This is a genomic window from Peribacillus simplex (assembly GCF_001578185.1).
Taxonomy (GTDB): domain Bacteria; phylum Bacillota; class Bacilli; order Bacillales; family DSM-1321; genus Peribacillus; species Peribacillus simplex_A.
On record NZ_CP011008.1, the window covers coordinates 1,298,773 to 1,414,115 of the forward strand.

103 protein-coding genes, 1 tRNA gene, 4 pseudogenes and 2 riboswitches (2 of these 110 only partly in view) are annotated in these 115,343 nt (G+C 39.7%); of the genes and pseudogenes, 71 read left to right on the forward strand and 37 right to left on the reverse strand.

The window, feature by feature from the left end; translation table 11 throughout:
- Positions 1-226, forward strand: partial view of a sporulation-specific transcription regulator SpoVIF gene (locus tag UP17_RS06120; RefSeq protein WP_061462124.1) — the 3' portion only. Its footprint begins 29 nt before the window's first position; only the last 226 of its 255 coding nucleotides appear in the window; its start codon lies beyond the left edge, outside the window; its stop codon occupies positions 224-226.
- Positions 227-358: 132 nt separating this feature from the next.
- On the opposite strand, the pseudogene UP17_RS06125 reads toward UP17_RS06120, so the two are convergent.
- Together UP17_RS06125 and UP17_RS06130 are read right to left on the reverse strand one after the other, a co-directional pair.
- Positions 359-1,686 (reverse strand): annotated as a pseudogene (locus UP17_RS06125) (IS1182 family transposase).
- A 337-nt stretch (positions 1,687-2,023) separates the two neighbouring features.
- Positions 2,024-4,297 carry an ATP-dependent helicase gene (locus UP17_RS06130; protein ID WP_061462125.1) on the reverse strand — a complete coding sequence of 758 codons (2,274 nt, stop codon included), beginning with the start codon at positions 4,295-4,297 and terminating at the stop codon, positions 2,024-2,026.
- A gap of 150 nt (positions 4,298-4,447) precedes the next feature.
- Here UP17_RS06130 and UP17_RS06135 point away from each other — a divergent pair, with 150 nt between their 5' ends.
- The gene (locus tag UP17_RS06135) at positions 4,448-4,699 is read left to right on the forward strand and encodes a hypothetical protein (protein WP_061462126.1); all 252 of its coding nucleotides are present in this window, start codon (positions 4,448-4,450) and stop codon (positions 4,697-4,699) included.
- A gap of 90 nt (positions 4,700-4,789) precedes the next feature.
- Here UP17_RS06135 and UP17_RS06140 read toward each other — a convergent pair whose 3' ends face one another.
- The 5 genes from UP17_RS06140 to UP17_RS06160 all read right to left on the reverse strand — a co-directional run bounded on the left by UP17_RS06140 (position 4,790) and on the right by UP17_RS06160 (position 7,698).
- Entirely contained in the window at positions 4,790-5,278 is a 489-nt protein-coding gene (locus tag UP17_RS06140; protein ID WP_061462127.1) for a spore coat protein, read from the reverse strand.
- Positions 5,279-5,513: 235 nt separating this feature from the next.
- Positions 5,514-5,777 (reverse strand): hypothetical protein, encoded by a 264-nt coding sequence (locus tag UP17_RS06145; RefSeq protein WP_061462128.1) that lies wholly within the window; start codon positions 5,775-5,777, stop codon positions 5,514-5,516.
- A gap of 159 nt (positions 5,778-5,936) precedes the next feature.
- Positions 5,937-6,365, reverse strand: coding sequence for a GNAT family N-acetyltransferase (locus tag UP17_RS06150; RefSeq protein WP_061462129.1), 429 nt, complete (start codon positions 6,363-6,365; stop codon positions 5,937-5,939).
- Positions 6,366-6,369: 4 nt separating this feature from the next.
- Positions 6,370-6,885 carry a YjcG family protein gene (locus tag UP17_RS06155; protein WP_061462130.1) on the reverse strand — a complete coding sequence of 172 codons (516 nt, stop codon included), beginning with the start codon at positions 6,883-6,885 and terminating at the stop codon, positions 6,370-6,372.
- Positions 6,886-6,975: 90 nt separating this feature from the next.
- Entirely contained in the window at positions 6,976-7,698 is a 723-nt protein-coding gene (locus UP17_RS06160) for an alpha/beta hydrolase (protein ID WP_061462131.1), read from the reverse strand.
- Positions 7,699-7,890: 192 nt separating this feature from the next.
- Here UP17_RS06160 and UP17_RS06165 point away from each other — a divergent pair, with 192 nt between their 5' ends.
- Positions 7,891-8,448 carry a phosphatidylglycerophosphatase A family protein gene (locus UP17_RS06165; protein WP_061462132.1) on the forward strand — a complete coding sequence of 186 codons (558 nt, stop codon included), beginning with the start codon at positions 7,891-7,893 and terminating at the stop codon, positions 8,446-8,448.
- A 17-nt stretch (positions 8,449-8,465) separates the two neighbouring features.
- Here UP17_RS06165 and UP17_RS06170 read toward each other — a convergent pair whose 3' ends face one another.
- Positions 8,466-8,687 carry a hypothetical protein gene (locus tag UP17_RS06170; RefSeq protein WP_061462133.1) on the reverse strand — a complete coding sequence of 74 codons (222 nt, stop codon included), beginning with the start codon at positions 8,685-8,687 and terminating at the stop codon, positions 8,466-8,468.
- Positions 8,688-8,902: 215 nt separating this feature from the next.
- Between UP17_RS06170 and UP17_RS06175 the strand changes: the two genes are divergently transcribed.
- The 3 genes from UP17_RS06175 to UP17_RS06185 all read left to right on the forward strand — a co-directional run bounded on the left by UP17_RS06175 (position 8,903) and on the right by UP17_RS06185 (position 11,290).
- Positions 8,903-8,974: transfer RNA gene (locus UP17_RS06175), tRNA-Val, on the forward strand.
- Positions 8,975-9,928: 954 nt separating this feature from the next.
- Positions 9,929-10,666, forward strand: a complete 738-nt coding sequence (gene truA / locus UP17_RS06180; RefSeq protein ID WP_061462134.1) for a tRNA pseudouridine(38-40) synthase TruA — start codon at positions 9,929-9,931, stop codon at positions 10,664-10,666.
- A 99-nt stretch (positions 10,667-10,765) separates the two neighbouring features.
- A complete protein-coding gene (locus UP17_RS06185) occupies positions 10,766-11,290 on the forward strand; it encodes a type 1 glutamine amidotransferase domain-containing protein (RefSeq protein WP_061466002.1) in 525 nt (174 codons plus the stop codon).
- An 88-nt stretch (positions 11,291-11,378) separates the two neighbouring features.
- Here UP17_RS06185 and UP17_RS06190 read toward each other — a convergent pair whose 3' ends face one another.
- Entirely contained in the window at positions 11,379-12,071 is a 693-nt protein-coding gene (locus UP17_RS06190) for a DUF421 domain-containing protein (protein ID WP_061462135.1), read from the reverse strand.
- Positions 12,072-12,651: 580 nt separating this feature from the next.
- Here UP17_RS06190 and UP17_RS06195 point away from each other — a divergent pair.
- The 4 genes from UP17_RS06195 to UP17_RS06210 all read left to right on the forward strand — a co-directional run bounded on the left by UP17_RS06195 (position 12,652) and on the right by UP17_RS06210 (position 17,635).
- Positions 12,652-14,754, forward strand: coding sequence for a YhgE/Pip domain-containing protein (locus UP17_RS06195; protein ID WP_061462136.1), 2,103 nt, complete (start codon positions 12,652-12,654; stop codon positions 14,752-14,754).
- A 298-nt stretch (positions 14,755-15,052) separates the two neighbouring features.
- Positions 15,053-15,895 carry an ABC transporter ATP-binding protein gene (locus UP17_RS06200; RefSeq protein ID WP_061462137.1) on the forward strand — a complete coding sequence of 281 codons (843 nt, stop codon included), beginning with the start codon at positions 15,053-15,055 and terminating at the stop codon, positions 15,893-15,895.
- Positions 15,828-16,586 (forward strand): ABC transporter permease, encoded by a 759-nt coding sequence (locus UP17_RS06205; protein WP_061462138.1) that lies wholly within the window; start codon positions 15,828-15,830, stop codon positions 16,584-16,586. The genes UP17_RS06200 and UP17_RS06205 overlap by 68 nt, the downstream gene beginning before the upstream one ends.
- Positions 16,587-16,621: 35 nt before the next feature.
- Positions 16,622-17,635: an aliphatic sulfonate ABC transporter substrate-binding protein gene (locus UP17_RS06210; protein WP_061462139.1), complete on the forward strand. Its 1,014-nt coding sequence runs from the start codon at positions 16,622-16,624 to the stop codon at positions 17,633-17,635.
- A gap of 131 nt (positions 17,636-17,766) precedes the next feature.
- Here UP17_RS06210 and UP17_RS06215 read toward each other — a convergent pair whose 3' ends face one another.
- Complete coding sequence (locus UP17_RS06215) at positions 17,767-18,705, reverse strand: DHH family phosphoesterase (protein WP_061462140.1); 939 nt, start codon at positions 18,703-18,705, stop codon at positions 17,767-17,769.
- 468 nt (positions 18,706-19,173) lie between these two features.
- Between UP17_RS06215 and UP17_RS06220 the strand changes: the two genes are divergently transcribed.
- From UP17_RS06220 to UP17_RS06230, 3 genes are read left to right on the forward strand one after another with little or no spacing between them, the layout of a single operon-like run.
- Positions 19,174-20,361 carry a CaiB/BaiF CoA transferase family protein gene (locus tag UP17_RS06220; protein WP_061462141.1) on the forward strand — a complete coding sequence of 396 codons (1,188 nt, stop codon included), beginning with the start codon at positions 19,174-19,176 and terminating at the stop codon, positions 20,359-20,361.
- A gap of 14 nt (positions 20,362-20,375) precedes the next feature.
- Positions 20,376-21,581, forward strand: a complete 1,206-nt coding sequence (locus tag UP17_RS06225; RefSeq protein WP_061466003.1) for an acyl-CoA dehydrogenase family protein — start codon at positions 20,376-20,378, stop codon at positions 21,579-21,581.
- 23 nt (positions 21,582-21,604) lie between these two features.
- On the forward strand, positions 21,605-21,916 hold the full coding sequence (locus tag UP17_RS06230; RefSeq protein WP_061462142.1) for a DUF3870 domain-containing protein: 312 nt from the start codon (positions 21,605-21,607) through the stop codon (positions 21,914-21,916).
- 123 nt (positions 21,917-22,039) lie between these two features.
- On the opposite strand, the gene UP17_RS06235 is transcribed toward UP17_RS06230, so the two are convergent.
- Together UP17_RS06235 and UP17_RS29680 are read right to left on the reverse strand one after the other, a co-directional pair.
- A complete protein-coding gene (locus UP17_RS06235) occupies positions 22,040-22,444 on the reverse strand; it encodes a hypothetical protein (RefSeq protein ID WP_061462143.1) in 405 nt (134 codons plus the stop codon).
- A 22-nt stretch (positions 22,445-22,466) separates the two neighbouring features.
- Positions 22,467-22,520, reverse strand: a pseudogene (locus UP17_RS29680) (hypothetical protein); the annotation flags it as partial.
- A gap of 153 nt (positions 22,521-22,673) precedes the next feature.
- On the opposite strand from UP17_RS29680, the gene UP17_RS06240 reads away from it, so the two are divergent.
- Complete coding sequence (locus UP17_RS06240; RefSeq protein ID WP_061462144.1) at positions 22,674-23,765, forward strand: CotH kinase family protein; 1,092 nt, start codon at positions 22,674-22,676, stop codon at positions 23,763-23,765.
- A gap of 156 nt (positions 23,766-23,921) precedes the next feature.
- Positions 23,922-24,893: a TRM11 family SAM-dependent methyltransferase gene (locus UP17_RS06245; RefSeq protein WP_434218682.1), complete on the forward strand. Its 972-nt coding sequence runs from the start codon at positions 23,922-23,924 to the stop codon at positions 24,891-24,893.
- Positions 24,894-25,754: 861 nt separating this feature from the next.
- Here the strand turns inward: UP17_RS06245 and UP17_RS06250 are convergent.
- Entirely contained in the window at positions 25,755-26,957 is a 1,203-nt protein-coding gene (locus UP17_RS06250) for a M14 family zinc carboxypeptidase (protein ID WP_061462146.1), read from the reverse strand.
- Between the two features lie 291 nt (positions 26,958-27,248).
- Positions 27,249-28,205: an MBL fold metallo-hydrolase gene (locus UP17_RS06255; RefSeq protein WP_061462147.1), complete on the reverse strand. Its 957-nt coding sequence runs from the start codon at positions 28,203-28,205 to the stop codon at positions 27,249-27,251.
- Between the two features lie 342 nt (positions 28,206-28,547).
- Here UP17_RS06255 and UP17_RS06260 point away from each other — a divergent pair, with 342 nt between their 5' ends.
- Positions 28,548-29,525, forward strand: coding sequence for a 2-hydroxyacid dehydrogenase (locus tag UP17_RS06260; RefSeq protein ID WP_061462148.1), 978 nt, complete (start codon positions 28,548-28,550; stop codon positions 29,523-29,525).
- Between the two features lie 390 nt (positions 29,526-29,915).
- Positions 29,916-31,148 (forward strand): multidrug effflux MFS transporter, encoded by a 1,233-nt coding sequence (locus UP17_RS06265; RefSeq protein ID WP_061462149.1) that lies wholly within the window; start codon positions 29,916-29,918, stop codon positions 31,146-31,148.
- Between the two features lie 75 nt (positions 31,149-31,223).
- On the opposite strand, the gene UP17_RS06270 is transcribed toward UP17_RS06265, so the two are convergent.
- Positions 31,224-32,009, reverse strand: a complete 786-nt coding sequence (locus UP17_RS06270; protein ID WP_061462150.1) for an SDR family oxidoreductase — start codon at positions 32,007-32,009, stop codon at positions 31,224-31,226.
- 205 nt (positions 32,010-32,214) lie between these two features.
- Here UP17_RS06270 and UP17_RS06275 point away from each other — a divergent pair, with 205 nt between their 5' ends.
- The 19 genes from UP17_RS06275 to UP17_RS06365 all read left to right on the forward strand — a co-directional run bounded on the left by UP17_RS06275 (position 32,215) and on the right by UP17_RS06365 (position 52,538).
- Positions 32,215-33,201, forward strand: a complete 987-nt coding sequence (locus tag UP17_RS06275) for a Gfo/Idh/MocA family protein (protein ID WP_061462151.1) — start codon at positions 32,215-32,217, stop codon at positions 33,199-33,201.
- Positions 33,202-33,309: 108 nt separating this feature from the next.
- The gene (locus UP17_RS06280; RefSeq protein WP_061462152.1) at positions 33,310-33,618 is read left to right on the forward strand and encodes an iron-sulfur cluster assembly accessory protein; all 309 of its coding nucleotides are present in this window, start codon (positions 33,310-33,312) and stop codon (positions 33,616-33,618) included.
- 21 nt (positions 33,619-33,639) lie between these two features.
- On the forward strand, positions 33,640-34,761 hold the full coding sequence (locus tag UP17_RS06285; protein ID WP_061462153.1) for an NADH-dependent flavin oxidoreductase: 1,122 nt from the start codon (positions 33,640-33,642) through the stop codon (positions 34,759-34,761).
- 476 nt (positions 34,762-35,237) lie between these two features.
- A complete protein-coding gene (locus UP17_RS06290; RefSeq protein ID WP_061462154.1) occupies positions 35,238-36,647 on the forward strand; it encodes a GH1 family beta-glucosidase in 1,410 nt (469 codons plus the stop codon).
- A gap of 626 nt (positions 36,648-37,273) precedes the next feature.
- Positions 37,274-38,914 carry a SulP family inorganic anion transporter gene (locus UP17_RS06295; RefSeq protein WP_061466004.1) on the forward strand — a complete coding sequence of 547 codons (1,641 nt, stop codon included), beginning with the start codon at positions 37,274-37,276 and terminating at the stop codon, positions 38,912-38,914.
- An 84-nt stretch (positions 38,915-38,998) separates the two neighbouring features.
- Positions 38,999-39,412 carry a MerR family transcriptional regulator gene (locus UP17_RS06300; RefSeq protein ID WP_061462155.1) on the forward strand — a complete coding sequence of 138 codons (414 nt, stop codon included), beginning with the start codon at positions 38,999-39,001 and terminating at the stop codon, positions 39,410-39,412.
- Between the two features lie 228 nt (positions 39,413-39,640).
- On the forward strand, positions 39,641-41,155 hold the full coding sequence (locus tag UP17_RS06305; protein ID WP_061462156.1) for a carboxylesterase/lipase family protein: 1,515 nt from the start codon (positions 39,641-39,643) through the stop codon (positions 41,153-41,155).
- 112 nt (positions 41,156-41,267) lie between these two features.
- Entirely contained in the window at positions 41,268-41,480 is a 213-nt protein-coding gene (locus UP17_RS06310) for a hypothetical protein (protein ID WP_155727258.1), read from the forward strand.
- A gap of 475 nt (positions 41,481-41,955) precedes the next feature.
- On the forward strand, positions 41,956-42,165 hold the full coding sequence (locus UP17_RS06315; RefSeq protein ID WP_141133703.1) for a kynureninase/PvdN C-terminal domain-containing protein: 210 nt from the start codon (positions 41,956-41,958) through the stop codon (positions 42,163-42,165).
- 1 nt (position 42,166) lies between these two features.
- On the forward strand, positions 42,167-43,528 hold the full coding sequence (locus tag UP17_RS06320; protein ID WP_061462159.1) for an amino acid permease: 1,362 nt from the start codon (positions 42,167-42,169) through the stop codon (positions 43,526-43,528).
- A 17-nt stretch (positions 43,529-43,545) separates the two neighbouring features.
- Complete coding sequence (gene kynA / locus UP17_RS06325; RefSeq protein WP_061462160.1) at positions 43,546-44,391, forward strand: tryptophan 2,3-dioxygenase; 846 nt, start codon at positions 43,546-43,548, stop codon at positions 44,389-44,391.
- Between the two features lie 473 nt (positions 44,392-44,864).
- A complete protein-coding gene (nadD, locus tag UP17_RS06330) occupies positions 44,865-45,518 on the forward strand; it encodes a nicotinate (nicotinamide) nucleotide adenylyltransferase (protein WP_061462161.1) in 654 nt (217 codons plus the stop codon).
- A gap of 280 nt (positions 45,519-45,798) precedes the next feature.
- A complete protein-coding gene (locus UP17_RS06335; protein WP_061462162.1) occupies positions 45,799-46,830 on the forward strand; it encodes a sulfate ABC transporter substrate-binding protein in 1,032 nt (343 codons plus the stop codon).
- Between the two features lie 75 nt (positions 46,831-46,905).
- Entirely contained in the window at positions 46,906-47,736 is an 831-nt protein-coding gene (cysT, locus tag UP17_RS06340; protein WP_375166307.1) for a sulfate ABC transporter permease subunit CysT, read from the forward strand.
- A gap of 56 nt (positions 47,737-47,792) precedes the next feature.
- Positions 47,793-48,644 carry a sulfate ABC transporter permease subunit CysW gene (cysW, locus tag UP17_RS06345; RefSeq protein WP_250211816.1) on the forward strand — a complete coding sequence of 284 codons (852 nt, stop codon included), beginning with the start codon at positions 47,793-47,795 and terminating at the stop codon, positions 48,642-48,644.
- Complete coding sequence (locus UP17_RS06350) at positions 48,641-49,705, forward strand: sulfate/molybdate ABC transporter ATP-binding protein (RefSeq protein ID WP_061462165.1); 1,065 nt, start codon at positions 48,641-48,643, stop codon at positions 49,703-49,705. The genes cysW and UP17_RS06350 overlap by 4 nt, the downstream gene beginning before the upstream one ends.
- A gap of 520 nt (positions 49,706-50,225) precedes the next feature.
- Complete coding sequence (locus UP17_RS06355; protein ID WP_434218683.1) at positions 50,226-51,599, forward strand: C40 family peptidase; 1,374 nt, start codon at positions 50,226-50,228, stop codon at positions 51,597-51,599.
- A 205-nt stretch (positions 51,600-51,804) separates the two neighbouring features.
- Positions 51,805-52,251 carry a hypothetical protein gene (locus UP17_RS06360; protein WP_061466005.1) on the forward strand — a complete coding sequence of 149 codons (447 nt, stop codon included), beginning with the start codon at positions 51,805-51,807 and terminating at the stop codon, positions 52,249-52,251.
- Positions 52,239-52,538, forward strand: a complete 300-nt coding sequence (locus UP17_RS06365) for a YxcD family protein (RefSeq protein ID WP_061462167.1) — start codon at positions 52,239-52,241, stop codon at positions 52,536-52,538. Before UP17_RS06360 ends, UP17_RS06365 begins: the two co-directional genes overlap by 13 nt.
- Positions 52,539-52,680: 142 nt before the next feature.
- Here the strand turns inward: UP17_RS06365 and UP17_RS06370 are convergent, their stop codons facing one another.
- On the reverse strand, positions 52,681-54,132 hold the full coding sequence (locus UP17_RS06370; protein WP_061466006.1) for an IS1182 family transposase: 1,452 nt from the start codon (positions 54,130-54,132) through the stop codon (positions 52,681-52,683).
- Between the two features lie 587 nt (positions 54,133-54,719).
- Here UP17_RS06370 and UP17_RS06375 point away from each other — a divergent pair.
- A complete protein-coding gene (locus UP17_RS06375) occupies positions 54,720-55,697 on the forward strand; it encodes an aldose 1-epimerase (protein ID WP_061462168.1) in 978 nt (325 codons plus the stop codon).
- A gap of 41 nt (positions 55,698-55,738) precedes the next feature.
- Here the strand turns inward: UP17_RS06375 and UP17_RS06380 are convergent, their stop codons facing one another.
- On the reverse strand, positions 55,739-57,127 hold the full coding sequence (locus UP17_RS06380; protein ID WP_061462169.1) for an amino acid permease: 1,389 nt from the start codon (positions 57,125-57,127) through the stop codon (positions 55,739-55,741).
- 527 nt (positions 57,128-57,654) lie between these two features.
- Between UP17_RS06380 and UP17_RS26125 the strand changes: the two genes are divergently transcribed.
- The 3 genes from UP17_RS26125 to UP17_RS06390 all read left to right on the forward strand — a co-directional run bounded on the left by UP17_RS26125 (position 57,655) and on the right by UP17_RS06390 (position 59,508).
- On the forward strand, positions 57,655-57,819 hold the full coding sequence (locus UP17_RS26125; protein WP_081108733.1) for a YezD family protein: 165 nt from the start codon (positions 57,655-57,657) through the stop codon (positions 57,817-57,819).
- Between the two features lie 179 nt (positions 57,820-57,998).
- Entirely contained in the window at positions 57,999-58,784 is a 786-nt protein-coding gene (locus UP17_RS06385) for a serine hydrolase (protein WP_061462170.1), read from the forward strand.
- Positions 58,785-58,890: 106 nt separating this feature from the next.
- The gene (locus UP17_RS06390) at positions 58,891-59,508 is read left to right on the forward strand and encodes a YdcF family protein (protein ID WP_061462171.1); all 618 of its coding nucleotides are present in this window, start codon (positions 58,891-58,893) and stop codon (positions 59,506-59,508) included.
- A gap of 55 nt (positions 59,509-59,563) precedes the next feature.
- Here UP17_RS06390 and UP17_RS06395 read toward each other — a convergent pair whose 3' ends face one another.
- On the reverse strand, positions 59,564-59,824 hold the full coding sequence (locus UP17_RS06395; RefSeq protein ID WP_061462172.1) for a hypothetical protein: 261 nt from the start codon (positions 59,822-59,824) through the stop codon (positions 59,564-59,566).
- Between the two features lie 330 nt (positions 59,825-60,154).
- On the opposite strand from UP17_RS06395, the gene cspC reads away from it, so the two are divergent.
- Positions 60,155-60,355, forward strand: coding sequence for a cold shock protein CspC (gene cspC / locus UP17_RS06400; protein ID WP_010331195.1), 201 nt, complete (start codon positions 60,155-60,157; stop codon positions 60,353-60,355).
- A 124-nt stretch (positions 60,356-60,479) separates the two neighbouring features.
- Here the strand turns inward: cspC and UP17_RS28205 are convergent, their stop codons facing one another.
- The gene (locus UP17_RS28205; protein WP_167555970.1) at positions 60,480-60,647 is read right to left on the reverse strand and encodes a hypothetical protein; all 168 of its coding nucleotides are present in this window, start codon (positions 60,645-60,647) and stop codon (positions 60,480-60,482) included.
- Between the two features lie 385 nt (positions 60,648-61,032).
- Between UP17_RS28205 and UP17_RS06405 the strand changes: the two genes are divergently transcribed.
- Complete coding sequence (locus UP17_RS06405; RefSeq protein WP_061462173.1) at positions 61,033-61,311, forward strand: hypothetical protein; 279 nt, start codon at positions 61,033-61,035, stop codon at positions 61,309-61,311.
- A 521-nt stretch (positions 61,312-61,832) separates the two neighbouring features.
- On the opposite strand, the gene UP17_RS06410 is transcribed toward UP17_RS06405, so the two are convergent.
- Both UP17_RS06410 and UP17_RS06415 read right to left on the reverse strand, forming a co-directional pair.
- Entirely contained in the window at positions 61,833-63,065 is a 1,233-nt protein-coding gene (locus UP17_RS06410; protein WP_061466007.1) for an aminopeptidase, read from the reverse strand.
- Between the two features lie 414 nt (positions 63,066-63,479).
- Positions 63,480-64,967 (reverse strand): aldehyde dehydrogenase family protein, encoded by a 1,488-nt coding sequence (locus UP17_RS06415; RefSeq protein WP_061462174.1) that lies wholly within the window; start codon positions 64,965-64,967, stop codon positions 63,480-63,482.
- Between the two features lie 277 nt (positions 64,968-65,244).
- Between UP17_RS06415 and UP17_RS06420 the strand changes: the two genes are divergently transcribed.
- Entirely contained in the window at positions 65,245-66,450 is a 1,206-nt protein-coding gene (locus UP17_RS06420; protein ID WP_061462175.1) for an MFS transporter, read from the forward strand.
- A 35-nt stretch (positions 66,451-66,485) separates the two neighbouring features.
- On the opposite strand, the gene thiE is transcribed toward UP17_RS06420, so the two are convergent.
- The 5 genes from thiE to tenA are packed head-to-tail and all read right to left on the reverse strand — an operon-like array spanning position 66,486 to position 69,911.
- On the reverse strand, positions 66,486-67,118 hold the full coding sequence (gene thiE, locus UP17_RS06425; RefSeq protein ID WP_061462176.1) for a thiamine phosphate synthase: 633 nt from the start codon (positions 67,116-67,118) through the stop codon (positions 66,486-66,488).
- On the reverse strand, positions 67,099-67,914 hold the full coding sequence (gene thiM / locus UP17_RS06430; RefSeq protein ID WP_061462177.1) for a hydroxyethylthiazole kinase: 816 nt from the start codon (positions 67,912-67,914) through the stop codon (positions 67,099-67,101). The genes thiE and thiM overlap by 20 nt, the downstream gene beginning before the upstream one ends.
- Positions 67,911-68,717 carry a bifunctional hydroxymethylpyrimidine kinase/phosphomethylpyrimidine kinase gene (gene thiD, locus UP17_RS06435; RefSeq protein ID WP_061462178.1) on the reverse strand — a complete coding sequence of 269 codons (807 nt, stop codon included), beginning with the start codon at positions 68,715-68,717 and terminating at the stop codon, positions 67,911-67,913. The genes thiM and thiD overlap by 4 nt, the downstream gene beginning before the upstream one ends.
- Complete coding sequence (gene thiW / locus UP17_RS06440; RefSeq protein WP_061462179.1) at positions 68,686-69,207, reverse strand: energy coupling factor transporter S component ThiW; 522 nt, start codon at positions 69,205-69,207, stop codon at positions 68,686-68,688. The genes thiD and thiW overlap by 32 nt, the downstream gene beginning before the upstream one ends.
- A gap of 14 nt (positions 69,208-69,221) precedes the next feature.
- The gene (tenA, locus tag UP17_RS06445) at positions 69,222-69,911 is read right to left on the reverse strand and encodes a thiaminase II (RefSeq protein WP_061462180.1); all 690 of its coding nucleotides are present in this window, start codon (positions 69,909-69,911) and stop codon (positions 69,222-69,224) included.
- A 94-nt stretch (positions 69,912-70,005) separates the two neighbouring features.
- A riboswitch (TPP riboswitch) is annotated at positions 70,006-70,110 on the reverse strand.
- A 159-nt stretch (positions 70,111-70,269) separates the two neighbouring features.
- Positions 70,270-70,374: riboswitch (SAM riboswitch) on the forward strand.
- Positions 70,375-70,550: 176 nt separating this feature from the next.
- On the opposite strand from tenA, the gene UP17_RS06450 reads away from it, so the two are divergent.
- Entirely contained in the window at positions 70,551-70,739 is a 189-nt protein-coding gene (locus UP17_RS06450; RefSeq protein ID WP_061462181.1) for a Fur-regulated basic protein FbpA, read from the forward strand.
- Between the two features lie 251 nt (positions 70,740-70,990).
- A complete protein-coding gene (locus UP17_RS26130; RefSeq protein ID WP_155727260.1) occupies positions 70,991-71,164 on the forward strand; it encodes an aspartyl-phosphate phosphatase Spo0E family protein in 174 nt (57 codons plus the stop codon).
- Between the two features lie 92 nt (positions 71,165-71,256).
- On the opposite strand, the gene UP17_RS06455 is transcribed toward UP17_RS26130, so the two are convergent.
- Positions 71,257-71,763, reverse strand: coding sequence for a GNAT family N-acetyltransferase (locus tag UP17_RS06455; RefSeq protein WP_061462182.1), 507 nt, complete (start codon positions 71,761-71,763; stop codon positions 71,257-71,259).
- Positions 71,764-71,986: 223 nt separating this feature from the next.
- On the opposite strand from UP17_RS06455, the gene UP17_RS06460 reads away from it, so the two are divergent.
- The 6 genes and pseudogenes from UP17_RS06460 to UP17_RS06480 all read left to right on the forward strand — a co-directional run bounded on the left by UP17_RS06460 (position 71,987) and on the right by UP17_RS06480 (position 75,258).
- Positions 71,987-72,688, forward strand: coding sequence for a DUF459 domain-containing protein (locus tag UP17_RS06460; RefSeq protein WP_061462183.1), 702 nt, complete (start codon positions 71,987-71,989; stop codon positions 72,686-72,688).
- A 126-nt stretch (positions 72,689-72,814) separates the two neighbouring features.
- Complete coding sequence (locus UP17_RS06465) at positions 72,815-73,117, forward strand: MFS transporter (RefSeq protein ID WP_167555971.1); 303 nt, start codon at positions 72,815-72,817, stop codon at positions 73,115-73,117.
- Positions 73,118-73,523: 406 nt separating this feature from the next.
- Positions 73,524-73,577, forward strand: a pseudogene (locus tag UP17_RS29470) (hypothetical protein); the annotation flags it as partial.
- Positions 73,578-73,579: 2 nt separating this feature from the next.
- Entirely contained in the window at positions 73,580-73,885 is a 306-nt protein-coding gene (locus UP17_RS28635) for a hypothetical protein (RefSeq protein ID WP_250211765.1), read from the forward strand.
- 158 nt (positions 73,886-74,043) lie between these two features.
- Entirely contained in the window at positions 74,044-74,583 is a 540-nt protein-coding gene (locus UP17_RS06475; protein ID WP_434218684.1) for a M15 family metallopeptidase, read from the forward strand.
- A 132-nt stretch (positions 74,584-74,715) separates the two neighbouring features.
- Complete coding sequence (locus UP17_RS06480; RefSeq protein ID WP_061462186.1) at positions 74,716-75,258, forward strand: acyl-CoA thioesterase; 543 nt, start codon at positions 74,716-74,718, stop codon at positions 75,256-75,258.
- A 193-nt stretch (positions 75,259-75,451) separates the two neighbouring features.
- Here the strand turns inward: UP17_RS06480 and UP17_RS06485 are convergent, their stop codons facing one another.
- A complete protein-coding gene (locus tag UP17_RS06485; protein ID WP_061462187.1) occupies positions 75,452-76,087 on the reverse strand; it encodes a Bax inhibitor-1/YccA family protein in 636 nt (211 codons plus the stop codon).
- Positions 76,088-76,580: 493 nt separating this feature from the next.
- On the opposite strand from UP17_RS06485, the gene UP17_RS06490 reads away from it, so the two are divergent.
- From UP17_RS06490 to UP17_RS06520, 7 genes are all read left to right on the forward strand, one after another.
- Positions 76,581-77,606 carry an ABC transporter ATP-binding protein gene (locus tag UP17_RS06490; RefSeq protein ID WP_061462188.1) on the forward strand — a complete coding sequence of 342 codons (1,026 nt, stop codon included), beginning with the start codon at positions 76,581-76,583 and terminating at the stop codon, positions 77,604-77,606.
- Positions 77,584-78,510 carry an ABC transporter ATP-binding protein gene (locus UP17_RS06495; RefSeq protein ID WP_061462189.1) on the forward strand — a complete coding sequence of 309 codons (927 nt, stop codon included), beginning with the start codon at positions 77,584-77,586 and terminating at the stop codon, positions 78,508-78,510. The genes UP17_RS06490 and UP17_RS06495 overlap by 23 nt, the downstream gene beginning before the upstream one ends.
- 15 nt (positions 78,511-78,525) lie before the next feature.
- Positions 78,526-79,491 carry an oligopeptide ABC transporter permease gene (opp4B, locus tag UP17_RS06500; RefSeq protein ID WP_061462190.1) on the forward strand — a complete coding sequence of 322 codons (966 nt, stop codon included), beginning with the start codon at positions 78,526-78,528 and terminating at the stop codon, positions 79,489-79,491.
- A gap of 22 nt (positions 79,492-79,513) precedes the next feature.
- Positions 79,514-80,413 carry an ABC transporter permease gene (locus UP17_RS06505; protein ID WP_061466008.1) on the forward strand — a complete coding sequence of 300 codons (900 nt, stop codon included), beginning with the start codon at positions 79,514-79,516 and terminating at the stop codon, positions 80,411-80,413.
- Between the two features lie 18 nt (positions 80,414-80,431).
- Complete coding sequence (gene opp4A, locus UP17_RS06510) at positions 80,432-82,195, forward strand: oligopeptide ABC transporter substrate-binding protein (RefSeq protein WP_061462191.1); 1,764 nt, start codon at positions 80,432-80,434, stop codon at positions 82,193-82,195.
- Between the two features lie 320 nt (positions 82,196-82,515).
- Positions 82,516-82,653, forward strand: a complete 138-nt coding sequence (locus UP17_RS27385; protein ID WP_155727262.1) for a hypothetical protein — start codon at positions 82,516-82,518, stop codon at positions 82,651-82,653.
- Between the two features lie 91 nt (positions 82,654-82,744).
- Positions 82,745-83,791: a M42 family metallopeptidase gene (locus UP17_RS06520; RefSeq protein ID WP_061462193.1), complete on the forward strand. Its 1,047-nt coding sequence runs from the start codon at positions 82,745-82,747 to the stop codon at positions 83,789-83,791.
- Between the two features lie 182 nt (positions 83,792-83,973).
- Here UP17_RS06520 and UP17_RS06525 read toward each other — a convergent pair whose 3' ends face one another.
- Positions 83,974-84,396: a pyridoxamine 5'-phosphate oxidase family protein gene (locus UP17_RS06525; RefSeq protein WP_061462194.1), complete on the reverse strand. Its 423-nt coding sequence runs from the start codon at positions 84,394-84,396 to the stop codon at positions 83,974-83,976.
- Between the two features lie 184 nt (positions 84,397-84,580).
- On the opposite strand from UP17_RS06525, the gene UP17_RS06530 reads away from it, so the two are divergent.
- Positions 84,581-85,393: a cyanophycinase gene (locus UP17_RS06530; protein WP_061462195.1), complete on the forward strand. Its 813-nt coding sequence runs from the start codon at positions 84,581-84,583 to the stop codon at positions 85,391-85,393.
- Positions 85,390-88,011: a cyanophycin synthetase gene (gene cphA, locus UP17_RS06535; protein ID WP_061462196.1), complete on the forward strand. Its 2,622-nt coding sequence runs from the start codon at positions 85,390-85,392 to the stop codon at positions 88,009-88,011. Before UP17_RS06530 ends, cphA begins: the two co-directional genes overlap by 4 nt.
- 128 nt (positions 88,012-88,139) lie before the next feature.
- On the opposite strand, the gene UP17_RS06540 is transcribed toward cphA, so the two are convergent.
- The 4 genes from UP17_RS06540 to UP17_RS06555 form a co-directional block, all read right to left on the reverse strand.
- Complete coding sequence (locus UP17_RS06540; RefSeq protein WP_208857059.1) at positions 88,140-92,405, reverse strand: S8 family serine peptidase; 4,266 nt, start codon at positions 92,403-92,405, stop codon at positions 88,140-88,142.
- A 465-nt stretch (positions 92,406-92,870) separates the two neighbouring features.
- The gene (gene yidC / locus UP17_RS06545) at positions 92,871-93,656 is read right to left on the reverse strand and encodes a membrane protein insertase YidC (protein ID WP_250211766.1); all 786 of its coding nucleotides are present in this window, start codon (positions 93,654-93,656) and stop codon (positions 92,871-92,873) included.
- Positions 93,657-93,683: 27 nt separating this feature from the next.
- Positions 93,684-93,977 carry a hypothetical protein gene (locus tag UP17_RS06550; RefSeq protein WP_061462197.1) on the reverse strand — a complete coding sequence of 98 codons (294 nt, stop codon included), beginning with the start codon at positions 93,975-93,977 and terminating at the stop codon, positions 93,684-93,686.
- 502 nt (positions 93,978-94,479) lie between these two features.
- Entirely contained in the window at positions 94,480-95,301 is an 822-nt protein-coding gene (locus tag UP17_RS06555) for a glycerophosphodiester phosphodiesterase (protein ID WP_061462198.1), read from the reverse strand.
- A gap of 218 nt (positions 95,302-95,519) precedes the next feature.
- Between UP17_RS06555 and UP17_RS06560 the strand changes: the two genes are divergently transcribed.
- Positions 95,520-96,836: an MFS transporter gene (locus tag UP17_RS06560; RefSeq protein ID WP_208857046.1), complete on the forward strand. Its 1,317-nt coding sequence runs from the start codon at positions 95,520-95,522 to the stop codon at positions 96,834-96,836.
- A 39-nt stretch (positions 96,837-96,875) separates the two neighbouring features.
- Here UP17_RS06560 and UP17_RS06565 read toward each other — a convergent pair whose 3' ends face one another.
- Positions 96,876-97,292, reverse strand: coding sequence for an organic hydroperoxide resistance protein (locus UP17_RS06565; protein ID WP_061462199.1), 417 nt, complete (start codon positions 97,290-97,292; stop codon positions 96,876-96,878).
- A 193-nt stretch (positions 97,293-97,485) separates the two neighbouring features.
- On the opposite strand from UP17_RS06565, the gene UP17_RS06570 reads away from it, so the two are divergent.
- The 3 genes from UP17_RS06570 to UP17_RS06580 are packed head-to-tail and all read left to right on the forward strand — an operon-like array spanning position 97,486 to position 100,701.
- Positions 97,486-97,869, forward strand: a complete 384-nt coding sequence (locus UP17_RS06570; protein ID WP_061462200.1) for a GntR family transcriptional regulator — start codon at positions 97,486-97,488, stop codon at positions 97,867-97,869.
- The gene (locus UP17_RS06575) at positions 97,866-98,765 is read left to right on the forward strand and encodes an ABC transporter ATP-binding protein (protein WP_061462201.1); all 900 of its coding nucleotides are present in this window, start codon (positions 97,866-97,868) and stop codon (positions 98,763-98,765) included. The genes UP17_RS06570 and UP17_RS06575 overlap by 4 nt, the downstream gene beginning before the upstream one ends.
- Positions 98,740-100,701, forward strand: coding sequence for a DUF6449 domain-containing protein (locus UP17_RS06580; RefSeq protein WP_061462202.1), 1,962 nt, complete (start codon positions 98,740-98,742; stop codon positions 100,699-100,701). Before UP17_RS06575 ends, UP17_RS06580 begins: the two co-directional genes overlap by 26 nt.
- 129 nt (positions 100,702-100,830) lie before the next feature.
- Here UP17_RS06580 and UP17_RS06585 read toward each other — a convergent pair whose 3' ends face one another.
- Positions 100,831-101,034, reverse strand: a complete 204-nt coding sequence (locus tag UP17_RS06585) for a cold-shock protein (protein ID WP_061462203.1) — start codon at positions 101,032-101,034, stop codon at positions 100,831-100,833.
- An 863-nt stretch (positions 101,035-101,897) separates the two neighbouring features.
- Here UP17_RS06585 and UP17_RS06590 point away from each other — a divergent pair.
- Entirely contained in the window at positions 101,898-103,472 is a 1,575-nt protein-coding gene (locus UP17_RS06590) for a peptide chain release factor 3 (RefSeq protein ID WP_061462204.1), read from the forward strand.
- 139 nt (positions 103,473-103,611) lie between these two features.
- Here the strand turns inward: UP17_RS06590 and UP17_RS06595 are convergent.
- Positions 103,612-104,911: pseudogene (locus UP17_RS06595) on the reverse strand (transposase).
- 1,316 nt (positions 104,912-106,227) lie between these two features.
- Between UP17_RS06595 and dcuS the strand changes: the two are divergent.
- The 5 genes from dcuS (at position 106,228) to nhaC (ending at position 113,689) form a co-directional block, all read left to right on the forward strand.
- A complete protein-coding gene (gene dcuS, locus UP17_RS06600; RefSeq protein ID WP_061462205.1) occupies positions 106,228-107,829 on the forward strand; it encodes a DcuS/MalK family sensor histidine kinase in 1,602 nt (533 codons plus the stop codon).
- Positions 107,826-108,533, forward strand: a complete 708-nt coding sequence (locus UP17_RS06605) for a response regulator (protein WP_061462206.1) — start codon at positions 107,826-107,828, stop codon at positions 108,531-108,533. Before dcuS ends, UP17_RS06605 begins: the two co-directional genes overlap by 4 nt.
- Before the next feature lie 296 nt (positions 108,534-108,829).
- Entirely contained in the window at positions 108,830-110,524 is a 1,695-nt protein-coding gene (locus tag UP17_RS06610; RefSeq protein ID WP_061462207.1) for an NAD-dependent malic enzyme, read from the forward strand.
- A 120-nt stretch (positions 110,525-110,644) separates the two neighbouring features.
- Positions 110,645-111,592, forward strand: coding sequence for an AEC family transporter (locus tag UP17_RS06615; protein WP_061462208.1), 948 nt, complete (start codon positions 110,645-110,647; stop codon positions 111,590-111,592).
- Between the two features lie 717 nt (positions 111,593-112,309).
- On the forward strand, positions 112,310-113,689 hold the full coding sequence (gene nhaC / locus UP17_RS06620; RefSeq protein ID WP_061462209.1) for a Na+/H+ antiporter NhaC: 1,380 nt from the start codon (positions 112,310-112,312) through the stop codon (positions 113,687-113,689).
- 128 nt (positions 113,690-113,817) lie between these two features.
- Here nhaC and UP17_RS06625 read toward each other — a convergent pair whose 3' ends face one another.
- Positions 113,818-115,011 carry an FtsW/RodA/SpoVE family cell cycle protein gene (locus UP17_RS06625; RefSeq protein ID WP_061462210.1) on the reverse strand — a complete coding sequence of 398 codons (1,194 nt, stop codon included), beginning with the start codon at positions 115,009-115,011 and terminating at the stop codon, positions 113,818-113,820.
- Positions 115,012-115,303: 292 nt separating this feature from the next.
- On the opposite strand from UP17_RS06625, the gene UP17_RS06630 reads away from it, so the two are divergent.
- A protein-coding gene (locus UP17_RS06630; RefSeq protein WP_061462211.1) for an SDR family oxidoreductase crosses the window boundary here: on the forward strand, positions 115,304-115,343 show its 5' end (the start). It continues 299 nt past the right edge of the window; the window shows 40 of its 339 coding nt (coding positions 1-40); its start codon is at positions 115,304-115,306; the stop codon falls past the right edge of the window.

A 115,343-nucleotide genomic window follows, 5' to 3' on the forward strand; every position in this document is an offset into this window, starting at 1 on the left:
AGGTAAAACGGGCGTAAATATGAAGGATGTATTAGAGTTGGCAAACTCTCTACAGGGAGCCAATTTCAAAGATGAAACAACAGTTAGAAGCGTCATCAAGCGCGTTTCAAAAATAGCAAATAAGCCGGTCAATAAGGAAACGGAAGATAAGATCGTCCATTCCATTGTATCTGAAGGGAATAAACTGGATTTCGGGACCATTTCCAATATGATAAATAAAAAGTGAAAAAAAGGCCTGCTAAAGTGCAGGCCTCAGTTTGTCGACAAAAGGGGTTAGGAATTAACATTCCGAACCCCTTTTGAAATTCCCTTTGAATTTTGCTCAATATTAAGGAATTGGGTATACGAGCCCACTATGTTAGGCCATTTTTGGACCTTGCCATGCCAATTGGCCATCTTTCTTTACATTCATGGCAGCGAAAGTAAGCATCGACAATTTTTTAAGTCCCCTTAAAGTAGTCCAACGCATACCATGCTTTTCTTTTGCATCTGGGAATACACGCTCAATCGTTTCCTTGCGTTTCGCATAGATAGGTTTTACATCTTGATGATGACGCAGGTGATCTGCTTCTTCCATATTTTCTTGCCAGATATGGCGCGTCACCACTTTTTGATGGTCTTTGCTTTGTGTACACTGTGATAAAAATGAACATGTCTTACAAATGTGTTTGGGAGATTTGTACTCACGATGTCCCTCTTTATTTGTTGTTGAGTACTTTAAAATCTCGACCGATGGGCAAAGGTAACAGTCAAAATGTTCATCGTAAACATACTCATGTTTGCGGAAGAATCCTTCTTTTGTTCGTGGCCGTGTATAGGGTAAAGCCGGTGTGATTTCTTTGTCAAAGAGGTAGCTTGTAATGGCTGGTGTTTTATAAGCTGCATCTGCGGCAACGGCTTCAGGCTTTCCAACTTTCTCAATCACTTGTTCAACCAGTGGCTCTAACATATGGCTATCATGCGTATTTCCAGGTGTTACAATCGACCCTAGCACAAAACCATTGCGGTCTGCAGCCGTGTGAAATGAATAGGCAAACTGTTTTGTCCGTTCATCTTTCACATAGTAACCACTCTCAGGATCTGTTGTACTTTCTTTCATCTCTTTGGTTTCTTCCTTATAAAATTTATCTGGTGGAAAAGGTTTCTTTCCATGGTTTTCACAATCTTGATTTATTTCTTCTTGAAGGCATTCTTGATACGCTCGTGTTTCCTTGCGAACGACTTTCTTTGCGAACTTTCGCTTATTTGCACTGACTTTCACATGAGTGGAATCAACGAATACATGCTCAGCACTTATTAACTTTCTTTCGGAAGCTGTCATTAAGATGCGATAGAAAATCTGTTCAAACAGGTCAGTATCTTTAAAGCGTCGCTCGTAATTTTTCCCGAACGTTGAGAAGTGAGGCACTTTATCATGGAAACCGTAACCTAAAAACCAACGGTAAGCCATATTCGTTTTAACTTCTTCAATTGTTTTACGCATCGAACGAATACCAAAGGTATATTGAATCAATGTCAATTTAACTAAAATAACTGGATCAATACTTGGGCGCCCTATCTCTGAATACATATCTTTCACCAAGTCATAAATGAAAGTGAAGTCAATGGCCGCCTCTCAATTTTACGAACCAAATGGTTCGCTGGCACCAGTTGATCTCGCTGAATAGAATCATGTTTAGAAAGCATCCTCATCACCTCAAGTTATAATACTTTTATTTTAAAACAAAAATGACTCCAGGCAAAAGTGTTCCATCTAAAAGGCAAGACAAAGTTGATTGGAACGGAAGGTATGAGACTCCTGCGGGAAAAGCGCGTCTAGGGGAGACCCCGCAGGCGAAAGCCGAGGAGGCTCCCGGACCGCCCGCGGAAAGCGAGTGCCTGGAGTGGAAATCAACGTCCAAATTGTACAAGCCATAAAAATAGACAAACTCAATTTTCATCGGGTTTGTCTACAGTCTGAGGCCTGCTAAAGTGCAGGCCTTTCTCATTTCGATTTTCAAAGAGAGATATTATTCACTTTTGGTCAAAGCTTCAAGAAACGTGATGGATAAGCGGTCCGTCCCCGTCTAGTTTGCAGGATGGAAAGGTAAAGATCCTTTTTAGCCCGGGTTGCTGCTACATAGAGCAAACGTCTTTCTTCTTCAAGAGGGGCCAGCTCCCCTTTTCGGTATGATTCAAGTGCGAAATCATGAGGAATGCTGCCATCGACAGCAGCAAGAACATAAACGGTTTGATATTCAAGCCCTTTTGAACGGTGTATGGTAGTTAGCTGTATGGCATCCTTAAAATGTTTCGATAGCTGTTTTATCTCTTGAACCATCGCAGTCATATGATCGACATGATCAAGGAAAGCGGCGACGGTGGGAAAACGATTTGCTGCCACCTTTAGGTCGCGGATGTCATCGGAACCTTTTTCCAGGTTTGCTTCATTTCCGCGCTTTTTTACATATTCCTGGTATCCCAAATCTTTCTCGATGATTTCTAAAGCTACAAGTGGAGCCATATTTTTTAAAGAGCGGATTTGTCCTGGGATCGTTTTTAATTTTCGTTCTTGAAAAGCATGTCCTGTCTTAACAAAAGCAAATGCATCGATAAAATCACAATCCTGCAGTATTGTCATTGCTTTTAACTCCTGTAATATACTTTGCTTTAAAAATAAGGAGGAAAGGACATCAGATGCTGCCTTGCTATCATGGGGAAACAAACTCAGGCGCATAAAGGCAAGCATGCCGCGAATGACCCTGCGCTGATAAAACGAATCTGCATCCTTTTCAATGACAAATGGCAGGTTTGAAGCGGCTAGCCGTTCAAAAATCGCCCTGGACATCGTATGTGTCCTATACAAAACTGCAAAGTCCCCAGGGTTTGCTCCCTTGGATATTTTTTCTTGGATGTCGGATACGATCATCGTTGCTTCCAATTCCTCATCATAAGGATAAAATAATACAGGGGGATTACCAGAATCATGCTGTGCTGTCATCTTTTTTTCCATCCGGTTCTGGTTGCGCTTGATCAAGCGGTTCGCTGTAGCGACAATTTCATGAGAAGAGCGATAATTCTCGGTCAGCTTTACCACTTGGGATCTAGGGAAATCATGATTGAAATTCAGAATATACTTCGGATCGCTTCCGCGGAAAGAATAAATGGATTGATCATCATCCCCAACCGCACATACATTTTTTGATTCAGCAGAGAGGAGTTTTATCAATTCATATTGAACTTTATTGATATCCTGAAACTCATCAACCAAAAAATAGTTAAATCTTTGCTGATATTTCTTCAAAAAATCCGGGTGGTTTTTTAAAAATACATAACAGCCTACAAGCATATCATCAAAATCATATTTCCCTGTTTGCTGTTTATATTCTTCATATTTCTTATATAAAAATAAACAGGATTTCTCCCACTCGTCTGTCGGTTTAATATCTTCTGGAAAGGCCAAGGAATTTTTCCAAAGCCCAATTTGTTGAAGGGCTTGATCATATGCAAATTCCTTATCATCAAGTTCCAATTCCCTGCCAGCCTGTTTCAATATCTTTTCTTTTTCCCATTCCCACTTCAATAGGAAATCACGCTGCCATTTGGATGGTTCGTGAAAAATCAGGATTTTATAAAAGATGCTATGAAAGGTCCCGCTAACTATTTGAGAAACAAGGGAAGGCGTCATATAGGGATAGCCGAGCAGACGCTGCTGCATTTCCTTTGCAGATTTCGCCGTGAATGTTACAAGCATGATACTTTTTGGATCAATCTTCTTCACTGTGAGCATATAGGCAGTACGTACCGTTAATACCCGGGTTTTCCCACTGCCGGCTCCTGATAGGACGAGGATTGGTCCATCGATCGTCATTACCGCTTTGAGTTGCTCTGCATCTAGAACAACCCCGGATGAGGATAATTCCTGAAAGTATGGTTCCTCTGGTTGTTCCAGGGCAGAAGGTTTATCTGAATACTTCGGATTGCCAGTTATGGGCCGGCTTTTAAGGAAAGGTTCCGTAATGGTTTTTGTTTCTGTAATGGTTCGTGATGTAGGAATCCTAAATCCATTCTGTTCCATATATTCTAATGGCCTGTCCTCATTTATCGGTTCTGAATTCGGCATTTCGCAGTGAGCCTGCGATGGGTCACTATGATAAAAATAGGGTGTCTCATGGATCCCAATAAATAATTTCACTGGTTTATGACAAATGATACAAGAAAGCTGATCACGTTTTCCTTTTTCAAAAAGTGTCTGCAGCTCACCAGCTGAAACGGTATGTAAATGTACGATTTCATTGCCAGATTTTGCTTGATTCATATAAATGGATACCTCTAATCTATTAAAAATATCGGCAATACTCATCATACCAGAAGATTAGGAAAAAAGAATGCGGAAATAGTGTTTAAATCTCATTCCAGACGGGTAATTAAATGACAACATAACTATTTAAATAAAGGTGGGATTCCAATGGGATACATAGCACCTGTTACACAATTTGATTATATTCAATATGCCAACCGGACGGTCGGAGCTGAAGAGAAAGTAAGAATTGTCAAAGGAACGAAACCCATTCAACCGATCCGCTTTGATCAGGTGTTGGAAGAGGAAATGGGAAGCTTTGAAGGATTCGATCAAGTTCAATATCATAATCGGGAAAGGACGAATGGAGCAGGCGCTAATAAAAATCAAATGTTAGTGAAGAATTTACGGCTGAAATGACGGGAAAAGGGTGGTATTTCAACGAAAGTGTCTAGTTTTGCAAAGAAAAACAAAAGAGGACACGTGAAGTGTCCTTTTTGTGTTGATCTCTTAGAGAACGTCAATTTCCACGATTAGAGCTAACAATAATTGTAGTAAAAGTTGAATGTTAAGAGCGATTTGTGCATCAGTTGTTACAACGTCGATATCACGGCTGTTTTCAACAATTGTTTTTTGGCGCGTGATTTGTTTAACATTAGAAGATTGGATTAATTCTTGGGTAATCCTATCAGCATTATCATTATCTGCAACGGAAATGCTTACGATGATCGCGATAGCTGCTTGTAGAGCGGATTGTAGAGAAAGAGCCGCTTTAACATCTGTTGAAGTGATATTTACATTACAGGAATCTTTAATGTAAATTAGTTCTTCGGAAAGCTGAACCTGAGAATTGTCTTGTCTTGCCTCTTGTTCGATCGAGTCGTCTTCGTTATTGCAGAATCCTGTCAGGGGGTGGTGTGAAGCTGAATCTAGGGCTGACCATGATCTTTCAGAGTCTTCATGAGTGTTACAGTTGCTACGATATACATTTTGGTTCATGTTGTTTTTTCCTCCTTAGGTTTTATTCCCTATTAAAATATGCTTTGATGGTTAATCGGGTTGGACGAATAAATCAGTTAATTCGTCTATTTTTTAATACTTAGGGAAAGTATTAGTGTGTGGGGGGATGAATGATAAAAGAAGCTGGAGCTTCAGGAATGAAATGTAAGTGCTGCTATGTCTCTGTTACTTATTTCTCCCCAGCAAGTAGGGTTTGATTAGGTGAAATGGTGAATCATTTATCTTTGGAATCCGTGAATTTGTTGTGAATAGAATTTGTAATTGGATTAACATCTTTTTCAGTGATGTTCTTGTCTTGGTTTATGATTTTTTGCGATTGCTCTTGTAAATAGCGAATGGTTTCTCTAAGGTTATTTCTTTCTTTTTCAGTTAGATCGACTTTTTCCTTTTTGAAACCATGTTTTCTCATAGTCCTCGAAACCAGCAGTTCCATTAATCTTTTTTGAGACTCCTCCAGGTTAAATTCATTGTTGCCCATAAAATTTTCCCTCCTTCTTGCTTTCTATATATAGTCTATGTATTTTTGCGGAGATTGCCATTGAACAGAAATGGTTTTTTTATAAAACGATAATTTAAGATCATGAACGAACAAAAAAACGCTGTCCAATCAGAAAACTGAAAGGACAGCGTTTTTATATCATAAAATGGTCTTCGTCATCGTTTTATGAGGTATGCCAGCATCCATGAATTCGTCAGAAACGATCTCATATCCTAACTTTGAATAAAAAGGAATCGCGTGCACCTGGGCATCAAGCTTTAATTGAGGTACTTCCCGTTCGCTTGCGTATTCCTCAATAGCGTTCATGATCATGGCACCGGCACCATTCTTTCGGCCCGATGATAGTACACAAATGCGCTGGACTTTACCAATGTTGTCGATGACCCTGAAGCGGCCGGCACCTATTGGCTGATCCTGATCATCATATAAAACGAAATGTGCAGACTCTTCTTCATATTCATCGATCTCTTCTTCAAGAGGGACTTTTTGTTCCTGGACGAATACTTTTTTTCGAATCATATAAGCATTTTCAAGCTCTTGGCTGTTCTCTGCAATTTTTACAAACACGAAGTCATTCAGCTCCTAATCTAAATGTTTCATAAACGGTCCATGCCCCATCTTCAAGCTGATACAGCAAGTGAACTCGTTTCACCTCTTCTTCATGGCTAACGTCAAGCATGCTTAATTGGCCTAAAACATCAGAATGCTCATTATCGGATAAATCTTGAGCGATGGTAATATGCGGGACGAATGCATGTTCATTTTCACTTTTCATGAATTCCTCATTATTAAGTGCATCATGCAGCTCTTGAAGCCCTTCGGATAATTCCACTTTGAAATAAATAGTATTGCTTACGGGTTGGAAGGACTTCGCTTTCGTTACGTTCATCGTAAAAGGATTGCACTTTTGAGCAATGCCTTTTAATTGTTCCGCGATCGTCGAAATTTCCATATCCGTCGCTTCGAATGTTGGTTTAAGCGTTAAATGCGGTGGAATGAAAGCATATTTCGTATCATACCTTTTTCGATAGGAGTTAGCTAAATCTTGAAGTTTTTTTGAAGGGAAAATTGCAACACCATATTTCATAAATAAAACCTCCTGATATTTTTTTATTGTTGTATTATAGTTGGACATGTTTTTCTTGAAACCATCTCAAAAGAGATGATTACGAGTAAGTTAGAACATTTCCAATAGTGCTCTTTTTAAATCTGCCTGCCAATATTTCCAGGTATGATTACCTTCAAATTCTTCATAGAAGCATGGAAATCCTTTTTGGTTTAATAATTTATGCAATTCCCTGTTGGGTTCTATGAAGTTTGCCCTGTTGCCATCAGTCGTCGGAACATCAGTTTCCCCAGTCCCGATCACATGGTAAAGTTCGAGGAGATGCGGATCCTCAAAATTACGTACAGCATCCATTACTGCTTCATTGGCAAATGGCGACTGCATGATGCATTTCCCGAATGTATGGGGATACTTTAGTGCGGCCAATAAAGAAACTGTACCACCAAGAGAGTCACCTATCAAAGCTCGACCATGTCCCATTTGATAGGTCGGAAATTCATCATCTAAAAACGGGACAAGTTCATGGGCAAGAAAACGTATGTATGCAATGTGCTGTTCCCCGTCCGGATGATATTTGCTCCTGCGGTCAAAGCGGTCTTTATAGGGAATGCCGACAACGATGATATTCTCGATCTCTTCGTTCCCTAATAGTTCATCGGCTACGCGACCAATTCGGCCCATTTGAAAATAATCACGGCCATCCTGAGCAATCACAAGCGAATATTTATACAGTGGCGAAAAATTAGCAGGCAAGTAAACAAGTAGTTCCAACTCTTCTGCTAAAGCTTCGCTTTTAAACATGTACTCTTTAATTGTGCCTTTGCGTAAACTCATTTTCCCGCACCTCGATGATAATTAATAATGAAAAACAACTTACTTGACTATTTTAGCATAGCCTTGCGATTTTTTCCTGTGAGAAGAATTTAGAATAGAATATTTTCATTATATTTTCTAAAAATTTAAATTATAAGGTGCTATAATACTAGCATATAGGAAAATAATACAATAAAAGAGGTGGCGAATAAAATGGCAGATGTACAAGTACACAGCAGGGAAGTAACAAAGGCGGCTAAACGAACATTAATAGAGCGTGGTGTAAGTGTGGAGGCAATTGCAAAAATCGTTTTTGAATTGCAGTTCCCGTATAAAGCTGATCTTAAGCTGGAGGAATGCATCCACAGCGTCGAGCGTGTCCTGTTAAAAAGGGAAATTCAACATGCCATTTTAGTCGGTGTGGAGCTGGATAGACTGGCAGAGCAAAAAAAGCTATCAGAGCCCCTGCAATCGATTGTTGAATCTGATGAAGGGTTATTCGGAGTGGATGAAACGATTGCCTTTGGTGCAGTACTCGGTTACGGAAGCATTGCTGTAACGACCTTTGGCCATTTGGATAAAAATAAAATAGGCGTCATTCACGAACTCGATAAGAAGCAAGAGGGAATCGTGCATACCTTCCTGGATGATATCGTTGCAAGTATTGCCGCGAGTGCCGCCTCAAGGTTAGCTCATCGTCTGAGAGATGAAGAAGAATCGTTAACTGAACAGGAAAAGGACATTCAGGAAGAAGAAGAGTTGATCGGTTGAATCTTGTCGACCAATTTTCATCCCGACCTATCAAACCTGGCCTTAATGAGGCGGGCAGAAAGGATATTGTCCATTTTAAATGTCCGTTTTGTCTGCCTTAGAAAACAGAATGCGTGAAAATTGCCTGGATAAATTTCAAGCACCTGAATTTTCCGCTGCGTAATCTTTCCTTGTTCGGAGAGATAAATTATCTCTAATGGAGCGTTTTCTTCCATATGTTTTCGAAGTATATATTTCATTCCTTGTCACTCCTTTGCTGCCTTACTTGTAATCATTATATGCGAACGTACGTTTCTTATGCAAGTGAAAAGGGAACGCCTGTTCTTGTTTTGCGGATAGGTAATAAAAAATAAGATGAAAATAAAACTTTTTTAATATAATGCGTTGACTTTTTAACAAAAAAACATATAATAAATTATGTACTTAAGTATTTTACTAATCAGTTATTACATACGACTTGTTAGCTCAGTGGGAGAGCACTTCCTTGACAGGGAAGGGGTCGTGGGTTCGAATCCCTCACAGGTCATCCGAACGGCGAAAGCATTGCTAAGCAATGTTCTTGCCGTTTTTTATTTTAAATCAACGACTGTATGATGGGTTCAAGGTAAACACCATAGAATGCCTAAAAACCACTTCACGCTAAAATATGTGAGGTGGTTTTTTTGCTTTTAAATTTCGAATTCAAGAGGTTTCATGAAGAGAAAGCACTTAAGTAACATTCAATTATGCTAGGTTTACTGTGAAGAAAATGAATTTGTAAATGTTAAGATATTACTGCTAACATCAGTTTCTTTTCCTTGTATTGCAGTATGGATTTTCCAAAGGGCATTTCTATTACAGTATCGAGTATGCTGGACATATAATTTGAAGGTTGTTAAGCATTACTATACTCAGGTAGTCGTCTCTAAGGAATAAAGACGCAAAAACTTTTGAATGACTCGTTCGTTGCATGACGTTAGCCTCTTTGGTAGACTATGCAGAAGTACATTTGACTTTGGCTAGGATTTACAATGGAACGGCATAGAGCTTCCCATTTTCAGGTTTCGTTTGGGACATCTCACTTTAGTAGGAGAATAAAGAGATACAGCTTTGTAAAAAGAAATAACCCATGAATCACACATACATTTTCCATATGTGGAGTGTGTGTCAAATCAGTTTTAAAAGTGTAACCCAATCCTACAGGTTCCCGATTCTAACTCTAATTTCGTGGGGATCTTTTTCATGTCTATCCCCTTTTTCTATCTTTTCCTTCTCTCCTCTCCCAAAAAAGTAAGAATTCTTTAATTTAACTCGAACGGCAGGGGGCAGTGAAACTTCTAAGTAATAATTTTTGGATGTACAAAAATAAAAACTTAAAAATTTGATGTGTTTCTAAAAAAAAACCATCTTTTCTCATAAAGCAGGGGTTGTATGTGGGCTTGTAATTTATCAAGAATTTTCTGTTTAGATGACTATACAGGAATAATATAAGGAGGAAGCAATGAACAATTATAAATTGACCATTCAATATGATGGCGGGCGTTATAGAGGCTGGCAACGACTCGGTAATAGTGATGATACGATTCAAGGGAAAATTGAAAATGTTTTAACGGAAATGGTAGGGGAAAAAATTGAAATCATCGGATGCAGCAGAACGGATGCGGGTGTACATGCCCTTGCCCAAATAGCCAATTTTAAGATCGGTGAAAATCTGACTGAAGTTGAAATCATGAATTATTTGAATAGATATTTACCACGGGATATCAGCATTGTCGAGGTTAGGATAGTCCCTGAACGTTTTCATGCCCGTTATAATGCTAAGGATAAAACCTATTTGTATAAGATCTGGAACGAGCAATATACAAATCCTTTCATGCGAAAGTACAGTATGCATGTAGAGGAAAAGCTGAATATCACAAGAATGAAAAATGCATGTCAATATTTTATAGGTGAACATGATTTCACTGCTTTTTCAAATGCAAAATCCAAGAAAAAATCCATGGTACGTGAAATATATTCCATTGATATAGAAGAAAATGCCGGTTTTATCGAAATTGCAGTGCGAGGCGATGGATTTCTTTATAATATGGTTAGAAAGATTGTCGGGACGTTGATAGAAGTTGGGTTGGGTGAAATAGATGCTGAAAATATACCAAGTATTTTAGAGTCAAAAGAAAGAATCCAAACGGGCCGTATGGCGGAGGCAGCTGGGCTATACTTGGTAAAGGTTGATTTTTAGGCCGGATGTTGATGCATCGGTAATTGTATGTTAAGTGTACAGGCAGTAGAAAAAGGGAAGAATGGTAAAGCGGAAAGTACGAAAGAAGGAGAGATTTTCATGAGATTAGCAGGAAAGAAAATAATCTGTCTTGTGCACCATGATTTTGAAGATTTAGAGCTCTGGTATCCGATTTTACGTTTAAAAGAAGAAGGGGCGATTGTTCACCTCGCTGGTGAAAAGGCGAATGAAACATACATTGGAAAATATGGTGTACCAGCCATTTCTGATTATGAGTATGGCAGTATTAATGCTAGAGAATATGATGCCATTCTTGTACCGGGCGGTTGGGCACCCGACAAAATTCGCCGGTTTCCTGAAGTGTTATCGCTCCTTCAAAGCATGGAAGAAAATAAAAAAACCATTGGGCAAATTTGTCACGCTGGTTGGGTGTTGATATCCGCGAAAATTTTACAGGGGAAGAATGTAACGAGTACACCTGGCATTAAAGATGATATGGAAAACGCAGGGGCAACTTGGATAGATGAGCCCGTCGTTGTAGATGGAAACCTTGTGTCAAGCAGACGTCCACCTGATCTGCCGGATTATTTAAGAGAATTGATAAACGTGATTGAAAAGGGTTAAATCCATAGTACGGTGAAAAACCACTTTTTCTTTTCATACCCGAATTTATTTTTAATACTGATTATGATACTTACTGAAATGCTAAAGATCATTCCCTTGATTGATCCTTAAACAAGTCAATAGACAAATTTCCTTTTGTCCCTACGACAGCATAATAGATGTCAATAACAGAAAGGTTTCTTTTTTTAAGTTCAGCCATTAACCATTCGTCATCGTAGGTTTGTTTGGATAAGTTTTCGTATAGGATCTTCCCATCATAGACCATCTCTATCGGTATAGTTCCAGCTGAGGACCGTATAGCCAAATCCTGTTTGGTGGTATTTTGGTATTGTGTTTTTTTTAATACAGAAAGGGAGCCATTTATCTCTAATATGGCACACTCCACTTCATCAAAATGGAAGATATCCTTGCCCCGCAAAGCCTGTTTAAGAGAATCCAGTGAATACCCCATTCGGTGCATGGACTCCTCAAGAATCTGTCCTTTCTGAATTAAGGCAACAGGTTCTCCAGCAATCCATTTTCCGAAGCGCGGATTTCGAACCGCTACAAGATTCAGTATAAAAACGACGGCACCCATAATAATCATTGCAAGGATAAAATACAAGAATTTAATTTTAATATTGAATGCTAGATTGCCTGCAATTGTCCCCATCGTAATTGAAGCGATATAAAGGTGATAGGTCCTTTGGGCAATCGTCTGTTTACCGAGCAGATGGACAAATACCCATAATAAAATAAAAGCTGTAAAGGTTCGAAAGATGATTTCAACAGATCCTGGCATGACTATTTCTCCCTTTTAAAAATCCCGACAGTCGTTTAATAGTATGTTCTTACAGCAAGCCCATTATTCTGTAATTTGGGTGCGAAAGTTGAAGAAGAATTAAGTTTTTTAGGGTCGTGGCCATATTTTAAATATTCCTTAAAAAGAGCGATTCTTTAATAAGGATTGGTTTTCTTCCTGAACGAAGGCATAAGTCAAAAATAGGTAGGGAAACTAATTGGAATTTTTTGTAATTAATTTGATCAACTATTAAAAATGAGGTATACCAGTTTACATGTCCCTTTTCAATAAACGGGACCCTATAGTTTTCGGCCTTGCATTTTTTTATATCGTTCACTGTTTCAATATGCATTCCTGAATCAGTATAATCACTGTGTGTTTCGAAAAAATCAACATAATTATGAAACGTACTTCCTTATAAATCAGGCATTCAAAATAAGTGAAATAGGAAGCAAGTAGCATATCGTTATTTGCTTCTTTTTATTTGGTGTCGAAAATCCATGGATATGTTTACTTAGTATTGATTTAGAACATTTTTCGAATAATAGTATCAAAATACTTTTTTGCACGGGGGTATGTTTTGAGTAATATTCGGGAGATATTCATTGACGATTTAAAATGCATTTATAAAAATTTCTTTGTTTGTATCGTTGTTGTGTTTCTTATGTTCATCCCATCCATTTATGCGTGGTTTAATATTGTTGCATCATGGGACCCATATGCAAATACGGAAGGAATCCTTGTCGGTGTTTCAAATAATGATAAAGGTGCGGAGTTAAATGGCGAAGCCGTAAACATAGGCAAGGAAGTCATAGAGGGGTTAAAGGGAAACAAAGATTTGGGCTGGAGATTCACAACTCAAAAAGAGGCGTTAGCAAAAGTGGAAAAGGGGGATTATTACGCATCCATCATCATTCCAGAGAATTTTTCGGAGCATATTGCGACAATCATGACCGATGACCCTATTAAAGCGGAGATTGATTATTATGTGAATGAAAAAATCAATTCCATTGCTCCTAAAATTACGGCAGCGGGGGCCAATAGCATTGTGGGAAATGTGAGCAAAAGCTTTATCAAATCAGCTAGCGGGAGTATTCTTGCAATCTTTAATGAACTGGGAATCACCTTGCAAAATGAGTTGCCGACAATTCAGAAAATGAAGAATATGGTGTATTTATTAGAGGGAGAACTTCCGGAGCTTGAACAAAATCTGAAAATCGTACAAACACATGTGAAAAGAGCAGAAGAAATCATTAAAATGGTCAATGATGGTCTGGATTCAATAGAAGGTTTAACATCACAGAAAGACAAATTGGTGTCAGGTGTTTCCAATTATGTAGACTCAACCAAGCAGGCATTTGCCGAAATCCATCCACTCTTGAAAAATGATATTGCGAGCATCAGGAGTGATAATGAATCGATTTTAGTGCTTGCAAATAGGTTAGCGGATCAGGATTTGTCCGATAATGAGGGGAATCAGCTAGTTGAACAAGGGAGAACGAGGATAAATAAAGAGTTATATCTTTTGGACAGTATGTATAACTTATTGGTGAGCGTCAATCAATTTAGTGAAAAAAACCGCCTTCAGCCAGAAATAAATCTAGTGGATGGTTTACGGAATAATGCTTCGGATCAACTTCAAGCACTGAATGACCATTCCTTCGACTCACTTAGAAATCTTAGTGAAAATAATGATGAAGTCTTGGGAAGCTTCCAGGATACCTTTTCAAAGGAGACAGGACCAAAATTCAATGAAATCTGGGCTGAAACGGATACTATATTACAGAATGCCCAGCGTATGCTTGAGGAGGGAAGCCAAGCTCTTCCTGAAGTGAAGACATTGTTGAATGAGACGAACCGAACGTTAGTAACTCGTACGGGAGATATCGATAAGTTACAGGATAAATTTCCGGAGATCGAGGGAAAAATCAAGGCTCTGGCTTCTAAAATGAGAGAAATCGATAAATCTTATAATATGGAAGAAGTGATTGATTTCCTAAAGAATGATATTGAACAGGAAAGTGACTTTTTCTCGGAGCCAGTATTGCTCAATAAACACAGTTTATTTCCCATTCCGAACTATGGATCTGCCATGTCCCCCTTCTTCACGGCACTTTCCCTTTGGGTGGGTGGGACAATATTGATTTCCATGCTTAGCGTGAGCGTCACACAAAAGGATTACAGTCCATATCAAATTTATATTGGCAGGTACCTTATATTCTTCATCATTGGATTGATGCAGGCATTAGCCGTTTCCATCGGTAACCTTTTTCTGATTGATGTATATGCAGTAGATAAATTCGAGTACGTCATGTTTTCCGTCTTGATAAGTACAGTATTTACTTTAATGGTCTACACCTTCGTCTCGGTTCTGGGGAATGTTGGGAAGGGAATAAGCGTAGTTCTGATGGTGCTTCAAATATCAGGCTCGGGAGGTACCTTCCCCATTCAAGTAACACCGCCATTTTTCCAACATATCAACCCCTTCCTGCCGTTTACCTATGCCGTTGGTTTACTTCGTGAATCAGTTGGAGGGATAACCTGGAGTGTCGCTGGCAAGGATATATTCATCTTATTCCTCTATTTAATAATCACGCTCAGCTTTGGCATCATATTGAAAAAGCCACTGCATGAAAGGACGCAAAAGATGAAGGATAAATTGTATGGAAGCAGGATTTTTTAAGTTACTGAATGGAGCGGAGACCTCGGTTAACATAACTGAAATGAAGGCATGAAACTGGATACTGAAAAATCAGCCTGAACCCTTGAAAAGGGCTCAGGTTTTTTATTTGTTGAATGGAATTTGTTTATATGGACCTTTATGTAAAATTGGAATATTTATCAATACATTGACAGTTTAATAGAAAGATACCGATAAATTAGAATTTTTGCATTTTTATTGTTGACAAAAACCATTGGATTAATCATTATTAAGAAATAATGTTTAGTTAATCGGTGCGATATAAAAGTGGGGTGACTTTATGTATTTAACAATAGATGGCATTGAAAAAAGTTTTTCGAATGAAAAGAAAGAAAGCATAAAGGTGCTCGATGAGATTAATATAGAGGTCGAGAAAGGAAGCTTCGTTTCGATCGTCGGACCTTCAGGATGTGGCAAATCGACACTCCTTTATCTAATTGCCGGCCTTGATAAGGCTGATAAAGGTGAAATACGTGTAGCTGGAAAAAAGGTGATGAAGCCAGGTCCGGAGCGGGTTGTAGTGTTTCAAGAGGCTGGGTTATTTCCTTGGTTGACGGTTCTTGAAAATGTTACATACGGATTGAAGTTAAAGAAGATTCCCAAAGAAGAGGCTAAAGCCAAAGCATTGGACATTTTAAAAATGGTTCACCTCAGCAGATATGTTGACTCCTATCCACATCAACTCTCGGGGGGGATGAAACAGAGGGTAGCCATCGCAAGAGCGCTGGTGATGGAACCTGATATCCTGTTGATGGATGAACCATTTTCTGCTCTTGATGAGCAAACGAGGATGGTTTTGCATAAAGAGCTGCTCGAAATCTGGAGAAAAACTAAAGTGACCATTTTTTTCGTTACCCATAATATTCGTGAGGCTGTTCAGCTTTCCGAAAAAATTATCGTCTTTGCAACCCGTCCCGGGAAAATTAAAGAGACGATTTCCGTCCCTTCCATGAAAGATGGAGTTATGCCGGATAGTGTAACTTTGCATACTGAACAAAGGGTTCTATCGATCTTGCAGGAGGAAATTGAAAAAGTGCTGAAGGAGGAAATGGGGAATGATTACAGCTTTAAGACGAATCATATTCATCGCGATGATAGCGGGGATATGGGAAGTCACATCTAGACTTTCCAGTCTTCCGGACTTCATGTTTCCTAGCTTGACTCAAGTGTTGGAAACTCTGTTTAATGGACTAGTAAGCGGACAAATAACCGAAGCCATCGGAAAAAGCCTTGGCCGTATCCTAATCGGCTTCACGATTGCCATTATAATAGGTCTAATCTTAGGATATTTCATTTGGCGCTTTAAACTGGTTGAGGATACGCTTGGATTCGTAGTGACTGCTTTACAATCCATCCCGAGTATCGTTTGGTTCCCTTTGGCAATAATTTGGTTTGGATTGAATGATTTTTCAATTCTCTTTATCGTCACGATCGGCGCAACTTGGACGATGACAGTTAATGCAACAAGTGGATTCCGGAATGTGCCCCAGCTGTATCAACGGGTTGCCAAAACATATGGATCAACCGGTTTTCATTTTCTACGTACCGTAATTTTACCAGCATCTGTTCCACAAATTATATCCGGGCTGCGAATTGCCTGGGCATTTTCTTGGCGTGCATTGATGGCAGGTGAATTACTTGGCGGTGGCGGCGGTCTTGGACAGTTGCTGGAAATGGGCAGATCACTTGGACAAATGGATTTGGTCATCTCCGTAATGATAATTATCGCAATCATTGGAACAATCGTGGATAATGTTGTCTTCTCACGCCTAGAGCGTAATGTTCAACTGAAATGGGGAGTAAACCAACGGTAGATTAATAAGATTATAGTTTAAAAGGAGAGGAAAATATGCTGAAAAAATCATTTTTTGCCCTTATTATGTCCGTATTGTTAATCGGAATAGTAAGCGGATGCACACAATCCACCAGTAAAGAAGAGGAAAAAGGCTCTGGTAAACAAACTGTGAAAATTGGATATTTTCCTAACTTAACTCACAGTGCAACGATCATTGCACTTGAAAAAGGCTTTTTTGAAGAAGAGTTCGGTAAAGATGTTAAGATTGAAACCAAAACGGTGGCCAATGGCGGATTATTCATGGAAGCAATGGCTACAAACGCTATTGATGTCGGAACGGTTGGACCTGGTCCATTGCTTAACTTTTACGTGAAAAACCCTGAATACCATCTGATCTCTGGCGCTGTTAATGGCGGTGCCGTTCTTGTGGCCAGCGAGAACAGCAAGGTAACGGATTTAAAAGATTTGGACGGTAAAAAAGTAGCGATTCCCGTCATTGGGAGCACACAGGATGTCATGCTTAGGAAAGCCCTTCAAGATGTTGACTTAAAACCGACTACAAATGGGGGAACAGTTGAGTTGTATGCGGCAGCCCCTGCTGACACAACCGCTCTCTTTGTCCAAAAATCAGTCGATGCAGCTGCTACCCAGGAACCATGGGGGTATGTATTGGAAAACCAGGCAAAAGGAAAGTTAGTGCTTGACTGGGATCAATTTGCATGGGGAAAAGATTCACCTAATACGGTAGTGGCTGCAAGCCAGAAGTTCTTGGATAAAAAGGGGCTCGCTGCTTCCTATTTGAAAGCGCATGAAAAAGCGGTGAAGTTTATACAAGACAACCCTGAAGAAAGCCAAAAACTCGTTATTAAGCATTTGAAGGAACTGACTGGAAAAGAATTAAGTAAAGAAGAAGTGGCTTCAGCATTTTCACGCTTGGAAGTGACAACTGAAGTTAATGAGCAAGTCATCCAGGAAATGGCTGACATAAGCAAAGAAGCCGGTTATATTCCTAGCAGTGATATAAAAGGCATGATCGATCTATCAACTCTTGAAAAAGTGTCCAAGTAAATTGTAATGAGAAAGCGCCTCAGCCATCCAGGCTTGGGCGTGTTTTTGTATTCCGGTAAAGGTCGAAAAAATCTAGTTTGGCCTGAGAAGATGATTATACATATAAACACGGTATTGTCTGAACTCCTGTCTTATGGACAGACTCGATCCAATGCCTGAATAACATGATCAACCTCTTCCCAGGAATGGATGGTAGCACCTGACGCCAGTGAATGTCCTCCTCCATTGAATTGACGTGCGACAGAAGCGATGGGAATACTCCGTGAACGAATCCTGACACGGATTTCAGTAGGATATTCGATGAATAAAGCCCAGATTTTGTTTCCCCTTACACTTGATAGAGTATTTACTAAATTCGAAGCTTCGATTCGATCTAATCCATACATATTTAACAGATCCTCCGTAATAATGAAGTAAGCTACCCCTTTATCGGTTACCTTGAAACTCATGAGAATGTCTTTTTGAAGTCTTGAAGAGTTTTTCGACTTTATATTAAGCCAGTTATGGATTCTTTCTGGCTGAAAATTATAAGTTCTTAAGTACGAAACCATTTTTAATGTCCTAGGAGTGGTATTCCCATTCATGAAATTCCCTGTATCACCTAGAATTCCTGCATAAAATGATTTAGCTGCTTCTTTATTCATGATAAAGCCTTCTGGAAATTGCAAAAATAAATCAACAAGCATTTCACTTGCAGAGCTATAAGAAGGGTCAACCCAAGAAAGGTCACCGAATTGTTCATATTCGGGGTGGTGGTCAATTTTGATCAGCAGGTCCCCGTGATCATAGCGGGAATCACTTATCCGTGAAAGGTTGGCGGTATCACAAACAATCACTAAGGCCCCTTTGTATTTTTTATCGGTAATGACATCCATTTCACCAATGAATAAAAGCCTATCCACTTCTTCGCCAACCACAAAAACTTCCTTGGAAGGGTAGGAGTGCTTCAAAAGCCGTTGTAAGCCGATTTGTGATCCCAATGCATCGGGGTCCGGATTAACATGGCGGTGAATGATAATGGTTGGGTATTTCTTGATCGCTTCGATTATTTCCTTTTTTTTATTGACCATATTGCCATCTCCCTTTGAATCTTTCCTTGTCTGTCGACCGATAATTGATTGTATGAAAAATTCTCATTTTAAATATAGACAGTTATGTATATCCAATCATCACATGCCTCACGAATAAAGGCAATTCCAATTACTTTAGCTTGAGGGAGTCCTGGAAGTACTTTTATATTAAATGGGAAGTATGCTAAAGAGTATATCAGTGGAAGTAATAAAAACACCCAAACAAAGTTATTGCAAAATTCAAAAAATGAAACTATACTTAATTTACCAAACCGATGACAACAAGTTACCTTGTTGCATGGCCGGCTTGTCATAAAACTGGAATTCATAAAAATTGACTTGGTTCACTTGATCTTCCTTTGCAGGAAGACAGTTCGTGGATAAGGGTCGGTGAAACATCAATGTATGACATTGTTGATTTTACTGGCTCTTTTTTGTGTATCCTGACAGTTTGAAAGGGGTGATGATATGAATGGAGCTTTGGAAGGAGTCAGGATTATCGATGTATCCCGTGTTTTGGCGGGACCGTTCTGTTCAATGATTCTCGGTGATTTGGGTGCGGATGTAATTAAAATTGAGCATCATGAAACAGGTGATGAAACGAGAGGGTGGGGTCCGCCATTCGCCCAGGGAGAAAGCGCTTACTATTTATGTGCCAATCGAAATAAGCAAAGCATGACCTTGAATTTAAAATCTGAACAAGGGAAAGAGATTTTCCATAAATTAGTGTCTTCAGGGGATATAGTGATTCAAAATTTTAAGACGGGTACATTGGAAAAAATGGGGTTAGGTTATGAAGATTTAAAGGAAATTAACCCTAAATTGATCATGGCCTCGATTACGGGATTTGGTTTAACCGGCCCTTATAAAGAATTGCCTGGCTATGATTATATCATTCAAGCAATGAGTGGTTTGATGAGCATCACAGGAGAAAAAGATGGAAGCCCCGTGAAGGTCGGAGTGGCCATAGCTGACATATTGACTGGCTTGTATACAGGCATTGGCATTCTATCCGCTTTACATCATAGGGATAAAGAGGGGGAAGGACAGGAAATTGATATTTCGTTAATGGATTGTCAGGTTTCTTCATTGGTGAATGTTGCCAGCAACTATTTATTCAGTGGCTTGACCCCTGAACGAATGGGAAACCAACATCCCAATATCGTTCCATACCAGACGTTCCGGACAAGGGATGGGGAGCTTGTCGTGGCTGTAGGAAATGATGATCAGTTCAGGAGATTCACAACCGTTTTAGGCAGACCTGATTTAGCCGAGCAGGAACAGTTTAAGCATAATGAAAAACGTTTGCAAAACAAGGAAGAATTAATACGGATTATAGAGGATTCGTTGAGAGGAAAGACAAAGAAAGAATGGAAAAGGCTGTTTGATGATGCAGGGATACCCAATGGTCCGATTAATGATATCGCAGAGATGTTCGAGGATCCACAAATCATCGCAAGAGGCATGTTGGTGAACATGGAACATCCGACAATCGAAAATCTTAGAGTGACGGGATCGCCCCTGAACCTTTCGAAAACGCCGATTACGATGAGAAAGCATCCGCCGCTGTATGGTGAGCATACCGATTCCATTTTGGCTGAAATTGGATATAGTCCAGACCAAATAAGCAAATTCAAGGAAAATAAAATTATTTAGGAGGAATTTTAATGATGAATTTCGAATTAACAGAAGAGCAGCAAAGTGTAAAGAAAGTGGTAAGGAAATTTGTGGATAAAGAAATTATCCCATATATTCAAGAGTGGGATAGGCAGGGTCAATTCCAGCCACATATTTTAAAAAGATTAGCGGAATTGCAGTTGATGGGCGTTTGTATACCAGAAGAGTACGGTGGAGTCGGAATGGATTATAATACCCTGGCCATCGTTTGTGAAGAACTGGAGCGAGGCGATACGGCTTACCGTACCGCAGTTTCTGTACATACAGGGTTGAATAGCATGACCCTGCTGCAATGGGGGACGGAAGAACAAAAACGGAAATACTTAGTTCCTCAAGCAAAAGGGACCAAGATTGGCGCTTTTGGGCTGACTGAACCGAATGCAGGATCTGATGTAGCGTCAATGAAATCAACGGCAAAACGTGTTGGGGACCATTATATCCTGAATGGATCAAAAACTTGGATTTCGCTCTGTGATTATGCAGATCATTTCCTTATTTTCGCCAAGACGGATCATGATGCCGGCTCAAGGGGAATTACCGCTTTTATAGTGGAACGGACCTTTGAGGGAGTGGAGTCGAAAGCCATTAAAGGGAAATTAGGAATCCGTGCAGGGAATACAGGCGAAGTCTTTTTAACGGATGTAAAAGTTCCGGTGGAGAATAGGCTTGGTGAAGAAGGTGAGGGCTTTAAAATCTCCATGTCGGCATTGGACAGCGGCCGGTTTACAGTGGCCGCAGGTGCTGTAGGGTTAATTGAAGCAAGCCTTGAAGCAAGCTTGAAGTATTGCCATGAACGAAGCACCTTCGGAAAAGAGATTGGCAGGCATCAGCTCGTTCAACAGATGATTGCCAAGATGACCGCAAATTTAGAGATTTCAAGATTGCTGGTCTTTAAAGCGGGTACCTTAAAAAATCAAGGAAAAAGGAATACGAAGGAAACATCACTTGCCAAGTGGATATCATGTAATGCTGCTAACGAAGCGGCCAATGATGCTGTTCAAATTCATGGTGCCTATGGCTACTCGGATGAATATCCAGTCGAACGTTTTCTCCGGAATTCAAAGGCCCCGGTCATTTACGAAGGAACCCGTGAGATTCATACTGTATTGCAGGGTGAATACGCTCTTGGCTACAGACAAGATAAAGGGCTTCGCAAGCAATTGCCTGCATGGCCCTTCGAGCAAATTTCCGTACATTAATTATAGATAGAGGAGATCAGATGATGAACACATACTTTATTGCAGGGCATGCAAAACTTCCACAAGGGATGGCAGCGAGAAATATATATGATTCCATCACGATCACGGTAGAACTTGATTTTAAACATGGTGTCATTGTCGAGGCTTCCTGTACACTTGCTACAGAACATGGCAGGGAATTCATTCGTCACCTGCTGCGAGGGTATTGCCTGAAAGATGGCATCGAAGAATTGATTGATCGTGTACAAAAGTATTATCGTGGGAAAGCTGGTCAAGCCATTCAAGCAGGACTGAAGGATGTGTATGCACAGTTCGAATTGGTCTCCGTCAAATAAGGGAAAATGGAAGGATCCTACCGGTATGTGAAACCGATAGGATCCTTTTTTGAGGATTAAAAATCATTCAATTTTCGTTTTCAGGATATAAAAAAGAGGCGTTGATGTAAACACCTCTTTGTCTTATAAATTATTAAAATACATGAAAGGGATGATGAAACTAGAAGCTCCAATTCCATTTCTTGTTGCCGCTGCCGTAGTTAGAAGATCTCCGATTTCTGCTAGTGCGCCTTTGGTTTCTGCATGTAGATCTCCGATTTCTGCTAGTGCGCCTTTGGTTTCTGCATGTGGATCTCCGATTTCTGCTAGTGCGCCTTTGCGTGCTGCATGTAGATCTCCTATTTCTGCTAGTGCGCCTTTGCGTGCTGCATGTAGATCTCCGTTTCCAGCAAGATCCCCATCGTGTGCCGGAAGTGGACCTTTTCCAGCAAGTGGACCGATTTCTGCTAGTGCGTCTTCGAGTGCTGAAAGTGGACCGTCTTTTTTTGTTTCTTTTACGTGAAGAACGGCAATTTGAACGTGGGTCATTAAACATGAAATCGCTTAACCCGAAGGAATTGGCTCTATCCACTGCATTTTGTATATCACGAATGATGTTTGACATATTTATATATCCTCCTTTCTATACGTTAGACTATTCGGCTTGTACGTAATGTGCTAGTGATAAACGCACAACTTTTTTGAAAAAAAGTTGTTTTTTGGTGACGTCCTTCGCTTTTTCCCATAATTTAATAGGAAAGTGAAAGGGAAGGGTTATATGAATAATGACCAGAAGCTACCTGTATATCAGCTTTTTATTCCACCTGTAAATTTAAAGGAACTTCGCAGGGATATATGGTGCAATGATCCTTTACCTGCAAAGTTAACCATTAACAGAAAAAAATTGGATATTGATATTGTTTACCGTGGCTCACATATCCGCGGTTTCCAGAAAAAGTCTTATAATGTAGTCTTTTATAAACCTAATACTTTTAGGAATGCTAAGGAAGTTCATTTAAATGCTGAGTATAAGGATAAATCTTTACTAAGAAATAAATTATCTTTAGACTTTTTTACGGATATCGGGACTTTATCACCGAAATCCCAGTTTGTTTTCCTGAATCTGAACGGGAAGGACGAGGGAATATATCTAGAATTGGAATCAGTGGATGAATTTTATTTGAAGAATAGGGATCTTCCTAAGGGATCAATTTTCTATGCAGTGGACGGTGATGCAAATTTTTCATTGATGAGTGATTTGGATAAAGGAATCAAAAAATCATTGGAAATGGGATATCAAAAAAAATGCGGGTCAGCAAAGGATGAATTATATTTACAAGAATTGATTATCCAAATCAATACAATTTCAAGGGCGGATTTTGAAAGGGAAATCGTAAATTATGTCGATGTGGAAAAGTACCTGCGCTGGCTGGCTGGTGTCATATTCACGCAAAACTATGATGGGTTTGTTCACAACTATGCCCTGTATCGAAATGGAGATACTGGACTCTTTGAAATGATTCCATGGGATTATGATGCGACATGGGGCAGGGATGTTAACGGAAAAGTGATGGAAGAGGATTATGTGGGAATCGAGGGATTCAATACATTGACTGCTAGAATCCTTGATGTAAGGGCATTTCGTGTTCGATACCAAAGACTCCTAAAGGGGATTTTGAACACCCGGTTTAACGTTAAGCATATGAAACCCATCATTCAGGGAATGCATGATCAAATAAGTCCTTATGTTTCAAAAGATCCATATATCAAGGATAATAAGAAAACTTTTGATAATGAGCCTGATTTTATCCTGAAATTCATAGAGAGCCGTGCAAAGTATATAAAGGGTCGGCTGCATAAATTAGATTAATGATTCCCATACTTTAACTTTGAAATTGTAATTGGAAATGGAAAAAAATTATGGGAGTATGAAAGAAAAGCATTCCTGTTGTTTTTTCTGTACGATTCCATTTGCTTTTCCATCCTATTACAGCTATGTTTGATAGAAAGATATAATCTATAGTAAATGAAGGATGGGAATGGATTGACTAATCAAAGCCGTATACCGGCATATATATACACCTTTACGTGCAGCCCTGACGAACGCTCATTATCTAAAATGGAAATGCGCTCGTTCTTTGGCTTTGAGGCTTCAGAAAATATACTAAAAAGTGATATAAAAATTGAACCGAGCAGAAGTCCCTTTATAAAAGGACGGGTCGATATCATGTTTGAAGGGGATAGCATATCCGAAATTGTTGAGCAAGTGAAGGATATAAAATTGCCTGATTCGACGTTCAAAGTGTTATTCGTAAAAATTAATGATCTTAATAAAGAAGAAAAAATAGATTATGATGGACAGCGTGAAATTGAACGGGAGATTGGCTGGCACATTCAGGGGGATGCCGATGTGAGAAATCCTGATCAGGTATATGGAATAGTGACACTAGGCGGCCGTTGGTATTTTGGGAAGTATGTAAAACCTGAAGCGGTTTGGTTACATCATATGAAGAAGCCGCGTGAATATTCAACAGCACTTAGCACACGAGTGGCGAGGGCCATTGCCAACATAGCCGTTCCACATCCAGATGGAGTGAAGGCCATTGATCCATGCTGCGGAATTGGAACGGTATTGGTGGAAGCACTATCAATGGGGATAAATATTGTTGGCCGAGATATCAACCCACTTGTTACTGACGGTTCCAGGGAGAACATTGCCTATTTCGGACTCGAAGGTGATGTAACTACAGGTCCGATTTCGGAGGTCACCAGTAAATATGATGTAGCGATTATCGATATGCCTTACAATTTATATACGCATGCGACGCCGGAAGATCAGCTATCGATCCTTAAATATGCGAGGGGCTTTGCTGACAAGGTCGTTGTCGTTACGATTGACACGATGGATCATATGATTGAAGAAGCAGGATTTGAAATTGCTGATCGCTGTGTAGCGAGGAAAGGCATTTTTTCCAGACAAGTTGTAGTGTGTGTATAAGTTTCGTCAGCAAGATGAAAAAAGCTGAAATCTTTAAGAATTTGAAGTTACCCCTGTAAAACAGACAACTAAAAAGGCTAAGTTGCCATCTGGCATCGGTATTCTATCGGTGCGAGGTGGCAGAGTCTTTTTTGGAATCGTTCACAATGGCTGCTTGTAGTTATTTTCAGATTCAAAGTGATTTACAAAAATACATTCTGATTCAATACAAGCATTATAAATGACAGTTTCCCTTACGAAAGGGGCTTCCAATAACACCTTGTTGTGCTAATTGCTTATGATAGGCGGGAGATGTGTACTGAAACCCTTGATCCGAATGGAGAATGGTTCTGTACACATTTCTTTTTTCTGTTACTGAATTTAACCTATCCAACACAAGATGTAAATCCCTTCCGTGAAGACATTCCAAGCAATAATCTCATTGTTATTATGTCTTATACGGCAGATAAATAATGAAATCCACACTTCAGCAAATATAGGTAATATCCCTAACGAGTACTTCAATGGGCTCTATTCTGAAATTTTCGTTCAAATGTGGATAGGTTCTAGAGTATTCGCCTTTAAAGAAACGCGGTTTCCCTTCTAATAATGGACTGTACTTGTAATTCCCACATTAAGCATATACTTTTTTGTGATTGACGAAAAAGCCTCAATCGCAATGCAATTTTCACCCGAGGACATCCATACCATTTAGAAAACTTTGAACTGCTTGAATCTTTAACTCACAAGAGTAGCGTTATTTTTTCTAGGCATAATAAAATCCCTCTCCAAGAATGAACGTTTTTTACACTGTCCACTTAGAGGGGATAATATCAATTTATCTATTGAGATAGCCGCCTTTAAATTTAAGTTTCAACGTGATTAGAATCCCGGTGTAGATGAACTTTCAGGAATATTTTCATAGTCTGATGGATTAAGATTATGAACCGATCCATCTGTTACACCATTGATAATACCCATTAGACCCGTTTCAACCGTTTTTACTAGCTGGCCTTTCTTTTTTTGCCCAAAGTTTTGTGTTTGTCCACTTACTTCAAATAGAACCGTGCCACTTCCGTTTAAAGCAAACGTTCCTAAAGCAGTACCTGGCAGGTCGATAGATTGATCGTACAATGAAATATTTGTAAACACGGAATTCCCTTTTGCTTGTAGTGCGTTATACGCAGTAAGTGTCAACTGACGGGAGAAATCATATTTAAAATTATCTGCATACTCTGCATATTTAGCCCCTGCAGGAGTGCTTGGGTTGGCAACGAATTTTCCGGATATTGACATTGTTACACGATCATCAGTTCCTTCGATATATGGGAACCCTTGGTGATGAAGGTCGATAAAAACATCCACTTTACCAAATTTCGATTTTAACCCTTTATATATGTCACGTACCGTTTGCGATTCAGGTGTAATAAACCAGCCCGGCTTTTCAGATGCCCCCGGGAAGTCTTGAGGCTTTGGTACATAGTTAAGGTTTGGATTAAAGTCACGATTAACATCAAATCCCGGTTTGCTAGCATAGTCGTCTCCAGATCTGGGAATCGTGTAATAGTTCCAAGAGGGTTTCACATTTGAAAGTTGTGGGAATTTCCCTACAACCTCTGCCCATGTCATCTCATTTCCACGGCGATCAAGCTCTGAGGCGTCTGCGTTCATCATTGGAATAGCAACGATTGTTAATTCATCAAGCATTCTCTTTACCTCAGGCGAGTTGCTTTGACCAAGGTTTTCAAGAATGTTCAATAACGCAACAGTTCCTGTTTTTTCATTTCCGTGAATTTCACTTTGAATAAGAACGACTTTGTCACCATGACCGACCGTTACCTTGTGAATGGAACGCCCCTGATTTGTTTGTCCAGCCACTTCTACTTTTACTTTCCCTTTACTCACTTGCTCAAGTTGATTTAATTTTTTTACAAGCTCGTCATAATTAAGGAATGCTTCAGTAGAAAGATTCGTTCCACCTGTCGGGTTTGGTCCTCGTTCAGCAAAGCTGACATTAGGGCCAAGTAATGCTGCTGCTATTACTGTTGAACTTAAAACCTTAAAAAGCTTCTTTTTCACATTCATTCTCCTTTTTTTGAAAATATCCAATATTCGGATAAATTCTTTGTTTTCTCTTCTTTTTCCTGTTAGATTATTAAAAACACCTAAAAAGGCCTATAAATGTGAAAAGAAAAATTCAATCCAAAATGACAGTTCACCACGCAGCGCAATTTTCATCCGAGGGTATCCATACCATTTAGATAACCTTGAACTGCTTGAATCTTTAACTTTCAAGAAGCTGTTATTTTTTCTAGACATAGTAAAATCCTCACTGAGGGGACAGTGGGGATAATATCGATTCAGCCTTATTGATTGTCACTTAGTTTGATAATGAACTACATATTCGATAAGTTGTTTCTTGACCTTCCCCTGATATTCCAAGTAATCCAAATGGCCGATGATTTCTGACATGACGAGCGGGAATTCTGATGTATACTTTTGTTTGTAAAATTCCTTTGCCAGTTCATTTCCTGTAGAAATTCCAGATTCTATTAAGGCCAGGATTTTTTGTGACTTTCTCTCAATGCTATTGAGTCTTTTTTCAATCAATGGACCAGGTTGTTCCATGATGTTGCCATGACCTGGTAAGAGGAGATTCACCTGTAATGCTAAACATCGCTTTAATGAGTCGATATGATCGACAAGGGTCAGCATCCTATTGCCGTTTTCATCAGGTTCGATCAAGGCGTTACTTGAAATATGTTCAATCAATAAATCACCGGAAAGAAGCAGTTTCCCTTTTTGGTCAAGGAAAGCAATTTGATCCGGGGCATGCCCGGGAAATTCGATCACTTCAAAATTCAGCCATTGTTTTCCTGTGATTGCGATGATGTCACAATTCAGTTTTTGATCTTTATTATTGTCGACTGCGTTGAAAAGGTATGCTACTTGTTTATCTCCAAGTTCGCCACAGCCCATCTCAAGATAAAGCTGCTTAAAAAATTCTATTCTCATATTTAAGAAGTCAGGGTCCCGTTTTAGACGGGGAACGGATTTAGAATGGGCATAGACTGGTATAGGATGGAGTTCAGTAATCCGGTTGACCAAACCAACATGGTCCCCATGATGATGGGTTAATAAAATTCCTGTGATATCCCCAACGGTAAATCCATTTTCCTTTAAGGTTTGCTGCAGTGCATTCCAGCAAACGTCATCATTCATACCAGCATCGACTAATGTTAAAGATTCATCCTGTTTGACTAAATAAAAGTTTATACTTTTTAAAGATAAAGCGCTTGGAGCTATAATTGGGTAAATTTTATTATTTTTCATGAACGTCTCATATCCTCCTAAATCGAGATAAACTTCATCTGAAAAATTGCGACATTACTAAATAAAGTAAGAATAGAATTATAGGGTTATTATTTATGATTAGTTGAATGAAATAAAACTGTCAAGCGGAAGCTTTCAGATAAACAATATTTTAATAGTAAGAATGATTGGAAATGAATGGTCTAATTATCTAGTTTATTTTAAAATTGAATAAACAATCTGGTTACTTAGCCAATATAATAATGAATTTTTTTGAAGTCTCATATGAAATGAAAACTGAATGCATGACGAATGAAGCAAGTGTGGCTCCATGAATAAAAAAACGGTATGGGGGGTTATGGTTTGAAGCCTAAAATTTATATTACAAGGAAATTGCCGGAACAAATCATCGATGGTCTTTGTGGGAATTATGATGTCAGGATGTGGGACCAAGAGGATATACCGGTCCCTAGAGAAGTCCTTGAACAAGAAATGCAAGAAGTAGAGGGTCTGCTTTGCTTGTTGACGGAACAAATCGACGAGTCACTGATTGAAAAGGCCGCTAATCTGAAAATCATCGCGAATATGGCAGTAGGCCATAATAATATTGATGTTCAAAGTGCAACTAAACGGGGCATCATGGTAACGAACACACCGGGGGTCTTAACGGAAACGACAGCCGATTTAACCTTCGGCTTGCTCCTTGCAACGGCAAGGAGGTTGATGGAGGCAGAAGATTATTTAAGGAGTGGGAGATGGGAAACGTGGTCGCCAATGCAGCTGACCGGACAAGATGTAAACGGTGCGACGCTTGGTATCATCGGGTTAGGGAGGATTGGTGAAGCCCTTGCAAAAAGAGCAAAGGGATTTGATATGAACTTAGTTTATTTTAATCGTAGCCGAAAGTATGAAAAGGAAAAAGAATTGGGAATCGAATATCAGCCCCTTGAAAAATTGCTCCAAATCTCGGATTTCGTTTGTGTCATGTTGCCGCTCACACCGGAAACCGCTTATATGATCGGCAAGGAGCAGCTGGGATTAATGAAAGGGACGGCTGTGCTCATTAATACCGCAAGAGGCGGGATAGTTGATGAAAACGCGTTATATCAGGCGCTGAAAAATCAGGAGATTTGGGCGGCTGGACTGGATGTATTTGAAGAAGAACCCGTTCCTTTGGATCACCCTCTGCTTACATTGCCCAATGTGGTTACATTACCCCATATCGGGAGTGCAAGTATTGCCACAAGATTAAAAATGGCAACTCTTGCTGTACAAAACTTGAAGGAAGGATTATCTGGTGATTCTCCCCGTAATTTAGTTTTTTTGAATAAAGGAAAATGACCCCAAAATGGGGTCTTTTTTATGGGGAATTTCAATCGATACCTTAGTCATAAGCCGAAGTTGAAAATAATGTTTTATGAAGTCACATCTGAAGGTGGGGAATTGTTTCGCCTTTAAAAGGTGGAATTTGTTTTATGAGGGCCATGTTTGCCTTAGGTTCGTAGTATCAAAATCAAGTATCCTGATATTTGATTTTGTTCTTTTCACTGAGATTTTGGAGTTTCGAAGCATAGGCAGATTAATAGGGAACCACATTGAAGGATTGCTGTCAGTAAGCATCCAATTCAAGTGAAGCATACTTATCGTAAATTGTTCGGGTTTTTTGTAAAATAAAGAAAGTCGGGTTTTATTTAGGGAAAAAAACAATTAGTTGAAAGGGATAGGGTAATAATGATTGAAATGAAAGAAACGATATCATCAGGCAACGAAATGACTAAATCCAAAAGGCTGTTGATGGCTCTTATGCTGGGGTCTTTTGCAGCGATTGGACCATTGTCACTTGATATGTATTTACCGGGTCTCCCTAGACTAGCTGAGGATCTGAAAAGCAGTACGTCTTTAGCCCAGCTGAGTTTGACTGCCTGCTTGTTAGGATTAGCTTTAGGCCAAATTTATTTAGGGCCGCTAAGTGATGCAAAAGGAAGACGGACACCGTTAATCATATCATTATCCATTTATAGTATTTCATCACTGTTATGTGCTTTTGCTCCATCCATTGAATTGCTTTTATTATTACGTTTGATCCAAGGTATTGCGGGAGCAGGAGGCATTGTCATTTCAAGGGCCATAGTTCGTGACCTTTTTTCAGGAACGGATTTGACCAAATTCTTCTCCATGTTAATGCTGGTAAATGGGGCGGCACCGATTTTGGCACCAGTTTTTGGCGGTCAACTTTTGCAATTCACTTCTTGGCGGGGAGTTTTCATAGTCATTTGTGTATTAGGTGTCCTTATGGTTGCGGCTGCATTTTTTGGGATAAAGGAAACTTTATCGCCTAATCTCAGGAGTGCTGGTGGGATAAACGATACAATCAAGACGTTTGGGAATTTATTGAAGGATAGGGTGTTTATGGGCTATGCTTTTTCACAAGGGTTCATAAGTGCGGCTATGTTCGCTTATATTTCCGGGTCGCCTTTTGTTCTCCAGAATATTTATGGGGTTTCCCCACAGACATTCAGCCTGATCTTTGCAATAAACGGAATGGGAATCATCATTGCTTCCCAAGTTGCCGGAAAGCTGGCGGGGAAGGTTAAAGAAGAAAAGCTGCTTCAAATGGGATTATGTCTTGCTTTGTTTGGAGGAATATTCCTTCTTGCCTCAGTCTTTCTCGAAATTGGGCTGGCAGGAATCTTGGTCGCTTTGTTCCTCTCCGTTTCCAGCGTCGGTGTCGTCGGTACAACGAGTTTTTCGTTAGCGATGCAAAATCAGAAAAAAACAGCAGGCAGTGCTTCCGCTCTAATCGGATTGCTTCCTTTTATATTGGGATCACTAATGGCTCCGCTGGTAGGCCTAGGTTCAGGTGAGTCATCCTTGCCGATGGGAATTGTGATGGTAAGTTGTCATTTCGTTGCCATGTTCGCTTATTTGATTCTTGCCCGTCGTGGGTTAAGGAAAGTTACTTAAAAAGGAAAAGCTGAAATCCTAAATGGGATTTCAGATTTTTCCTTTTAATGGAATATCCAGAGGGGGAAATATGAATTATAATAGTGATTCTGCTCCATCGATATAAACTTCCGTGCCCGTAATATGGGAGGACATGTCTGATGCTAGAAACAATACGAGATCACCAGCTTGTTCGGTAGTCCCTGCTTTCTTCGCCAGGGGCTGAGAACCTTGCGGATATTCTATTGGAATCCTGATTTTTTTTAAGTTTTCATCTTCCGGGAAAGTGTTATCGTGAATGTTCGTATCGATGGAGCCGGGACAAATGGTGTTCACCCTGATTTTATATTTTGCCAATTCGAGTGCAGCCATTTTACCAAAAGCGACTTGACCAGCTTTGGATGAGCTATAGGCGGAAAATCCAAAATTCTTGAAATATCGGTTTCCGTTGATGGAGCTATTAATTACGATGCTGCCACCCGTTTCCTTCATATAGGGAATGGCGTATTTGATGGTGAGAAAGGTTCCTTTGAGGTTGATGGTATGTGTCTGATCCCAATCTTCTGGCTTTATATCTTCAATAGGGGCTATCACTCCGTTTATGCCTGCGTTTGCAAATACAAAATCAATTTTGCCAAAATGGTCATAGGCGGCCTTGAAGGCATGTTCAACTTGCTCAGCCTTGGAAACATCCGTTTTAATGATTAAAGCCTCACTGCCCAGGTTTTCCACTTCTTCCTTCACCTTTTCGGCATTTTCGACTGTACGGTCAAAAAAGATGATGTTCGCGCCGTTTTCAGCAAGTTTAAGTGCTGCACCGCGGCCAATTCCAGATCCTCCACCGGTAATGATGGCAACTTTGTTTCTCATTAAATCTGTCATAAACTTCACACGCTCCTTTTAAGTTTTCTTTCCCGTTTAGGGAGTATGTAGAAACATCATGGCAGTGGTTATATAGGAAAATTATAAACGAATATTGCCTGAAAAATCCAATTTAAACGGTTGCCAGTGTTCATTATTCTTTGTTTTTTAAGGAAATGTCTGTATATTGAGGACATGATAAGTTAGCTTGAAAGGGGATAGGCTGTTGATACGAATAGGGGTAATAGGTACAAATTGGATCACGGAACGATTTTTGGAGGCTGTAAAGCATGTAGCGGATTTATCTTTAACCGCCGTGTATTCACGTACAGAAGCGAAAGCCAAGGAATTTGCCAATAAATACGATGTACATACGATTTTTACAAATTTAGAAGAAATGGCGGCCAGCGATGAGATCGATGCTGTATATATTGCCAGCCCTAACTCTCATCATTGCAGGCAAGCCGTGTTGTTTTTACAAAATAAAAAACATGTATTATGTGAAAAACCAATGGCCTCAAATGCGGCAGAAGTAATGGAAATGTTTGAAGCTGCAAAACAAAATGAAGTGCTATTGATGGAAGCGATGAAGTCGACCATCATGCCGAATTTCGAAAGTATAAAGGGGAATCTGGATAAAATCGGGAAGATACGACGCTTTTCGGGAAGCTTTTGTCAATATTCATCTCGCTATGATTCGTATAAACAAGGCACTGTGCTGAATGCATTCAATCCTGAATTCTCTAATGGTTCTTTAATGGATCTAGGTATTTATGTCCTCTATCCACTTGTTGTACTATTCGGTAAACCAAATAAGGTGCAGGCGTCAGGAACGATGCTTGAATCAGGAGTTGATGGACAGGGTACGATCTTGCTTTCCTATGATGAAATGGAGGCGGTCGTCATGTTTTCGAAGATTACCGAATCCAATTTGCCATCGGAAATTCAAGGTGAACTTGGAAGCATCCTCATTCAGAAAATTTCAGGACCGCAAGCGGTGGAAATCCAGTATCGGGATGGAACAACTGAAAGCATTTCGGCTAAACAGGATATGCCTACCATGTATTATGAAGCGAAAGAATTTGTTGAATTGATACAGCAGGGGAAAATGGAGTCCGATATAAATTCATATTCTAATTCACTGTTGACTATGGAAATCATGGATGAAGCAAGAAAGCAAATTGGCGTCGTCTTTCCTTCAGACCGATTATAAGCACTTAATTGGACATGGCCAAGCATGAAGGCTATAAATGGATGTTACTGTTGCCCCTTAATTGGGTAGAATTTAGTCATGGAAATTTTTATTGTTGGAGGAATGGACATGAATTGCAAAATTAATCGTAATGCAGCAAAGGTCTTACAAAAAATGCTGGGCACTGATGAAGCCGAAGGGAAAATGATTCGTGTATATATCACGCATATGCATGGCGATCATGCCCATTATGAGATGAAACTAGATACACCGGCAGAGCATGATGAAATCGTCAAAACAGATAAAGATATCGATATCTTGCTTGATTCACGTGAGGAATTTCTGGATGGCGTCTGGATTAAATATTTTTATGTACCTGAAGAAGGCTTTGAAATCACGAACCCTTCTAAAGAGCCGCACGGACATCATCACAATTAAGACTAAGGGGGAGGATTTGGCATGAATCAAAAATACGAAAAGATCTTTCAACCATATAAATTTCCATCAGGGGTAGAAGTGAAAAATCGTATCATGATGGCTCCTATGACCACTTATTCTTCGGATGATCAAGGTGTTGTAACCGATGATGAACTGGCCTATTACGCTGAACGCTCGGCTGGTGTAGGTGCGGTGGTCACGGCATGTGCCTATGTATCTGCTGGAGGAAAGGGATTCCCAGGTCAATTTAGTGCAGATGACGATTCATTTATCCCATCTTTGAGAAAATTAGCGGAAACGATTCAGTCTAATGGGTCAAAAGCGATATTGCAAATATATCATGGAGGCCGACAAAGTCCTCCGGAATTATTGCCAGATAGCCAACCTGTTTCTGCAAGTGCCATTGCTTCCAACGATGAAGCACCGGTACCGCGGGAAATGGGTGAAGATGAAATACAAGACGTAATTAAGGCATTTGGAGGAGCAACAAGAAGAGCCATCGAAGCAGGATTTGATGGTGTGGAAATCCATGGAGCCAATACGTACCTGCTTCAACAATTCTTCTCGCCGCACTCGAACCGCCGTACGGATAACTGGGGTGGAACACTGGGAAAACGATTGATTTTCCCGCTTACCATTGTGAATGAAGTAGAGAAAACGGTTGCTGACCATGCGGAAAAACCATTTATCATCGGCTACCGCATTTCTCCCGAAGAAGGCAGCAATCCTGGAATCACTTTGGATGATACGCTCCAGTTTGTTGATAGATTAGCGAATCAAAACCTGGATTATCTACATATATCGGTAGGTCACTTCTGGAATGGGTCTTTCCGTGAGAGTGATAGGACAAAGTCTCGCATCGTTAAGATCTACGACAAAGTTGGGAATCGTATCCCGGTTGTCGGTGTAGGGTCCCTGCATACCCCCGATGAAGTTGCAGAAGCTATGGAAACGGGTGTCCCATTTATCGCCCTTGGCCGTGAGCTTCTAATGGAACCGCATTGGATTGAAAAAATCAGGTCTGGAAAAGAAGTGGAAATACGGACAACCCTTTCGAAAAAAGATCAGGATGAACTTGTCATTCCAGATCCGCTTTGGGAAAAGTTGATTCAGATAAAAGGTTGGCTCCCGGTTGTGGAATAATGATGAAACACCATGAATAGATGAGTTACCCGTCCTCTTTAGGTGGACGGGTTTTTGTTGAATTCACACAATAAACCGAGATTGAGAAACGGGCAAACCGATAAAATATCTGATGTGGAATTCAATTAAAATGTAACTGTCATACGTATATTACGCACATTCGAAACCGAGTATATTTAATTGCCGAAAAGCTTGTTTCTAAGGCAAATTGTTTTATTATTCTATTAGTTCAAAAAAGAATATCAACTTCGGCCAAAGTAGAAGCATTGAATCAGCAGAACGAACGACGTTTATTTTAGTATTGGCACTCGATTTAACCATTTCATTACAGTGAATACTATCTATAACACATATGTTTTTACGAAGATTCTGTAGTCATATACTGAAAAAAATTATATAATTGCATTAATATTTGTACCAATAAATAAAATGTATTATTATCAATTTAATAAGATGGTATAAAAAGGGGTGTTACAATGAAGTTTCCGCACGATTTTTTATTAGGAGCAGCCTCTGCCTCTTTTCAAATAGAAGGTGCATGGGATGAGGATGGAAAAGGTGTAACGAATTGGGATGTCTTTTCAAAGATTCCGGGGAAAACTTTTGAAGGTACAAACGGGGATGTAGCCATAGACCATTATCATCGTTACAAAGAGGATATTAAATTAATGGCAGAGATGGGACTTGAATCGTACCGGTTTTCCATTTCATGGGCACGTATTTTGCCCACAGGGGATGGAGAAGTCAATGAAAAAGGCTTGGAATTTTATAATAATGTTATTAATGAATGCTTAAAGTATGGGATTGTTCCATTTGTTACGCTGTATCATTGGGATTTGCCTTTGACGCTTGAACAAGATGGGGGATGGACGAATAAGCGAACAGCTGAAGCATTCGTCAAGTATGCGAAAATTTGTTTTCGCGCATTCGGAGACCGCATCAAACATTGGATCACGTTTAATGAAACGGTTATGTTTTGCGGTTTGGGCTATTTAAAAGGAGCGCACCCGCCTGGAATCCAAAACGATGAAAATAAATACTTTCAAGCGATACATTATGTTTTTTATGCACATGCAAAAGCGGTAGAGGTATACAAGGCACTGAATCATTACGGAGAAATTGGGATTACCCATGTTTTCCTGCCAGCTTACAGTATAGATGATAAACATGAGAATGTATTAGCTGCTCGGCATGCCAATGAATATGAAACTTTTTGGTATTATGACCCAATTTTAAAAGGTGAATATCCATCTTATGTGGTTGAGCAATTAAAGGAGAAAGGCTGGACGCCAAGTTGGACTGAAGAAGAACTGGATACGTTAAAAAGAAATGCGGAGAACAATGATTTTATTGGGCTTAATTATTACCAGCCCATTCGGGTGGAAAAAAATCGCGACGCTGTTTCAAACGTGGAGCATTCAAGAGAAACATCTACCCTCGCTCCAGGGAACCCGTCTTTTGATGGCTTTTATCGGACCGTAAAAATGGAAGATAAAACATATACAAAATGGGGCTGGGAAATCTCACCTCAAGGATTTTTAGATGGGCTGCATATGTTAAAAGAGCGTTATGGTGATATTAAAATGTATGTTACAGAAAACGGACTTGGTGATGAGGATCCGATTATCGATGGTGAAATAGTGGATGTTCCCCGTATTAAATATATTGAGGAACACTTAAAAGTGATTAAGCGTGCAATCAAAGAAGGCATCCATATAAAAGGGTATTATGCATGGTCTGTCATTGATCTATTAAGTTGGTTAAACGGGTATAAGAAGCAATACGGATTTATTTACGTGGATCATCATGATCAGTTAAAACGAAAAAAGAAGCTGTCGTTTCATTGGTATAAGCATATTATCGAGACGAGAGGGGAAGAGCTGTAAATAAAAAGAAAACCTCTTGATTTCAATCAAGAGGTTTTCTTATTTATAAGGTAATGATTGAATGCATCATTTAGTCGGACTAAGGTAAGAGCGTGTTTGAGCAACCTTTTCAAACATGCTCTTTCTATTGTTCATTAATCAAGGTTCCTGGTCTTAATTTGATCCAAATTAGTTTCAAAACTACACCATGAGCTGAATGGGGAATTAGTCGAAAGGTCAAACCTCCTGATTCCTAGTCTAAATCTCCGGCTTCAAATTTACCGGACTGGAAGTATGGTCCCGGATTGTAATGTAAATGTAAAAAGGTGTAAAAGTTTGTAAACAAATGTTAACGTTACTAACAATGTACAGTTTTACGTTTTACTGTATAATGTTGAAGCGTGGTCAAGAACCATGTCAAATAACCTTACAAAAGGAGAGTGCATATGACGATTATTCCTTAGTTTTGGAAAGGCCCCCCGCATGTTTGTAGTGAACGAATCAGTCCCGTTGAAAGGATAGTATCCTCTACAATAGTTAATTTATTTTCGATCGTGTAACTCCCTCTAAAATGAAAGAATGTCATTTTTCCTGATGATGGTAGATTCCAATCTTAAAAAACGAATAAGGATGTGAGTTTGAAAAAGATGATAAAAGATTCTAGATTTCAAGGATATAACATGAAGGGTTTTCAAAAAGACGTAACGGCAGGATTGGTTGTAGGTGTTATAGCCATTCCGTTAGGATTGGCTTTTTCAATTGCTTCAGGCGTCGAACCGATATACGGGTTATATACGACCATCATAGCTGGAATTCTCATATCGATTTTGGGTGGCTCCAAGTATCAAATTGGAGGACCAACCGGGGCGTTTGTTCCTTTATTATTTGGAATCGTTATGCAATATGGGTATGAAAGTCTGCTAATTGCCGGAATTTTAGCGGGAATGATATTAGTCTTGATGGGTCTTCTTAAGTTAGGCAATTTGATGAAGTTCATTCCCCGTCCAGTAATCATTGGATTTACAACAGGAATTGCGATAATAATCTTCTCGGGGCAAATTGCCAACTTCTTTGGTATGAAAGTGGAAAAACATGAAGCATTCATGGATAACATGAAGGAACTGGTGATTAAAGCAGACACGATCAATATATATAGTGTGTTTGTTGCGATCATATGTTTTGTCGTCATACTGCTGGCACCTAGACTCCTGCCACGAGTGCCAGGACCGCTCCTGGGTCTGCTAATATCCACAATGGCAGCTTACTTTTTATTTCCCGATAAGGTGGCTACAATTGGTTCCACGTATGGAGCGATTCCGAAAGGTTTTCCTGAATTCCAAGTGCCGGAGCTTTCAGTGGAAATCATTATCACCCTCCTTCCCGTTGCTTTTACCATTGCCTTGTTGGGCGGTGTCGAGTCATTGTTATCAGCTACAGTGGCCGATAATATGGGGGGAACCAAGCATGATAGTAATAAGGAATTGGTTGCCCAAGGGATTGCGAACATCACGGCTCCATTCTTCGGTGGGATACCGGCAACAGGTGCTATTGCCAGGACAGCTACCAATATAAAAAGCGGGGCAGCCTCCCCGATGTCCGGAGTCATTCACGGAATTGTCGTTTTACTGGTTTTGCTAGTACTTTCTCCATATGCAGCGCATATACCTTTGGCTAGCATGGCGCCCATATTGATGTTTGTTGCCTGGAATATGAGTGAAAGAAAGGAATTCGCTCATGTATTGAAAACGAAGACGGCGGATTCGACGGTTTTGCTAGTCACCTTCCTCATCACTGTCTTCACTGATTTAATCATGGGAGTGGGAATCGGCTTATCGATTGCATTCATCACCTTCATTGCAAAAATGAGCCAAACGTTAAAGGTTAGGGAAAGAAGTCATGAGATCACTGAGATTGTTCCAATTGATAATTCGGATTCAAAGATCAACGTGTATAACTTGGAAGGTCCCCTCTTCTTTGGTTCGATAGACGTCCTGGAGTCATCGATATTGGCGAACCTGGATAATAAGACGAAAGTGTTGGTATTAAGCATGCGCCGGGTAACATATATGGACACTTCAGCAGAGGCTGCACTATTGGCGATTGTTAATCGAATCGGAAAATATAAGGGGAAATTAATCATTTCCGGAATCCAGCAGCAACCAAAGGAATTGTTACTCAGCACTGGTTTGTATCATAAGATAGAAAAACAGCACTTTTTTAAATCGAAAGAAGATGCCCTGTATTTTGCCGAGAAGCAGTTGAAGGGCAATTCTGATAAAGTAGTCTAATAGATTCATCCTCGAGGTCACCTTATAGGATAGTTATGTTATAGTATCGTTAACAGTAGATTTTAAAAGAAGGTGACTATCTGGGTGAATGTATATCGGATTGGCCAGCTTGCTGAACTTGCGAATGTTTCGAGGAGAACCATTGACTATTACACACAATTAGGAATGCTGAGCTATGAAAAAACTGGGTCAAGATATCGGTATTATACAGAAGATGCTCTAAATCGTCTTCAAATGATTAATCGGTATAAAGAACAGAATATGCCCTTGACTGAAATCAAGGAACGGTTACTTGTTTGGTCTGAATCCACTGTTGATTCTGAGCAAGTGCTCTTGATGGTGGACAAGATATCTACAGACCTTAAAGGACTGGAGAACGAATTGCTTGAATTAAAGCCTTTACTGGAACAGCTCGATGAACGGCAGTTAACATATGCTGCAAAACAGCTTTCCGTTCGGGGCAGCTCTTTATTGAGCATCATTGCCATGTTCTCTTAAGATTTTGCCAAAATAAGACCTGATTGGGTCTTTTTTTGTCCTTTTATTTACATGGGGTAATATCCTCAATAACGTTTTCAAATCACAGGCATGACTTTAACTTTTATATAAGATAGTGGTACTTTGTTGGAATGGCCAAATAATCTTTTTTCGATAAAGATGAAGGATACTGGGGAATGGAAAAAGAAGAACATAAGTATCTACGACTATATGAAGAGGTGAGAGTGAATGATTGGATCAATAGTAACGACGGCTAAAGGTCATCTTCAAGGCACTTTGGAAAACGATATTTGCGTGTGGCGTGGAGTCAGGTATGCGAAAGCGCCGGTTGATTCTCTGCGTTTCCGCTCACCGGAGCCCGTTGAGAATTGGAGCGGTGTCATGGATGCAGTGGATTTTGGTCCCATTCCCCCCCAGCTGATGGATCGGGCTGTAAGAACAGGAATGGCAGGAAATGAAAAAATGGATGAGGATTGCTTGTTCCTGAATATTTGGTCACCTAGAGCTGATGATAAAAAACGTCCGGTAATGGTGTGGATCCCTGGTGGAGCATATATAACGGGAGCCGGATCTCTTGATATGTACAATGGACATTTATTGGCTAAGAATGGAGACGTAGTCGTTGTAAGCATAAACTACAGGCTGGGTGCACTGGGTTATTTGGATTTTACCGAGTTATCAGTTGATGGTGAAATATTCGAAACCAATTTAGGTTTACGAGATCAAGTGGCGTCTCTGAAATGGGTTAAAGAGAATATAGAAGCCTTTGGCGGCGACCCTGAAAATGTTACGATATTTGGAGAATCAGCGGGAGGGAATGCCGTAACGACCTTACTTACTGTCCCTTCTGCAAGGGGTCTTTTTAAACAGGCTATTGCAGAAAGTCCCGCTCCGACATCTGTTTACGGAAAAGGATTTGCACGCCAATTCAGTGAAAGGTTTCTTGAAATCTTGGGCATTGGAATGAAAGAAATCCATCGATTAAAAACACTTCCAGTTCAAGAAATTGTCGCGGCGTCCTACCAACTCTTACTGCAGAACTCACAAGCCTTGCCAGGTTCCCTATCATTTGGACCTGTCGTGGATGGTGACTTCCTGCCTGATTATCCACTAGATTCGATTCGATCAGGAAAAGCAAAGGGAATACCCTTGCTTATAGGAACAAATAGGGACGAAGCTACATTATTCGACCAGATGGATCACCCGTTAATCCCGACTAATCCAGAGATGATTCATAAAATGTTCGAAAATACTGATCCTGAGGCAAAAGAGCGAATTACGAATGCTTATTTGAACTACCCGGAAAAGGAGGCTTTGCTAGGCATTGGCCGTGATGCGACTTTCCATATTCCCTCGGTTTGGTATGCGGAGGCAAACAGTCGCTTTGAAAAAACATGGATGTACCGTTTTGATTATAAAACGGCGGCAATGCGCATAAGTAAATTAGGGGCGACACATGGTATGGAAATTCCTTTTGCCTTCCAGACTTTCGACTCGTCATTGGGCAAACAGATTACTTCATATGGTTCCAGGCCAGCGGCTTTAAAGGTATCCAATAGAATCCAGGGCCATTGGGTCAACTTTGCTAAGCGTGGAAACCCAAATCCCCCGGAAGGTGAAATATGGCCAAAATATGATGAAACCAATCACTACACAATGATTTTTGATAAAAAGGATTATATTGAAAAAGATCCTAACAGAATGATAAGGTTGGCATGGGAAGGAGTAGGGATTTACAAGTGAAATGTAGTGGATCGGAAGAAAGCGAGGAGAACATGGGCATCAATAAATATGTCAACGAAGTCATTGGCCCTTTTCTCGAAGCGGGCTTTATAAAAGTTTAATGAAGTCATTGGTGGATTGGAAAAGGCATGGAATCGATGTGTGGACGGACGGTGCCGAGCCCTGGATTTACTTTTTTGAGAGATTGGGTGAATTGAGCGCCCAATTGGTAGGGGCTGCAGGTGATGAAGTGATAATGGCAGTGTTAACTACAGCTAATCTGCATCAGCTTGCGGCCACCTTTTTTGAACTAAGAGCTGGCAGGAATAAGATTTTGGCGGAATGATTTCATCTTCTTCATGGAATTTACCACCCCGGCTTTTCACCTGGGTTAAATGTGTCGAAGGATTCAGTCCATGTAATTGAAGCGGCTTTGTAGTGCATAGATATCACTGGGAAAGGGTAGATCTGCAGAGATGAACGAGAAAAAGCGTTCATTGTACTTCCGACGATCTTATATCGTAGCGGTCAGAGGTTAACAAAGGAAGCCCATGCGCGTATAATCGAGATTGGATTCGATGCCTGTCATTCCGTGGGTGCCATTCCGCATCGGCTTTACAAGTGGGAAGTGCCCCCCCATATATTAAGCATAGGCCTTTTGGGCTCGCTAGAGATGATTACGGAAGTAGGAATAAAACAAGTCCGGAAAAAATCTTTGAGGTTGACTCAATATCTTATGGATTTAATCGATTCGGAATGATCGGGATACGGATTTGAAATTGGCACAAGAGATGAATCAAAAAGGGGAGGTCATATCATCCTTGAACATCAAGAAGGTTGCAAGAATATGTAAAACATTGAAACAAGACGCTATCATACCCGATTATCGTGAACCGAATATGATTCGTCTAGCACCTGTTGCTCTTTATACCTCTTTTCAGGAAGCTTATGAAACGGTACAGGTCCTTAAAAAGATCATGGATGGCAGGTTATATGAAAACTATGAAAATAAAAGGGGAATCATTGCCTAGAATGGAGCACCATATGGAGAAAAGTAAACTGCAACGTGAATTATCATCGAATCAAATCACAATGATTGCCATGGGATGTGCAATAGGCACCGGATTATTTTTGGGAAGTGGCCTTGCGATTTCGACGGCAGGTCCAAGTGTACTGATCAGCTATGCAATAGGTGCATTCATTGTCCTTCTATTGATGGGCTGTTTGGCGGAAATGACTGTAGCTTATCCAACATCGGGATCGTTTGGAACCATTGCTGAAAAATATATAAGTCCATTTGCGGGTTTTGTTGTGAGGTATTCATATTGGATAGCGAATGTCCTGGCCATTGGTGTCGAAGTGAGTGCCATCGCTGTATATATGAAATATTGGTTCCCGGATGTACCAGGAAGCATTTGGATTTTCCTTTTTGCTGCCTTGCTCATCTATGTAAATGCAACGAGTGTCAATACATTCGGGAATTTTGAGTATATTTTTTCAATGATCAAAATTAGCGCCATTGTCATTTTCATTCTACTGGGCGCCTACGTGGTGATTGGCGCCGAACCTTCAAGCGGGATCGGTATAGAGAACTATGCCAATGATGGAGGTTTTATGCCTTTCGGGTTTTGGGGGCTTTGGGTCGCTATATTTATTTCTCTCTTCAGCTTCTTAGGAACGGAGTTGATTGCGGTTACGGCGGGAGAAGCAAAGGACCCTGATATTGCCGTCCCTAAAGCTTTGAAGGCAACTGTATTAAGGCTTACCACTTTTTATGTACTGACAATCGGGCTCATGTTACTAATTGTACCCTGGCAATCCGCTGGTATTGATAAAAGCCCATTTGTTAGGGTGATGGAAATCCTGAATATTCCTGGAGCATCGGGCATAATGAATTTCATTATTTTAACGGCGGCTTTATCTGCAATGAATAGTCAATTATATGCCTCCACGAGAATGATATTTTCATTATCCGAGCAAAAGCAGGCTCCAGCCCTATTTCAAAAAGTAAGCCGGAAAGGAGTCCCGATAAGGGCCCTTCTCATATCCACTTTGGGCATATTTCTTGCTGCAGGAGTAAAGGTTCTTCTCCCGGATACTTCATATGCATTCATGATGGGGGTATCGATGTTCGGTGCCATTTTAACCTGGTTCATGGTGTTCATCTCCCATTTATTTTTCAGAAAGAGGTGGGAGAAATCAGGGGGGCGTAAATTACCGGTTAAAATGTATGGCTTTCCGTATTTAACGATTCTTGGTGCATTACTTTTGTTTGCTTTGACGGTATCTACTTGGTTCACTGGCCCGTTTAAAATCGTTCTCCAGTTCGGTGTACCTTGGCTGGTCTTTCTTTGCATCGTCTATTTATTAATGTCGAAAATCAAAAGAAGGTAAAGGGAAAGAGGGATGGTATGGATAAGGGACCAATGGATAAAGATGGTTTGGAAGAAGGTATAGTAACTGATTTTGATAAGGATATGTCCTATGGGGACTACCTGCAATTAAATCAAATATTATCAAGTCAGCATCGGCTTTCCGGTCATCACGATGAAATGTTGTTCATCGTTATTCACCAAACAAGTGAATTATGGATGAAATTGATCCTCCATGAATTGACTGCAGCAAAGGACCATATTGAGGCAGGACGTTTGGAGCCATCCTTTAAGATGCTATCCAGAGTGGCTAGGATCCAACAGCAACTTATTCAATCCTGGAATGTGCTTTCGACCTTAACGCCATCTGATTATATGGAGTTCCGGGAGAAACTAGGAAACTCTTCAGGGTTTCAATCATTTCAGAACAGGTTGATAGAATTTGCGATGGGTCAAAAGAATTCGCAAATATTGGCCGTTTTCCGTCATCAGCCTGAGCTTTATGAGTCGATGAAAGCAACTTTGAATAAACCTAGTATTTATGATGCGGCTATAGGGGCATTGGCTGCAAGAGGGCTTCCTGTTGATGAATCGGTCTTGAACAGGGATTGGCCTGAAACCTATCGGGAAAATGCCAGTGTTGAAAGCGCGTGGCTGACAGTTTACCGTGACGTGCATAAATATTGGGATTTGTATGAGTTGGCCGAAAAACTCGTTGATATTGGAAGTCAGCAACAATTCTGGAGATTCAATCATATGAGCACTGTAGAGCGTATCATCGGTAATAAGACGGGAACGGGCGGATCATCCGGGGTAAGTTACCTGAAGAAAGTGGTCGAACAGCCATTTTTTCCTGAGCTTTGGACATTAAGGACCAAGCTGTAAGATTTGACTGGAGGGGAATATGCATGAGTCAATGGTTAGATATTTCCAGCACCTTAATGAAAGTTCGCGATATTGGCCTGGAGAAACGCAATATTCATTTTGGTTGAATTCATTAACGGAAGGGTCATCCGTCAACGTAGGGAAATTCGGATGAGTACGCATTTAGGAATCCATATTGGATGCTCCCTTTCATTTTGATGGATAGGGAAAAAACATTACCGAACTTGATCTTGATTTATACTATGACCTTAGCCGTTTTCCTGAATGGATTCCACCGGATGAAGTAAATCCAGCCAAAGCAACCTGACCCCTTTTTTTAGGCTGAGGGATTCCTATCCTGGAAGGGCTTGTTCTTGACGAGGTGGAGTCTGGGTTGTACGATTTGGCTGCTTTGCCGCTTGTAATAGAAAGAGAGGATGGCAGTCCAGTCAAGGCCGTGGAGAAAAAGATAGGCTGATAAGGGGGATATGGGAATGGGCAAAATTGGAGTTTATGGATCTTCCTTCGATCCAGTCACCAATGTGCATTTATGGACAGCATCCACCATTGCGCATCGTGCTAAGCTAGACAAGGTGATTTTTTTGCCTTGTGCAAATGGACGTATCGATAAACAGATGAAAACGAGCAATGAACACCGTTGGGAGATGCTGGGGCTCGCAATAGGGGGCAACCCATTATTCGAAGTTAGTGATTATGAAATTAATGAATGCGCTGGAATGAGTAAACAATATACTTGGTATACGATGGAATATTTTAAATCACGATATCCAAAGGATGAAGTTTATTTCATTATGGGTGCAGATTTACTTGAGGATATTGACAATCAGGAGTTACCGGTACACTTACGATGGAAATTCAGGGAAAAATTGATTGCCAATCATAAATTCATCGTCATGGCACGGGATGGGATCGATATGTTAAAAATCATATCGAAAAGTCCGTTACTTAGGAATTATGATGATGGCAATACATTCCACCTTATAGATAAAGGCCTTTCAATGGAAATTAGTTCTACATATATAAGGGATGAACTTGCAATGGGAGGGGAACCAAGATATTTACTGCCTGATCAGTGTTATCAGTATATTGTGGACAATAAGCTATATCAAAAAGAATCAAATCCTTAAGTGTTAGCTGGGGATGAATGGGCTCGATCTCTCCGTTGGATCGAGCTCCTTTCGTTTGGAAAATGAATTAACCTTATATACGTGAATAAGTTTAAATAAAGGACTGGTGAAAAACAAAAACATAGTTGACAACTTGGTATACTTTGTTTTATGGTAATGATACATAAAATCAGAATATTCGCTGATCAGAGAACTGAAGGCATACTATCTCCTTGAATAAAATTAAGAAGGGAATAGTATGCCTTTTTTGTTGCAAAAAGTGAAAAACAGGAGGAAGTTCATGAAAAAATTGATGATATTGACAAGTTTGATATTGGCTTTCGGTGTACTCGCAGGATGCAACTCGGAAAAAACGGAAGGGGACGGGACATCAAAGCCAGTCGAGCTATTGAATGTGTCATATGATCCGACACGTGAATTGTACCAGGAATTCAATGAAGCGTTTGTGAAGCATTGGAAAGAAGAATCGGGTCAGGATGTATCGATTCAACAATCCCATGGCGGGTCTGGTAAACAGGGCAGGGCCGTTATTGATGGATTGGAAGCGGATGTCGTTACATTGGCATTGGCCTATGATATTGATGCCATTTATGAAGCTAGTAACCTATTAGCGGAGGATTGGCAGAAACGTTTACCGGAAAACTCGACACCTTACACATCAACCATTGTATTTTTGGTGAAAAAAGATAACCCTAAAGACATTAAAGATTGGGATGATCTAATCAAAAAGGATGTATCCGTCATTACACCAAATCCAAAGACAAGCGGAGGGGCAAGGTGGAATTACCTGGCTGCATGGGCATATGCAGAGAAAAAATTCGATAGTGACGAAACAAAGGTTAAGGATTTCATGAAAAAGCTTTATCAGAATGTTGAGGTTCTGGATTCAGGGGCACGGGGTGCAACCACCACTTTTGTAGAAAGGGGAATTGGTGACGTACTTATCGCTTGGGAGAATGAAGCCTATTTAACACTTGAAGAATTCGGTGATGACAAATATGAAATCGTCAATCCCTCCATCAGTATATTAGCAGAGCCACCGGTAGCTGTTGTTGACAAGGTGGCCGAGAAAAAAGGAACAAAGGAAGTGGCTGAAGCCTACCTGGAATACTTATATTCGGATGCCGGTCAGGAAATTGCCGCGAAAAACTTCTATCGTCCAAGGGATGAGAAGATACTCGCTAAATATGAAGACCAATTTGCAAATATCGATATGGTGACCGTTGATGATACGTTTGGCGGGTGGAAAAAAGCCCAAGAAACACATTTCAATGACGGTGGTACATTTGACGAAATTTATCAACCGCAATAAGCAGGGGGAGAAGATGGATAGACACATCTTCTCCTTCATAATAAGAAGAAGAGCTGGGGCGAAGCGATGAATATAATGACAGAAGGTAAACAGAAGAAAAAGAGGACTATACCCGGTTTTGGTTTGACGATGGGTTTTACGTTGCTGTATCTCTCCATCATCGTTTTGATTCCATTATCCATGGTTTTTCTAAACACATTTTCAATGGGATTTCAGGATTTTTGGGCGACAATAACTGAACCAAGGGTTGTCGCTTCGTATAAATTGAGTTTTTTATCAGCGTTAACTGCGGCCTTCGTGAACGCAGTTTTTGGCGTTTTAATTGCCTGGGTGCTTACTCGTTATGAGTTTCCCGGCAAACGGATCATCGATGGGCTGGTGGATTTGCCTTTTGCCCTGCCGACTGCTGTGGCAGGGATTACTTTGACCACTTTGTACTCACCGAACGGGTGGATTGGGCAATTTTTCAACTTTAAAATCGCTTTCACCCCTACCGGGATCATCATCGCCCTTATATTTATAGGCCTCCCATTCGTGGTGCGGATGGTTCAGCCGGTACTTGAAAATATAGAAAAAGGGATGGAAGAAGCATCTGCTTCTTTAGGGGCGAATCGAATGCAGACATTCATTAAAATTATCTTCCCGGAATTGATTCCAGCGATATTGACGGGTTTTGCACTTTCTTTTGCGAGAGCACTTGGAGAGTATGGATCCGTTGTCTTCATTGCAGGAAATATGCCGTTTAAAACGGAGATTTCCCCGCTGATCATCATGACAAAGCTTGAACAGTATGATTATGAAGGTGCAACAGCGGTAGCAGCCGTCATGCTCATTATTACATTTATAATTTTGTTCACGATCAATATTTTACAATGGTGGACTGGCAAAAGATATTCAGGGAAGTAGGAGGGGACATGTTGGAACATGATAATTCAGTGGTTTTAAATACGAATGATCCAGTCATTATAACGAGAAACATAACAAAAGAGCCTAAATCCATACAGTGGGTCCTTATTTCCATTGTATTGCTATTTCTGACTTTGTTTTTAGTTGTCCCATTAATCGCAATCTTTGTAAAGGCCTTTGAAAAAGGTGCTGAAGCTTATTTTGCGGCCATTGCACACCCTGATACATTGGCTGCAATTAAATTAACATTGATAGTTGTTCTCATCACCTTGCCACTAAATGCCATATTTGGGATAGTGGCTGCGTGGACAATTACAAAATATGATTTTAAGGGAAAAAACTTCTTAATAACGTTGATTGATTTGCCTTTTTCCGTTTCACCCGTCATTGCAGGGTTGATATTTGTCCTTCTGTTCGGCCTACATGGAACACTTGGTCCATTGCTGCAAACCTTTGACATTAAAGTGATCTTTTCAATACCAGGGATTGTCATCGCATCCATTTTCATTACCTTCCCATTCATTGCGCGTGAATTGATCCCGCTCATGCAAAGTCAGGGGACGTCTGAAGAAGAGGCATCACTCACGCTGGGGGCGGGAGGGTTTAAGACATTTTGGTATGTGACGCTTCCCAATATAAAATGGGGACTTTTATATGGAGTCATCCTTTGCAACGCAAGGACAATCGGGGAGTTTGGAGCCGTATCGGTCGTATCGGGCCATATACGGGGGATGACAAATACGATGCCGCTTCATATTGAAATCTTATACAATGAATATCAATTTTCAGCCGCTTTTGCCGTTGCATCCCTGATGTCCATTTTTGCAATCATAACCTTGATCATTAAAAGTTTCATAGAATGGAAAACCGACTTTAAATCAACCAAAGCGTTAGGAGGAAGGAAATGAGTATCATCATTGAAAATGTTACAAAATATTACGGGTCCTATCAAGCACTCCAGAACATCGATTTGGAAATAAAGAGCGGGGAACTCGTAGCCCTTCTTGGACCTTCCGGATCTGGAAAAACGTCATTACTGCGTATCATCGCGGGTCTTGAACAGGCAGAGAACGGAAAAATCCTCTTCAATGAAGAGAATTACACGCATAAGCATGTAAAAGATCGGAATGTGGGTTTTGTCTTTCAGCATTATGCCCTTTTTCGTAATATGACCATTTTTGATAATATTGCCTATGGATTAAAGGTCCGCCCTAGAAAAATAAGGCCCAGTAAAAAAGTGATTGAACAAAAGGTTACCGAATTGCTTCAGCTCGTCAAGCTGGAAGGCTATAAAGATCGTTACCCATCCCAATTATCAGGGGGGCAGCGCCAGCGTGTAGCATTGGCAAGGGCACTTGCGGTTGAACCGAATATTCTTTTGCTTGATGAACCATTCGGGGCATTGGATGCTAAAGTTCGAAAAGAACTTCGGCGTTGGCTAAGAAGGCTTCATGATGAATTCAATGTTACGAGTGTGTTCGTGACGCATGATCAAGAAGAGGCGATGGATGTTGCTGATCGGGTCGTTATCATGAATGAAGGGAAAATTGAACAGATTGGAACTCCGGAAGAAGTGTATGATCATCCGAAAAATCCATTTGTTTATGATTTTCTCGGCAGTGTCAATCTTTTTAAGGGCAACGTTCACCAAGGGAAATTGGTAACTGGGAACGTGGAAATGAATGCTCCGGACAGTGAAGAAGGAGTGAGTACGGGTTATGTAAGGGCTCATAACTTTATAATAGATAGAGAATCATCAGGAAAGGATTCGATTGCATCCATTATTGATCACATTCATACAATTGGCCCCATTGTCCGGATAGAAGTGATTCGCCAGGATACAAACGAACCGCTAGAAATCGAACTGACAAAAGAGCATTATATGAATCTGGAAATAAGGAAAGGTGAAAGGGTGTTTGTCCGACCAAAAGAATTGAAAGTCTTTGTCGACTATATGGCTGGAATTTAGCGTGGGTCGAATATTGACGAAAAAACCGCTGAGAGCGGTTTTTTAGTTTTTAATGAGGATATTAGTGACTTCCCTATGTGAAAGGTTATAAGCTGCCATCAGCTACAGAGTTGATATGCGGTTTGGATTTTGGTGAGTTTTTACCGCCAATAGTCTATGGTCCCTTGGTTCTAAACACTAGATAGAAAGTCTTGCATCAAAAAATGAAGATGTTTATGTAAAATATTGGTTGGTTTATCACAGGAAAAAGTCGAATTTTTATATATTATGTTAAAAATGAAATGTAAATGTAACATTGTTATTACGTATTTGACAAAATCTGATGATATACTACGACTTAGGTAAAAACATAGAAGAGTTTTAGCAATGTATTTAATAGTATTACAACCTTAGAAGATTACATAATGAGTAAAAAAAATAGAGAAGAGTTCCCAGCAATTTATTTTGACTAATTATTTTTCATAGAGAAAAAGATGTGGGTCGATGGAAATGCAAGGGGAGGAAAGCAGGGGAAATGAGTTTGAAGAAAAAACTTATCGTTTTGAACACGACAATTATGCTAGGATTAGGAAGCGCTTTTGCCATCCCGTCGGTTAAAGCTGAATCTATCTCGGATATTCAATCGCAACGCACAGGAGTACAATCAGATATTTCAGAGGCAGAACAGGTTATTAAGGAATTGAAAAATGAACAATCGAAAATGAATTCCCAAATTGCCCAGATAGAAACGGCAATGAAAGAAAATGACCAAAAAATTAAAGACACTAAACAAGAAGTTAATGACACCGAAAAAGACATAGATTCTTTAAAGAAGGAAATTAAAGCTTTGGAAGAAAGAATCGCAAAACGTGAGGAAGTCTTGAAAGAGCGTGCCCTTTCATTCCAAGAGAGCGGTGGAGACGTTGACTACCTAGAAGTTGTTTTAGGTTCTAAAAGCTTTGGTGAATTCGTTAATCGTGTTGGAGCGGTAGCTACCATTGTGGAAGCTGACCAACAGATTCTTAAGGAGCAGGAAGCGGATAAAGCTGACTTAGAAAAAAAACAAGCGACTGTTGAGAAAAAATTGCAGAGCCTGAAGGATATGGAAGTGGAGCTTAAAGGCATGCAATCCCAGATTGCAGATCAAAAAGCAGAAACTGTGAAGATGAAGGCAAAGAGTGAAAAGAAGGAATCGGAAACAGCTGCCCTTAAACAATCTTTAGAGAATAAAGATGCAGGTTTGGAAGCGCAAATAGCATCCATTCGTGAAGATATCAAAAAAGAGGAAGAACGTAAAGCATCAGAGAAAGCAGAACTTGACCGTGCTGCTAAAGAAGTGAGTTCTTCAAATTCTTCTAGCGAAGAATCATCAAATTCTTCTAGTGAAGAATCATCAAGTTCGCCTAAAGGTGAAGCATCTGCATCAGGTTCGTCTAAAGGTGAATCATCATCTTCCAATTCATCTAATAACAGTTCTGCAAATAAACCTGCAGCGAGTATAACTGAAACATCAAGTAAGCCAAGCAGTGCAAATACTGGCTCTGCAATTACAGCAGGCTATAAATATATCGGTAACTCCACATATAAATTTGGTGGCGGAAGAACGGCTTCCGATATTGCTAACGGCCGATTCGATTGTTCAGCGTTCGTTGCATGGGCTTATAGACAGGCTGGTGTGAACCTTCCACCAAGTACGGATGCATTGAAAAGTGCAGGACGTCAAGTATCTAAAAGCCAAATGCAACCTGGAGATCTAGTATTTTTCAATACCTATAAAACTGATGGGCATGTCGGTATTTATGTCGGCGGCGGCAAGTTTATCGGTTCTCAAAGTTCAACAGGTGTTGCTATCGCTAATATGGATAGTGGATATTGGGCAGGGGTATTCAATGGCCGTGTCGTTCGCGTAAATTAATAGTTCTTAATAAGCAGGGGAGTAAACGCTCCTGCTTTTTTTTATATTTTTTTTGAAAAATATCGAGAAAAGTGAAACTTATTTTGATATTAAACGTAAATACTATAAGATAAAACAAGGGATAGGTGATGTGGACCTTCAGTAAATCTGGGAAGACATATAATGAAACGACATTCCATACTATTAAACGGAGGCAAAAAAAATGATGAAAAAATTTATGGCAGCATTACTTACAATTACACTAGCATTCTCGCCAGTCGGCACTTATGTTTTCAAGGATCATTCGGAGTCAGTCGATGCAAGGGGTTACAAGTCTGGGAAAAGAAGCTTTAATAGCAACAACAATAATAAATCGATTTTCCAAAACAAAGAAACGAAGAAATCCGATGTCACTACCACTAATAAAGCAAAGACTGATACAAAAAGTGGGAAATCATTCTCTAAAGGCGGCTTAATGAAAGGAATTATGCTAGGTGGACTAGCAGGTTTACTTTTTGGTGGCCTATTCGCCAATATGGGAGCCCTTGGTTCTATACTTGGACTAATGATCAACGTGTTAGCGGTAGTTGCATTAATCGTTGTAATCCGTAAAATATTCACATATTTCAAAGATAAGAAGAAGAAAGAGGATCCAAACCCATGGAGAGGCTAAAGATTTCCGAACAAGATATCATCAATGCGGTTTGTGTTTACATTGCCCGTAAAAAGCAGGTAGAACCTAATGAGGTAGAAGTGGAGTTAATGTATGATGATGATTATGGCTTTTCGGCTGAAACGTTTGTAGATGGCCGGAAACAAGTGTTAATTACCATCAACTTGATAGAAGCGCTTCGCTTATGGCTCGATGAATATTTGAATATAGATCCATATTCAGGTATTGAACTTGTTTTGGATGATGAAGAGGGCATAGTGGCATTAGTAAGTGAAAGTAATCGATAATATGAAAAAGGATGCCGTGAAGGGAGGCTGCTGAAAAACTCACGTTTTTCTAACTAGTACGGTAAATCAAACTAAAAAAAAGACAATTCTCATTCGACACTTGAATGGAAATCGTCTTTTTTTGCTTCTGTGTGTCACTTTTTTAGGCCATTAATTTCAATATTCTTTTCAAGTTAACGGTGAAAATAGCCATTGCTCCTTGTAATTCCATGCCAAGTAGACCCGAGGATTTTGCAACATCATACCCGTGTCTGTGTTTCAATTCACTGTTTTTCGCTTCTATTTTATAACGTTCTTTTGATTTTTCTTTAAAATACTCACTTTCCTGGAATGTAGCCTGTTCTGTATGTTCATTGGATTTAATACTGACAGAATAGGTCTTGCTTTTCGCTCCTTCTTTATAACAGCCCTCTTTTAAGGGACAAATCTTACACTTTTCTATATCGAAGTAATAGGTATCTGTTTGATTCGTCGCTACATCTTTTTTGCCCTGGCGAGCTTTCCTGATAGCCAAATGCCCAGCCTTACAAACGTACATTCCTGCATCCTTATTAAATTGAAATTCCTCTTCCTTCTTCCGGAATCCCTGTGTAACAGAAGGATTCAATTTTGCGACTAGTTTAATGTTATTTTCTTCACTGTATTCAATATTTCCCTTCTCTGAGTAAGCTGTATCGCCAATCACGGTCTCAATCACCATACCGGCAGCCGTGCTCTTTTCAATTAATGCCTTTAATTCTTTACCGTCCGTTTTTTCACCTGTAGTGATAGTCGCAGCTGTAATGATTCGTTCCTCACTCATCGCAATATGTGTTTTGTATCCAAAGAAAGAAGAGTCAGCACTCTTGTGGCCAATCTTGGCATCTTGGTCTTTGGAGATCCTTAACTGTTCGATATCATCGGATACCGTTTCCTTTAATAGATTTAACTGCTCTTTTACCTTTGGATATTGGGTGATACGCTCTTCTGTTTCCACTACCTCGATGAGCTTCTGGCAATAAGTAATTTCATCCTGCAATACATCAGTAGTGGTTTTGGATGGGAATTTATTTTTCATCTCTTCATCTATCGAATAGATTACTTTTCTTAATCCTTTAGATTGGTCCATCAATATTTCTTTTGGAGTCTTATGATTGTATCTGGCTTTCGTGTGGGTGGCATCCACAATAATCGTTTTGTTTTTAATGATTTCCTTTTCAATCGCAATCTCAACGGTTTTATGAATGAGCATATCCAAAAGGTTTATGTCTTTTAAACGGAGCTTTCGAAATTTCGTTAAGGAGCTAGGGTCAATAACTGGATCTTCTGGAGCAATGCCGAGGAAATATTTAAAGGACATGTCATACCTGGAACGCTCAACTATATCCACATCTGATAGGTCATGAATGGTCTTGAGCAGCAAATATTTAAACATACGTATTGGATCGACAGCATTCCTACCGTTATGAAGACAGTAGTTGTCCCTCAATTCTTCCAACACAAAAGAAAAGTCAATAAGTTCATTGATCTTGCGTAACATGTTATCCTTTGGAACCACTACATCATAAATGGCCATATATGGACTAAAAACCATAGACGTTTGTTTTTGAATCATCGTAATCACCCACATAAATTTATTACCTTTGATTATAAAACAAAAAAAGGTAGATTTCCTCAGAATAAACTGAGAAAATCTACCTCTATTGGCCCGAAGGGACTTTTTCAGTGCCCTCCGTGAAGGGCATCCTTTTTTATTTAGGCTCTTTTCGTAAAGATTGTTGTTTTTAAAACGAAACTATTTAAGGTTGATTGGAGCGGAAGTGCGAGACTCCTGCGGGAGCAGCGGGACAGGTGAGACCCCACAGGCGTTTACGCCGAGGAGGCTCACCGCCCGCACCAAGGAAAGCGAGCATCTGGAGGGGAAATCAACCACAACTCACTACCTGGTAAATAGCAACAAAGTAAGTGAAAACAGCCTTTATTTAATAAGGTATCTAGTAAAGTAACGGTAGTGGAGCAGTGCACAGTAAAAAGTATAAAAGAGAAACAGAAAAATAGGAAAGCAAACTAAGCAAAATCCTAGATTACCAACACTTAATTCAAACAGGGAAATATTAAGAATGAAATATATTTTCCATTTGTTGCAAAAAATGGTCATTGGAAGTAGGATGGATATATGTTCAAGCCAAAGGGGGAGAATAAGTGACAGGGTATATAGAGGATATCATTTTTTTAAATGAAAAGGCCATAAAGTTCGGCAATGCAAATGTGGAAGCGATGCTTGCACCATCTTTAGGTAGCAATCTGCTTTCTTTGAAATACAAGCGAAAGGATATTGAGGTGCTGCGAACTCCGGATAGTTTGGAAGAGTATAAAAAGGACCCCATTTTATACGGTATGCCAATCTTGTTTCCTCCCAATCGAATTGAAGATGGTCAATTTACATATAAGGAGAATACGTATAAGTTTCCAATCAATGAAATGGGAAAATTCAATCATATTCATGGTCTTTTGCATGACAAGCCGTGGCGAGTCTGCAAAAAGGAAGTGAACGGGAATGAAATCGTCATTAATACTGAATTTTCAAGCAGTGATTTTACTAATCTAAAAGGTAGCTTCCCACAAGATATCACTGTGAATATGTCTTTGTCTTTAATGGATGATACATTGGATATCCAATTGGAAATCACCAACAAGGGCATTGAACCCTTTCCGTGGGGAGCAGGTTATCACACTGTATTCAATTTTCCATTTGGACCAGGGAGCAAAATGGAGGATTGCAGAATATCACTTCCCGTCAATAAACAATGGGAGTTGAATGAAAGGTCATTGCCCACTGGTGAAATTCATGAAACGGCCAATACGTTGGAAATCCAAAATGGATTTAGCTTGGAAGGTCGGCGGTTTGATGATCTTTTTGGCTATGATGAGGAAAGTGCTCTGGAAAACGAGTGTGTTCTCACTGATCAAGATGCTGGCATACAAGTCATTTATCAAGGCGATCAACGTTTTAAGTTTTGGGTATTGTTCAATCAGGAGGGGTTCGTCTGTCCGGAACCATATACATGGGTAACGAATGCTCCTAATCTGGATTTGTCGGCGGATTTGACTGGATTGCGGGAGCTAAGCTCAGGGGAAACGGTTCAGCTGAGGACTAGACTGATAATGAAAGAGATATAAATAAAACACCTTGGCACTTTTGAATGCCAAGGTGTTTAAGTTTATGCTTTCTTTCTCATCCAGAGTGGGTATAGAACGATTCCAAATACATATAAGGCAATGCCTAGTATGAATGTATTCATATCGGCTGTACCGGTCTTGATGACCCAGATCGAGTAGACTAACGCTAGGATGGTGATGATGCCATCACGTACCCTTGAGCCTTTCATGATGTCATATGTTTCACCAGTCATGACTAACTTTAACTGGTACAGAACTGATGCAAGATAAGGAATCAAGTAAGCGAGTGTTGCGACAATCATTGAGAATTTATAAGCTTCCAGGATCGTTCCCGAAATAGTGGAGAATAAGAATATCTGTGTCATGATATTTGTTATTGTCATAGAACGGACGGGTGTGCCATTTTTGTTTGCCTTTGCAAAGTAGGCCGGAAACAGATCTGATTTCGCTGCCTGGTAAGGAACTTCAGACGCAACGACAATCCATCCGATTGTTGATCCCAATAAGGAAATGACGGCAAGAGCGGCCATTAAATACGTGCCGCTTGAACCAACTATAGCTTGTAGTGCGTCAACAAGTGGCTTTTGGGATATTTTCAAATCATCTTGAGATATGGCACCCATCGTCAATAAGGTAATGCCGATATAAATGGAAACAGCGATAAGTAAACCAAGAATCGTCGCTTTCTTTACATCATTTTGTGACTTAGCACGGTTTGAAAGCATGACGGCAGCTTCAATACCGATGAAGGCCCATAATGTTGAAATTGCAGCAGCATTCACTTGAGCACCTAAAGAGATGGCTGAACCTGCTTTATCATAAAATTCAGCACCGTTCCCCAGATTGGAAGAATCGAAGATGAATATCGTGATAATGATGAAAAATAAGAATCCAAGCACTTTGGTAACCGTAGCAAAAAGATTCAGTTTTCCAGCACTGTTAAAATTTCTTACCAAGATTGCCTGGATCCCCCAAAGTGCAATGGAGCATACCGCAAATGTTAGTGCTTTACCAACTTCGAGATCAAATGAACCAGCAGTATAAATCACTTTGGTACTATGCATGACCGGGAAAAATGTTGATAGGTAACCAGCAAATGAAATGATGACAGAAGCTGTTGCAGCCCAATTTGCAGCCCAATAACCCCAAGCCATGCTATATCCTGAAACCCTTCCTTTAGCCGGAGATTTAAATAATGCTTGAGCATAACTTTGAGGTCCAGCCTTCAAATCCGGTTTCCGGACTGCCAAGTTACCAAACACCAGAGCTATTAGAAAAACTCCCAGTCCAGTAACCACCCACGCCAATGTGGCCCCTAATGGGCTGGATACTTGTGCTAATTGAGCAGGGAGCATGAAAATTCCGCCGCCGACCATATTCCCGATTACGAATGTGGTCAAAATCAATAAACCCCATTTTTTATTTACCATTTATAATCGAACCTTTCTTAAATACAAAGTGTGTGTTAATACCGACAACTTATACTAAAATAGTATATCTTAAATAGTTTAGTTTGGTAAAGTGGTAAATAAGTAAAATGTAAAACACATACTAATCAGAAAATTCTAATTCATATTGACAAAACGAAGGAATTGGATTATATTAGTAAATACCAAGTTAGTTGGTAAGAATAATGCGGTTTTCGCTTTAAATCGTATTTTTCTATAACATATGCAACTCTCAAATATTGCCGATTAGTCAACTAAAGGCACCCTTACATCTACTTCTGTTAGATGGCGGGTGCCTTTTATTTTTTATAGTGGGGGGAGGGGAATGTGGAGTTCCTATTAACTGGTTATTCTTATACGCAAAGTATGATGAGGATATGATAGGTAAACCAAGTTCCTCAAGAAAACATGGAAAGCGGGGGGAGAGAGTACGTGTGATGTTCGTACGAGCTCTTTTTAACATTAGGTATGAAACGAATCTTTATTACCAGTAGTGAAGGGGAGAGATCATGGAAAAGAAAGAAGAATTCAAATTTAGGCATATCATTTCAAGCTTGGAAGATCTACAATATGGATCCGTCATAATAACCGTACATGATGGTGAAATCACTCAGGTGGATACAACTGAGAAGAAACGATTCCCAGTTAAGGGCCGGGCTGTTAAAACAAGATAAATACCACTTTTTAAGGGGGCTTTCAAGACGAAGGCTCTTTTATTTTGCTTTTTATACATATTAAATCGATTTGGAATTTCGTAGAAGATTGTACTGCTTTTAACATGGTAGAATAAGTTAAGGTATAAGGGAGTTTTTAAAGGGACTTAAATGAAACAATAAGGAGGAACAGGGAATTTATGACCTTACAAACCATAGAACATGATATCTTGGCATTAGTTGAATCATTTAATGGGAAAATTGCATATAAAATTGAAAATGGTCTAGGAGAGACTATTGGATATCACGTGAATGAATCCTTTCAATCAGCTAGTTTAATCAAAATACCAATGATCATTGAAGGTTATCGTCAAAGTGAACAAAAGAAAATCTATTTGAATCAACCAGTGACCATCCCCCCTAATGAAGTGACCGGCGGATCTGGGGTCCTGCATGCCTTATCAAATAAGGTATTTTTAACGGTTGAGGACTTATTGACATTGATGATAACCGTTTCTGACAATACATCCACGAATATGATGATGAGCCTGTTAGGCATTGATGAAATTAATCGATGCATCAAGGAACTTGGTTTGAAAAATACCATCCTTGAACGGAAAATGCAGGATTTTAAGGCATTAAAGGAAGGACGGGACAATACCATTTCGGCGGAAGATACGATTACCTGCTTAAAAGCCATACATACAGGCGACTTTTTAACGAAAGAAAGCCAGGAAAGAATAATGCGTGTATTTGATAATCAGCAAATACGGGATAAACTTCCATCACTGATGGGCAGAGGAGTTAAGGTCGCAAGCAAAACGGGCGGAATTCGGGGAGTTGCCCATGATTGTGCAATCATTCGGTCAGAAACACAAACAGTTTATGCTGCAGTTCTAACTGAAGATATGAAATCAGAGGAAGAAAGCCGTCAAGTAATAAGTAAAATTGGAAAGTTGATATATGATGATATGGTCTCAGAATAGATTATCCGATTTGGAATGGTCATCACTATAATAAGAAGAAGAGCGGGAAGTCAATCATGATTCCCGCTCTTCCATATTATTAGTTGTGAGGGGAAATGAGGGGAAAATGGTATATAATGGAAGTGGAACGAAACGGGGAAAAACATTGAAGAGGACGATGAAATTTGGCATAATTGGATTTGTTGTGTTACTGGGTTATTTTGGTTTTTTACATATGAAAATTCAACAAAGCATTCACCAGCCAATTCCTGAAAATGCCAATTACCTCATAATTCTTGGAGCAAGGGTCAAAGGTTCGGTTCCATCATTATCTTTACAATACCGGATTGATAAAGTTGCAGAATATTTATCGGCGAATGAACATACTGTGGTCATTGTATCTGGCGGCAAAGGTCCGGGGGAAGATATTTCGGAAGCAAAGGCAATGCAACAGGGGCTAATCGCGCATGGAATAGAAGCAGCGCGAATCATGATGGAAGACAAATCTACAACAACTCACGAAAATATTGTTTTCTCAAAAGAACTCATTCCTGATAAAGCTGCTTCCGGATTGATTGTCAGTAATGATTTTCATATCTACCGGGCAGTTGAAATAGCAAAAAAAGAAGGCTTGGACATAAAGGGAATACCAGCAAAGACACCAAAAGTGGTATTGTTGAAATCGTATACCCGTGAATATCTTGCTATTACCAAATATTATTTGACTGAATTAATTGGGAGATAACCATCCCAGGGGCATAATCCGAATTCCCTTTCCTTATAGACGGGGGATTCTTTTATTATTCGACTTCCACGACAACATTGGGAATTTCCCAAAAATCGTTCTCTTGATATATTTCCTTAAGTGTCTTATAGACGGGATACCCGGTGTAGGAAATCTCGACTCGTTCATCAGGATCTACTTCTTCCACATCTATATCATCAACAAAACCAAGTTGATCATTGATTTCCATTAAATAGAATCCAAGTGCCTCATACTCGCTATAGGCTACAATAACCTTACTTTCAAAACCGCTATTGGAAACTTTGTAATATTTCATTGATTGACCTCCTTGCTGTTTACTCTTTAAGTGAAATGGTACTGTTTCATATTTGATATACCCTTTCATCATTATCTGAATCATTCTATTGGATAAATAAAGTAAATAAAGGAAAGAGGGAAATGGGCAATTGAAAAAATCTATCCAATAGAAAGGCGAAGAAGATGTAATCCTTGTATTTTTAAAATATCTCTAGATAATTTGCTATATTAATCATTTCATGTTAATCTAATAAAGAATTGTTTTTGATTGTGAAAGAGGATACTAGTTATTTTCCAAATGGTTAAAAATAGTAATAACATGTGTGTTATGCACTAGGAGGCAACAAAAATGGAACAAGGTACAGTTAAATGGTTTAATGCAGAAAAAGGTTTTGGATTTATCGAACGTGAAAACGGAGACGACGTATTCGTACATTTCTCAGCTATCCAAAGCGAAGGCTTCAAATCTTTAGACGAAGGTCAAAAAGTAACTTTCGACGTTGAGCAAGGTGCTCGTGGAGCTCAAGCTGCTAACGTTCAAAAAGCTTAATTTTAAAATTAAATCGTAACCTATATGAACAGACTCCTCTACTGGAGTCTGTTTTTTATTGTTTTAAAAAATGAAGGCATAAAAAAACCCACTCTGAGCGGAGTAGGGTTTTAGGGACGTGTTATTAAGCTTTTTTTAATTCTTCTTCAAAGAAAAAAGTAGTTGGATGTTCTTTTACAGTATAAGAATATCTTTTCATGTTCTTTACGTATGCCCATTTATTAATGGTTACTAATTCATTAGTATCCTGAATAGTTACTGTTTCGCCAGTATTATACTTATTGCTTTTCAATTTATGCACCCTCTTTATTAATAGTATAACATATTTGGGAATAAAAAATGTGTTCAAGATATTCCAATGATATATTATGTAGCTTCCTAAACGTGATAAGTGGACGTATTGTGAGATCTTTTGCCTTGAACAGAGCATATTTAAAAAGGTTCTGCACATTCGGATATTATAAATGGAATGAGGATGCCTAAAACTAATTTTAGGATCGGGAAAATTAATATCAATCCATTGCCCACTAAATGCTTCTTCATATTCTCTCCCATACCTTTTTTGACTGGCTAATTGTCTGTAAACACTTGTGAATTTTTAATATAGGCAAATGTCTATTCCTTTTTGAATATGGACACATACACTATTTTTGAAGCAATTTGAGGAGGAGATATAAATGGAAAGACAATTCTTTGGCGGTTATCCTGGTTATGGCATGGGTTATGGTGGTTATGGCATGGGTTATGGCGGTTTAGGCGGTTATGGCATGGGTTATGGCGGTCAACCTGGATACGGTATGGGCTATGGTGGTTATCATGGTTATGGTATGGGCTATGGCGGTCATCCTGGATATGGTATGGGCTATGGCGGTCATTCTGGTTATGGTATGGGCTATGGCGGTCATTCTGGATACGGTATGGGTTATGGCGGTCATCATGGACATGGTTGTTACTAGCCTCATTAAGTAATATTAGTTAATTTTGCACATGACGTTATTTTAAATGGACATTTGCCTTATTAAACGCTGGTTTGAGTTCAATAACACAAATATTTAATAAGCTGTTTATATACAAAATTTTATTCATAACCTGTATATAAATGGCTTGTTTTCCATGAGTATTTTATATAGGTAAAGCAGCAGGAAAGTAGTAAGGAAGGAAAGAAAGAAGTATTGATTCCAGACTTCGACAAGCAATATATACCATTCGAGAACTATCGAATTCTCAGCTTGCAAAGGAATTAGGTGGATCATCAAGACCAACACTAGACAAATTAATTAAAGAGCATCAACAGGTGACTATTTAAAGGGACTTCCAAAATAAACTGTACACTTTATAGCCACGTGCTTCCTAGTATGCAGAAACACGTGGCCAATGAGATAGATAATTTGTTTAAATCTAATGAAATGTGATGTGACCATTTTTGTGACCACTTAAGGCTATAGACCTTAAAAACCCCTCTATATCAACCCTTTAATTAAAACGCCCAATCCCCATTACGGAAAACAGGTTCTGAAGTGCCATCCTGTTTGATGCCGTCGATGTTCATTTTCACGGATCCAATCATGAAATCGACATGTGCAAGGCTTTCATTCAGCCCATTTTCTGCAAGCTCTTCTGGACTCATATTTTTTCCGCCTTCAATACAGAAAGCATAGGAGCTGCCGATAGCGAGATGGTTTGACGCGTTTTCATCGAATAATGTATTGAAGAATAAAACATTCGATTGGGAAATCGGTGAGTTGAATGGAACGAGTGCCACTTCCCCAAGATAGTGTGAACCTTCATCCGTTTCAACCAATTGTTTTAGGATTTCTTCCCCTTCTTCAGCTTTTACTTCAATGATCCGTCCTTCCTTAAAGGTTACGGAAAAATTATTAATGATGTTGCCGCCATAACTAAGGGGTTTCGTACTGGAAACCGTACCGTTAACACCTGTTTTCAATGGAACCGTAAACACTTCTTCGGTTGGCATGTTAGCCATGAATTCATGACCCTGTACGTTAACGCTTCCTGCTCCGACCCAAAGGTGTTTGTCAGGCAACTCGATTGTCAGGTCGGTTCCAGGAGCCGTGTAATGCAATTTTTGGTAATGCTTATCATTTAAATAATCAACCTTTTCATGCAGGGTATCATCGTGTTTTTTCCAAGCCTCTACAGGATCCTTCACATCAACACGAACTGCCTTGAAAATGGCTTCCCATAGCATATCAACGCGTTTTCCTTCTGCTTCTTCAGGAAATACTTTATCAGCCCAAGCCTTTGAAGGGACGGCGACTATGGACCAGCTTACTTTATCCGATTGCATATACTGACGCCACTTCTTCAGAGCAGTCCCGGATGCCTTTTGGAAGTTGGCAATCCTTTCAGGTTGTACACTTTTCAATAAGTCAGGGCTTGAGGAGATGACGGACAGATACGCAGCTCCGTTTTCCGCAAGTTCGATCGTTTCTTCTGCCCGCCACTTTGGATACTCGTGGAACACCTCATCCGGAGCCAGTTCATATTTGGTACGTGCAACGATATCATCATTCCAATTAACGATGACATTCCGCGCACCGTTCTCATATGCTTTTTTTACGATGAGACGTACAAGGTCAGCTCCCTCTAATGTAGTGTTTACAACCAGGGTTTGATCTTTTTGGATATTAACGCCGACCTTAACGGCCAGCTCTGCATATTTTTCTAAATTCGTTTGAAAATCACTCATCATTTAAAAACTCCTTTTCCATTTTCTACATCTATAATTGTACTTATTGTCATATAAAAAAGAAACTTTTTACATCGTTGTATGGAAAAACTTTATAGTTCTATGAAAGATTATAAGATCAAAAACAACTTTTCAGTAAATCATGGTCCACATAACATTCCCAATTGATTTCACTTAGGTGATTAATGGCCGCCTCAACACCATCACCGGCGTTTGGACACGTACACCTGCGCTAGCTCCAGCAGTAAAGGTGCCTTCAACATTCTTTTTGTCCATGTTTCAACCTACCAAAACTAAAGAAGGAAAGACTATCGGAAAGGTTTGAGCAGTCGCAATAATTTTGTTGTTTCTCAGTTCATCACGGACTGAAAGAAAGGGGGTCTCTTTGAGACCCCCTTTCTAATATTCAAAAAATCACTTACCCAAATTGATCCAGACGCTTTTCACTTCCGAATAGTTATCAAGTGCATAAGATCCCATTTCACGTCCGATTCCTGATTGTTTGTAACCGCCGAACGGGGAAGCCGCGTCGAAAGCGTTATAACAGTTCACCCACACTGTACCAGCACGGAGTTTTCCTGCAACATAATGGGCATTGGCTAAATCGCTTGTCCATAAGCCAGCAGCCAATCCATATTCACTGGCATTTGCGCGGTTAATGACATCGTCTAAATCCTCGTATGGCATTGCGGCAATGACCGGCCCGAAAATCTCTTCTTTAGCGATCGTCATTTCCTCTTCAACACCAGCGAATATGGTAGGAGAAACAAAGTAGCCTTGTTCACCCGGTTTGTTACCGCCGACAAGAACTTCCGCGCCCTCGTTTTTCCCTTTTTCAATATAGCCCATTACCCGATTTTGCTGCTCCTGGGAAACAAGCGGTCCAATTTGTGTGCTTGGATCTAAACCTGCCCCTTGTTTGATATTTTTTGCATGGCTGGCCATATCGGCAACAACGTTGTCATAATGTTTCTTTTGAATATAAACCCTGGATCCGGCACAGCATACCTGCCCTTGGTTAAACATGACCCCATTCAAAGCTCCAGGTATGGCTTTTGAGAAATCCGCATCGGGTAGGATGATGTTTGGGGATTTCCCACCAAGTTCCAATGTGACCCGTTTCAATGAATATGAAGCGGAACGCATGATCAATTTTCCAACTTCAGTCGAACCGGTAAATGCAATTTTATTTACTTGCGGATGGTCGACAAGTGCTTGTCCCGCGGTTTCACCAAAGCCGGGAACGATATTGACCACCCCATCAGGGAAACCGGCTTCAGCGAACAATTCAGCCAAATAAAGTGCGGAAAGCGGTGTTTGCTCAGCAGGCTTTAATATGACCGTACAGCCTGTAGCAAGTGCCGCTCCAAGTTTCCACATCGCCATAAGAAGCGGAAAGTTCCATGGGATGATTTGTCCCACAACACCAACAGCCTCGTGTTTTGTGTAGTTAAAGTAATTTCCGCTTACCGGAATGGTTTGTCCAACAATCTTGGTGGACCAGCCAGCAAAATATCTCATATGTTCTATAGCTAAAGGGATGTCAGCATTGGTAGTTTCACTGATTGGTTTCCCATTATCCAGCGTTTCCAATTGAGCAAGTTCAGTTTTGTTTTCTTCCATTAAATCTGCCAGCTTATACATAAGCCTGCTGCGGGTAGCGGCGCTCATCCTTGACCAAGGACCTTCATCGAATGCTTTGCGTGCAGCTTTGACGGCTAAGTCGATATCTTCTTTATCTGCTTCATATACTTCGGCAAGTTTTTGTCCTGTAGCAGGATTAGGAGTGGAGAAGGTTTTTTTTGAAGCACTTTCTACAAACTGTCCATTAATATAAAGCTTTTTTGGTCCTGTTAAAAATTTTTGCAGCTTTCCACTTACTTCTAACGTTAGATTTGTCATAAGTACCCTCCTGAATAAAATGAATATCTTGGGCAAAACATGATGACTTATTTGATAACGCTATGATCTATGCCAATTTTTATAATAAATGAAAAAAAAGGAATATTCAATCTTTATCATTCGACATAATACCCCAATCAAGAGTCATTCTTCATTTATAAACGATGAAGTTTTTTTGTCATGACATGTGTAAATACTATAGCGGAAATTAAAGTTAATAGTTAAAATGAATAGGGATAAAATAACTAGAAGGTCTAAAGTTCTTCAGGAGGAATATATGGGAAATGATGTTAAAACGATATCGCAGCGTAAATTATTAGTTGTTGCGGGTCTTGGGTGGATGTTCGATGCACTTGATATCGGTATGCTTTCTTTCATTATAGTTGCTTTGAAACAGGAATGGAACTTAACCAGTGAACAGGTTGGCTGGATAGGGAGCATAAACTCTATAGGGATGGCTGTAGGAGCTGTTTTCTTTGGTGCGATGGCTGACAGGGTCGGACGCAAGAATGTCTTTATCATTACATTATTATTGTTTTCAATCGCAAGTGGCCTGTCTGCAGCAGTCGGTACACTCAGCTTGTTCTTGATATTGCGATTTTTGATTGGAATGGGACTTGGAGGCGAACTTCCGGTTGCATCGACATTGGTTTCTGAAAGTGTTGATGCTAGTAAAAGGGGAAGGGTTGTCGTCCTCCTTGAAAGTTTTTGGGCGGTTGGCTGGATATTGGCAGCACTCATCTCCTATTTCATCATTCCGGCTTATGGTTGGAGGGTTGCGTTGATATTAAGTGCAGTTCCCGCTTTATATGCACTGTATCTGCGCTTGAAGCTACCAGATTCACCGAAATTTACGGAACTTGAAAAGAAGCAGAGACCAACAGTAATAAGCAACATGAGAAGTGTCTGGAAAAAGGAATATTCTCGCCAGACCCTTGTTTTGTGGATTCTTTGGTTTTGCGTGGTCTTTTCTTATTATGGGATGTTTTTATGGCTGCCAAGTGTGATGGTCTTAAAAGGATTCAGTATGATTCAAAGCTTTGAATATGTTTTGATCATGACGCTTGCACAGCTTCCGGGCTATTTTTCAGCTGCATGGCTGATAGAGAAGATGGGTCGTAAATTCGTTTTGATCACATACTTAATTGGAACAGCCATCAGTGCCTTTTTCTTTGGATCGGCAGAGGGGTTGGCACTGCTGATAGTTTCTGGAATGTTCCTATCTTTCTTCAACTTAGGGGCATGGGGTGCGCTTTATGCGTATACACCTGAGCAGTATCCAACTGCAGTTCGTGGTACCGGTACAGGGCTAGCTGCTGGTATTGGCAGGATTGGCGGTGTCCTGGGGCCATTGCTTGTAGGGTATTTAGTTGCTGCCGGTACCCCGATTTCAACGATTTTCACCATATTTACAATTGCTATTCTAGTGGGAGCCGCTGCTGTGGCTTTTGGGAAGGAAACAAAGAATACCGTTTTGACATAAACGAAGGAAGGGGACCAATCAGTCCCCTCTTTTCTTTACTTAAAGTCTTTTATTATTTTTAAAAGGAGTTCGGAGGCAATCTTTGGACTATCTGCATTCATGATTGCTGAAACGACTGCGGTACCGGATAGCCCGCTATCTGAAAGTGAGGAAATGTTATCGGCTGTGATACCCCCGATTGCTACGGCAGGAATCGATACGCTGCGGCAAATTTCCTCCAAATCTTCAATGGCCATTAGCGTTGCATCTTGTTTGGTCTTCGTAGGGAAAACGGAACCGACTCCGATATAGTCTGCTCCATTTTGTTCGGCTTCGAGAGCTTCTTCAAGTGTGGAGACTGAAACACCGACAATCATATCGTCAGGAACCATTTGTTTGATGACAGGCAGTGGAAGATCATCTTGCCCAATATGAATTCCGTCCGCTTCAACAGCGAGTGCTATATCTACCCGGTCATTAATGATAAGGGGAATGGACAGCTCGCTCAATAACTGTTTTAATGCAGAAGCCTTTTTATAAAAGGAGAGGGAGGAATTGTTTTTCTCTCTAAGTTGTACGATCGAAACTCCTCCTGAAACCGATTCTGCAATGATTTTGGTCAATTCTTCTATTGCTATCGACTCTTCCGTAACTAAATATAGACTTAAATCAATTTGGGACTTCTTCATTTATTTTCACCTCATGCATCCATATTTCCTTATCCATTCTTGATATTGCATCCATTAATCGCACTCGAAACGTTCCTGTCCCTTCATCTTCTTGAAGTTTTGCAGCTGCCAGGTCCCCTGAAATGCTCATGGTCGAGATACCGGCAATTGCCGCAGAATAGAAATCGTCCGTGACTCCGGAAAAGGTGCCGATAAGAGCAGTGGCCATGCATCCGGTACCAGTAACATTAGTTAAAAGGAGATTCCCGTTGTCGATAATTGACGTATGTTTTCCGTCGCTGACCGCATCCTTAGCCCCGCTGACCACGATGATACTATTCAATTTATTTGCTGCTTGTGCAGCCAGCTCTGCATTGCTAATCGCTAGTTCCCCTGAATCCACTCCGCGTGTAACGATATCCCCCCCCATCAATCGAAGGATCTCACTCGCATTTCCGCGAATGATTTGGAAAGTAACCTTACTTAGGAGCTCTGTGACTTTCTCTGTCCGATAGGAGGTGGCACCCACTCCCACCGGGTCCAAAATGACTGGGATATTCAGGGCATTTGCCGTCTTGCCGGCAATCTCCATTGCTTCTAAGGCTTTATCATCAATCGTACCGAAATTCAGGACCAATGCATTCGCTAATTTGACCATATCCGCCACTTCACTGGGGCTCGATGTCATTACAGGTGAGCCACCGATGGCAAGGGTGACATTGGCACAGTCGTTGACCGTAACAAAGTTGGTGATTTGGTGAACGAGAGGTTTTCTTTCTCGTACTTTCACGAATAAATCGGCTGCAGCTACATTCATATTAAGTCACTCCGTTCTTTTTTTGAAAATGAATGAAAATGATGGACAGGTCCATGCCCCCTACCGATTGAAAAGCTATTCCGTATCGCTTCGGAAATATAGGTCTTGGCCAGTTCAATCGACTCTTTCAATGGCAGTCCATTTGCCAGGTTGGATGTAATGGCGGATGATAGGGTACAGCCTGTACCATGTGTGTTTTGTGTATGAATGCGTTCTCCCTTGATCCATTGGAAGTCAGTTCCATCATAAAAAAGATCGTTTGGATTTCCTGCTGCATGGCCCCCTTTAAGTAAAACGGCTTTAGAACCTAGTTCATGTATGGATATGCATGCCCTATAAAAATCTTGTTTCGTTCGAATCGACAAGCCAGTAAGGACTTCCGCTTCTGGTACATTCGGGGTTGCAAGTGTTGCAAGCGGAAGCAATTCCATTTTTAAGGCAGTGACAGCTTTTTCGTCTAGCAAATGGTGGCCGCTTTTTGAAATCATGACTGGGTCAAGGATAACGATGGAAGGTAAGTAGGTTTTAATGGAAGCAGCGACTGTTTTCACTATTTCTTTTGATCCAAGCATTCCTATTTTTACTGCATCGACATGAATATCCTCAAAGATGGCAGCAATTTGATCCGAGATGATAGCTGTTTCGATGGCCTGAACTGAACGCACTTCCATTGTGTTTTGTGCAGTTACGGCTGTAATGGCAGACATTCCAAAGACACCATGTGCAGAAAATGTTTTTAAATCTGCTTGTATTCCAGCACCGCCCCCTGAATCAGAGCCTGCGATGGTTAATGCTGTTTTCATAAAAAATCCCCTTCATATAATTATTTTTTAGAAGTATTTTAAGTAATATGAAAGCTAAAAGCGCACCTGCGAATGAACTAAGCATAAAAGCTGGTAAAAAACCAAAAAGAGCAGCTTTTTCCCCCAAGAGGAGGAGTGCAAGTGGATAACAGGATAGGGATCCGAGAATGCCGGTCCCAATCACTTCCCCTAGACAGGCGAATTTCAAGCTTTGTGTTTTTCGATAAAGGACGGCAGCCAATAGTGCACCTATCATGCTGCCAGGAAAGGCGAAAATTGAACCGGTACCAGACATGTTTCTAATGATGGAAACTAATAAAGCTTGTGTTACCGAATAGGCAGGTCCCAATAAAACGGCTGTCAGGACATTTGCCAGATGCTGTATAGGGAAGATTTTAGCAAATCCGACAGGGATGAAAATAAATGAACTGGTCAGAGTCGTTATACCCGTGAACATGGCAGTCAACGTCATTTTCTTGATTGGATTCATTATCATGTCAATACCTACAGTGGCCAATCCTGTTCATTTTGAACCATATCCCAGAATAAATATTCATATCGGGAAGTCACCAAAAAGTGCTTTTCTAATCTCAGAAGTTCCTTTTCAGGCATGCCTCTTGTTAATTCCTCCAATAAAGCAATCAGCCACTTGTGTGCCTCACCGAATTCAGGAGATGAATAGGACCTTATCCAATCTGCGTAGCGGTTGTTTTCCAATGCTTCACCATTTTGTTTTTTTAATATCAAACCGATTTCATAATAATCCCAAGCACATGGTAGGAGACAAGCGATGAGGTCTGCCAAAGTCCCATGCTGAGCTGCATTTAGCATGTAACCCGTGTAGGCTAAAGTGGTAGGCGTAGGTTCTGTTTCTTCCAATTCCTTGGTACTGATTCCGAATTCCGAAGCATATTGCCGATGGATATCCATTTCCACTTGAAGAGTTTCGTTTAAAATACTGGAAAATTTTGCCATAGTTTCGATATTATGAGCTTTGATGACACCTAGAGCAAAAAGCTTGGAATATTCCATGAGATAGATATAGTCCTGCTTCAAATAATAAGAAAATTTCTTTTCAGGAAGCGTGCCGTTTCCAATTGCCTGGACAAAGGGATGTGAATGGTTCCTTTTCCAAATTTCTTTTGCCCGTCCATGAAGTCTTTCACTGAAGGTTTCTAATTTAGTGTTCTCCATTGTTCATCCTCCTTTAGAATAGATCCCCTATTTACATCCATAAAAAAAACCGCTCCTGAATACGGAACGGGGTAGATGGATAAAGTCTGCAAATGGACGATATCATCCACTTCCCTCCGCCGGTATGAGCCGGTTCAGGTTCAAAGGGTCCGGAACTAATTCCATCTCAGTCTAAAAAAAGACTCCCCTAGTGGTGTGAATTGTATGTAATTACTGACATCATATCAGAAAGACAAGAAAATGCAACCCACATTTGAAAGGGGAAATCCATTTATGGCAAGTGGAAAAGGAAGAACCAGGTAATTGACTTTTGATGTTTATTGGGATAAAATCATTTCTACATCATTTATATATTGAATTCTTATCCAGAGAGGTGGAGGGACTTGGCCCAAAGAAACCTCGGCAGCAGACCCATTTTGGGAACTGTGCTAAATCCAACAAGCATTTGCTTGGAAGATAAGAAGAGCCGTACGGACACTGTAAGCCTCTTCTTGAATTAGAAGAGGCTTTTATTTTTGCGGAATAACGTTTAGTGGCATACTAGAAAAGGTATATATAATTTGGTGAAATCAAACCGGTTAATACAGTTTAGCTCAACTAGAAGCGGGCTCTATGATGACTAGGAAAGGAGCCATTTACATGGCAGAATTATTTAAGAGGATTGAACAGAGGAAGGCAATGCTTATTGAAGAGTTATTGGCCAATGGAGTATACAAAACCTCTGATGAAAGGCACCTTTATGATGCCCCGTTAAAAGTACTTGAAAATGAATATAAGATTGTAATAAATAGACCAAATAACGAGTCTCCTTCGGAATGGATGACATAGTATCCGATAGGCTATAATCTTGGGATAAGAGATATGATGTAAGCATTCGCAGTCTATACTTGTGGATGCTTTTTTTATTTGTGTTTATATAGGGGATGACACAATATATACATATTCAGAAAATGAAATAGGCTTTTTATCACATTTAAATAGTAAAATTACACATTTAATTTCAAATAAATAGTTGATTTTAACTATAAGTTTCATTATGATGAAGGTGTAAAAAAATTGAATAAATGGGAGGTGGCTTGATGATTTGCCAGAAGGTAACTGTAGAAAAAGTAGAAGAGAAGAGACAAGAAATGATTAAATTGGCGGCAATTTATGGTTTAACAAGTCTTCTAACTGTTCAAGCAAGCCAAGAATTGGATACGCTGTTGAATGCATTAACAAATAAAAGAGATTCTGAATATTTTTCCCTTTAAGAAAGTATATAGATATTTCTAAATTCTCCATTTCGGCCTCGTTTAATCTGAAAAAGGCTACTGCTCAAGGCAATAGCTTTTAAATGAATATTTTAATTATCGACACGTTTCCCAAGTATAATCAAATCTCTTTCAATGCCATCGAGCTCTGCAACTCGAGGCAAATTTGCCCATTTTTCAAACCCGAATTTTGAAAAAAGCTTCAGGCTAGGTATATTGTGGGCAAAAATGAAACCTAATAAAGTCTTCACCCCTAATTTAGGGCTCACTTCAATTGCCTTTTGAATCGAAATTTGTCCGATTCCTTTTCCCCGGAAATAATCATCGATATAAATGCTGATTTCGGCCGTAGAATCATAAGCTGGCCGGCCATAGAAAGATTGAAAGCTCATCCATCCGGCAGTTTGCCCTTCTATAGTAATGATATATAGCGGTCGACTTTCTGAATGATGTTCCTCAAACCATTTAACCCTCGATTGTACGGATACAGGTTCCGTATCTGCCGTGACCATTCTTGAAGCAATTGTCGAATTATATATTTCAACGATTCTGGGTAAATCCGAAAGTGCTGCCTCCCTAAACTCTATGTGCTCTGCCATCATTTAAACTCCTATCTATCATTTATATTCAATCTCCAGAATAAAGGGTATCATCCCGCTTACATAAAGGCCGGTGAATGAAGCCCAATCCATTGAAAGTTTTATATTATCATACACTCTTTACTATTTATCTGACAATTCATTTTTGTATGTTAAAACTACAGATTTTTGGGTATTTAAAATGATGAAATACTTCATAGTAAATAGACAAAAGGAGAACCCAATGAAAAAAGTAGCAGGTTTGTTAATTATTGTACTAGTTATTTGTTTTGCTGCATATAAATTTCAGGCCTCGGAGTCGAAAGATGTGCAAAGGGTAATGGCTTTTGGAGATTCGTTAACCTATGGAAAAGGGGATAAGGACGGGGAGGGATATGTAGAAGGTCTGGAGGATGAATTGAATAATCCGGAATCGGAACAAAAAGTGAGTTTTTGGAATTACGGTATAAAAGGTCAGGAAACGGATGGGGTCATGAATCAGCTTGATGATTACCGCCTTAAATCGAAACTTGATAAAGCCGATACTTTCATCGTTTATATTGGAACCAATGACTTGATCAATAGTAACGGCGGTGACTTGAAGAAAATAAGTGATCGAAAAATCGATGAGGGTAAACGGGAGTATATCAACCATCTTGATAAGATTACTTCGACACTGATAAAGGCAAACGATAAAGCGGATATACTTGTAGTGGGACTGTATAATCCGATTAAAGATAATCAAAAACTTGAAAAGCACATCCAAGATTATAACCAATCAATAATGGGAATAGCGAAAAAGGATAAAAGGATGGTATTCATTCCTACAAATGATCTTTTTGAGAATAAAAAGAAAACCGAGTATTTCAGTGATAAGATTCATCCCAATGAAAAGGGATATCAGCTCATTACGAATCGGATTTTGGAAAGTTATCATTTCAAATGAAAGTAAAAATGCACAGAAGGCTGAATTATACCCTGGATAACGGACATACATAAAAAAGTGTCCCTTATCCGGGTTTTTTTGAGATTGAGACTGTTCCCGTTGATTTAATGGCTGCTGTTCTTACTTTTGCGGGCGTATTTTACTTTTATCCCTATTTATGCTGAGGCATTAGGTATGACATCTATTACAAGTTATTTCTTTGTAATCTTCGCACTCTTTATAATACTGTCACGTCCATTTGTTGGAAAACTATTTGATCGTAAAGGAGCAAATCATATAGTCTATCCATTCGTATTAATTTTTATCATAGGTATGATCATTTTGAGTCAAGCACATACCATGAATGCATTTTTAAGTGCAGGAGCAATCATAGGAGAAGAGTTTGGTGTTCTTCAACCTGCTATGCAAACTCTTCTGTTCAGTCAGTAAAAACTGAGCGAAAAGGGTTAGCAACTTCAACGTTTTTTTTATTCAATGATTTAGGTGTGGCATTAGGTTCCTTCACTATAGGTATTGTCTCCTCACATACTACCTATAGTTTTGTATATATAGTATGTGAGCTGTAATGATTTTTCTTTATGTTCTTTATTATTGCTTACAACATCGCAAAGTCATTGCTATTTGGAGCTATTTCGGAAGTCATTTGTATTAGGTGAATTTTACCTTTATGACTATAATAGAGCTTTTCGAAAAATAGACAACTATAAATCGGTTCGTTTCTGTCAAAAAGCATTATTATTTTACACATTCATATAGAAAATGGAATAATTAAAGAAGATTAGCTAGGCCATAAGAGGAGATGCTATAAAATGAAAATATCAGTGAAGAACTTTTAATTGCGGTCAAAGGACTTTCGGATGAACAACTAGACGCCCATCCTGAAAAAGGACGTTGGAGCATCATTCAGGTATTGGATCATTTATATTTAATGGAGAAGGCCATAACAAGAATATTGCCGATAAATTGAAAAGCGATGAAAGCATTCCAGCTGTGGATAAACCAATCGAGCTTACTTTAAATCGAGAATTGAAGGTTCAGGCCCCGCCATTTGTCATTCCGTCAGAATCATTCCAAACTTTGAGCAAGGTTAAGGATAAGTTGTCCGAATCCCGCAAAGCCTTTATACAAGAGTTGATCATGCAAAACGAAATGATCTCGAACAAAAGTCTTTTCCTCACCCTTTGTTTAAAGAATTAAGCTTGAAGCAATGGATTACTTTCGTGGGACTTCATGAAAAACGGCAATTAATGCAAATAGAAGAATTGAAATCAAAGTTATAATAGAAGAAAAACTCATCCGTCTTTGGTTGAGTTTTTCACTTTCTGACAGTTATTCGTAAAGGAAGGATTTTTTTAGTGAAAGCTACTTGGGTAAGGACATGTTTGGTATTGGGCTTTTTCGGATTATTGTTGGGGCTCTTGTTCAAGTATATGGTTCCGCCTGATCTAGATGAAATCAAACTGACTGACGAGCTTAATCCGATCGTTGCCGAAAAAAAAGATGAGCTCATTCAACAGGCTAATGACAAAGGCATCCCGGTAATCATTACAGCGGGGTTCCGGTCATTAGCCGAGCAAAATGAACTCTATGAAAAAGGCCGATTAACCAAGGGCAAAGTCGTAACGAATGCAAAAGGAGGGGAGTCGCTTCATAATTTCGGTTTGGCGATAGATTTTGCCCTCCTTAACAAACAAGGCGAGGCCATTTGGGATATGGGTTATGATGGCAATCATAATGGGAAGTCGGATTGGATGGAAGTCGTAACCATCGCTAAAGGGTTAGGTTTTGATTGGGGCGGGGATTGGGCAGGGTTTAAGGATTATCCTCATTTACAAATGACATTTGGCTTGAGCCTGCGTGAGCTGCAACAAGGCAAGCAACCAAATGGGCAGTGAAAGTGTGGCGCTTTATTTTAAGGCCGAATAATTTTGACTAATAGCAGGAAAATAAGCATGTATATTGCTTTACAGGTAAGAATTCGATAAAGTGGACTAGTGAGAAATCAGACAAAAAGGAGTGCAGTCACCATGGAAGAAATAAAACATTGCCGGGATTCTTTGGTCATAAAAACAAGCCTTGTCCTCCCACCGGATACAAATAATATTGGTACGATGTTCGGAGGCAAATTAATGGCATACATTGATGATGTAGCGGCTATATCCGCCATGCGGCATGCGAGAAGCAACGTCGTGACGGCATCAACTGATTCTGTCGATTTTCTGCACCCTATTCACGAAGGAAATGCAGTTTGCCTTGAAAGCTTCGTGACGTATACGGGCAGAACATCAATGGAAATCATCGTAAAGGTGATTGCGGAGGATTTAGTTACAGGAGATCGGAATTTATGCGTCATTTCCTTTTTGACCTTTGTTGCCATTAATGAAGTAGGTAAACCAATTCCGGTTCCGCGTTTGGTTCCCGAAACAGAGATGGAAATGAATTTAAATGAATCGGCAAAACAACGGGCCCAAATAAGGAAAAAAAGAAGAGAAGATACACAGTTCATTGCAAGTACCTTCGGTGTGAAACTGCCATGGACCGATCAATCAAATCCAGGATTATATAAATAAGATACGGTACCTTCAGCAGTTCATTGCCAGGGGTTCAAAATTTTTGGGGAACTCTCATGAATTGGTTTTATACAGTGATTTATATAAAATACCTGATAGATGCTTTTTTACCCAAATGGGGCACATACGTGAAAAGACGCTTGGACAGCCAAGCGTCTTTTTCTGTTACCATGTAGGATTGGATACCATCCTTTTAGTCATCACTTGCTAAAATACCAAAGAAACGTAAGATGTTAATGAAAAGGTTAATGAAATCAAGATATAGATTCAGGGCCATGAGCGGTACTTCTTCGGCTGTTACCCCGTAATGCTTCATTCGATTGAAATCATATAAAATATAACCACTGAAAACTAAAATACCAATAAATGAAAAGACCAGCATGGCTGTAGAGCTTAATGGAAAGAAAATGTTGAAAAGGCTAATGACCACTAAAGCCAGCAAGGCTGCAAATAACATGCCTCCCAAGAAAGAAAGATCCCTTTTGGTGGTTGTCGCATAAACCGCCAGTCCTCCAAATACAACTGTCGTCGTAACACCGGCTAAGATTACCACATTTGCCCCTGCAGCTGCTAAGTAGTGTGCAATGATCGGATAGGTGGTTATTCCTGAAATTAACGTAAAACTATACAAGAATGTGTACCCGATAGATTTTTTCCTCCGCATGATGATTGCTCCAATCAACATGGCGATCTCGAGGATCGCTAAGGGAAGAAACAAGGATGGCGGAATAAAAGTGCCGAGAGCCATCCCTAAAACGGAAACTGCTAGAGATAACGCGAACGTCCTCATGACGGAAGGCATATATGTTTGTACAGTTTGTGAATACATTCAATCACCTCATCATTTATTTGCTACCGATTTCTACGGATCTGTTTTAAAAAGGTTTCATTACATTTAATAAATTAAGTTGTTTTTTCGAAAGTATCGAAATATATATGAAATAATTACCTATTTTATGATATCCTTACAATTAAACTAACTTTTCTGAAATATTAAAATATTTTTATTCTAAATCATATTAAGGTATGTAAATCGATATGTTCAATAAATAAATATAAACTTATTGATAGTTATTTAAAGATAATAAATTTTTAAATAATCGTTCTGCACAAATAACCGGGCTTCATAACTTTACTGTATAACAGTCATAAAGAAAATGATTTTTTATTGCAGAAAAATATTCCTGTAGTTATAAAATATGAAAAAAATGTGATTATTTTGGATGAAAACTATTGTATAAATGTAAAAAATTGATTAAAATTTTAAATAATTATCAGAAGATTAGTTATTTTCTCGATAAAATAGTTTAGGGGGATCAAGGATGAAGAAAGCTATTTTGCAAATAGAGAACCTAACTACCTCATTTCGAATCCGTAACAAATATCATGCAGCGGTGGATGATGTTTCATTTACGGTGAATGAAAATGAAATTGTTGCAGTTGTTGGTGAATCAGGTTGTGGAAAGAGTGCATTGGCCTTATCTATCATGCAATTACATAATAAGCAGAGAACGAAATCCGAAGGAACCATAAATTATAAAGGCCAAAATCTACTAAAGTTGAATGATATGCAAATGAATAAAGTCCGTGGTAAGGAAATGGGCATGATATTCCAGGAACCTTTAACGGCTTTGAACCCGCTCATGACCATTGGAAAACAGATCGAGGAGAATCTTGATTACCATACTGCCCTCTCCAGGGATGAAAAAATGAACAGGACAATAGAGCTTTTGACACAAGTCGGAATTCCTTATCCTGAACGGACGTACAAGCAATATCCGCATGAGCTCTCGGGTGGAATGCGGCAAAGGGCGATGATTTCGATTGCCATTGCTTGCAACCCTGCACTGGTCATTGCCGATGAACCCACGACGGCACTGGATGTTACGATTCAAGCGCAAATACTTGATTTGCTGAAAGATATCCAAAGCAGGACAAAAATGGGGATCATCTTAATTACACATGATCTGAGCGTCGTTGCAGAGGTCGCTGACAGGATCGTTGTCATGTATGCCGGACAGGTAGTGGAAACGGGATTTGTTAAAGAGATATTCAATAATCCGCTGCATCCATATACGAGGTCGTTATTAAATTCGATTCCTTCGGCTACAAATGAGAAAAACCGTTTGCACGTTATTGAGGGAATCGTCCCATCGATAGCGAAAATGGATAGGATAGGTTGCCGTTTCCAGGATAGGATCCCTTGGATACCAAAACATGCACATGAAGAGGCGCCCCGACTTCACGATGTGGGCAACGATCATTTTGTACGATGTACCTGCTATAAAGAATTTTATTTTCAAGCTGAAGGAGATGCATCGACACATGACATTACTCAAAGTAGATAATTTAAAAGTGCATTTTCCAATTAGGGGCGGTTTTTTCCGAAGGGTGGTCGATCACGTAAAGGCTGTGGACGGTGTTTCCTTTGAACTGCAGCAAGGGGAGACATATGGTTTGGTAGGAGAATCCGGTAGCGGCAAGTCCACGACAGGCAAGGCAGTGGTTAAGCTGAATGATGTGACATCCGGACAAATCCTGTTTGAAGGCAGGGATTTAGCATCATTAAGTAGAAAAGAGATTAAACCATTTAGAAAAGATATCCAAATGATTTTCCAAGACCCGTATTCATCATTGAATCCCAAGAAGAGGGTGCTGGACATCATTGCCGAACCGCTAAGGAACTTCGAACGGTTATCACCAGCGGAGGAAAAGAAAATCGTCCAGGACTTCTTGGACAAAGTCGGGCTTAGTCCTGAATCGATTCACAAGTATCCTCATGAATTTTCAGGGGGCCAGCGCCAGCGGATTGGAATAGCCAGATCATTGACATTGAAGCCTAAGTTGATCATTGCTGATGAACCGGTATCAGCCCTGGATGTTTCCGTTCAGGCACAAGTTTTGAATTTCCTTCAGGATCTCCAACAGGAGTTCAATTTGACTTATTTATTTGTCGGGCATGATTTAGGCGTAATCCGGCATATGTGTGACCGGATGGGTGTTATGTACCGAGGTAGATTGGTAGAGGAAGGTAAAAGTGAGGAAATCTATGAAAATCCCCAACATATTTATACGAAACGCCTGATTGCCGCCATTCCGGATTTAGAGCCAGAAGTTCGTGAGGATAAAGTGCGGCTTAGAAAAAAACTCACTTCAGAATATGAGTCAACCTACTCGAAATATTTCGATGAGAATGGACGTGCTTACGATTTGAAGCCAATCTCGGCAACACATAGAGTCGCATTACAATAAGGAGGTGGAAAGAATATGTGGAAGTTTATCCTCAGACGTTTATTAGGTATGATCCCGCAACTCTTTTTATTGAGCATCATCGTTTTCATGATGGCCAAAGCCATGCCGGGAGATGCCTTATCAGGCCAGGAAATCAACCCCAGGGCCAATCCAGCCGAGCTCGATAGGATCAGGGAAGAATTGGGTCTGAATGATCCTTGGTATCAACAATATTTAAGGTGGGCATCCAATGCGGTACAGGGGGATTTCGGTATTTCCTATACACATAAAACGCCCGTTATGGATGTTATCGAAGACAGGCTTTGGAACACGGTGTTCCTGGCGTTGGTCACTCTGATCTTTACATATATGCTTGCGATTCCATTAGGCATACTTAGCGGAAGGTATAACGATACGTGGGTGGATAAAACCGTTACGGGTTATAGTTATGCAGGGTTTGGCACACCGATATTCATCTTTGCGTTAATCATGTTATTCATTTTCGGATTCGCCTTGGATTGGTTCCCATCCGGCGGCAGTGTCGATTCAAAAGTGGATGAAGGCACATTCGCCTATGTTGTAAGTAAGATCAATCATTTGATATTACCGGCTTTAAGTACAGCATTAATTGCAACTACAAGTACGATCCAATATTTGCGAAATGAAATCATCGATAATAAAATCAAGGATTTCGTCAGGACTGCGCGTTCAAAGGGAGTGCCTGAATCAAAAGTATATTCACGTCATATCCTTAGAAATTCTTTTTTACCGATAGCAGCATTCTTAGGTTATGAAATTACTGGATTGATCGGCGGCGCGGTCATAATCGAGACCATTTTCAGTTATCCGGGACTTGGGCAGCTTTTCCTTAGCTCAGTCAGTCTGCGGGATTTCAGTGTAGTGACGGCCATCGTCATGATGACGGGATTTGCCACTCTGCTTGGCACCCTTCTATCGGACATCATACTTAGTGCGGTCGATCCGCGCATACGGATAGAATAGGAGCGGGGTGAGTCGTATGGAAATGAAAGTAGAAACCGGAAAGAACATACAAGTGAAAGATGTAAGCCCTTCAGGAATCAAAATCATCTGGCAGGAAATTAAAAAGGATAAACTTGCCATGGGCTCATTGATTATATTAGCAGCTATATTGCTTTTTGTTTATGGTGCGGCTTTCTTCATGGATGCCAAGGAAATTGCCAAGGTCGATTTCCTCTCCATTTATCTGGAACCATCTTCAGACTATTGGCTTGGTACCGATTATGGTGGCCGGGATGTATTCGGACAACTGATCATCGGTACGAGAAACTCATTTACCATCAGTTTGTTCATTACCTTATTCACGGCAATCATCGGTTTATCATTAGGGCTTCTTGCTGGTTACTTTGGCGGGGCAACCGATAATGTGATCATGCGTGTTATCGATTTCGTGATTGCCCTACCTCAATTGATGTTCATCATCGTTGTAGTCACGATTGTACCAGTATTCAATGTTTATGTTTTCATATTGATCATGACGATGTTTTTATGGACAGGAAAGGCACGGCTAATTCGTTCAAAAGCTTTGTCAGAGCGTGAGCTGGACTATATCCACGCCTCACAAACACTCGGGACGCCACATTGGAAAATCATCTTGTTTCAGCTTCTGCCTAATGTCAGTTCACTGATTATCGTAAATTTCATTTTGAATCTTGCAGGCAATATTGGCCTAGAATCCAGTTTGACTTTCTTAGGATTCGGTCTTCCGGAGAGCACACCGAGTCTCGGGACGCTTATCAGTTATGCTCAAAATCCAGATGTTCTGGAAAACAAGTGGTGGATATGGGTACCCGCATCACTCATGATTTTAGTGTTGATGCTGAGTATAAATTTCGTTGGTCAAGCGTTAAAACGCGCCGCCGATGCAAGACAAAGAAGAGGATAAAAAAGGGGAGTGTAGGATATGAAAATCAAAAGCTACAGTAAGGTATTAAGTGCATTGGCCATTTCGTCTCTACTGCTTGCTGCATGCTCGGATGATACGGAGAAGTCATCAACGAAAGAGAAAAAAGGAAGAGATGTCGAACAGGTTGATACCTCTAAATTCCCGACAAAGACGACTAACCAAGGAGAGCCTATTGAAGGCGGTCATTTGACATATGGATTGGTATCCAATACCCCGTTTGAAGGGATATTAAACAAAGTTTTCTATCAAGGCGAACCCGATAACCAAGTTATCACATTCTTTGATGAAGATTTATTGGATACAGACGAAAACTATGTTTTCACGAATGAAGGTGCCGCTTCCTATGAGATTTCAGACGATCATAAAACGGTTACACTTACGATTAAGGATAATGTAAACTGGCAAGATGGGAAACCGGTGACTGGTGCCGATTTAGAATATGCGTATCTCGTCATGGGAAGCAAAGATTACAAAGGTGTACGCTATGATGAACAGATGGCTTTAATCGAGGGTATGGAAGAGTATCATGAAGGGAAAGCCGATAGCATTTCAGGCATTAAAGTGGACGGAAAGAAAATCACTTTCACTTTCAAGAAAGGGAATCCATCCGTCACGACTGGTTTATGGACATATCCGCTTCATAAAGAATACTTAAAAGATGTACCAATTGCGAAGTTGGAATCTTCTGATAAAATCCGTAAAAACCCGATTGGTTTTGGACCATTTAAAGTGAAGAAGATCGTTCAAGGGGAAGCGGTTGAATTCGAAGCGAATAAGGATTACTGGCGCGGTGCTCCTAAATTGGACAGTGTGACATTGAAAGTCGTGAATCCGTCTGTTGTCGTTAAATCCCTTGAAAATGGTGACCTTGATGTAGCTGAGGTCCTGGCTGAGCATTATGAACAGGCCAAGGAATTAGATAATGTCGAATTATTGGGCAAAGTTGAATTGGCTTATTCCTATATTGGTTTCAATTTCGGTTATTATGATAAGGAAAAAGAAGAAAATGTTATGGATGAGAATCCAAAATTCAAAGACAAGCGCCTTCGTCAGGCAATGGCCTATGCCATTAATAATGAAGAAGTTGGCGAAAAGATGTTCAAGGGCCTTCGCTTCCCTGCCAACTCGGTCATTACACCGAACTTTAAATATAACAATAAAGATGTAAAAGCATATGAATATGATCCTGAAAAAGCGAAAAAACTTTTGGATGAAGCAGGATTTGTAGATACGAATAAGGATGGCATTCGTGAAGATGCGGATGGAAAAGAGTTCAAGATCAACTTTGCTTCCATGAGTGGATCCGATGTTTCTGAGCCTCTAGCAAGGTATTATATCCAACAATGGGGACAAGTGGGATTGGACGTTGAATTGCAGGATGGAAGGCTTCATGAGTTCAATTCATTCTATGACCTTTTGAAAAAGGATAATGACAAAGTTGATATTTACCAAGCTGCATGGGGAGTAGCTTCCGATCCGGATCCATCAGGCTTATGGTCTAGATCTGCAGAATTTAACTATACCCGCTGGGTGAATGATAAAAATGATGAGCTACTTGCTAAAGGGATTTCAGAGGAAGCTTTCGATGATCAATATCGGATCGACACATATAATGAGTGGCAAGAATTGATCCATGAAGAGGTTCCAGTCATTCCTACATTATTCCGTTATCAATTGGCGGGAGTGAATGAACGCGTTACGGGATATGATTACCTAGCGGAGCGACAATATAAATGGTTCAATGTCGGTGTCACTAAATAAAAAATTGTATGTATCCAATCGGCTGCCTTTATGGGCGGCCGATTTTTTTGCGTTTCAAGGGTGTGGATTAAGGGTATATAGTAAGTAATTGGAAGTGTGGTATTTATGTTAGTGAGATATCCTAATGAACAAAGAGAGAGTTAGAAATATTGTTTACTGAATCGGTTGGCCGTTTACTGAAACCTCAGGAAATCATTGCAGACATTGTTGCCTTTCCTAGACGGAATGAGAATTACCTTCTTGGAATTTATGAAAGAAAATGTCCGACAAGCAAAGAAAGTCGAAGTAAGTTGAACTTTCATTTTGGAGGAGGTTTTTTCATGAGAAACGAAGATATGAGCAGATATAAAGTATGGCGCGCTAAATGGAAAAGAAGAGTGAATATGGAGAATTTAGCGATATATGGAATTACAACATTAGTCATGGCCATCTTGCCTATTCTGGCCCACATGAGTTAAATCGATATAAAGGACCGCCATTTGGCGGTCCTTTATATGTTAAAAGTTGGCATAAAAAGATATAATAAAAAAAAGGAAAGGAGAGATATTTATGAGCATTATCGAAGAAAAGAAAATCGTATCTTACATAAAAGAGTTAGTATCAATACCCAGTCCCTCCGGCTATACGGAGCAAGTCATTAAATATGCGGCCGAATTCATGGAACGGAGGCAGGTCCCTTACAAGATCACGAATAAAGGAGCATTACTTGCTTCATTAAAAGGCGAAGATGATGGCAAACATCGTTTGCTGACTGCCCATGTCGATACACTAGGGGCCATGGTAAAGGAAATTAAGTCAAATGGCCGCCTTAAATTGACGATGATCGGTGGTTTCCGCTGGAATTCAGTGGAAGGGGAGTATTGTAAAATCCATACGGCTGATGGGGCGATTATCACCGGTACCATTTTAATCAATCAGACCTCTGTCCATGTATATAAAAATGCCGGGGATGCCAAGCGTGATGATGAGACAATTGAAGTCCGTATCGATGCAGTCGTGAAAACCAAGGCGGAAACGGAGGCCATTGGCATTTCAGTTGGAGATTTTGTCTCCTTTGAACCGAGAGTGGAAATGACAGATGCAGGCTTTTTGAAATCAAGGCATTTGGATGATAAAGCTAGCGTTGGCATCCTCCTTCATATCATTGACCTCATTTCCGCAGGAAAGATAAAATTGGCATATACGACCCATTTCCTGATTTCCAACAATGAAGAAATCGGCTATGGCGGTAATTCCAATATCCCAGAGAAAACAGTCGAATATTTAGCCGTCGATATGGGTGCGATCGGTGATGGACAATCGACGGATGAATATAGCGTTTCCATTTGTGCTAAAGACTCCTCAGGCCCTTATCATTATAAATTGCGTCAGCATCTTGTCACACTTGCCCAAGCGAATGCTGTCGACTACCGTGTCGATATTTATCCGTATTATGGATCGGACGCTTCCGCTGCGATCCGGGCAGGGTATGATGTCGTGCATGGTCTAATCGGACCGGGGATTGATGCTTCCCATGCCTTCGAGAGAACACATATCTCCTCATTAAAGCATACAGCCAATCTGATTTTGCATTATATACAATCAGAGTTGGTGTAATCGTGAAAAAAGCCCGCACTCAAGTCATATGAGTGCGGGTTTTAAACTGGCTTTTATAGCGATAGTTTTATTTTATGTGAGTTTCGCACATATACTCGTGAATTTCGCGCATTTACTCGTGAATTTCACGCATTTACTCGTGAGTTTCGCACATTTACTCGTGAATGCCAAATAATAATTTTTTATAATGTTAACTCTTGTGGAGGTTGACCATTGTTGTTCATCAACCGGATGCTTTCAGGCTTAATTTGAAGGATTAAATAATTTGGATCGTTTGGACTGTCAAACCAATTTTCAAATGACTCATTCCATAATTTATCTTTTAATTCCTGTGAATCGTTAATTTTCGAGGTACCTGAGATTTCTAAGTAAGAATCGCCTAATCCTTCATTTTCATAACCAATCAGGATATGAACATTTGGATTCTTTTCAATTTCATCAATTTTTTCCGTATTTGCATTCGTTGGCGTATATAAAGTTAATTCTTCATTAAAAAATGTCATATAGCGTGAATGTGGTTTGTTATTTTCTACAGATGATAAAACTCCTATTTTATGATCACGGATGATGTTCAATACTTTTTCTTTTAATTGGTTTTGGCTCATCTTTGCACACTCCTTTTATTTTTTACTCTATTACTTTTCCTCTCTTTTCATTAAGTTAAACAAAATTCTGCTGTTTGCCATTTTTATGAATGAAGACTTAGACAAGTTGCCATACTAGTCATTATGTGTTCTGTATAGAGCAACTTAATGATTCTTAATCCATTTGTAAAGGTGAGTATGAGGAATGAATTGTGGTGAATTACTTATCATTGGCGGGGCAGAGGATAAGTGCCTTGAAGGTGAAGTATTAAATAAATTTGTCGAGCTTGCAAACCGTTCAGATGGCGGAATAGGAATATTGCCTACAGCGAGTGAAATTCCTGAGGAAGTGAGTACCGGGTATATCAAGATTTTCAGGGATTTAGGCGTGGACAGGGTGGAAGTGATCAAGCTGGATTCAAGGCAGGATGCAGACGATCCGGAGATTTGTAAACAGCTGATATCCTTTTCTGCCATCTTCATTACTGGAGGAAACCAAAGCCGGTTATCTGAGAGGATTGGAAAATCAAAATTCCATCATGCCCTTTCTAATGCCTGGCATAAAGGAATGGTGATAGCAGGGACAAGTGCTGGCGCCTCCATTTTAGGTAAGCATATGATCGTTGCTGCTGACACGATGCTGAATGATAATAAGTTAAAGGTAGAGATTGGGATAGGTTTCGGCTTCCTTGACGACCTGATAATTGACCAACATTTTTCCCAGCGTGGCCGCTTTGACCGTCTGTTAAGTGCGATAGCAGGGAATAAAGAAATTATGGGTATTGGCATTGATGAAAATACAGCAATTTTAGTTAAAGAAGGATATTTTGAAGTATTTGGCCAACATCAAGTATTAGTTCTTGATGGCAGAAACAGTGATTATATCAATATCACATCTTCCGATAATGGCAGTGAAGAGTTGACTCTCTCGGGATTTAATCTTCATGCACTTACCAGGGGATACCGCTTTGACCTGCTTACCAGGAAATTGTTGATGAAAAAGGGGATCCAACCATGATTATCAATCGAGTCCGTTATTTAAAAGGGCCCAATTATTTTGCTTATACACCAACGATTTGCATTGAATTGGATATAGGGGAATTGGAAGAGAAACCATCTGATTCGATTCCTGGATTCAATGAAAAATTATTGAGGACGCTCCCGAACTTGGGAAGCCATACATGTTCAAAAGGGTATCGAGGCGGTTTTGCTGAAAGGCTTAGAAAAGGTACATGGATGGGACATATTTTAGAGCATATGACGATTGAGCTTCAAAACTTAGCTGGAATTGATGCCATTCGGGGAAAAACGGTAATGATGGAAAAGAAGGGTCATTATTATGTAACCTTCGACTATAAGGAGCCTCAGTCAGGTCTTCAAGCTTTTTTAGCAGCAAAAGATATCGTGGAAGCCATCCTGAATGGTGAAAACCTTATAAATGTACAATTTTATGTAAAACAAATAGAGCAGCTATATTATAAAAATAAACTGGGGCCTAGTACAGAAGCCATTTTTAAGGCTGCGCAGGCAAAAGATATCCCTGTCGAGCGAATGGGTGATGAAAGTTTACTACGTATAGGAACAGGTTCAAGGCAAAAGTATGTCCAGGCGACAATTTCTAGCCAGACTTCGAATATTGCCGTGGAGAATTCATGTGATAAATCATTGACCAAATCTATATTAAAAGGGTGTGGCCTTTCTGTACCTGAAGGGGATATTGCCCATTCCATTGAAGAAATCTTTACCACAGCGGACAAGCTGGGTTTTCCACTGGTTATAAAACCGTATAACGGTAGACAGGGAGAGGGTGTCATCACCCATATTAAAAATAAGGATGAACTATTCAATGTAGTCAATTGTTTGGAGTCGCATGTGGAGAAGTACATTGTCGAACGACATATTGAAGGACATGATTACAGGATATTGATAGTAAATGGAGAACTTATAGCCGCTAGTTTAAGGCTTCCTCCCTATGTTATTGGAAACGGTAAGGAAACGATACGCAAGTTGATAGAAAAGGAAAATCGTAATGCATTGCGTGGAGAAGGTCATGAAAAACCGATGTCAAAAATCCCCCTTACACATACCGTTACGTGTTATTTGGAAAAATCGAACCGGACACTGGATACAATTCCGAATCAAGGAGAAGTGGTTCAAGTAGTCGGCAATGCAAATCTTTCGACTGGTGGAAAGGCAATAGATGTTACGGACCAGGTCCATCCAACCATTAAGAATATGGCACGTGCTGCCGCAAAAGCAATCGGTTTGGATATAGCCGGAATAGACTTGATCTGTGAGGATATCTCAAAATCAATCGAACATTCACGGACTGCGATAATCGAGGTGAACGCTGCACCGGGAATTCGAATGCATCACTATCCGAGTGAAGGGAAAAAAAGGGATGTAGGCAAAGCCATTATCGATTATTTATTTCCGACACGGGAAGAGGCGGCGATACCGATCATCGCGGTGACCGGAACAAATGGAAAAACGACAACGACCCGATTGGTTCATTATTTTCTTTCAAATGAAAATACGAAGGTAGGAATGACGAATTCCGATGGAGTATATATCGGCGATAAGGTATTGGATCAAGGTGATTGCAGTGGCCCGGTCAGTGCAAAAATGGTATTGGCACATCCTGAAGTTGATGTAGCTGTATTAGAAACGGCACGGGGCGGGATTCTGCGTGAAGGTCTGGCATTTCGTCAGTGTGATGTTGGCATCATTACAAATGTTAGTGAGGATCACCTCGGCCGTGATGGAATTGAAACATTGGATGATCTCATAAAATTAAAGAGGCTGGTAGCCGAAATCGTTCAAAAAACAGGCTATTGTGTGCTGAATGCAGATGATCCGAATGTAGCTGCCATGGAAGCTTTTACAGATGGGGAAGTGATTTTTACTTCTACAGATGCCACCCAGCCTCAGGTGAAGGCCGCCATTAAGGGAGGATGTAAAGTTTGGTTTGTCAATGAACAAGGTATGATCTGCCATTCATCAGAAGGTGTCATTTCTCAGTTTATGGATTGCTCGATGATTCCAATAACGATTTCCGGCAATGCACGTCATAATATCGCCAATTTACTTCAGGCGTTAGCCGCAGCCCAAACCCAAGGCATATCCATGGAAGAACTAAGAAGGAAGGCTGTCACGTTTATGCCTGATACGAATTTGTCCAAAGGGCGTTTCAATTTAAAAAAGTTGAATGATCGAACGATCATCATTGACTATGCCCATAATGAAGCAGGATTAAAGGCCATATTCGAAACGGTCAGTGCCTATAACAAAAATCGTCTTATCACTGTTTTGGCAGGGCCGGGGGACCGCATTGATGAAGAGCTCATCAGACTATCCAAGGTGGCGGCAATGAATTCTGATCTGTTCATCATTAAAGAAGACGATGATTTGCGGGGAAGGGAGCCTCTCGAAGTAGCGCGGCTACTTAAGGAAGCTGCGGTAGAAGCAGGGTTACATAAAGATCAGGCATTTATCGTTCTTAATGAATTGGACGCATTCGTAAAAGCTTGGGAAACATCACAACCTGGTGATCTATTATTGTTCTTCTACACGGATTTTGAATATGTAGAACGGTTTTTCGAAAAAGTTGCGACAAATCCATTGCCAAAAAAATAAAAGAAAGTGCATTATCAGGGCGAAATAATCTGGAATCAAAATGATATCAAAAGCTAATTTTCAGTACCATTATAACATTTGAAAGCCATGCCTCCCATTTTCATGAAAGGGAAGCATGGCCTTTGCACTTATTTATTAGCGTTAATCCATAGGATGCCAGTCGCTTTTTGTGTTGTGATATTTCCATGACCATCTGCAGCTTTTACTTCCACAACGGCACCAGGTGCCTTTACATTCGCTGTTGCAGTATAGTAGCCAACATAATGTCCTGAAGATGTTTCTTTCATCGGCAATTCAGTTGCATTTGCGATGCTCCTTGCATTTGTCAAAGGCATCAGTATCGAGAAACTGGTTGTTAGTCCGGGTTCACTGTCAAATTCGATTTTGACCGATTCGCCGCTTTTCAAGATCTTATCCTCTTTCGGCAATAAATCAGTTATTTCCGGGGCGATATACTTTGCATCGATCGAGACGGATTTTGTGCTTTTATTGCCTACCTTGTCCAGTGCGACTACCTTAATGTTATTGATACCTTCATTCAACATAAGTCGATAGGAAAAGGTTTTGTCTCTCACAGTAGCTTTCTGACCATTTACTTTGACATTATTAAGATTTTCATCCGAAATCGTACCTGTAACGATTACCGATTCACGGTTGGTTTTGGAACCGTCTGCAGGTGCAGTAATTGCAAGTTCCGGTTTAGCCGTATCCAATATCACTTTTACAGATGGTGAGGCCTCAGTAGAACCTTGACTAGTTCGAGCTTTTGCTGTCAAAGTATTTTCACCATTCCTTAATGTGACTGGAACAGTGAAGGTTCCTGTTTCAGTTGAGTCAGTACTTGCTACTTTCTCACCTTTGTTAAAGATATCTACCTTTGTTGTAGGTGCGGATATACCTTCAACTGTTACTTCTTTTTGATTCGAATACGCATTGTCTTTAGGAGAGGTAATTACAGGTTCCTTCACTTCGTAATTGACAGTTGCACGAATCATGTAGTTTCCTTCCTCAGTTGGTGATTTCGACCATGAACCATCGACACCCTGCCAGCTTCGTCCTGCATTGGGTCCATCTTCATCTGTACCTAATCCTGGAGCATTCGGATTGGCCTTCGATTGGGTATAAACAATAAAGAAATCACCCTCAACCATGATTCCATGCTCGCTCAGATCAATATGTGTCCATTGACCGTCACGCAACGCAGTCTTATTGAAAGGACCTGCGATTTTTTTACCTGGCGATCCTTCTGTTCCTGAAGCATCATATACAGAAACTTGGAATTCAGTCCCGCCCGGAACAGGCCATGTGGTATCCCAGAAGCGTAAGAGAGCGCCGGTTACATTTGCCGATTTATTTCCCGAAGCTAGCGACATCTTTACTGCCCAGCTGTTTCCTGCCGCATTATAGGCACGGGCATTTTCTGCTGTTCCGTCGTCATATTTAATCTCATCTGGGTACCCGATGAACGGTTTCAGTTCAATATCTTTCGTGGAGTTATTACCGTCCGAAATTGTTACTGATGCTTCATTGCCGTAATAAGAAGGAGCCATGACTTTCAAGGTGTATTTACCTTCATAAGCAGTTAAGGAGTATTCACCCTTTGAATTTGTGGTAACCGGTTTAATGGCAGCATCTTCAAGAAGGTAAACTGTAGCACCAGAAACTGGTTCACCAGAAATTTTGTTGGTAATTGTACCGTTGATTGTACCTTTGGGAATTTCTTGAAGTATAAAGTTCGCAGTTGATATGTCATCCTGTTCTACGTTGACTCTTGCTGTTTGCGATAGATACCCATAAGTTTCTGCTTGCAAAGTGTATGAACCTGATGCATGTGTTAGTTGGTAGGAACCATCTTGTGGGTTTGTATACACAGATCTTCCTGTTTCTAAAACACTGACCTGGGCCTGCAATGGAAGAAGTAATGGAGCAGGCTGTGCTTTTTTAGGGTCACTTTTCACTTTTTCCGCAATGGGCTTAATTTTATCAGGATCAACTTTCGGTTTGGCTGAAACGGAAGAGTCAGACTTGTTTATACCTAATCCTGTTTTAGCTTTTGCAGACGGTTGAAGGGCAGTATCAGCCAATTTAACATCATCAATATACCAGCCAGGTTTTTGGACTGAACCATCAGATGTTACATTAAAGGCAATATAGATTCGTTCTCCAGCATATTGGCTAAGGTTTACTTCACCATCAATCCAACTATTTGACTTATCGTTAAAACGAGCTGCTTGAACCCAGTTCGTTCCATCTTTAGAGATAAATAAATGGGCGAAATCATAATTCTTTTCAAGTTCGTACCAATGTTTAAATTGTAAATAGCTTGTCCCTTCTGGAACATCGATTGGAGGCATTTGCAGACTCATGTTGGCACCATTGGAATAGTTTCCAGCAAGATTTGTTGCATAAACCTTTTGACCGGAAGATGCAGAACCTGGTCCGCTGGACGGAACGCCCCAATCCCAGTCATTATTCGTGCCAAATGAGCTCCATCCAGTTGTTGGTTTCTCTTCGAAATCCTCTGTATAACCTAATCCAATTCCAGGCAAAAGATCGATGGTATAATCACCTGTAGCTGTCTCTGAACCACCGAAGTCTATAGCGGTCCATTTATAAACGATGGTATCGTCCGTCAACTCCGAACCCGGAATAGTAGCCTCAAACGTTCCCGATTTATGGTCACCGTCAGATCTTTCACCTTTGATTTCAGCCCAAGTACCATCGGCTTTTTGATAGCTAAGGGTAACGGAAGTGACACTTACATTATCAGACACTTCAGCCTGAAGCGATAGATTCATTTTTTTATACGACTTTTCTGGTGCTTGATGCGAAATGACAGCTGCTTCTGAGTCATCTCCAGACTTGGTTACTTTTCCTTCAATTTTCCCAAGTCCGCTTACAACTGATGAAACTGCATCAAATGCATTTACAAGGCCATAGCCATAGGCATGGTTGGGCGTTACTGGATAATTATTGTCTGTCAATGGAGTAGCAGTTGTTAGTAAGATTTCCTCAAGTTGGTCAACTGTTAAGCTGGCATTTGTTTGTCTTAATAGAGCAGCGACCGCTGAAATGTGAGGACCTGCCATAGATGTCCCGTTCCATCCGCCTTCATATGAACCGCCAGGAACGGCAGAACGAATGTTGACGCCTGGTGCAGAAATATCCGGTTTAATTTCTCCGTAGGGTGATGGTCCGCGTAAGGAAAAACTGCCGACTTTATTGTTTAGGTCGGTTGCTCCAGTGGCAAATGCCTCTGGATAGTTCGCTGGATTCGCTACTGAACCAGCACCGCCTGGATTTGATAATGTAGTGTTTCCTGCAGAAAATTCCGGGAATATCTCTGCAGCTTTCCAGGCTTGTACCATTGGACGGTACCACTCATCGAGACCTGCTCCGCCCCCCCAAGAGTTATTGACAACATCAGGTGCTTTCTCAGGATGGGGATTTCCAGAAGCATCTTTCGGAGCGATAACCCATTCTCCTGCCTCTAATAAATCTATGTCTGACCCGCCATCTTCAGAAAACGCTTTAACGGAAATGAATGTGGCACCTGGGGCAACCCCGATTTGATTTGCACCATTTGGTTCAGAACCTACCATCGTACCGATTGTATGTGTTCCATGACCCAAGTCATCATAGGGAGCGGCTTGTCCGCTAACTGCATCAAACCAATTATATTCATTGTTTGGCACGTCTGGATTGGCAGGATTATACCCGCGATACTTTGTTTTGAGTGCTGGATGGTTCCACTGAACTCCTGTATCGATAGAAGCGATAACCGTACCCGCACCATCAATGCCCATATTCCAGACAGCAGGTGCTCCGATTTTTTCGATATTCCATTCAATTCCTGCAGTACCGGCCCGTTTATTGCTGGCTTTTGAAGTTGCAGTTTTGCTTGCCGGCTGAATGAGCTGCCTCTTTTCATTTGGCATGATTCTTTCCACTTCGGGAAAGAGGGCGATTTGCTTCATGACATCTTTTGTAGCAGTCACAGCAATCGCATTAACAATGTAAAAGGATTGAAAATTGGTCGCCTTACCGGCTTTTTCTTGCTTATCTAAGTACTTTTTAATTGGTGTTTGAGTTTTAAGAGCTGTAGCACGAAGCTCAGAGACTACACTTGATCGTTTAAGTAACTTTGAATTATTTGCAGATAATTTTTGTGATTTTGCTGTTTTTGCAGCTTTTGAGGATATGTCCTTGGTGTCCACTTGTTCTTTGAATTTAACGAGAAATGTCACCTTTTCGTTTTTTTCATATTGGGAAAGTACTTTTGCGGCGATTTTCTTTTGATTCTTTCCCGATAATTCATCTTTAGCGGAAGTATGAAGTTTATTAGATGCTGCTGTGATGGAGCTTGTCGGCAGAATGATCGATCCAATAAGCATGATCGTGAATAATAAACCTAACCATTTTCTTTTGTTTTGCAAGTTTTTTCCCCCTATTCCATTTTCAAAGAACAAAAAGCGACCAGCCTATACCCAATTTCCCCTCCTTTCTAAATAATTGGCCACTATGTAGAACCATGTTAATGATAACCAATAAACATATGAAAAAAATGTCATATTTTGGAATTAAAAATGCTATTTCGTGAAAATGAACATATTGTAGGAAGAGTGTGTGTGGAAAAATAAGGGAAAATACCTCTGATTTGAAAAGAGAACGGAAGGAATATAAAAAAAACATGCTATTCTACGGGTGTCGAAAGGACTCTTTTTTATTTCAAAAATAAAAATGGTAATAAAGGTTCAAAATGCCTTGTTTATAATTTGTTATATAGACGGCAATCTTTACTCGAGACATGTCAGTGAATGGAAAGTCCTTGAATGAAAAAAAAGCTAATCCAATTTGGATTAGCTTTTTTTCATAACCGTTTCATTCTTCGTAGGCACATTGGCATGATCTTTTTTATAAACTCGTTGCAGCACGATGGACTGAACAATCATGAATAAACCTCCGATTGACCAATACAGTGGCAATGCTGCAGGAGCGGAGAAAGAAATGAATAAAATCATCACTGGTGAGAGCAGGCTCATCACCTTCATTTGTTTCTGCTGTTCTTCCGGCATTTGTCTCATGGAAAGGACTGATTGGAAATAATAGATGACACCAGCGATAATCGCCATGGCAATATTCGGCTGGCCAAGGCTGAACCAAAGGAAATTATGGGTCGCAATTTCATGGGAACCTTGAATCGCATAATAAAAGCCCATTAGAATCGGCATTTGGATTAAAAGCGGCAGACAGCCCATATTTAGCGGATTGACTCCGTGCTTTTGGTATAGCTGCATCATTTCCTGTTGCAGGGCCTTTTGTTTAACTGGATCCTTAGTCTCTTTAATTTTCTGCTGGATTGCTGCCATTTCTGGTTTCAGCCCATTCATCTTCGTTTTCATGCTGAGCTGTGTTTTATATTGCTTGGCAGTCAGTGGAAGCAAGACTAGACGGATGAGAAATGTCATCATAATGATACTTAAACCATAGTTACCATTAAATATATCAGCATTGAATTCAAGCATTTTTGTCATGGGGTTAACCAATGCTGTATGAAATGGGCCGCTCGTTGCTGCAGAGCATCCTGTCAAAAGGGTCGTAGCTAAAAATAGGACGGTAATTAGTAACATGCTTTTCTTCTTCAAAATAATTCCTCCTCGAATTGTAAGTGGTTAAACAACAATAAGGAGGCTTGGTTCATCTGAATCATCGAGTGAATCCTTTTGCTTTTGCCGGATAAATGTGAAAAAGCGCTGTGCACCCCGCCAGTCAAAAATGCTGCATGCTTGAACAGGGGATTTACCTTTATCTGAGTGAATCGAAGCTTGATATTTATCATTCAAAAGCGATTGCTTTTTATTTAAGAAGTAAAACGCAGCCAGTGGAAAGACAAAGGTCAATAAGTAACCTGCCCATACCGCATGACGAACGGTCTGATAATCGAATTCTAATAATAATTCCCACATAGGAATCCCTCGTTTTTTCTAAGATAAAAAAATTTAGTTCCGCTGGCCTCCACGTTGATTTAGGGGCCAGGAATGACTATCTTGATTTAATGAGTTTAAATCATTAAGAACACTATATCAAATTTTAGTGCATGAAAGCTAAAAAATATAGGGTTATTTTCAAAAAATACACAGGGAATATTTTCTGGAATATTAATTTGACATTAAACGTCTTGCAGAATCCAGATCGTGAATGTAATTCGAGCGAAGATTGCACAAATGGCATTCGTCTACATATGGATAAAAGGAAGTTCAAATATGAGGTGAAGAAGTATAAAACCGACCGATACAATCGACCAAAATAACGGTACCGAAAACTCCGTGGCAGGTAAAAGATGGAGACGAAGCCACCAGCGATGGGCCTATTATGGAACGGACGCGCATGAAATATCATCATTTCAATGTTTTAAAAAACCAATCCGCATGAGGGATTGGTTTTTTATTTTTTAATTCATTCAAAGTTTCAATCCAAAAAATAATCAGGAAAATCGGAGATGATACCATCTAACTTCATCTTTTTGAAAATGTGTATTTGTTTTTTATTGTTGACGGTCCATGTATACACTTTCATTCCGTGCTCCTGGATGCGCATTTGCAGCTTAGGACTCATAATCGTTTGCTTTGGATTCAAAAATGATGCAAACTCTGCAATCTCTTTTAATTTTTGGTCATTAATTCGCCGTTTTATCAAAACGCCAACTTGTATGTCCGGCATTAGCTGATGAAACCTTTTCATGGATTCCAAATCGAACGAATGAACCATAACCCTATTATTCCCTGATGAATATTCTTGGATCTTTCCTAATTCTTCAGCAAGTTTCTTTTCAATGCCGGGATAAGAAGATGGATGTTTTATTTCGATTAAGATTCCAACTTCAGACCCGAAATTCTCCAATACCTCACTAAGTAAGGGGATCTTTTCGTTTTTATAACGAGTATGATACCAGCTCCCTGCATCCAATCCCTTTAATTCGGCCGCCGTATAATCACGGAGGTTTCCTTTGCCGCTTGTGGTTCGATCCAGTGTGGGATCATGATGAACCACAATTACACCATCTTTACTAAGATGAATATCCACTTCTAGGAAATCAGCTCCCAATTCAATTGCTTTATTAAAAGATGCCATTGTATTCTCGGGGCAATATCCAGATGCACCGCGATGTCCTATCTTAAGGGGGGAATGCTGCATAATGGAGTTCTCAGGGAATTCACTCTTTGTTCTTTTAGAGTAGAGAACGAACAAGACAAGTATGGTAACTAAGATAATAAGTAAAAATGCAATCACCGTTCACACTCCTTTTAGACACATTAATTATAAAAATCTTCGTTATCCTTTACCTTAACTTAAATAAAATAAAAGAAATTTGCAATTTGGCAGCCTCATTTCATAATTTTATATGTTAGATAGGAAAAAAACATGTTTAACACAATCCAGACTTAAGAGGATTTATTGGAAAGGTATGGAATACATATAATTTAAGTATCAATAAAGGGGGAAAGCTGATGGAATTGCAGGTGAAACCGAAGTCTAAAAAGTGGAAGGGGAATTTTGGTTTATATTTTTCCCTGCCCATTATCTCATGGGCCTTATACGATTTTGCCAATACGATTTTTTCTTCTAATATCAATACGATTTTCTTTCCATTCTTCCTCCAGGAACAGATAGGGGAAAATGCTGTCCTAGATCAGATAGCCAGTACCTTCATCTCCTACGCAAATGCGATTGCCAGTTTGTTTCTTGTTTTGTTTTCCCCGCTGTTCGGGGTCATGATCGATAGAACGGGAAAAATGAAAAAATACATTATGATTTTCACACTCATTTCTGTTGCAAGTACATTTTTAATGGGGATTTTTGGAGGGATTTCATTCGATGGGAAGTTTCTTGGCATCCCAATTTCCTTAGTGATCGTCATTCTTTTATTTGTAATCGCAAAGTTTTTCTATCATTCAAGTCTTGTTTTCTATGATACGATGATGAGTGATTTAGGCACGAAACAGCAATTGCCGCTTATATCAGGCTTTGGAGTGGCGGTAGGCTACCTTGGAACGTTAGTGGGACTGTCGATCTATCCATTCATAAGTAAAGGGAGTTCACATGAAGCCTTTATGCCTACGGCCATTTTATTTTTGGTTTTTTCGCTTCCCTTATTCTTTTTTTTAAAAGAGACCCCAAAACAGCAAAAAGCCAAACAACCTTTTTTATCCGGTTATAAGGAAATTAAATCAACATTCAAAGAGATGCAATCCTATCGATCGGTTTTTACATTCATGATTGCTTATTTCTTTTTAAACGATGCAATTGCGACCACTATTGGCATGATGGCCGTATATGCCAAGACTGTTGTCGGATTTTCTTCAAGCGGGTTCATTTTGCTTTACTTGGTATCGACAGTATCGAGTATTGCCGGATCGTTTCTGTTTGGATACATCACACAGTCGAAGGGATCGCGGATAGCTGTGACATATGTGGGAATTCTGCTCTTGGTCGCTTTATTTATTGCGGTCTTTGCCCAAACCGCTCTTTGGTTCTGGATTGCAGGAAGTATGTTCGGCATTTCGCTGGGGTCGATGTGGGTTACATCACGGACATATATAATTGAATTGACCCCGGATGAGAAGAGGGGCCAATTTTTTGGGCTATTTGCATTCTCTGGAAAAGTATCTTCAATAATCGGTCCGCTTTTATATGGAACGATTACGTTGGTTTTCCATGACCTCGGTACATTGGCGAGCCGGATGGCATTAGGGTCACTGATTATCATGGCGGTTATTGGTCTGGGCTTTCTTTTGAAAATGAAGGGTTTGGAAGAAGTGAAATAAGGAAAAGGGAATGGAGCGGGCCCATTCCCTTCCTAATCTTTATACCAAAATCAAGGTGACATCAATGTTCCCACGAGTTGCTTTTGAATAGGGGCAGATCATGTGGGATTTTTTGACAAAGTCTTCGGCTTCTGCTCTGCTTAAGTCAGGAATTGAAACATCCAACCTTACAGCCAATTTAAAGCCACCGTCTTCCTCATCTTTACCGATCGTGACATTTGCCGTCACGGAAGTATCGACTTCTTGCTTTTCTTTTTGCAGAACAAGATTCAAGGCACTGTCAAAACACGCAGCATAACCGGCTGCAAATAATTGTTCAGGGTTTGTAGCTCTTTCACCGGAACCACCCAATTCCTTAGGTGACCTCACATCAAAATCCAGAATTCCATCCTCTGATTTAACATGTCCTTCACGACCACCGTGTACGGTAACAGTAGCTGTATATAATGGTTTCAATAAAAACAACTCCTTTGTATATTCTTACTATCATTAGTTCCCGCCTTTAAGTCTTATTAAACAAAATAAAGGGGGTTTATAGGAGTGCATTGCTTGAATTTTGGTTATTAATTGGTTTTAAATTGGAAGAAATTGTTTTATAATGAACTGTATTAGAAGGTGTAATACACCCAATGTTCAAGGAGGGTTGATGATGTTTGAGTTGGATGTACAAAGCAGAAAGCCGATATATGAGCAATTGATGGATAAGTTTAAGGAACTAATGATCAATGAAGTTTTACAGGCACATAATCAGCTCCCATCCATTCGAATATTGGCTCAGGAATTGACCATCAATCCAAATACAATCCAAAAAGCATACAAGCAGCTTGAATTCGACGGGTATATTTATACTTTACCAGGAAAAGGGAATTTTGTAGCACCTCCTAAATCTTTGAAAAATTCATTGAATGAAGAAAAGATCAGAAATGAGCTTGCAAAGGTTCTCGCTGAAGCTCTGTATATCGGGATAGATAAACATGAAATTTATAGATTAGTAAAAGAAATCAGTCCATTGGCAAAGGGGGGAGATTCATGATTGAAATAAAACAGGTGAGTAAATTATATGAGGGAAAAGAAGCAATCAAGAACGTCACCTTGGTCATACCAAAAGGCTCCATATTCGGGTTATTAGGTTCCAATGGAGCGGGGAAAACGACTCTATTAAAAATGCTTTCAGGCAATCTGATACAGGATTCCGGTGAAGTCTTTATTGATCGATCATTTGTGTTTGAAAACCGTGAAGTGAAAAATCGTTGTTTCTTCCTCCCTGATACGCCATATTTCCTGGCTAACTATACGATCATGCAAATGGCAGGTTTTTATAGCCATATTTATAGTGATTGGAATCAAGAACGTTTTTACCAATTACAGGAAGTTTTCTCGATGCCTTTCCAATTTAAAATACATAAACTATCAAAGGGTATGCAGAGACAGGTTGCTTTTTGGCTCGCACTCTCGACGATGCCGGAAGTTCTCATCCTAGATGAACCGTTTGATGGGTTAGATCCGGTCATGCGTAAAATTGTGAGACAGTTGTTGATTCAGGATGTCTCGGAAAGGGATATGACGGTATTAATATCGTCTCATAATCTCCGGGAAATTGAAGATTTAGCTGACCATGTAGGGATATTGCATAAGGGAGAGCTTGTTATCCAAAAGGATTTGGACGACTTAAAAGCAGATGTACATAAAGTGCAAATTGCCTTTAAACATAAAATCCCCCATGGTTTATACCGTGGAATTCAAATTCTTAACAAGGAAAGGCGCGGCAGTGTGATCGTTTGCATTGTTAAAGGTGCAGAATCCGTGATTAAATCGCACTTTAATCAATTTCAGCCTGAAATATTCGATATTCTCCCCCTTACTCTAGAGGAGATATTCATTTATGAAATGGGGGATATAGGTTATGTCATCCAGAATAACCTGGTTTAATGAAGAATTGATTATCTATATTTTCAGAAGCACTGGCTGGATTGGCTTCCTATACTTCGTCGGCCTAATATTTGCACTGCCACTGGAAATGTTAACGATTATTTTGAATGAGAATAATGAATATGTTGAGTTCGAAAACCTTTTTTCCAGTCAGCAGATGATTCAATATGTCTTGGTCATCGTTATTCCAGTATTATTTGCCATCTTCCTCTTTCGGTTTTTACAGATGAAACAAGCTTCCGATTTTATTCATAGTTTACCGATTACTAGACGAAACATCTTTTTTCATATGATTGGGACGGGAATGGGCTTCATAGTTTTGCCTATTTTACTTACAGGTTCAATCTTGATATTATTCCACTCTGCAATAGACATAGAAAGGCTTTATACCATTCCGGATATTTGGTCCTGGATGGGGATTACATTTATTTTGGAAGCTTTGATCTTTTCTGTTGCCGTTTTAATTGGAATGGTGACGGGATTATCGGCCTTGCAAGGCTTGCTGACATATATTTTTCTAGCTTTGCCGGTGGGATTGTTTGTCTTGTTTGCAGCCAATGTGAAGTTTTTGATAGCAGGATTTTCTGCAGATTATTATCTTAGTGCCAATATGAATGCCATTTCACCCTTATTAGCTGCAACGGAGATGGAAAAAATCACTTTTTTCTCAGTTGATATATTAATCTACAGTATATTGACCCTTCTTTTTCTGCTTAGTTCTCTTTTTCTATATGAGAGGAGAAAGCTGGAGCATGTATCGCAGGCATTTGTTTTCCCTAAGATAAAGCCATTATTTAAATTCGGACTGACTCTATGCATGATGCTGCTGACAGGGCTTTATTTTAGCGGAACGACAGGCAAACCAGGCTGGATTTTCTTCGGATATATCGTTGGTTCTTTGCTTGGATATTATTTAGGGGAAATCGTCCTGCAAAAGACTTGGCGAATACGGCTCAACCTGAAAGGTTATACAGCATTCACAGTGTTTATTATTGTTCTGGCGCTTATTTTAAAAATAGACCCCATTCAATATATGTCCAAGATCCCTGATGAAAAGATGATTAACCAAATATATATTGGCGATGCTCCTTTATTTTTTGATGATGACACGTTGGATCATGCACCCACTTATCTTAAAGAGAAGGAAAATAAAGAAGCGATCAGGTTATTGCATCAGCAAATTATCGAAAAGGGAAAAAAAGTTTCAATTGGTGAATTGGATGATGGAAAATCCATATTTCTGATGTATGAACTCAAGAATGGAAGACGGTTAGCGAGGGAGTATCATTTGCAAAACTATGACTTATACCTTCCGCTTTTGGCGAAAATTTATGAATCGAGTGAATATAAAAAAACGGTTAATGAGTTATTGAATGTTTCCGCTGAAGACGTTTCTAAAATCAAGATAACGGCGATCGGACAAGTGGAAAAATCAGTAACGATTACAGATGGTCAACAGCTGGACGAAGCAGTGCAGGCTTTGTCGGAGGACCTGAATAATCAGTCGTTCACCCAAATGACATCCTCATTTGGTGAATACGCTTCCATTGACATTCTTTTGAATAATAATAAAATCATTTATCTGAATTGGGACTCTTCTTATACTCAGTTTTCAAAATGGATGGAAAATTCCGGACAAGCGGAAGAAGCGCGGTTAATGGCTGATGATATCTCTTATATTCTGGTTGCAAAGACGGATCCGAAAATTTATAATTCGAATTCTGAAAGTAAACTTGTACAACAGATTGAACAAAAGCCGAATCGCATGAAAATTAACACGTCTCCGGAAATCAATTTGGCCATTGATAATGCCCAAATCGATTGGGGCGGAGAGTATTCAGCTGCCTTTTATTATAAAGATAGCAGAGATGTGGATATCAAGAGTTTTTCTGGCGAACATGTTCCCGGCTTTATTTTGGATCATTTTAACGAATGAGTGACAAGGTGAACAAAGATATGCCGCCTGTACACTGTGAATGAAAGGAATAAAATATAAAAGGATGCCGCCCTACTACGGGCGACATCCTTTTGCAATGCATAAGACTTATTTTTGTGTTACTTTACTTTAAAGTTTTACGACGTTTTTAGCCTGAGGTCCGCGGTTTCCTTCTTCGATCTCGAATTCAACCTCTTGACCTTCATCAAGGCTCTTGAAACCCTCTCCCTGAATGGCGGAAAAATGTACGAATACATCATCTTCGTTTGGTACCTCGATAAATCCAAATCCTTTGTCGCTATTGAACCATTTTACTTTACCTGTTACTGTCATTCGATGAATCCTCCTAAAAAGTTAAAAAATATTAATGGTGATGATTTTACCTGGATGGGAAAATCAATTCACACATTATCAAGCATCCACATTCCAGTTAAAGTATCATACGAAGATGCTTGATAATGTGTGAAAGCCTAAAGTAAAAATTAACCCACTAACCTCTGGAGCAATTTCCAGTTTTTTAGTATATACCCACCTTTATAAAGGATAAAACAATGGAAGCAATTTATACATTCCCATTTAGGGAAAATAATATTAGGAAGGTTTTATAAGGGGAAGTATAACGGTATTGTCGTGCAGAATTCTCCTGGTTTGAAATTTGACGGGAATGCCATGACCAAAAGGAAAAGCCTTTATGGTTGAAATTAAAATAATCGGGTATAGGATAAGGAAGAAAGGACTGATGGATAAATGAAGAAATTATTAAAAAGGGCCCTCATATTTGCTGCTCCCATCATATTCAAAGAAGTAAAGAAACGATGGAAAAACAAACGGAATCAAAAAGCGATAAAAACAGCAAGGTAAGTTGGAAAAACAATGAAATAATGAACGATAATCATAAGAATTCGGGTAAGGGGCGCTGATTAAGCGTCTTTTGTTTTGCTATCTGAACAAATCCTTTTATAGTGTTCCATTCACCTCTACATCTTTCCTTCATATCGTGTTAAAATAGTAAGGTTGATTGAAATGAATGCCGAGTAGCCAAGGCTTAAGCCTTATGATATATTGCTTCTTACATATATTGTGTATGATCAGGATCTTTGCTGCATACAAAGAAAGGTTGCCATTCCAATGTAAAAATTACGATAAATCCCCTATATATTTTTTATTGATGACTCCAATAATGAAAGGAACATTTTATGACTACATTAAAAGACGAGGTTCACTCTCGAAGGACCTTCGCAATCATCTCTCACCCGGATGCCGGGAAAACGACTTTAACAGAAAAATTATTGCTGTTTGGTGGTGCGATTCGTGATGCCGGAACAGTTAAAGCAAGAAAAACAGGGAAATATGCTACAAGTGACTGGATGGAGATAGAGAAGCAACGGGGAATTTCCGTTACATCCTCAGTCATGCAATTTGATTATGATGATTTCCGTGTTAATATTCTCGATACACCAGGTCACCAAGACTTCAGTGAAGACACATATCGTACACTGATGGCTGTTGATAGCGCCGTGATGATCATCGACTCGGCAAAAGGGATCGAGGATCAGACGGTTAAATTATTCAAAGTATGCCGGATGAGGGGTATCCCGATTTTCACTTTTATCAATAAAATGGACCGACAAGGTAAAATGCCGCTCGAATTGCTTGCCGAACTTGAAGAGGTATTGGGGATTGAAACATACCCGATGAACTGGCCGATTGGAATGGGAAAAGACTTCGTGGGTATTTACGATAGGTTCAATAATCGGATTGAACAATTCAAAACTGAAGGGGATGAGCGTTTCCTTCCGTTGAATGACGAAGGTGAACTCGAAGTGGATCATAAACTTAAGGATTCCCAGTTATATGAGCAAACTTTGGAAGAAATCATGCTGTTGACGGAAGCGGGTAACCAATTCTCTGAAGAAAACATTGCGAATGGAAAACTTAGTCCCGTATTTTTCGGAAGTGCTTTAACGACATTCGGTGTTCAGACGTTTTTGGATGCTTATCTGAAATTTGCACCAGCCCCACAAGCACGGATGACAACATCAGGTGAAATGAGTCCTGTCAGTAATGATTTTTCCGGCTTCATTTTCAAGATACAGGCGAATATGAATCCGAAACACCGTGATCGGATTGCTTTCCTTCGTATCTGCTCCGGTAAATTCGAGCGTGGAATGAGTGTCAACTTGAGCAGGACAGGGAAACCAATCAACCTTTCTTCATCTACTCAATTCATGGCAGATGATCGGAACACCGTAAACGAAGCCGTAAGCGGGGATATCATCGGTTTATATGATACCGGGAACTACCAAATCGGCGATACGATTACAACAAGCAAAGACATGTTCCAGTTTGAAAGGCTACCGCAGTTTACACCGGAACTATTCATGAGGGTAACAGCTAAAAACGTCATGAAACAGAAACATTTCCATAAAGGAATTAACCAACTTGTACAAGAAGGGGCAATTCAGCTCTTCAAAACGGTTCGGATGGAAGAATACCTGCTTGGTGCGGTTGGGCAACTTCAATTTGAAGTATTCGAGCATCGAATGAGGAATGAGTACAATGTTGAAGTCTTGATGGAGCGCATGGGCAGTAAGATCACACGTTGGGCTGAAGATGAAAAGCTGGATGAAAATCTTCATAGCACAAGAAGCATTCTTGTTAAAGACCGGTTTGATAAATATGCATTTTTATTTGAAAACGAATTTGCACTTCGTTGGTTCCAAGATAAAAATCCTGACGTGGAATTATATAATCCAATGGATTTGAAATAATGGAGAGGCCCGTGTAATATACACGGGTCAGTTTGTAGACAAAAGGGGTTCGGAATTAAAAAATTCCGAACCCCTTTTTGAGATTCCCTTTGAATTTTTGCCTGAAGTTAAGAGATTGGGGCTCTACGAGCCCACTATGTTAGGCCATTTTTGGACCTCGCCATGTCCAATTGGCCATCTTCTTTAAATTAATGGCAGCGTAAGTAAGCATCGCCTGCATCGACAATTTTTTAAGTACCCTTAAAGTTGTCCAACGCATACCATGCTTTTCTTTTGCATCTGCGAATACACACTCAATCGTTTCTTTACGTTTCGCATATATAGTTTTTACATCTTGATGATGACGCAGATGATCTGCTTCTTCCACATGTGTTTGCCAAATATGCCGTGTCACCACTTTTTGATGGTCTTTGCTTTCTGTACACTGAGATAAAAATGAGCATGTCGCACAAGTGTGTTTGGGTGATTTATACTCGCGATAGCCCTCTTTATTGGTTGTTGAGTACTTTAATAGCTCTCCCGAAGGACAAAGGTAACCATCAAAATGTTCATCGTATACATAGTCCTGTTTGCGGAAAAATCCTTCTTTGGTGCGAGGACGTGTATAAGGTAAAGCCGGTATGATTTCTTTGTTAAATAGGTAGCTTGTAATCGCTGGTGTTTTATAAGCTGCATCTGCGGCAACGGCTTCCGGTTTTCCAACTTTCTCAATCACTTGTTCAACTAGTGGCTCTAAGATCTGACTGTCATGTATATTTCCAGGTGTTACAATCGTTCCCAATACAAAACCGTTGCGGTCTGCGGCCGCGTGGAATGAATAGGCAAACTGTTTTGTTCGTTCATCTTTCACATAGTAGCCACTCTCAGAATCCGTTGTTTTCCATGGTTTTCACGATCTTGATTGATTTCTTCTTGAAGACGCCCTTGATACGCTCGTGTTTCTTTACGAACGATTTTCTTTTCAAATTTCCGTTTATTCGCACTGGCTTTCACATGTGTGGAATCCACGAAAACGTGTTCAGCACTTATTAACTTTTTATTAGCAGCTGTCATTAAAATGCGATAGAAAATCTGTTCAAACAGGTCTGTATCTTTAAAGCGTCGCTCATAATTTTTCCCGAACGTGGAGTAGGAGGTACTTTATCATGGAAACCATAGCCTAAGAACCAACGGTAAGCCATATTGGTTTCAACTTCTTCAATCGTTTTACGCATGGAACGAATACCGAAGGTATATTGAATCAATGTCAGTTTAACTAAAATAACTGGATCAATACTTGGGCGTCCTACCTCTGAATACATCTCTTTCACCAAGTCATAAATGAAAGTGAAGTCAATGGCAGCCTCCATTTTACGAACCAAATGGTTCGGTGGCACCAGTTGATCTAACGTAATCATTTCAAGTTGATCTCGCTGAATAGAATCATGTTTAGAAAGCATCCTCATCACCTCAAGTTTTAATACTTCTATTTTAAAAACAAAAATGACTCCAGGCAAAAGTGTTTATCTAAAAGGTAAGACAAAGTTGATTGGAGCGGGTGTTCGAGACTCCTGCGGGAAAAGCGCGTCTAGGGGAGACCCCGCAGGCGAAAGCCGAGGAGGCTCCCCGACCGCCCGCGGAAATCGAGGTGCCTTACGTTCCAATCAACGGCCAAATTGTACAACTCATAAAAAATAGACAAACTCGATTTTCCTCGAGTTTGTCTACAGTCTGGCCCGTGTAATATACACGGGTTTTTTCATTATCTGGAGCATTGTTTAAATATCGAAAGGTTTTTTTGATAGTATCTTAAACATGTTTCCGGGGCTATATTTACCTGTTATAATGTGAAATTACCTATAGAGCGAATTTATGGAGGAACTTCATAATCAATCAGGCTTCGACTTAACTTGGTACATTGGAACAGAAATCCCTGACATTTGGGTTGTATATCATTTTAATCAATAGTTTAACTGGAAAACATCTGATAGTGGAAGTTGTTCAGCTTGTAGAATAAGGTCCCTTTTAGGGTCTAAATCTGCAAGCTTTTTTTGTGTAATCCAAAAAAAACAGATTCCAGATAAAAGTAATATAAACAATAAAGACTGATGTTATATATACATAAGTAGGATTTGCATGTATTTTCGATTTATAGGTTTCAATTGCCCCGTCTACATCCGCACTGATGTCTACAATTACTAATCTTTTTTCATAATCATTAACATATCTCTAGTAATTAAATGATCTTTTCTATGTTTAGGCCATTTTACACAATTGATGACTAAGTCTAAACCTTGAGTACTGTCTTAATACATTTTTGATTTGAAATCTGTTGAAAATGCGGAATTTTAATCATTACCCCCTGTTTTAAACATGTCGACTTTAGATAAACGGAAACAGGGAGATAGAAGATGTTAGACAGCTGAATTTATGAAAATTAAATAGTAACTAATTGGAAAGGTTAAAAGAAAAGCGTAGTAACTTTTAGCATGGTAAGAATTGCTGGGATATTCCGCGAAACTTTTTAGAACTGCATATTGCTAATAGAAAATTTGTGGCTTTAACCCTGGTGCAGGAGGAGAATAGCAAAATAACTTATATTGAACTACCGAGGTATGCATTTAAATCCAAGTAATTGAATTAAATCAATTGGCTACCTTTTTGGAACTTGATAAAGTACCGAATAATTTGTGATGTAGGCAAAATGAACATACTTAACATAAAAAGTATCTTCCTTAAAGTTAATAGAGTTTTTAGACCAAAGAGGTGTGTAGCAGTGAAAAAAGGGAAATGGAGTCTACAGTTTACTATTATGATACTGGTGTGTGGGGTAGTAGCCCTATCATTATTTATTACAGATATTCTTATTAGCCAAACAGTAGCGGATACAATAGAGAAGAGCCAGACTGAAAAAGCAGTAAACGTAGCACGCATGGCAGCACAAACGCCGCTTGTAATCGAAGCGTTAAGTGGAAGTGGGAACAATCAGGAAGTTCAGCAATTTACTAATAGGATAAAAAAATCGACAGATGTAGAATTTGTAGTAATAATCGATAATAATGGAATCCGGAAAACTCACCCCGATCCAAGTAAAATAGGAAAAAAATTTGTTGGGGGGGATGAGAAAGATGTATTACGAGGTAGAGAGCACATATCTATTTCTAAAGGAACTTTAGGCAGGTCATTGCGTTCTTTCACCCCTGTTTATGATTCAGAGGATAATCAAATTGGAGCCGTGGTGGTCGGTATTTCTCTTCAAAAAGTTAATGATGCTGTTTTAAAAAGCCGTTTTAATATTTATGTGGGAACCGTTTTTGGAATATTAACCGGAATTGCCGGGGCAATACTTTTGGCAAGGTATATTAAGAAAATATTATTTGGGCTGGAACCTTTTGCTATTGCGAAGGTTTTAAAAGAGCGAAACGCCATTTTACAATCAGTTCGGGAGGGAATTATAGCGGTAGATCAGAGTTCAACCATTACTCTCATAAACAAAGCAGCTTTAAAGATATTTAAAAAAGCGGGCATTAATGAAAATCCAACGGGTAAAAAGGTAACTGGTTACATGCCTGACTCAAACCTGGATAGAATCCTGGAGACCGGCAAGGCCGAATTGGATAAAGAGCAGGATTTAAACGATAGTGTCTTACTAGTGAATAGGGTACCAGTATTTGTGAAGGATGAAATCGTAGGTGCCGTGGCTACATTTCGTGATAAAACAGAAATACATCTGCTGGCGGAACAGCTGACTGGAGTCCGTTTATATGCTGAATCGTTAAGGGCCCAGTCGCACGAATTCATGAACAAACTTCATGTAATACTTGGTATGGTGCATATGCATTATTATGATCAGCTTGCAGCATATATTAGTGATCTTGTTGACCACAGAGAGAACGAGATTGGCTTTATTACCAAAACCGTTAAAGATCCAGTACTAGCCGGTTTTTTAATTGGAAAACTAAGTTATGCCAGGGAAGCAGGTGCTAAGCTGGCATTATCCTCTGACTTTCAATTGCCAGAACCAGAAAATGCATCTATTACTCATGAGCTAATTACGATAATAGGAAATTTGATTGACAATGCTATAGAAGCAGTGGAAAAAAGGCCCGTTAAACGAATTGAATTAAAGTTTGATTATGCAGATGATATTTTAACTATTGAAGTTCATGATACTGGAAAGGGAATATCTGATGCCAATCTTAATCATATCCTTCTAAAAGGATTTACAACAAAAGGAGATGACAGGGGGATTGGTTTATATTTGGTTAAGGCAAGCCTGGATAAGCTAGGTGGAGATCTCGATATTAGTTCAAAAGAAGGTCAAGAAACAACGTTTGTGGTTTATATACCATACAAAAGCAAGGATGATGTAGGATGATTAAGGTAATGATCGTAGAAGATGACCCGATGGTTGCTGAGTTCAATAAGCGCTATTTGAATCAAGTCGATGGCTACGAATTAGCTGCTTACTGTTCCTCAGTGGATCAAGCTCTGAATGTATTGGAAAATCAAAGAATAGGGTTAGTTCTATTAGACATTTTCATGCCTGGGAAAAATGGACTCGATTTACTCTCACAAATTCGAGAAAGTGAAAAAGAGATAGATGTTATTGTCATTTCTGCTGCGTCGGACATTGAAAGGATTCAGAAAGCATTGAGACTAGGTGCTGTTGATTATTTAATTAAGCCGTTTGAATTTGAACGTTTTAACGCGGCCTTATCAGCATATCGGAACAAATCAGCTTTTATTCAAGATAAAAATATGCTTAATCAAGAAGAATTAGATTATCGAATATTGCATCAAGAAGAAAATCATTTACCAGAGGAATTACCGAAAGGATTAGCTCAAGATACCTTAAAGATTATATGGAATGTGATACGGGTATTTAAAAATGCTCCCTTTTCAACAGAGGAAGTCGCAAATGTGGCGGGTATATCCAGGGTATCAGTAAGGAAATATTTAAAATTCATGAAGGATATCGGGGTCCTTGATGTTAAGGTAATCTATGGAACGGTAGGCCGACCAGTCTCCCAACACAAATTTAATGATGACAAGAGCCATATTATTCAACGTTATCTGTAAGTAGCCAAATGGCTGCTTACTTTTTTTAATTACATAATACTAAAATTAGTTAAATAAGCTAGTGTCCCCCGTAAATGACTACTAAGATATACACTGGCGATTGAGTTATTTATAAATTATTCACAAAATTAAACAAATAAGCAGTAATGAGGAAATATTTATGTTTTTATGTGCTGTATATTTATTTTCCTTTTTACAGTTTTCTTTTAGTAATTACACTTCTCCAGGGAAGAATATACTCTATTGCCTAGTAATGATCATTTATAAATATACATTTTTAGGAAGAGGGTACGTCTATGACAGCTTATGATAAGACAAAAAAGGGCTTGGAAACAACTTTAAGAGGAAAAGGTATTCTGTCAAACCCTTTTATTAATAAAGGGGTTGCTTTCACTAAGGAAGAAAGAAATGAACTAGGATTGGTAGGCTTGCTGCCATCCCAGGTGCTTACTCTTGAGGAACAAGTAAAAAGAGCTTATGTACAATTCTCCACTCAACCTAGCGATATTCGGAAGAATGGAATGTTATATGATTTGTTTAATAGGAATGTGGTACTGTTTTACCGCCTACTTAAAGACCATCTAAGTGAAATACTTCCGATCATTTACACACCTACTGTAGGAGAGGCCATTCAACAGTACTCCCAAGAATATCACCGTCCAGGAGGTCTATATCTATCTATAGATAATATGGAGGGAATGGAAGATGCATTTAAAAACCTGGACCTTTCATCTGATGATATCGATTTAATAGTTGTTACAGATTCTGAAAGTATTCTTGGAATCGGAGATCAGGGAGTTGGTGGAATTAACATAGCCATTGGCAAATTGGCAGTCTACACTGCAGCTGCGGGAATTGATCCAAGCAGGGTGCTACCTATTGTCCTGGATGTTGGGACTGACAACGAAAGCCTGATTAGTGATCCACTGTATATTGGTAACAGGTTTGGGCGTGTTCGCGGTGATGAATACACCGAATTCATTGATTTATTTGTTAAAAATTCTCAAGCCTTCTTCCCAAGGGTATTACTTCACTGGGAAGACTTTGGAAATATAAATGCACGAAATATAATCGATAATTATGGTGAAAAGATTCTCACTTTTAATGATGATATACAAGGTACAGGTGCAGTAACACTAGCCGCCGTAAAGTCTGCATTACAAGTAACTGGTGTTCCTTTAAAGGAACAAAGAGTTGTTGTTTTTGGTCCAGGTGCAGCAGGAATCGGTAATGCTGATCAGATGGTTGAAGCCATGATTCTTGATGGCATTTCAAGAGAAGAGGCATATGGTAACTTTTGGGCTGTCGATTATCGTGGATTGTTGATAGATGACATTCCGGATGTTTTGAAGTTCCAAAAGTCGTATTGCCGGAAAGCTGAAGAAGTTGAGGAATGGGCTCGGAATGAAGTCGGAATTATCCCATTATTAGAGGTAATAAAAAAGGTTAAACCAACCATCTTAATCGGTACTTCTGGTCAAACAGGAGCTTTCTCAGAAGAAGTTGTAAAAGAAATGGCTAAGCACGTGGAACATCCTATTATTATGCCGATGTCAAATCCGACTCCCTTAGCGGAAGCTGTTCCTGAAGACCTTATAAAGTGGACTCAAGGTAAAGCCTTAATAGCGACAGGAAGCCCGTTTGATGATGTTGACTATAATGGTGTGATTTATACAATCGGACAATCTAATAATGCATATATTTTTCCAGGACTTGGACTTGGTGCAATTGTCGCAGAAGCAACAATAATCTCTAAGGGCATGCTTGCAGCAGCATCATCTGCTGTTTCAAGATTATCGGATAGCAGTAAGCATGGTGCTTCTTTACTCCCTTCAATCAAACAATTGCAAGAGGTTTCTAAATCTGTAGCCATCGAAGTGGCAAAGACAGCCATTGAAGAAGGAGTTGCGAAAGCGGATATAACAGATATTGAAAAAGCAATTACAGAATACATGTGGAAGCCGGAGTACAAAACTATTCGTGGGAAATAAATCCAGATTATTTTGTTGTCTCAAAAGAAAGGGGATCCGTTTTAGGGGATCTCCGTATAAGTCAGTCATAGTAGAATCTTTTAAATAGGACAATTTTTTGGAAAGAGAAGTGCATCTCGAGTGAATATTGGGAATATATTTTTAACATTAATACCAATCTTTTTTACAATTATTATTGGTTATTTGGGTGGCTATTTTAAAGTTTTTAATTCAGAATCGTCCAAAGGGCTTAATACGTTAGTTACAAAATTTGCATTACCTGCACACTTATTCATTGGGATCACGACAACCTCAAAACAAACCTTAATTAATCAATGGTCATTTTTCTTAACTATGACCATAGGTGTTATTGGCTTTTACATTATCCTTTTAATAGTGGCTCGTTTGGTGTTTAAATACGATTTAACTAAAGCATCTATGTTTTCATTAAACGCAACTCAGCCAGCCTTTGCTTTTATGGGGATATCTGTATTAGGCAGTTTGTTTGGGGCGCAAGAGATAGCTATACCTATTGCGATTACCGGTATTGTGGTGAATGCCCTTCTGGATCCATTAGCAACAATAGTTGGTACGGTTGGACAATCCAGATTGGGTAAATCTAAAGATGAAAAAACAAACATTCTAGGTATTGTTTTGCATGGTCTTAGCGAACCGCTTGCATGTATTCCCTTACTTGCTGTTGTATTAACACTATTAGGGTTCCAGGCACCGGATATCATAAAAAATGCGCTTGATCAAATTGGGTCAGTGACATCTGGGGTTGCATTATTTGCTGTTGGTGTAACCGTGGGTATCCGTAAGATTAGCTTACGACCAATTGCTTTTGGTATTTCCATTTTAAAAGTTGTGGCTATTCCATTATTTATGATTCTGGTTGCTCATCTAATTGGCCTTGATCATGCAGATACAATTAAAGCTATTTTGCTAGTATCATTTCCGGGATCTGCTGTAGCTGCAATGATTTCAACTAGATTTGATTCATTATCAACTGAAACAGCATCTTCATTTGTAATTAGTACCATTCTATCTTTAATTACATTACCTATCTATATTTCCTTGTTAATGTAGCCTTCTAAGTATCCATCCTTCTTGGATGGATACTTTTCAACAGAAGTTTGTGAAATACTGAACAAACTTATTATATAACATTAACCTTTTTTTGAAAAGAGTCGATGCTGGCTATTTTTATTTAAAGGGATGGCGCTTGATTAAAGGTGTAAGCCTTGGAAAATGCGTCGCAAATATTATCAATTGTAAAAATTATCTATTTATCAAAAAAAGATTATAATAATAGGATTTGTGTAATTACTTATTCAAATGCAGCAGTTGACCAAATCTAAAATCTAAATCTTCGGTGTACAGGAATCATTTTTTTACTTACAAAACGTAGTCTGTACACAATAATAATTTTTATTAATTGGTAAATTAAAAACCAAATTATCTGATGATCAGGAACGGTTTCAGTTCATTTAGGTGGGACTACGACATAACTGAAAGAATTGTAGGGACATGATTAAGATAGGGCCTTATTTGGGGCTAAGCAATGATCTTATGGAATATTTAGCTGAACCTATACGAATCGAAGTATGGGTTTTTGTTTTGTGATAAAAAGGAATGAAGAATCGAATTCTACTAAAATAGATTATTATTCCTTTGACAATCGCCCGAAACTCCTTTATATTTAGCTAGTACTTTAGTGCTTAAAAGCGTTTCAGTAATTGTAAGGAGTGAAAAGTCCTATCCTTACCTTAGAGAATATACAAAATGAAAGTGGGGAAATACATTATGCGTCTTGAAGATGCAAAGCTAAAACTCTCCTTACCTGAAGCAATTGGGGTTTTGGCAATTCTATTCTTAATTATTGCAACTGGTATCATACATTATGGACTTGCCCCCCATATTCCAATTATAGCGGCAATCCTATTTCTATTTGTTTATGGAAAGATCAAGAAGCTGCCATTTTCGATTATGGAGGCGGCTATCGTCAAAGGTGCAGTTTCTGGTATGGGAGCTATCTATATATTCTTTTTCATTGGAATGCTGATTTCAATCTGGATGGCAAGCGGGACGATCCCTACCATCATGTACTATGGTTTTGACTGGATTTCTGGTGAATATTTCTATGCGGTCACATTTTTGGTGTGTTCGCTACTTGGGCTCTGTATCGGGAGTTCACTTACAACAGCAGCCACAATCGGCGTTGCTTTCATAGGCATGGCGTCGGCGATGGATTTTTCGTTGGCGATCACAGCCGGTGCAATCATTTCCGGTGCATTTCTTGGGGATAAAATGTCTCCATTATCCGACTCGACCAACCTTGCTTCGGGAACGGTTGGAGTACCATTATTTGAACATATCAAAAATATGCTTTGGACAACGATTCCAGGTTTTTTAATATCACTTATTCTCTTCTACTTCCTTTCACCTAATGTCAAACTGGCTCGCGTTGAGGAAATTGAAGCCATGACGAAAGCCCTGGAGATGGAAACGAACATAAGCATATGGAGTTTGATTCCGTTTGCCATCGTTCTAGTCATGGCTTTGAAAAAGGTGTCAGCCATTCCGACATTGTCGGCAGGAATCATTTCGGCAGCCATCGTCGCTTTCATTCAAACTCCTAATTTGACGGTTGCAAAACTAGCAGATATTTTATACGGCGGATTTGTACTCAAGAGTGGAATGGATCAACTGGACTCAATCCTATCGAGGGGCGGCATTGAAAGTATGATGTTCTCCGTTTCGATGGTGTTGTTGGCATTGGCGATGGGCGGACTATTGTTTGAATTGGGAGTGATTCCTTCAATTTTAAATGCGGTCCAGGATTCACTGACGAGTGTAGCGAAAGTGATCTCCGCTACTGTATTTGCAGGAATCAGCGTGAATTTCCTAGTGGGTGAACAGTATTTGTCAGTTATACTGCCTGGGAAAGCGTTTCAGCAGAAATATGAAGATTTAGGCTTACACCCAAAAACTCTTACTAGGGTACTTGAAGATGCAGGAACAGTTGTTAATCCTCTGGTTCCTTGGGGTGTTTGCGGTGTTTTCCTGACACAGGTATTGGGTGTTCCAACCCTTGAATATGCCCCATTTGCATTCTTTTGCTTACTTTGTCCTTTGCTTAGCTTGATTTCAGGCTTTACGAAAATCGGTATCCATTATAAATGAAAAAACAGGCGGTCGGTTTTGACTGCCTGTTTTTTTATGTGATATCCCATAACCAAAGATTGGAGAGAGGGTATGACTAAAACCCCCTGACATGAACAGAAATGTCAGGGGGTGAAGGATTGGATCGTTTATTTTGAAGAAGCGATCTCATCTTTTGGGATGGACACGACTTTCTCTTTCTGTTCAAGTAAATTCATTCGCATTACGACATTTTGGTATATTCCCATTGACAGCATGAGCAGCAGTAAGGAAGATCCTCCATAGCTGATGAACGGAAGGGTGATACCGGTAATGGGAATTAGTCCAGTCGCACCGCCGATGTTGATCCCAACTTGAATGCCAATCATGGATGAGATTCCGATCAATAATAGGCTTCCAAATGGATCTTTACATTTTGCTGAGAGTATAAACCCCCTAAGGACGATAAACCCAAGTGTCAATAGAACGAAGCCTACACCGAATATTCCAAGTTCTTCTGCAATGATGGAAATGATGAAATCCGTATGTGATTCGGGCAGGTACCCGTATTTTTGTACACTGTCACCAAGTCCCACGCCTGTAAGGCCTCCTGATCCTATCGCATACAAGGAATTCACGAGCTGATACCCATTTCCTCCCTCTTGACCAAAAGGATCTGCAAACCCGGTAAATCGAGACACTTTATTTTCAGAGAAAACGGATGAAAAATTTCCTGTCACGATTACTCCTAATGCAAATATTGTAACGAATATCGCAGTAATCAAAGAGAGTTTGGAAATACTCTTAAATGACATTCCTGATGAAAAGATCATCGTACTTGAAATTAGGAAAATGACGGCTGCCGTTCCGTAGTCAGGTTGAATCCCGATTAAAAAACAAATAAATACGAGAAAGAAAATCGGGGGGATGACGGCTTTATCAATGCTATTGATTCGATCCTGCCTTTTTCCGTAAATGGCTGCCAGATAAATGATCATGGCTAACTTGGAAAATTCCGCAGGTTGGACCGATTTTGTCCCTAACTTGAACCAGCTTGTGGCATTTCCTGCTGTATGGCCGAAAATAAATAGCAGCAAAAGGATACCGGCCATTCCAAACATCATAGACATCAAGAAAATTTTGTTTTTGTACATCTTATAAGGAAGAATCATCGTCACGATCATTGCCAGGAATGATATGACAAAGGCCGTTTTTTGTTTCTCGAAGAAGAAATCCATGGACTGGTGGTACCGAGCAACAGCAGTAATCATGCTCGAACTGTAAATCATCACTAAACCAAACAAACAGAGTAATACGACAGCGATGAAAATAGGGAAGTCGTATGCTTTAATTATTCTTTTCATTTGTGCGCTCACCTCAAATATGTATGCGCGAAAAAATCGCCTTCTTATATAGTAACGGAAAATCAGTTATATAGATAATAATTTTTATTCGATAATATGAATTTATCCTCCCAAACCCCATATTAAACACTAAACCCGATAAACTTGACAGCTGCAATTCCCTTTGGTTTCCTATACATTAACTTCGATAGTTGTCGTGAATTCTCCTTTTAATAATGATTATTTTTACTATATATTCCATTTTGGTAGTGCTATTATGGCTAAGAGATTACTATTCAACGTAAATTGGTGAGTGGAATTATTCGATGAACTTCAACAAAAAGTCACACACA

What these genes read in the sequence shown, in the direction of transcription:
- UP17_RS06130 (WP_061462125.1), bottom strand. Translation starts at nt 4,297, where the DNA reads ATGAATCAAGCAAAATCTGGCAATGAAATCGTACATTTACATACCGTT.
- UP17_RS06135 (WP_061462126.1), top strand. Translation starts at nt 4,448, where the DNA reads ATGGGATACATAGCACCTGTTACACAATTTGATTATATTCAATATGCC.
- UP17_RS06140 (WP_061462127.1), bottom strand. Translation starts at nt 5,278, where the DNA reads ATGAACCAAAATGTATATCGTAGCAACTGTAACACTCATGAAGACTCT.
- UP17_RS06145 (WP_061462128.1), bottom strand. Translation starts at nt 5,777, where the DNA reads ATGGGCAACAATGAATTTAACCTGGAGGAGTCTCAAAAAAGATTAATG.
- UP17_RS06155 (WP_061462130.1), bottom strand. Translation starts at nt 6,885, where the DNA reads ATGAAATATGGTGTTGCAATTTTCCCTTCAAAAAAACTTCAAGATTTA.
- UP17_RS06160 (WP_061462131.1), bottom strand. Translation starts at nt 7,698, where the DNA reads ATGAGTTTACGCAAAGGCACAATTAAAGAGTACATGTTTAAAAGCGAA.
- UP17_RS06165 (WP_061462132.1), top strand. Translation starts at nt 7,891, where the DNA reads ATGGCAGATGTACAAGTACACAGCAGGGAAGTAACAAAGGCGGCTAAA.
- UP17_RS06170 (WP_061462133.1), bottom strand. Translation starts at nt 8,687, where the DNA reads ATGAAATATATACTTCGAAAACATATGGAAGAAAACGCTCCATTAGAG.
- truA (WP_061462134.1), top strand. Translation starts at nt 9,929, where the DNA reads ATGAACAATTATAAATTGACCATTCAATATGATGGCGGGCGTTATAGA.
- UP17_RS06185 (WP_061466002.1), top strand. Translation starts at nt 10,766, where the DNA reads ATGAGATTAGCAGGAAAGAAAATAATCTGTCTTGTGCACCATGATTTT.
- UP17_RS06190 (WP_061462135.1), bottom strand. Translation starts at nt 12,071, where the DNA reads ATGCCAGGATCTGTTGAAATCATCTTTCGAACCTTTACAGCTTTTATT.
- UP17_RS06200 (WP_061462137.1), top strand. Translation starts at nt 15,053, where the DNA reads ATGTATTTAACAATAGATGGCATTGAAAAAAGTTTTTCGAATGAAAAG.
- UP17_RS06205 (WP_061462138.1), top strand. Translation starts at nt 15,828, where the DNA reads ATGATTACAGCTTTAAGACGAATCATATTCATCGCGATGATAGCGGGG.
- UP17_RS06210 (WP_061462139.1), top strand. Translation starts at nt 16,622, where the DNA reads ATGCTGAAAAAATCATTTTTTGCCCTTATTATGTCCGTATTGTTAATC.
- UP17_RS06215 (WP_061462140.1), bottom strand. Translation starts at nt 18,705, where the DNA reads ATGGTCAATAAAAAAAAGGAAATAATCGAAGCGATCAAGAAATACCCA.
- UP17_RS06220 (WP_061462141.1), top strand. Translation starts at nt 19,174, where the DNA reads ATGAATGGAGCTTTGGAAGGAGTCAGGATTATCGATGTATCCCGTGTT.
- UP17_RS06225 (WP_061466003.1), top strand. Translation starts at nt 20,376, where the DNA reads ATGAATTTCGAATTAACAGAAGAGCAGCAAAGTGTAAAGAAAGTGGTA.
- UP17_RS06230 (WP_061462142.1), top strand. Translation starts at nt 21,605, where the DNA reads ATGAACACATACTTTATTGCAGGGCATGCAAAACTTCCACAAGGGATG.
- UP17_RS06235 (WP_061462143.1), bottom strand. Translation starts at nt 22,444, where the DNA reads ATGACCCACGTTCAAATTGCCGTTCTTCACGTAAAAGAAACAAAAAAA.
- UP17_RS06240 (WP_061462144.1), top strand. Translation starts at nt 22,674, where the DNA reads ATGAATAATGACCAGAAGCTACCTGTATATCAGCTTTTTATTCCACCT.
- UP17_RS06245 (WP_434218682.1), top strand. Translation starts at nt 23,922, where the DNA reads ATGAAGGATGGGAATGGATTGACTAATCAAAGCCGTATACCGGCATAT.
- UP17_RS06250 (WP_061462146.1), bottom strand. Translation starts at nt 26,957, where the DNA reads ATGAATGTGAAAAAGAAGCTTTTTAAGGTTTTAAGTTCAACAGTAATA.
- UP17_RS06255 (WP_061462147.1), bottom strand. Translation starts at nt 28,205, where the DNA reads ATGAAAAATAATAAAATTTACCCAATTATAGCTCCAAGCGCTTTATCT.
- UP17_RS06265 (WP_061462149.1), top strand. Translation starts at nt 29,916, where the DNA reads ATGATTGAAATGAAAGAAACGATATCATCAGGCAACGAAATGACTAAA.
- UP17_RS06270 (WP_061462150.1), bottom strand. Translation starts at nt 32,009, where the DNA reads ATGACAGATTTAATGAGAAACAAAGTTGCCATCATTACCGGTGGAGGA.
- UP17_RS06280 (WP_061462152.1), top strand. Translation starts at nt 33,310, where the DNA reads ATGAATTGCAAAATTAATCGTAATGCAGCAAAGGTCTTACAAAAAATG.
- UP17_RS06285 (WP_061462153.1), top strand. Translation starts at nt 33,640, where the DNA reads ATGAATCAAAAATACGAAAAGATCTTTCAACCATATAAATTTCCATCA.
- UP17_RS06290 (WP_061462154.1), top strand. Translation starts at nt 35,238, where the DNA reads ATGAAGTTTCCGCACGATTTTTTATTAGGAGCAGCCTCTGCCTCTTTT.
- UP17_RS06295 (WP_061466004.1), top strand. Translation starts at nt 37,274, where the DNA reads ATGATAAAAGATTCTAGATTTCAAGGATATAACATGAAGGGTTTTCAA.
- UP17_RS06305 (WP_061462156.1), top strand. Translation starts at nt 39,641, where the DNA reads ATGATTGGATCAATAGTAACGACGGCTAAAGGTCATCTTCAAGGCACT.
- UP17_RS06320 (WP_061462159.1), top strand. Translation starts at nt 42,167, where the DNA reads ATGGAGCACCATATGGAGAAAAGTAAACTGCAACGTGAATTATCATCG.
- kynA (WP_061462160.1), top strand. Translation starts at nt 43,546, where the DNA reads ATGGATAAGGGACCAATGGATAAAGATGGTTTGGAAGAAGGTATAGTA.
- nadD (WP_061462161.1), top strand. Translation starts at nt 44,865, where the DNA reads ATGGGCAAAATTGGAGTTTATGGATCTTCCTTCGATCCAGTCACCAAT.
- UP17_RS06335 (WP_061462162.1), top strand. Translation starts at nt 45,799, where the DNA reads ATGAAAAAATTGATGATATTGACAAGTTTGATATTGGCTTTCGGTGTA.
- cysT (WP_375166307.1), top strand. Translation starts at nt 46,906, where the DNA reads ATGACAGAAGGTAAACAGAAGAAAAAGAGGACTATACCCGGTTTTGGT.
- UP17_RS06350 (WP_061462165.1), top strand. Translation starts at nt 48,641, where the DNA reads ATGAGTATCATCATTGAAAATGTTACAAAATATTACGGGTCCTATCAA.
- UP17_RS06360 (WP_061466005.1), top strand. Translation starts at nt 51,805, where the DNA reads ATGAAAAAATTTATGGCAGCATTACTTACAATTACACTAGCATTCTCG.
- UP17_RS06365 (WP_061462167.1), top strand. Translation starts at nt 52,239, where the DNA reads ATGGAGAGGCTAAAGATTTCCGAACAAGATATCATCAATGCGGTTTGT.
- UP17_RS06370 (WP_061466006.1), bottom strand. Translation starts at nt 54,132, where the DNA reads ATGATTCAAAAACAAACGTCTATGGTTTTTAGTCCATATATGGCCATT.
- UP17_RS06380 (WP_061462169.1), bottom strand. Translation starts at nt 57,127, where the DNA reads ATGGTAAATAAAAAATGGGGTTTATTGATTTTGACCACATTCGTAATC.
- UP17_RS26125 (WP_081108733.1), top strand. Translation starts at nt 57,655, where the DNA reads ATGGAAAAGAAAGAAGAATTCAAATTTAGGCATATCATTTCAAGCTTG.
- UP17_RS06385 (WP_061462170.1), top strand. Translation starts at nt 57,999, where the DNA reads ATGACCTTACAAACCATAGAACATGATATCTTGGCATTAGTTGAATCA.
- UP17_RS06390 (WP_061462171.1), top strand. Translation starts at nt 58,891, where the DNA reads ATGGTATATAATGGAAGTGGAACGAAACGGGGAAAAACATTGAAGAGG.
- UP17_RS06395 (WP_061462172.1), bottom strand. Translation starts at nt 59,824, where the DNA reads ATGAAATATTACAAAGTTTCCAATAGCGGTTTTGAAAGTAAGGTTATT.
- cspC (WP_010331195.1), top strand. Translation starts at nt 60,155, where the DNA reads ATGGAACAAGGTACAGTTAAATGGTTTAATGCAGAAAAAGGTTTTGGA.
- UP17_RS06405 (WP_061462173.1), top strand. Translation starts at nt 61,033, where the DNA reads ATGGAAAGACAATTCTTTGGCGGTTATCCTGGTTATGGCATGGGTTAT.
- UP17_RS06410 (WP_061466007.1), bottom strand. Translation starts at nt 63,065, where the DNA reads ATGAGTGATTTTCAAACGAATTTAGAAAAATATGCAGAGCTGGCCGTT.
- UP17_RS06415 (WP_061462174.1), bottom strand. Translation starts at nt 64,967, where the DNA reads ATGACAAATCTAACGTTAGAAGTAAGTGGAAAGCTGCAAAAATTTTTA.
- UP17_RS06420 (WP_061462175.1), top strand. Translation starts at nt 65,245, where the DNA reads ATGGGAAATGATGTTAAAACGATATCGCAGCGTAAATTATTAGTTGTT.
- thiE (WP_061462176.1), bottom strand. Translation starts at nt 67,118, where the DNA reads ATGAAGAAGTCCCAAATTGATTTAAGTCTATATTTAGTTACGGAAGAG.
- thiM (WP_061462177.1), bottom strand. Translation starts at nt 67,914, where the DNA reads ATGAATGTAGCTGCAGCCGATTTATTCGTGAAAGTACGAGAAAGAAAA.
- thiD (WP_061462178.1), bottom strand. Translation starts at nt 68,717, where the DNA reads ATGAAAACAGCATTAACCATCGCAGGCTCTGATTCAGGGGGCGGTGCT.
- thiW (WP_061462179.1), bottom strand. Translation starts at nt 69,207, where the DNA reads ATGAATCCAATCAAGAAAATGACGTTGACTGCCATGTTCACGGGTATA.
- tenA (WP_061462180.1), bottom strand. Translation starts at nt 69,911, where the DNA reads ATGGAGAACACTAAATTAGAAACCTTCAGTGAAAGACTTCATGGACGG.
- UP17_RS06450 (WP_061462181.1), top strand. Translation starts at nt 70,551, where the DNA reads ATGGCAGAATTATTTAAGAGGATTGAACAGAGGAAGGCAATGCTTATT.
- UP17_RS26130 (WP_155727260.1), top strand. Translation starts at nt 70,991, where the DNA reads ATGATTTGCCAGAAGGTAACTGTAGAAAAAGTAGAAGAGAAGAGACAA.
- UP17_RS06455 (WP_061462182.1), bottom strand. Translation starts at nt 71,763, where the DNA reads ATGGCAGAGCACATAGAGTTTAGGGAGGCAGCACTTTCGGATTTACCC.
- UP17_RS06460 (WP_061462183.1), top strand. Translation starts at nt 71,987, where the DNA reads ATGAAAAAAGTAGCAGGTTTGTTAATTATTGTACTAGTTATTTGTTTT.
- UP17_RS06480 (WP_061462186.1), top strand. Translation starts at nt 74,716, where the DNA reads ATGGAAGAAATAAAACATTGCCGGGATTCTTTGGTCATAAAAACAAGC.
- UP17_RS06485 (WP_061462187.1), bottom strand. Translation starts at nt 76,087, where the DNA reads ATGTATTCACAAACTGTACAAACATATATGCCTTCCGTCATGAGGACG.
- UP17_RS06490 (WP_061462188.1), top strand. Translation starts at nt 76,581, where the DNA reads ATGAAGAAAGCTATTTTGCAAATAGAGAACCTAACTACCTCATTTCGA.
- UP17_RS06495 (WP_061462189.1), top strand. Translation starts at nt 77,584, where the DNA reads ATGACATTACTCAAAGTAGATAATTTAAAAGTGCATTTTCCAATTAGG.
- opp4B (WP_061462190.1), top strand. Translation starts at nt 78,526, where the DNA reads ATGTGGAAGTTTATCCTCAGACGTTTATTAGGTATGATCCCGCAACTC.
- UP17_RS06505 (WP_061466008.1), top strand. Translation starts at nt 79,514, where the DNA reads ATGAAAGTAGAAACCGGAAAGAACATACAAGTGAAAGATGTAAGCCCT.
- opp4A (WP_061462191.1), top strand. Translation starts at nt 80,432, where the DNA reads ATGAAAATCAAAAGCTACAGTAAGGTATTAAGTGCATTGGCCATTTCG.
- UP17_RS27385 (WP_155727262.1), top strand. Translation starts at nt 82,516, where the DNA reads ATGAGAAACGAAGATATGAGCAGATATAAAGTATGGCGCGCTAAATGG.
- UP17_RS06520 (WP_061462193.1), top strand. Translation starts at nt 82,745, where the DNA reads ATGAGCATTATCGAAGAAAAGAAAATCGTATCTTACATAAAAGAGTTA.
- UP17_RS06525 (WP_061462194.1), bottom strand. Translation starts at nt 84,396, where the DNA reads ATGAGCCAAAACCAATTAAAAGAAAAAGTATTGAACATCATCCGTGAT.
- UP17_RS06530 (WP_061462195.1), top strand. Translation starts at nt 84,581, where the DNA reads ATGAATTGTGGTGAATTACTTATCATTGGCGGGGCAGAGGATAAGTGC.
- cphA (WP_061462196.1), top strand. Translation starts at nt 85,390, where the DNA reads ATGATTATCAATCGAGTCCGTTATTTAAAAGGGCCCAATTATTTTGCT.
- UP17_RS06540 (WP_208857059.1), bottom strand. Translation starts at nt 92,405, where the DNA reads ATGCTTATTGGATCGATCATTCTGCCGACAAGCTCCATCACAGCAGCA.
- UP17_RS06550 (WP_061462197.1), bottom strand. Translation starts at nt 93,977, where the DNA reads ATGTGGGAATTATTATTAGAATTCGATTATCAGACCGTTCGTCATGCG.
- UP17_RS06560 (WP_208857046.1), top strand. Translation starts at nt 95,520, where the DNA reads ATGGAATTGCAGGTGAAACCGAAGTCTAAAAAGTGGAAGGGGAATTTT.
- UP17_RS06570 (WP_061462200.1), top strand. Translation starts at nt 97,486, where the DNA reads ATGTTTGAGTTGGATGTACAAAGCAGAAAGCCGATATATGAGCAATTG.
- UP17_RS06575 (WP_061462201.1), top strand. Translation starts at nt 97,866, where the DNA reads ATGATTGAAATAAAACAGGTGAGTAAATTATATGAGGGAAAAGAAGCA.
- UP17_RS06580 (WP_061462202.1), top strand. Translation starts at nt 98,740, where the DNA reads ATGTCATCCAGAATAACCTGGTTTAATGAAGAATTGATTATCTATATT.
- UP17_RS06585 (WP_061462203.1), bottom strand. Translation starts at nt 101,034, where the DNA reads ATGACAGTAACAGGTAAAGTAAAATGGTTCAATAGCGACAAAGGATTT.
- UP17_RS06590 (WP_061462204.1), top strand. Translation starts at nt 101,898, where the DNA reads ATGACTACATTAAAAGACGAGGTTCACTCTCGAAGGACCTTCGCAATC.
- UP17_RS06605 (WP_061462206.1), top strand. Translation starts at nt 107,826, where the DNA reads ATGATTAAGGTAATGATCGTAGAAGATGACCCGATGGTTGCTGAGTTC.
- UP17_RS06610 (WP_061462207.1), top strand. Translation starts at nt 108,830, where the DNA reads ATGACAGCTTATGATAAGACAAAAAAGGGCTTGGAAACAACTTTAAGA.
- nhaC (WP_061462209.1), top strand. Translation starts at nt 112,310, where the DNA reads ATGCGTCTTGAAGATGCAAAGCTAAAACTCTCCTTACCTGAAGCAATT.
- UP17_RS06625 (WP_061462210.1), bottom strand. Translation starts at nt 115,011, where the DNA reads ATGAAAAGAATAATTAAAGCATACGACTTCCCTATTTTCATCGCTGTC.